Origin of the sequence: Kitasatospora sp. NPDC127060 (assembly GCF_042724935.1) — a bacterium.
In the GTDB taxonomy this organism is placed as follows: domain Bacteria; phylum Actinomycetota; class Actinomycetes; order Streptomycetales; family Streptomycetaceae; genus Kitasatospora.
This window is the reverse complement of record NZ_JBHXEG010000033.1, coordinates 1-83655: the sequence shown is the minus strand read 5'-3', so window position 1 is coordinate 83655 and position 83655 is coordinate 1. Positions and strand designations below refer to the sequence as shown.

Genomic DNA, 83655 nt, shown 5'->3' with positions numbered 1-83655 from the left:
GGGCCGCACCCGGGCCCTGCCGGCGCCGGCCCACCCGGGTGGGTTTCCTCCCGGGTGGGCCGTCCTGCTGTGAGGAGCGCGGGGCTCAGGTGGTGGTCGTACCGGAGCCGTCGGGGCCGCCGGAGGAGCCGCTGCCGGAGCCACCGGTGGAGCCGGAGCCACCGGAGCCGCCGCCGGAGCCCGGCAGGCCGGGCATCCCGGGCAGGCCCGGGATCTTGCCCTTGAAGTCGGCGATGCCCTTCACGATGGTGTCCATCACGGAGACGTCCGGCGCCTTGTCCGCGATGTCGAAGCCGAAGTGCACCGAGACCAGCGCCTTGCCGTCGGCGGTCGGGAAGACCACCGTCTGCACGTAGCCGCTGTTGCCCTTGGCCGCGTCCACCTTCCAACGGACCAGGTAGCCGTCCTGGCCGTTGACCTTCACGGCCTCGGACTTGAGCTCCTGGTGCCCGGTGACATCGCCGTAGGAGTCCTTGACCGCCTTGTCGATGTCGGCCTTCGCCGCCGCCTGGGCGTCCGTGCCGCCGCCGGTGATCCGGCCGGTGTTCACGCCGCCGAGGGTGCAGCTGTCGGTGCCGTCCGGGCACTTGTAGGCGCCGATGGTCAGTGCGGCGTAGCCGTCGTTGGTGGTGCCGGCCTGCCAGCCGGAGGGGGTGGGCAGGGTGAGCCCGTTCACCAGGTCGATCGCCTTGTTGGCGCCCGGCTTGGACTTCCCGCTGCCCTTGCCGCTGCCGCCACCGCTGCCGTTGCCGCCACCGCCGTTGCCACCGTTGCCGTCACCGAGGCCGGGGAAGCCGAACAGCCCCCCGTCCCCGTTCGGGGCCGGCTGGGCGCGGGCGGCGCTGCGCTGCGCCCGGTTGTCGCCGTGGCCGTCCATCGCCAGGTAGGTGATCCCCGAGCCCGCGCCCAGGCCGAGCACGGCGGCGACCACGGTGGCCACGACCAGCTTGGACGGCTTGCGCCGGGGCTTGCCGGGCGGCTCGGCGGGGGCGCCGTAGGCGGTGCCGAAGGGCGGCGGCTCCGGGTAGCGGACCGTCGGCCCGCTCTCCAGCACCTCGCCCTCCAGCACGGTGGGACGGTCCGCCGCTCCCGGCTCCGGAGCCGCGGCGGCCGGGGGCTCCGGCTGCGGGGCGTCCGAGGGTGCGGGCCGGGTGTCGGCCGTCCAGCCCTTGCCGTCCCACCAGCGCTGCGGTCTCGGGTCGCTGGTGGTGTCCTTCGGGTCCGGGTACCACCCGGCGGGAATCTGCTCACTCACAGCAAAGAATCTAAAGGTAGCCGGATAAACGCGAAATCAGCGCAGCCGGGAATTCCGGAGGTTTTCGATGAGATTACGGTGAGAAGCCCCACCGGACCGGCCGGACCGGCGCTCCGGGCCCTACAGCGGGGTGACGTACGCCCCGGAGATGCCGCCGTCCACCAGGAACTCGCTCGCGGTGATGAACGAGGAGTCGTCGCTGGCCAGGAAGGCCACCGCGGCGGCGATCTCCTCGGCCCGGGCGAACCGGCCGAGCGGGATGTGCACCAGCCGGCGGGCCGCCCGCTCCGGGTCCGCGGCGAACAGCTCGCGCAGCAGCGGGGTGTCCACCGGCCCGGGCGACAGCGCGTTCACCCGGATCCCCTCCCGGGCGAACTGCACGCCCAGCTCCCGGGACATCGCCAGCACCCCGCCCTTGGAGGCGGTGTACGAGATCTGCGAGGTGGCGGCGCCCATCCGGGCCACGAAGCTGGCGGTGTTGATGATCGAGCCGCGCCCGTGCCGGCGCATGTACGGCAGCGCGGCCTTGCAGCACAGGTAGACCGAGGTCAGGTTGACCTCCTGGACCTTGCGCCAGGCGTCCAGCCCGGTGGTCAGGATCGAGTCGTCCTCCGGCGGCGAGATGCCGGCGTTGTTGAAGGCGACGTCCACGCTGCCGTAGGTCTCGTACGCCTCGTCGAACAGCGCCTCGACCATGTACGGGTCGGTGACGTCGGTGTGCACGAACAACCCGCCGACCTCCTTGGCGGCCGCCCGCCCGGTCTGCTCGTCCAGGTCCGCGCAGACCACCTCGGCGCCCTCGGAGGCGAGCCGGCGGGCGGCGGCCAGGCCGATCCCGCTGCCCGCGCCGGTGACCACGGCGGTACGGCCGACCAGCCGGCGGCAGACGGTGGCGTCCTGCTCGGTCATGGACTGTCACTCCTCGCTGTGGATGAAGACGTTCTTGGTCTCGGTGAAGTGGCGCAGCGCGTCCGGCCCCAGCTCGCGGCCCACCCCCGAATCGCCGAAGCCGCCGAAGGGCGTCCAGTAGCGCACCGAGGAGTGCGAGTTGACGGACAGGTTGCCCGCCCGCACGCCCCGGGCCAGGCGCAGCGCCCGGCCGACGTCCCTGGTCCAGATCGAGCCGGAGAGGCCGTAGCGGGTGGCGTTGGCCAGGCGCAGCGCGTCGGTCTCGTCGGTGAACGGCAGGACGGCGGCGACCGGGCCGAAGATCTCCTCGGTGACCGCCGGGACCTCCGGGTCGGCGGGCGCCAGCAGCGTCGGCGGGTACCAGTAGCCGGGCCCGTCCGGCACCTCGCCGCGCGCCAGCACGGGCAGGTCGGGGGTCACGTAGGAGGTGACCCGGCGGACCTGGGCGGCCGAGATCAGCGGGCCGAGCTGGGTGGCCGGGTCGGTGGGGTCGCCGGTGCGCAGCGCCTCGACGGCGGGCACCAGCAGCGCCAGGAAGTCGTCGTAGACCTCGCGCTGGACCAGGATCCGGCTGCGGGCGCAGCAGTCCTGGCCGCTGTTGTCGGCGAAGGACATCGGGTCGGCGGCGCGGGCGAGGTCGGCGTCGGCGAAGACGACGCTCGGGCTCTTGCCGCCGAGCTCCAGGGTGACCCGTTTGGCCCGGGCCGCGCAGCGGGCGGCGACCTCCTTGCCGACCACGGTCGACCCGGTGAACACGATCTTGCGCACCGCCGGGTGGTCCACCAGCGCCCGCCCGGTGGTGCCGCCGGCCCCCGGGACGACCTGGAGCAGCCCCTCGGGAAGCCCTGCGGCCAGGGCCAGTTCGGCCAGCCGCAGCGCGGTCAGCGGGGTCGCCTCGGCGGGTTTGAGGAGCACCGCGTTGCCGGCCGCCAGGGCCGGGGCGAAGCCCCAGGCGGCGATCGGCATCGGGAAGTTCCACGGCGCGATCACCCCGACCACGCCGATCGGCTCGTGGACGGTCACGTCCAGGCCGCCGGCCACCGGGATCTGCCGGCCGGTCAGCCGCTCCACGCCCCCGGCCGCGTACTCCAGGAGGTCCCGGACGTTGCCGGCCTCCCAGCGGGCGTTGCCCAGGGTGTGCCCGGCCTCGCTCACCTCCAGCGCGGCCAGCTCCGGGACGTGCACCTCGACCTGGTCGGCGAACCGGCGCAGCAGCCGGGCCCGGTCACCGGGCGCCAGCGCCGCCCAGCCCGACTGGGCCTTCAGGGCCCGCTGGACCGCCGCGTCCAACTGCTCGGCGGTGGTGTCCGGGACGGTGGCGAGCAGCTCGCCGGTGGCGGGGTTGCGGACGGTGCTCGTACTGGGCTCGGTCACGGCTCACATCCGTTCGAAGGATCGGTAGCGCTCCCAGTCGGTGACGGCGCCGTCGTAGGCGGCCTGCTCGACCCGGGCCATGTTCAGGTAGTGCTCGACCACGTCGTCCCCGAACGCCGTCCGGGCCAGTTCGCTCTCCGCCCACAGCCCGGCCGCCTCGCGCAGCGATCCGGGCACCCGGGCGTACTCCTCCACCGCGTAGGCGTTGCCCAGACAGGGCGTCGGCAGGTCCAGCTTGCGCTGGATCCCGTGCAGGCCGGCCGCGATCATCCCGGCCACCGCGAGGTACGGGTTGACGTCCCCGCCGGGCACCCGGTTCTCCATCCGCAGCCCCGGGCCGTGCCCCACCACCCGGTAGGCGCAGGTGCGGTTGTCCCGGCCCCAGGCGACGGCCGTCGGGGCGAAGGAGCCCGGGCGGTAGCGCTTGTAGGAGTTGATGTTCGGCGCGTACAGCACGCTGAACTCGCGCAGCGCGACGAGCTGCCCGGCCAGGAAGTGCCGCATGGTGTCGGTCATCCGGCCGTCCCGGTCGGCGAAGGCGGGCGCGCCGACCGCGTCGCGCAGCGACAGGTGGATGTGGCAGCTGTTGCCCTCGCGCTCGTCGTACTTGGCCATGAAGGTGAGCGCGCAGCCCTGTTGGGCGGCGATCTCCTTGGCGCCGGTCTTGTAGACGCTGTGCTGGTCGCAGGTGGTGAGGGCGTCCGCGTAGCGGAACGCGATCTCGTGCTGGCCCAGGTTGCACTCGCCCTTGGCGGACTCCACGGTCAGCCCGGCGCCCGCCATCTCGTTGCGGATCCGGGAGAGCAGCGGCTCGACCCGGGCGGTGCCCAGCATCGAGTAGTCCACGTTGTAGAGGTTCGCCGGGGTCAGCCCGCGGTAACCGCCAAGCCAGGCCTGCTCGTAGGTGTCGCGGAAAACCAGGAACTCCAGCTCGGTGCCGATGTCCGCGGTCAGCCCGTACTCGGCGAGCCGGGCGATCTGGCGGCGCAGCAACTGGCGCGGGGCCGCGTCCACCGGGTGGCCGCCGTGCCGGGCCAGGTCGGCGGTGACCTGGGCGGTGCCGGGCTGCCAGGGGGTCAGCCGCAGGGTGGCGAGGTCGGGGCGCATCGCGAAGTCGCCGTAGCCGGTGGCCCAGGAGGAGAAGGCGTAGCCGTCCACCGTGTTCAGGTCGACGTCCACGGCCAGCAGGTAGTCGCAGGCCTCGGCGCCGTGCTCCGCCACCTCGTCGAGGAAGAAGCGGGCGGCGAACCGTTTGCCCTGCAGCCTGCCCTGCATGTCGGTGAAGGAGAGCGCGACGGTGTGCACCTCGCCCGCGTCCACCAGGACGCGCAGCTCGTCCAGGGTCAGTGGCGGCCGGGGCCGCGAACCCGCCGGGGCGTTCTCGGGCATGGCGTTCTCGGGCATGGCGTTCTCGGACATGCCGGAACCCTTCTCCTCGATCACTCTTCGATCACTCTTCGAGATCGAGCGGTCACAGCGAACCGTACGGCCTGCGGTTCACGGCGCGGAAGAGGGCGGGCGCGTGTGGCGCGCCGGGACGCGTGGTTGACGAGGTACCGGACGGTACGGGAGGAGAATGCCCGCCATGGATCGCAGGCCTTTCATCGGCGTCAGCACCTACCTGGTGGACGCGAGTTGGAGCGACTGGCGCGGCCGTCGCGTCGCCCTGGTGCCGGAGCGGTACACCGCGTACGTGCAGAACTCCGGCGGCATCGCCGTCCTCCTGCCGCCCGACGCCCCCGACCGCGCACCCGAGGTGCTCGCCCGGCTCGACGCCCTCGTCATCGCCGGCGGCCCGGACATCGACCCGGCCTACTACGGGGAGCCCGCCCACCCGTTGACGGACGTCGACTCCCCGGAACGCGACGCCTGGGAAGTCGCCCTGCTGCGCGGCGCCCTGGCGGCCGGCATGCCGGTGCTGGGGATCTGCCGGGGGATGCAGGTGCTCAACGTGGTGTGCGGCGGGACGCTCATCCAACACCTCCCGGACGTGGTGGAGATGGACGTCCACGCGGGCTCGCCGGGGTGCTACGGCGCCCATGTCGTCCGGCCGGTGCCGGGCACCCTGGTCGGCGGCCTGCTCCCGGAGAGCGAGTTGGAGGTGCCGACCTTCCACCACCAGGCCGTCGACCGCCTCGGCACCGGCCTGCGCGTCAGCGCCCTCGCCCCGGACGGGACGGTGGAGGCGGTCGAGGGCCCCGGCTTCATGGTTGGCGTCCAGTGGCACCCCGAACAGGGCACTGACCTCCGCCTCATGCAGGCCCTCGTCCGCGCGGCCACGGCCGCCTCGCTGGACGCGGTCGCGCTGGGCTGACAGTGCGACAACCGCGTCGACCCCGGCGGTGCTACCACCACCCCGGGGATCGGCACCAGGAGCGATACCTCCCGATGCGCGTCCAACGTACCCACCACGCACGTCAGTTCACCGTGCTACCGCAACAACGGCCCAGCGTCCCCCTCGACTCGTGGCAGGTCCGACGATGTCGCTGGACGTAGCCGGGTCGCATCCCCTCATGATCGGCCACCAGCACGAAAGGGGAGGCGACGGGTGGGGGACTCAGGGGCGGCCGAGGCTGGGAGGGGGAGGCGGGCGGCGGCGATGAGGAGGGCGGGGAGCACGCGGGTGGCGTGGGTGGCGTAGCCGTGCGGGGAGGGGTGGATGCCGTCGGGGCCGAGGAGGTGGGTGGCCCGGTCGCGGAACTCGGGGCCGGAGGTGGGGGCGAGGTGGGCGCCGGTGCGGGTGTGGAGGCGGGCGAGGCGGCGGAAGCGGTGGTGGCCGATCCAGCGGGCCGGGGCGCGGACACCCCGCCCGCCACCCGTCCGGACCACCACCGGACGGCAACGACAACGGTCACCAGTTCAGCCTTTGGATCTTTGTCGATTCTGCGGTTCACTTCGAGTGCGGGCGATCGCACCCCGTCACCCCCACCCGTACGTCCAGAGAGGACTTCGATGGCCGGGCACGAGCATTCCCACGATGATCATGCGCATGACCACCAGAACTCACAGGGCCACGGAGGTCACGGCAGCCACGCGCACGGCCACGGGGGCCACGGCGGGCACTCCCACGGCGTCGCCGCCGACGCCGACCGCCGCTGGTTGGTCAGCGCCCTCACCCTGATCGTCGTCTTCATGGCCGGCGAGGTCGTGGTCGGCTTCGCCGCCCAGTCGCTGGCCCTGATCTCCGACGCGGCGCACATGCTCACCGACGCCGCCTCGATCGTGCTGGCCCTGATCGCCATGCGGCTCTCCGCCCGCCCGGCCCGCGGCGGCTACACCTACGGGCTCAAGCGCGCCGAGATCCTCTCCGCGCAGGCCAACGGCGTCACCCTGCTCGTCCTGTCCGCCTGGCTGGGCTACGAGGCGGTCACCCGGCTGATCACACCGCCCGACGTCACCGGCTCGCTGGTGCTGATCACCGCGCTGATCGGCATCGTGGTCAACCTGGCCGCCGCCTGGTGCATGTCGAAGGCCAACCGCAGCTCGCTGAACGTCGAGGGCGCCTTCCAGCACGTGCTCACCGACCTGTACGCGTTCATCGCCACCGCCGTGGCCGGCCTGATCGTGCTGACCACGGGCTTCGTCCGCGCCGACGCGATCGCCTCGCTGATCGTGGTCGCCCTGATGCTCAAGGCGGGCATCGGCCTGGTCCGGGACTCCGGGCGGATCTTCCTGGAGGCCGCCCCGGCCGGGATCGACCCGGACGCGGTGGCCGACCGGCTGGTCACCGAGCCGCTGGTCGAGGAGATCCACGACCTGCACATCTGGGAGATCACCTCCAACCAGCCCGCCCTGTCGGCGCACATCCTGGTCACCCCCGGCGGCGACTGCCACGCCGTCCGGCGCGAACTCCAGCGCCGGCTCTCGACGGAGTACGGCATCACCCACAGCACCCTCCAGGTCGACCACGTCGGCGAGGACGAGGCGGGCGCCCTGCTGCAGATCGCCGGCCCCGGCGAGTCACCCGCCGAGCACTGCGCCGACGCCCACGGCCCGGTCCACCGTGCCGGCCCGCACGAGCACTGAGCCCGCTGTTGTCGTCACGGTGCGGCATGATCTGAGTCGTGACCGCACCGCGACTGATGCTCCTCGACTCCGCCAGCCTGTACTTCCGGGCCTACTACGGCGTACCGGACACCCTGCGCTCGCCGCAGGGTGAGCCGGTCAACGCCGTCCGCGGCCTGCTGGACTTCATCGCCCGGCTGGTCCACGACCACCGGCCCGACGAACTCGTCGCCTGTATGGACGCCGACTGGCGCCCCCAGTGGCGGGTGGACCTCATCCCCTCCTACAAGACCCACCGGGTCGCCGAGGAGCCGGCCGCGGCCGAGGCCGGCGAGGAGGAGGTGCCGGACACCCTCGCCCCGCAGGTCCCCGTGATCGAGCAGGTGCTGGACGCCCTGGGCATCGCCCGGATCGGCTCCCCCGGCTACGAGGCCGACGACGTCATCGGCACCCTCACCGCCCGCGCCAAGGGCCCGGTGCAGATCGTCACCGGTGACCGCGATCTCTTCCAACTCGTCGACGACGCACGGCAGATCACCGTGCTCTACCCGGTCAAGGGGATGGGCAACCTCCAGGTCACCGACGACGCGCTGCTGCTGGAGAAGTACGGCGTGCGCGGCGCCCAGTACGCCGACATGGCGGCCCTGCGCGGCGACCCGTCCGACGGCCTGCCCGGCGTCAAGGGCGTCGGCGAGAAGACCGCCGCCCAACTCATCCGCGAATACGGCGACCTCGCCGGCATCCGCGCCGCAGCCGCCGACCCACTCTCCAAGCTCACCCCCGCCCGCCGCAAGAACCTCCTGGAGGGCGCGGCCTACCTCGACGTTGCCCCCACCGTTGTCCGCGTCGCCACCGACGTCCCGCTGCCGGAGTTCGACCCCACCCTCCCCCACGAACCCCTCGACCCCATGGCCCTGGAAGAGCTCTCCACCCACTGGGGCCTTGGCACCTCCCTCACCCGCCTCCTCGACACCCTCGCGACCGCCCGCTAAGAACGGAGCCCGCGTCCGTCTCCGCACTGGCTCCCCGGCACGTCCCGAGACTCGGCACCCCGAGGGTGCACTGGTCGCCGCGGGGGGATGAACTCCGCGCCGGGTGCGTCGAAGGAGGGAGTGGGACAGGTGGCCGGTTTGCCGTCGGCGGGCCTGTTCGCATAGAGATCCCACGGGATGTTCGCGGCCATCGGTGCGACATCAGCGCCGCGCCACGCGTTGTTCCGGTAGGTGTCCCGTCAGGGTCGGCGGGCCGGGTGCTGGGCCTGAGTCGCCACCAGGCCCCCGACTGGCGGACGACGGCGACGATGCGCTGTACTCCAGCGGCAGCGCGGGCAGTCTCGAGGAAAACGTGAGGCGCAATGCTGTCCCCGCCGGGCGATCAGGACCGCAGACACCCGCCCACGACCAGCGCCAGAATCCCGGCCGGGCATCACTCCGGTGTACGCACCCCGATCTGACGGTTGATCATCCTGATGGCCCCGAGCGCGCACCGCCTCCGCGCGCACCGGGGCGCCTGGCAGCCCGGTCAGTTGCTCGGATGGGAGGCTGCCCAGCCGCGTTCGAGGAAGAGCTCGAGTGCGGCGTCGGCCAGGGACTGGCCGGTCTTGGCCTTCTTGCGCTCGCGGCGGCCAGTCTGTTCGGTCACCCGCATACCCTATCCCAGGGTGAATCAACTGCAAAAGTTGAGTCGTTGCACTTATTTACCGAGTGTGCTTTCTTGGTGGTGCCGGGTCTCCCGGCGGCTCACCCACCTCCCGAGGGACACTCCCATGAACTCTGCTCGTGATCCCCGCATCGCGATTGTCGGCGCCGGCCTCGGCGGCCTCACCTGTGCCCGAGTCCTGCAGCAGCACGGCCGCTCCGTCACCGTCTTCGAACGCGAGGCATCTGCCGATTCCCGTCCGCAGGGCGGCTCCCTCGACATGCATCCCGATACCGGCCAGGCCGCGCTCGGTGCGGCAGGGCTTCTCGACCGGTTCCATGCCCTCGCCCGCCCCGAAGGGGATGAGTGGCGGGTGCTCGACTTCGCCACCGCCGCCCTCCTGGCGCAGCAGGGGCCGTCCGCCGACGGCGGTCGGCCGGAGATCGACCGGGGCCAGCTGCGTGGTCTGCTCCTGGACTCGCTCACCGAGGGCACGGTGCGGTGGGACCGTGCCGTCAACGGCGTCACCCCGCTGGCGGACGGCACCTGCCGGCTGGACTTCGGTGACGGCACCGCCGAGGACTTCGACCTGGTGGTCGGTGCCGACGGTGCCTGGTCACGCGTGCGCCCGGCTCTGTCGCCCGCCATCCCCGGCTACACCGGTGTCACCTTCGTCGAGACCGGATTCGACGACTGCGACACCCGCCATCCCGACCTCGCGCGGCTGGTCGGCAACGGGTCGATGCTGGCGAAGGGCGTCGGCAGGACCTTGGTCGCCCAGCGCAACAGCAACGGCCACATCCGCGCCTACATCGCGCTTCGCGCGCCCAAGGATTGGTATGAGGCCGCCGGTGTCGACCTCGGCGACCAGCGGGCCGTGCGGACATATCTGTTGAGGTTGTTCGACGGCTGGGACGAGAGCCTGCGCTCCGTCCTGCGCAACATCGACAACGGGTTCATCCACCGGTCCCTGTTCGTCCTGCCCGCCCCGCACACCTGGGAACACGTTCCCGGCGTCACGCTGCTCGGTGACGCCGCGCACCTGATGCCTCCCGTCGGGCTAGGCGCCAACCTCGCCATGCTCGACGGCGCCGACCTCGCCCACGCTGTCGTCACCGAGTCCAGCGTCGACGACGCCGTCCGCGCCTACGAGAGCATCATGCTGCCGCGCTCGATCGAGGCCGCGACGGGGAGTGCGAAGGGACTCGACAACCTCGTTCCCGCGACGGCCTCCTGAAGCGACGTGTATCGCGTTCGTGTCCTGCCGTCGCGGCAAGCTCGGGCTTTGCGGCCCCGTTCAGCTCGGTCGTGTACGCCTACCGTCGGGGACTGGTGATCCGATGCGGGTCCGCACAGCGGTCGACCGTGCGGCACCGAGGTGGTCGTAAGGCGTATGGCGAAGCGGCCGGGCGGCGCCGACTACGACGACGCTCTGCCCGTGGCCAGTGCGGTTCGCGCCAGCCCACGCAGCCAGGCGTGGGCGGTATCGGTGTCGTAGCGCTGATGCCATGACAGGTATACCGGTGCCGACGGCAGTTCGAGCGGGACGGGGAGCGCGACCAGGCCGAGCTCGGCGACCGCCGAGCGCGTGGTGGCTTCGGGGACGCTGACCAGGAGATCGGAGCCGCGCGCGAACTCGAGCGCGGCCGCCTCCGTGGGCACGGTCGCCACCACACGGCGGGCGAGGCCGAGCCGCGCGAGGGCGTCGTCGAGGGCATTGCCGAGGTTTCCACGTCGCGAGACGGTGACGTGCTCAGCGGCGGCGTACCGCTGTGCGGTGAGGGTCCTTACACGGGTGAGGGGGTGCCCCTGCCTCACGACGATGACGAGAGGGCTCTCGCCCACGTTCTCGGCACGGATGTCCGGTGCGCTCGGGCGGTTGGCGTTCGCTTCCAGGTCGACCTCGCCGCGCCGCAACTCGGGGGTGTCGGTGCTCGATTCCGCGACGAAGCGCAGTCGCACGCCCGGCGCCGCTTCCCGTACGGCCGAGAGCAGTGCGGGGCCGCTCATGGCGACGAGGGAGTCGTGCCAGCGGAGTGTGAAGGTGCGCTCCAGTGTTGCCAGATTGAGTTCACGGCTCGGTGCCAGCACCCCTTGGACCTGGTGCAGCAGCTCGTGCACGTGTGCCCGGACGGCGATCGCGTATGGCGTCGGGGTCATCGTGCGGCCGGTGCGCACCAGGATCTGATCCCCGGTCGTGCGCCGGATCCGGCCAAGGCTCCGGCTCATCGCGGGGGCGGTGACGTGCAGGCGTGCGGCGGCCCCGGCCACGCTGCCCTCCTCCAGCAGCGCGTCGAGCGCGGCCAGCAGGTTCAAATCCAATTGCATGTGAGTAATCCTAGCCGTGCTTTACATGCATTTGAAGTTAATCAATGGGCTGTATACCGTCGAGACCAGGGCGCTGAACAGAGCGCACGGTTCGGCCCGAACGGCCCCATCTCCTCCTTCTCACAAGGGAGTTCACCATGTTCGAAATGCTTCAGACCAGTGACGTCGCCGCCGTGGACGCCGACCTGCTCGGCCAGACCGCGATCGCCGTGCGTGCGGCCGGTTCGGCGCTGCGCGAGCGCTTCGGCGAGGTGGTCCGCTACCAGAGCCGCGAGGAGCTGATGCGTGCGCTCGCCGCCAACGACGATGCGGCCCTCGACATCCTGCGCCCCCGCCTTACCTGCCTGCGCCCGGACGCCGGCTGGGTGGCGGACGAGCTCGCCGGCGGGGCCCTGCCTCCCGGCGAATGGTGGGTCGTGGACCCGGCCGAAGGCAACGTCAACCACCTGCACGCCCTGCCCGAGTGGGCGGTGACCGCCACCCTCGTGCGCGACAACCAGCCGGTACTCACCGCGGTCCACCTGCCGTTGACCGGCGAGACCTACACCGCGCTCACCGGCGCGGGCGCCCACCTCGACGGCCGGCCGCTGCAGGTCTCCCGGACTGCGGACCTCGGCCTGAGCATCGTGGCCACCAGCCAGGCCCGGCCGGACGAGGACGAGGAGGTCGTGCGACGCGTCGGCGCCTCGATCACCGCGATGCTCCTCGACGCACTCGTCGTGCGGACGTCCGTGCCCGCAACGCTGCACCTGCTGAACGTGGCCGCCGGCCGGATAGACGCCTTCTGGCAGTTCGCCGGAGCCCGCGCCGACCTGCTCCCCGGCGCGCTGCTCGTCACCGAGGCCGGCGGACGGATCTCCGACGCCCAGGGCCACCCCTGGACCCCGCAGAGCGAGAGCTTCCTGGCCGCCGCGCCCGGCGTCCACGCCCAGGCCGTCGCCACGCTCTCCCACTGACCGCGCAACCCAACCCGCACCCACGAAAAGGACCACATCATCATGACCACGATCGCCGTTCTCGGAAACGGCCGCGTCGGCGGCAACCTGGCCACAGCCCTTACCCGGGAAGGCCATGAAGTGACTGTGGCGGACCGCGCACCGGGGGCCGCCGCCGACGCCGCCCGAACAGCCCGGATCGTCATCAACGCCACCCCGGGCGCCGGCTCGCTGGAGCGGCTCGCCGCCCTGCGCGAGGAACTGCGCGGCAAAATCCTCGTCGACGTCTCCAACGCCACCCTCGACGGACCGGACGGACTGCCAGCCGACCTGCTCTACCCCGGCTCGAGCCTCGCCGAACAGCTCCAGGAAGCGCTCCCGCAAACGCGCGTCGTCAAGACACTCAACACCATGCTTTTCCCGGTGATGACCGCGCCGGCCGCGCTCGCCCAGACACCGACCGCGTTCCTCTCCGGTGACGACCCGCAGGCCAAGCAGACCGTCCGTGAACTGCTCACCGACCTCGGCTGGCACAAGGAGTGGATCACCGACCTCGGCGGGATCCAGACCGCCCGCGCCACCGAGGGCGCGATCCTCTTCGTCCCGCACGTGATCCGATCCAGCGGATTCGCGCCCTTCGCAATCTCGATCGCCCGCTGACCGTACGCAGCGCACCGCCCCCGGCGGGCCCACGTCCAGAACGGATGCGACAGCGCAGCCAGGGCCGGCGACTCAGCGCCGGACGGCATCACGCTGACGCTGCTCCACTCCTGCGACTTGCAGAAATTGGAACAGCTATTCCCATCCGTGTCATCACGCCGGCGCCAGGAAGGTCCTCATTATGTCCCTCGACCCCCAGATCGATGCCCTGCTCGAGAAGTTGGCCGAAGGAGGCGAACCGGCACCGGAGAGTCGAACGGTCGCGGAGAACCGCGACCTCGTGAACAGCTTCTCCACCCTCGCGGGCGACGTCGAGCCCGTCGGCAGCGTGCACGACGCAGTGGCCGCCGCCGAAGGCACCGGCGCGGACGGCGCACTCTGATCCGCACCGACTCCGCCGGCGGCACCCACGACTTCCTCAACTGGCTCACCGCGCGAGGCCGATGGCCTTCCTACTCGGTCGGGATGACCATCACCGACGCCATCCACGAGGCCGTGCCGAAGATCCCGGCCGGCCTGGACATGGGCGCCTTCGTACCCCGGCCGGGACTGCTGTGCCCTGCCGTGCAGCGCTCGGCGGGGCACAGCAGTTCGTCCGAGGGTCGGTGTCACTGCCAGGAGCTGTTGAGGGTCACGGAGCCGGAGGCGCCGGTGGTGTAGCTGCGGTTGGCGCCGCTCTCCCACGTGACGTTGCCGTTCGAGTCCTTGGTGATGAACTTGTACTGGAAGGAGGTGTTCGGCGGGAGGCTGAGGGTGGTGGACCAGGTCGGGTAGTTCGCGGAGGAGAGCTTGATCGCCTGGTTGGTGTCCCACTGGCCGAGTGCGGAGAGTGCGCCGACCAGGTAGACGTTGGTGCCGTAGGCGGTGGTCTCGTTCTCGTTGAAGGTCACGCCGACCGGGGTGGTGGCGGCGGTGTTCCAGGTGTCGTTGATCGTCGCGCTGCCGGAGGCGCCGGTGGTGGCGGTGTGGTTGGCGCCGGACTCCCACTCGATGGTGCCGTCGGGGTCCTTCTTGACGTACTTGTACTGGAAGGTGGTGTTCGGCGGCAGGGTGACGGTGCCGCTCCACGTCGGGTAGTTCGCGGAGGAGAGCGCGACGGCGCTGCCGGTGTTCCAGTTGCCCAGGGCAGGGATGGAGCCGACGAGGTAGACGTTCTGGCCCGTCCAGGTGGTGGCGGACTCGTTGAACGTCTCGCTCACGCTGGTGCTCGAGCCGTTGTAGGTGTCGGTCAGTGCGGCCGTGGTGCCGGAACCGGTGGTGGCGGAATGGTTCGCTGCAGGCTCCCAGGTGATGTTCCCGGAGGAGTCCTTCTGGATGTACTTGTACTGGATCGCGGTGGACTGCGGCAGGCTGACGGTGGTAATCCAGGTGGAGCCTGACTGGGTCATGGGGACGGCGGAGGCCGGGGCCCAGTTGCCGAGCTGGTTGATCGAGCCGACCAGGTAGAGCGGGGCGCTGGTGGGGGCGCCGCTGACGGTGAACGTCTCGGCGACCTGGCCCGCGGTGGCGGTCGACGTCGCGGTGGACGTCGCGGTCGCGGTCGGGGAGGGCGAGGTGGTGGCCGTGGCGGTGGGGGACGGCGACGGGGAGGTCGTGCCGGTCGGGGTCGGGGACGGCGAGGGGCTGGTTCCGACCTTGCCGTACAGGGCGACGGCGTCCTTGGCCGCGATCGAGACTGTGGCGTTGCCGCTGCCGTCGACGGTCACGGTCGGGCCGCTGCACGAGCCGTTGGCGGCGGTGTAGTCGCCGTGGATGACGTCGCAGTAGGTTCCGGCGGGCAGGCCGGTCGCGAAGGTGCGGGTCTGGGTGGCCGTCTCGTTGTTGATGGCGACCCAGGCCTTGGAACCGCGGCTGAAGGCGATCAGGTTGGAGCCGTCGCTGTACCAGTTCGCCACGGGCTGGCCGGCGGCGGCGTTGTGCCAGCCGACCATGTTGGCGATGCCCTGGTTGCGGTCGGTGCAGTACCAGCCGTTGGAGCAGTCGGTGTTGCTGACGAAGCCGTTGGCGTCGGCCGGGGGCGAGTCGTCGGTGCTGTTCCAGGTGAAGCTGGCGTAAACCTGCGGAGTCCCGTAGCCCCAGGCGAGGTGGAAGATGTTGGCCAGGACGTAGGTGGCGCCGTTCTTGTAGTTCAGGGTCGAGCCGTTGCGCTCGGTGTCGTGGTTGGTCACCATCGAGCCCGAGCTCGCGGCCGGCTCGATGCCCCAGCTCTGCCCGAAGCTCTGGAGGTTGGAGATGTTGCCGTTGAACTGGTTCTTCAGGTCCTGGGCGTAGGTGAACTCGATGACCTGGCCCATGCCCTCGTAGGTGCTCGGGGCGAGGCCGCCCGAGCCGCCCGGCATGACCTCCTGGAGGACGTAGGGGCGGCTGCCCGTCCAGGTGGTGTTGTTCACCTTCGAGAGGATCGCCGACAGGTCGTTGGCGTTGATGTGCTTGGCCGCGTCGAAGCGGAAGCCGTCCACGCCCAGGCCGATGAGGCTGTTGAGATAACCCGCCTCGGTCTGCTGGACGTGGCCGCTCTCGGTGTAGAGGTCCTCCAACGAGACCAGATCGCACTCCTGAACCTGCGTCTGGCTGTTCCAGTCGTTGATCGCCAGGTTGGAGTTCGGGCAGTTGCCCGGATAGGCGTGGAAGTCACCGGAGCCGTAGCCGGGCTGCGAGTACGAGAACGACGAGCTGTTGAAGGCGTCGCCGCCGTAGGAGTCGGTGGTCGACTGGTTGGCACCGGCCATGTGGTTGAGCACGGCATCCGCGTAGACCTTCACGCCCGCGTTGTGGCAGGCCGTCACCATCGCGGCGAACTGCGCCGCAGTGCCCATGCGGCTGTTGAGGTCGTAGCCGACCGGTTGGTAGACCTCCCACCAGGGGTGGCCGCTGGCGCCGAGCCGGATCGAGTCCTCCGGGGGTGCGACCTGGACCGCGCCGTAGCCCTTCGGGCCCAGGACGGTGGTGCACTCGTTGGCTACCGAGTTCCAGTTCCACTCGAACAGGTTGGCCACGATGTCACCGCCGTTCGGGGTGGCGGCGTGTGCTGCGCCCTGCACGGTGAGGGGGATGACGACTCCGGTCACGAGCGCGCCGACGGCCAGGAGTCCGGTGCGGACTCTGCGGGTGCGGCGGGAGGCCGGCGGGGCGGCCTGGGATCTGCGGAAGAGATTCACGGAGCTACTCCAGAGGTGGGGCAGCCGGGCCGCGGGTGGCAGGGTGTGGTGTCGGATGACCCTGGTCGGGGCCGCGGCAACGGCGGGTGGGGAGCGGCGGAGCGCGACTGCACTCCGCCCGGGGGCGTCGCCGGTCTGGTTGCGGCCGAGGGTCCCTCTCGGCTGTTCGCACTGCTCTGACGTGCGGCGACACGCGCTGTGGCGCGATCTCGGCCCTTGCGGAAGACGACACTCCCGTAGATGGCCCATGACGGTCAAGGGTCCAGACGGGCCCATTTCTGAAACTATCAGCAAGAACTTGCATCACTACGTGTCCAGCTCCTCGGCCCGTGGAGCTCCGACGTCGCCTTCACCCGCCGCGAGCGTCGCCGCCGGCGGAGGGAACCTCGCCGAGTGCCGAGGACATGCGCCCGCAATGCTCACTCCGTGAGCCGACGGCAAGTCAGGGGCTGAACAGCGTTCAGCCCCTGCGCGAGTTCGTGGCCATCAGCCGGTTGCTGCCACGCCTGAGGCCGGTCAGCGACGAGCTGACCGACCTAGGAGGCGAGGATTGACGTGCCGAATCTGCCCTTGGCGGCCAGCATGCCTTCGACGTTCGCTCGCGCTGGTCCTGCGGCCGGGCCCGCCCCCACAGCTTGGGGTCCGGCCGCAGGAGTCTTGCGGGTGGACCGGGGTGTTCAGCCGGTCCGGATGTCGTCCAACAGGAAGGTGGCAGCGAGGTGAGCGTCCGCGCCACCGTCGAAAGCCAGCCTCCCGGTCCTGTCCTTGTGGGCGCGGAGGTCGACGGTGCGCTGGATGTGGCCGCAGCTGGTGGCGGAGGTGGAGCCGTTGACTCTCACCTTGACGGTGTGGTGCTGGGTGCGCCTGATCTCCTGGGTGGTGACAGTGGCCAGGAGAACGATTAGCCCCGGCAGTTCCTGCGACCGAACGGCGTCCCCGGGCGCCGCCTGGGGACGCCGTTCAGCCGGGTGCGGTTGTCAGGAGACGTTGAGTGCGATGTCGTCGAGTCCGAACGCGGTGGTGCCGTAGTAGGCGTCGGTCTCGGTGCCGGTGAACTTCAGGGTGACGGTCTTGCCGGCGTACTGGCTCAGCGAGAAGGACGCCTGGTCCCACTGGCTGTCGGCGTTGAGGTTGCTGTAGGTGTGCAGGGTGGCCAGGACGGTGCCGGAGGAGTTGAGGACCTGCACCTTGAGGGTGTCGGCGGCGCCGAGGGCCGGTTCGGAGGTAGCGACGTAGCGCCAGAAGGAGAAGGTGGCGTTGGTGCAGCCGGCCGGGATGCTCACGGTCTGCGCGAGGGTCTCGGTGGACGCGTAGCCGTTGTCGCCGAGGATGGAGGCGTAGCTGCCCGAGTGCGCGGCGAGGCCGTACAGGGCGCTCTGGCCGATCGTGGCGGTGCTGCCGGACCACGGCGAAGTGCCGTTCTCGAAACCGCCGTTGCGGATGAGCTGACCGGCGGCGCAGCCGCTGGAGGCGGACGCGATGGTCCAGCTGAAGGTGGTCGAACCGGTGGCACCGGTTCCGTCGGTGGCGGTGACGGTCACGGACGAGGTGGTCGCCGTGGTCGGGGTGCCTGAGATCAGACCGGTCGAGGAGTTGATCGACAGGCCGGCCGGAAGACCCGCGGCCGAGTAGGTCAGGGTCTGGCCGGAGGCGGAGTCGCTGGCCTTGGTCTGCAGCGAGGCGGCTGTGCCGACCGTGCCGGTCTGGTTGTCCGGGGTTGCCACCGTGATCGTGTTGGTGTTCTGCGCGCTGACGGTCCAGCTGAAGCTGGTCGAGCCGGAGGCGGTGCCGGAGGTGGCGGTGACGATAGTGGTGGACGTGCCGGCCGTTGTCGGGGTGCCGGAGATCAGGCCCGACGAGGAGATCGACAGGCCCGCCGGAAGGCCTGAGGCCGAGTACGTAAGTGTCTTGCCCGCCGAGTCGGTGGCGGATATCTGCTTCGCGAGGGTCGTTCCCACAGTTCCGGTCTGGCTTCCCGGGTTAGTGACGGTGACCGTCTCGGTGGTGCTGCTGCTGGCCGCGAAGGCGGTCAGGCCGTTGGGAGTGCCCAGTCCGGTGGGGCCGTCGTAGCCGGTGCCTGCGGTGCACAGGTAGCTCGGGGTGCAGGTGCCGTTGCTGCCGCTGGTGACGTCGTTGAGCGCATTGGTGTGCTGGTACGGGTACTTGGCGGGGTTGTCGCCGGTGCCCGGGGTCCCCGCGTCGGCGTAGACGCCCGCGATGATCGGTGCGGAGGCGCTGGTACCGCCGTACTCGTTCCAGCTCGAGCTGGTCTGGTAGCTGTCGTAGACGGCGACTCCGGTCGCCGGGTCGGCGACGGCGGAGACGTCGGCGATGGTGCGCTCGGAACAGCCGGTGTCGGTCTGCCAGCTGGGCTTGGGGTCGTAGGCGGAGCAGCCGGAGCCGGTGCCCGAGGTGCTGGAGGTGCTCCCCCACACGCTCTCGGTCCAGCCGCGTGAGTTGGAGGACTTGCTCAGGGAGGTACCGCCAACGGCGGTCACGTACGGGGAGGCGGCCGGGTACTCGGCACCGTAGGCCTGGTCTCCGGCGGAGGCGGTGATGACGACGCCGGGGTGGTTGTAGTACGAGGTGTCGTACGAGGTGTCGCTGGAGGATTCGGAGCCGCCGTAGCTGTTGGAGACGAACTTCGCGCCCAGCGCGACCGCCTCATTGACGGCCTTGCCCAGGTCGTCCGTGTTCGCCGAGGTTGCCTCGACCAGGAGGATGTGGGCGTTCGGGGCGATCGCGGAGACCATGTCGAGGTCGAGCGAGATCTCGCCGGCCCAGCCGGAGTCGGCACTCGGGTAGCTGGTGCCGCCCGACTCGTCGACCTTAGTGAAGCAGCCATTGGCCGTGGTGCACGACGGCAGGCCGTACTGCGAGCGGTAGACCGCGAGGTCGGCCTCGGCGTTCGGGTCGTCCTGCGCGTCCACGATCGCGATCGTCTGCCCGGCGCCGCCATTGGCCGGGAGGTTGTACGCGCTGAGGAGATCGCTGGGACCGTAGCCGGACGGCGTGGCGTTCGGAGTCACCGCGTTGGCCGACATGGCGGCGGACTGCTTCACGTCGGTACGCACCAACGCCAGGCAGGACATCATGTGGGCCTGCTTCGGGGCGGCGCACAGGTGCTTGACCTGCACCGAACCGCTGCTCGCGACTGACGCTGCCTCAGCGAACGCCGGAGCCGCGGTCAGCGCCCCCAGGACAGTCGCGGCGGCGAGCGTGGCGAGACCGCTCAAGACCGGGTACCTGGGGTGGCGCGGCGTGGGGGTACTACCCATGATCCAGGGTGCCTCTCTGGTCAGGCTGTCCGGACGCCGGCAGGCGCACGGACGATCCTCTGTACGGATAAGGGCAGCGGCGGACGAGCTCCGGAAAAGCGCACGCCGCATTGAATGACTGGCGCTGCATTCCGGATGGCCTTTGCACAGCAACGGCACTGATGGGGCGTTACCGGTGGGGGTTCGGTCCGCCGCCTCCCAGAGAGAGCAAAGCAGAGGCGCTGAAAGGCCGTCAACATGATCGTTCGGAGAAATTTGACGTTAACAAATGCCCCCCTGGTGCCAGCCTGACAGGCTGTCGGAACCAAGCCAGGAAATCAGGAGAAAGAACAGTCGAAAGAGATCCGGGCGGCGCCCTGAAAAGGGCTTACGAATATAGGGAAACGACGCCTCACGGCCGGTACTCGCCGGACCGCTGGATATCGAGCCGACTCGAAAGGCGTCCCGGACGGGGGCCTTCAGCGGCAGGCGCACCGACGCTCCACGTGCCCGGAAGACGCACGCGAAGTCGTCCCGTTCCCGGGAGTCGGACCTCGTCCAGAGCCCCCGGGTCCGTGCGGACCGGGTGCGGCGACCATGCTAGGGAAGACAGCGCCCCCCGACATCAGGGAAACCCCTTGCTCTGGCGCACAGGGATGCCGTGGGCGCACCATGGCCCGATGCCGGACTTCATGAACGTGGTGAACGCGCAGGTCGGTCTTGCGTTGCCCGTGGTGGCGGGCGACCCTGACCGCGCACGCCGGGTGGTGCTGTTCGGCCCACCCGGGATCGGAAAAACCACCGCGGCCGAGGCTCTGGCCAAGCAACTGGCGATGCCCGTGCTGCGGCTGGCGCCGGGCCCCCAGGACGCGCAGGTCCCATACAGCGGCCTGCTCGAACTCGCCCTGGTTCTCCAACCGCTGCCGGCGGCACGGGAACTCGCGACCGGACTGGACGGGGCCGCCGCAGAGCCGGGCTCCCCGCATCACGCGGCGTCGGCCCTGCGAATGCGCCGGCGCACCGCCGCCCTGCTGAGAGATGCACCTCCGTTCGCTCTGGTGGTGGACAACGCCCAGTGGCTGGACCCAGCCAGCGAAGCCGTCCTGGGCTGGGCCCTGCGGCTCGCCCCCGACCTACCCGTCATCGTGGCCGAGCGCGCGCGGCGCCCGGGGGCGGGGGGCCACTGGTGCGGGGAGAACGCGTACGCGGTGCGCGCACCGGCCCTGACGTTCGGTCAGGTCGAGCTACTTCTGTCGGCGTACCGGTTCGCCCCCCGCGATGTACTGCGGATTCACGCCGACAGCGGCGGAAACCCGGCCCTCGCCCTGGCCCTGGCTGAATCCCCACGCCCACCCGCGGACCAGGCCGGCGAGGACGGGCACTTCCTCGTGACCGACGCCCGTCGACTGGTGGGCGAGTGGCTGGAAGAGGTCTCCGCTCAGGCACGGGAGCTGCTGACGGCCGCCGCGCTGGACGACCGGCCCGACCTCGCGCTGCTGAACCGGCTCGCAGGTCCACCAGTCACGAACCTGCTCGCCGAGGCAGAGGCAGCCGGCCTGGTCCACGTCGAACAGCCCGGCGGGCAGGTGCGGTTCACTGCCCGTGCCATTGGCACCGAACTCACGGCCCGGCTGTCGACCACCGCCCGCCGGCTCCTGCACGCCCGCCTGGCCCAGGCCAGCCACGACGAGATTCGCCGCGACCGCCACCACGCGCTCGCCGCCGACACGGACGACCCCCGTGCGGCCCGGCACGCCGCCGACGCCGCCGGTCACGCCAGGCTGCGGGGGGAGCACGCCCTGGCTGCCGAACTCTCCCTGCTGGCCGCCGAACGCACACCGCGGGAGAACACCGGCCTGCTCACCGAACGGGCGGTGCACGCCGTGCGCGACGCCGCACACGGGGGCGACCTCTCCCGTGGCCGGGCTGCCGCCCGCCTCCTGCTCCTCAATGACAGCAGCCCCGCCCATCGGGTCGACGCCCTCCTGGCCCTGGCCGACGCCGACGGGCAGCACCTGGGCGACGCGGACGAGCTGTTCGCCGGCGCCCTCCACGAGGCAGCCGGCCTGCCCGAACTGACCGCCCAGGTCCTCATCCGCCAGGCCGTCTGGGCCAACGTCAAAGAAGGCGCCCCCCAGAAGGCCGCGACCCTGGCAGCTCAGGCCGCCGCCCTCGCCGAAGCAGCCGGAGACGCTACCAGCACCGCCATGGCGCTGACCATGCAGGCGCGCATCCAGCGGATCCTCGGCAGCCCGCAGGCCGAGGCCACCCTCGGTCGCGCCCTGTCCCAGCCGCGCACCGCGCCCGTCGCCACGAACGCCACCCCCGAACACCTCGCCGCCCGCCACGCCTTCTTCGACGACCGCCTGGCCGAGGCGCGAACCGCGCTGGTGCCCCTGCTGATCCAGGCCCAACGCGCTGGCGACCCGGAAGCCACCGTGGACATCCTGCGCAGCCTCGCCGAGGTGGAGATCCGCGCCGGCCGCTGCGCCCGGGCCCTCGAGTACGCCGACCGCGCCCGAACCCTGACCGAGCGGGCCGACCTGTCACCCGCGCCGGCCTGCTACACCTCCGCCCTCGCCGAAGGCACCGGCGCGCGAACCGACCTCGCCCTGGCCCACGCCCGCCGCGGAGCCGACACCTGCCGCCAGGAGGACAACCGGGTCTACCTCTCCCGCAACCTCTTCGTCCTCGGGCACCTCCTGCTAGCCGCCGGCCGCCCGAAGGAAGCGGCGGAGGCCCTGGAAGAGGTCCGCGACCTCGAGGCGCGGCAGCAGGTCCGGGACCCGTCCGTCCTGCGCTGGCACGCCGACCTCGCCGAAGCCCACATCGCGCTGGGCCGCCTCGACCAGGCCCAGGACCTGCTCACCGCCACCCGCCGCACCGCCACCGACCTCGGCAGACATTCGGTCCTGCCCCCGCTCGAACGCGCCCAGGCCCTCCTCGACGCCGCCCTCGGCCACTACGACACCGCCGCACGCCGCCTCACCGACGCCGCCGACCGCCTGCACCACCTGCCCGTTGAACGCGGCAGGACCCTCCTGGCACTCAGCCACACCGAACGGCGCGCCCGCCGCCGCTCCAGCGCCCGCACCGCCGCACGCGACGCCGCCGACCTCTTCACCGCCCACCAGGCCCACCCCTGGGCCGAGACGGCCACCCACCTCCTCCACCGACTCGACAGCACCCCGGACGGCGAGAGCCACCCCCGCCTCACTCGCGCCGAACAGCGCTGCGCCGAACTCGCCGCAGCGGGTGTGACCAACCGCGACATCGCCGCCGCCCTCACCGTCAGCGAGAAGACCGTCGAAGCGACCCTCACCCGCGTCTACCGCAAACTAGGCCTGCGCTCACGCGTCCAGCTCGCTAACGCCATAGCCCCTGCGAAGGACCGAACTACCGACACGTAATCAGAAACCCCCGGATGCCCCCGCGATAGGAAGACCGCATACGTCACGGGCAACGTCGAGTCGACGCGGCTGGCAAGTGCGCCGAAGGAACGGTAGACGTCGGCTGCGAGCTGGTGATGACCCTCCCTGGGTCCGCACCACCGTGCAGTCTGCTGCCCGTTGATGCCGACGAGGTCGCCGCCGCAGGGGTTGGCCTCACCTCATCCGGCAGGACGCGCAGCAGCATCCGACGGCACCAGCCAACCACGCGGTCACGGTCACCTGGTCGCCAGCAGTGGGACCCCTTCCACCCCGAACGCTCGGCTCACCGAAGACGCGGACCCTGCTGGCCCTGGCGAACCTCTGGAGGAAGTGGCTGAACCATCGACGGGGAGGCCTGGTGCTGGGCAGGGCCCCGGTTCTGGCGCTGATCGGATGGCTCGATCTGGCGGTTCGCCACCGGCCGGGCACTGCGGATTGGCTGTCCACCCCGCTGCTGGAGCTGGTCGCGGTGGGCTTGGCGCTCGGCTTGGCGGCCGGCTCGGCGGCGTTCGGCGAGCACCGTGATGACGTCCTCGGCGGTGCCGGGCTGGGCGAGGGCAGCGTCGTCCACGTACGGGCGGCCGGCGAGCCAGGTGGCCTCCGTTCGGCCGGAGACGGTGTGCAGGATCTCGGCCTGGTCCGTCGCGGGCAGCGTGCGGTAGACGTCGGCGGCGAGTCGGCGGAGGGCCTGCTGGTCGCTGTCCGTAGGGACGGTCGCCGGGGCGTTCGAGGTGGCGATGCGGCGGGCGGCGATGGCGGCTTCGGCGGCTGTCCAGTAGGCGTGGTGGCCGGTGCGGCCTTCCTCGACGTAGGGGCCGGCGGGCTGGAGAATCCTCACAGGTCAGACCCGGTTTCGTGTGTTGGGAAACTTCTGCTTCCCGCGACCGCGATCTCTTCCAACTCGTCGACGACGCACGGCAGATCACCGTGCTCTACCCGGTCAAGGGGATGGGCAACCTCCAGGTCACCGACGACGCGCTGCTGCTGGAGAAGTACGGCGTGCGCGGCGCCCAGTACGCCGACATGGCGGCCCTGCGCGGCGACCCGTCCGACGGCCTGCCCGGCGTCAAGGGCGTCGGCGAGAAGACCGCCGCCCAGCTGATCAACGAGTACGGCGACCTCCCCGCCATCCGCGCCGCCGCCCTCGACCTCGGCTCCGGACTCACCCCGGCCCGCCGCCGCAACATCGTCGAGGGCGCCGCCTACCTGGACGTGGCCCCCAGGGTCGTCCGCGTCGCCGACGACGCCCCCCTCCCCGCGTTCGACCCGGCCCTCCCCCACGAGCCCCTCGACCCGATGACCCTCGAACACCTCGCCACCCGCTGGGGCCTCGGCACCTCCCTGGACCGCGTCCTGGAGGCCCTCGCCACCCGCTGACCCCACTCCCCGCCGGTCGGTCGCCGGCCCCCCGGCGGCCTGTCGGTGGGCGGCCGTATAGTTCGGGGAACTGATGATCAGTTCTGTTCCGAACTCGGGGGTCCCCTTGAACAGCATCTCCATCAAGCGACGCGGCGCGTTCGTGCTCGCGGCCGCCGCCCTGGCCACGGTCGGGGTCGCGGGTACGGCCCAGGCCGTGCCCAACTCCGGCTCGCTGTGGGTCGGCTACGGCAAGAGCAACACCTACGCCAGCGTCAAGTGTGTCCAGCTGATATCCAACAGCCTGCAGTACCAGACCGGTTACCACACGGTCACGGTGGACGGCGCGTTCGGACCGGACACCTACGGGGCGGTCGTCGCCCTCCAGAAGTGGGCGCACCTGGACCCTGACGGCGTCGTCGGCCCGAGGACGGGCGACGTCATGATCGAGGCGACCAAGGACTACTACGGCTGCTACTCCTACCTGCCCACGCTCAAGTAGGGGCCGGCGCACAGCACGACAGGGGCCCGCACGTTCGCTTCGAACGTGCGGGCCCCTTCGGGTACCCGGCTCAGCCCACCGAGGAGTAGGCGATGATGCCGCGGCGCAGGCCGTCGACGGCCTTGCGGGCGGTCTTGCGGAGTTCGGCGTCCCCGCCGGCCGCGTCCTGGATCTGGCCGAGGACGTCGATCAGCTGCTTGGTCCAGCGGACGAAGTCGCCGGCCGGCATGTCGGCGTCGCGCAGGACCTGGTCGAGGCTGTGGCCGAGGGCCCAGCGGTAGGCGGCCCAGGCGAAGCCGAGGTCGGGTTCGCGCTGGCCGACGCCCTCGGCGGTGTTGATCCGGTGCTGCTCCTCCAGGGCGTCCAGATGGCCCCAGATCCGGACCATCTTGCCGAGTGCCTCCTTGGCCGCGCCCTCCGGCACCCGGGGCGCGCCGGCGTCGTCGGACTGGCGCGACTCGTAGACCAACGCCGAAGCGCAAGCGGCGAGTTCGGCGGCGGCGAGGCCGCTCCAGACGCCCTCGCGGATGCACTCGGAGGCGAGCAGGTCGAGTTCGCCGTAGAGCCGGCCGAGCCGCTTGCCGTCGTCGGTGACGGTGTCGCCCTGGAGGTAGCCCAGGTCGGTGAGCAGGCCGCAGACCCGGTCGAAGGTGCGGGCGATGGTGTGGGTGCGGGAGCGCATCCGGCGTTCGAGCAGTTCGGTGTCGCGGTGCAGCCGGTGGTAGCGCTCGGCCCAGCGGGCGTGGTCCTCGCGGTCGGAGCAGCCGTGGCACGGGTGCTGGCGCAGTTCGGTGCGCAGCCGGGTGATCTCCGGGTCGTCGGCGGCGGCCGCGCGGCCGCGCCGGAACCGCTCGGGTTCGAGGTGGCCGGCCTTGGTGCGCAGGGCGGAGGCGAGGTCGCGGCGGGACTGGGGGCTGCGCGGGTTGAAGGACTTGGGGATGCGCACCCGCTCGACGGCGACGACGGGGTACGGGAAGTCGATCATCGCGAGCCGCTTGACCTGCCGTTCGGCGGTGAGCACCACCGGGCGCGGGCCGTCCTGGTAGTCGGGGTGGCGCGGGCCGCCCCGGCCGGAGCGGCTGACCGGCGGCAGGCCCGGGTCGAGGACCAGGGCGAGGCCGGCGAACTTGCCGGTGGGGACGTGGATGACGTCGCCCGGCTTGAGCTGCTCGATGGACTCGACGGCTGCGGCGCGGCGCTGGCTGGTGCCCTCGCGGGCCAGTTCGTTCTCGCGGTCCTTGAGCCGGCGGCGCAGCTCCATGTACTCGTCGAAATCGCCGAGGTGGCAGGTCATCGACTCGCGGTAGCCGTCCAGCCCCTCCTCGTTGCGCTGCACCTGGCGGGCGATGCCGACGACCGAGCGGTCCGCCTGGAACTGGGCGAAGGAGGTCTCCAGCAGTTCGCGGGAGCGGTGCCGGCCGAACTGGGAGACCAGGTTGACGGCCATGTTGTACGAGGGTCGGAACGAGGACTTCAGCGGGTACGTACGGGTGCCGGCCAGGCCGGCCAGCGCCTCCGGGTCGAGGCCGCGCTGCCAGAGCACCACGGCGTGGCCCTCGACGTCGATGCCGCGCCGCCCGGCCCGGCCGGTGAGCTGGGTGTACTCGCCGGGGGTGATGTCGGCGTGGGTCTCGCCGTTCCACTTGACCAGCTTCTCCATGACCACCGAGCGGGCGGGCATGTTGATGCCGAGCGCCAGGGTCTCGGTCGCGAAGACGGCCTTGACCAGGCCCTTCACGAAGAGCTCCTCGACGACCTCCTTGAACCGGGGCAGCATCCCGGCGTGGTGGGCGGCGATGCCGCGCTCCAGCCCGTCCAACCACTCGAAGTAGCCGAGGACGTGCAGGTCCTCGTCGGGGATGTCGGCGCAGCGCTCCTCGACGACGGCCCGGACCAGGGCGCGGTCGGAGTCCTTGTTGAGCCGCAGCCCGGAGCTGAGGCACTGCTGGACGGCGGCCTCGCAGCCGGCCCGGCTGAAGATGAAGGTGATCGCGGGCAGCAGGCCCTCGGCGTCGAGGCGGTCGATGACGTCGACCCGGCCCGGGGTCCAGACCCGGCCGGGGCGGCCGTTGGGCATGGAGCGGCCCCGGCCGCGGCCGAAGCGGTCGCGCGGGTTGCGGTCGAGCTCGGAGCGGGCGAGCCGGACGAGTTCGGGGTTGACCAGCTTGCCGGGGTGGCGCGGACCCGCCTTGGGGCGGCCGTCCCGGTCGGGGTCGGCGAACAGGTCGTACATCCGGTTGCCGGCCATCACGTGCTGCCACAGCGGCACCGGGCGGGTCTCGGAGACGATGACCTTGGTGCCGCCGCGGACGGTGTCCAGCCAGTCGCCGAACTCCTCGGCGTTGGAGACGGTCGCGGAGAGCGAGACGAGGGTGACCGACTCGGGGAGGTGGATGATGACCTCCTCCCAGACGGCGCCGCGGAAGCGGTCGGCGAGGTAGTGCACCTCGTCCATGACGACGTAGCCGAGCCCGTCGAGGGTGCTGGAGCCCGCGTAGAGCATGTTGCGCAGCACCTCGGTGGTCATGACCACCACGGGGGCGTCGCCGTTGACGGTGTTGTCGCCGGTGAGCAGGCCGACCTTGGCGGCACCGTAGCGCTTGACCAGGTCCCCGTACTTCTGGTTGGAGAGCGCCTTGATCGGCGTGGTGTAGAAGCACTTTCGGCCGGCCTGGAGGGCCAGGTGCACGGCGAACTCGCCGACGATGGTCTTCCCGGAGCCGGTGGGGGCGGCGACCAGGACCCCTGAGCCGGCCTCCAGCGTCTCGCAGGCCTCCAGCTGGAAGTCGTCCAGCGGGAAGTCGTAGAGCTGCTGGAAGCCGTACAGGGCGGTGGCCTGCTCCTGGGCCCGGCGACGGCTGGCCGCGTACGCCTCGGCGGGGCTGAGCTCCTGGTCGTCCTGGGGCTCTGGATCGGGGGTGTTCATCGCCGTCCGGGTGTGGTTGGTGTGATCTCGCATCTCAGCGAGAGGTTACCCGGGTGGAGTGACATCGATAGCACCGTTTTCCGCGCGAGGAGATCACTCCTCTCCCACATCCATAGTTGCAAATGTCTTCAAGTGATCAGGAGTGGATCAGATCCGGACGTCTGCGGTCATCCGCGGTGGAGTGCGGGAGTTGCTGCCTACCTTCGGGAGCCACAGCCACCAACTCACGGGAGGACCGCCACGATGGCGAACCTGGAGACGTCCCTCAAGGACGCCATGTCGATCGACGGCGCGATCGGCGTCGCCCTGGTCGACTACGGCAGCGGCATGGCCCTCGGCACCCTCGGCGACGGCGGCGAGTTGGACCTCAACGTCGCCGCGGCCGGGAACACCGACGTGGTCCGCGCCAAGATGCGGGCGATGGAAGCGCTCAACCTGCTCGACAACGAGATCGAGGACATCCTGATCACGCTGACCCACCAGTACCACATGGTCCGGCCGATCACGACGCCCAGCGGGCGCGGGCTGTTCCTCTTCCTGGTGCTCCACCGCAACCGGTCCAACCTGGCGATGGCCCGCCACCGGCTCAAGCAGATCGAGCTCTCGCTGGAGATCTGAGCCCACCACCACGGGGGACGCCACGGGGACCGACACGGGGACGACACAGGAAAGGGGGGCCGCGTGACGGTAGCCGTCTACCAGGCCAAGGCCGAGTTCTTCCGGATGCTCGGCCATCCCGTCCGGATCCGGGTGCTGGAGCTGCTCCAGGCCGGACCGACACCCGTCCGCTGCCTGCTCGCCGAGCTGGAGGTCGAGCCCTCCAGCCTGTCCCAGCAGCTCGCGGTGCTGCGCCGGTCCGGCATCGTCACCGCCACCCGGGACGGCAGCACGGTGGTCTACGCGCTGGCCGGCGGCGACGTCGCCGACCTGCTGCGAGCAGCCCGGCGGATCCTCACCGGGCTGCTCGCCGACCGGGACGGGCTGCTCGCAGAGCTGCGCGCGGCTGGCGACCACGGTCCGCCGGACGGAGCCTAGTCCTTCAGCAGCTCCACCAGCCCCTCCGCCAGCCGCTCGTAGTCCGCCGCCCGGTTGTACAGCTGGCCGCTGACCCGCAGCACCCCGCCGTCGGGCCCCGGCCGGACCGCGACCCGGACGCGGTGCCGCCGCCACAGCTCGGCCACCAGCGCGCGGGACGACGTGTCGGAGTCGGCCCGGCCCTCCGGCAGCCGTACGGTGCGCATCCACACTCCGGGCGTCGCGGGCAGCGGCCGCAGGCCCACCCGCTCCACCAGCACCCGCTGGCCGTACGCGGCGAGCGCGGCATTGTGCGCGGCGACCGCCCGGTGGCCCAGCTCGCGCAGCAGCTCGAAGCCGGCCGGGGCGGCCAGCCACGGGGTGTAGTCGCCGGTGCCGCGCCACTCGACGTTGGCCGGGAAGCCCCGGTGGTGCTCCCAGGACAGCGCGAGCGGGCGTATCCGGGCCGTCCACTCGGGGCGGACGGACAGCACGCCGGTAGCGCGCGGGGCGAAGGCCCACTTGTGCAGGTTGCCGAACCAGAAGTCGGCGTCGGGGTCGACCGGGTCGGCCAGCATGCCGGGCGCGTGGGCGCCGTCCACCAGGGTGGTCACCCCGCGCCCGCGCAGCTCGGCGACCAGCTCCGGGGAGGCCACGGTCCGGGCGGTGAGCGAGGTGATCCGGTCCAGGACGGCGACGGTGGTGCGCCCGTCCACGGCCGCGAGCACCGCCTCCCGGACGGCCCGCTCGTCCGGGGCGTCCAGCGGCACCTCGGCCACCACCAGTTCGGCGCCGGTCTCGGCTGCCCGGCGGGCGACGGCCTCGGTGACGGCGCCGTAGCCGTGGTCGGTGACCAGGACCCGGTCACCGGGGGCGAACGGGATGCTGTCCAGGGCGATCGCCACCGCCTCGGTCACGTTGGCGACCAGCGCCAGCCGGTCCGGGTCGGTGGCCAGCTCGGCGGCGATCCGTTCGCGGGCCCCGGCAATCCGGGCGGGCAGGTCGGCGAAGAAGAGGTCCGGGTCCAGCTCCTGTTCGGTCCGCAGCGCCTCCTGCACCCGCTGCACCGGCAGCGGCACGGCGCCGTACGAGCCGTGGTTGAGGTGCGCGGCCTGCGGCGAGACGCTGAACAGGCCCTCGGCGGCGGGCAGTGGGACCGGGGGTTCGGCGGTGCTCAGGTCATCGACCACGGCGGTACTCCCTCTCGTGATGGTGATGGTGATGGCTGATGGCGCTGGTGATGTGTGACATTTCATAGCCAGGCTACGGTTCGACCCCCGTCCCGTACACGGCTTCGGGCCGATCCGTTGAGTTCCCGGGCCCCCGACTGGGACACTCCGCGTGACCGCCGCCCGGCCCCGGGCGGCACCGCGAACGGGGAGAGCACGGGATGAAGATCGCAAGACCGGGACCGGTCGGCCAACGGCAGTGGACCCCGCTGACCGCGACCAACGCGGGGCTGGCCTTCGGGCTGGAGCTCGCCCTGCTCGCCTCGCTCTGCTACTGGGGGTTCAAGACCGGCTCCAGCCTGGCCACCCGACTGCTGCTGGGCCTCGGCGCCCCGGCCTTGGCGGCCACCTTCTGGGGCCTGTTCCTGGCCGCCGGCGGGCCGAGGTTCCGCCAGCCGCTCGGCGTGGAGATCGCGCTCAAGCTGCTCGCCCTGCTCACCGGGGCGCTCGCGCTGCACGCCGGCGGGCGGACCACCCTGGCGGTGGTCTACGCGGTGCTGGTCGTGATCAGCGTGACGGTGGAGTACACCACGCGCTGACCCCGGGCGGACCGAAGGCCCCGGACCCCTCGACGAAAAGGGGTCCGGGGCCTCGGGCGGGTGGCGCGAACTCTTCTGCACGGGTGGCGGTGTGGGCGGCGGCGCTGTTCGTGGCCGGCGGCGGGATCGGGCCGGTCGGCGCCTGCGGTGGGCAACTGGGCTGACCGGCAACGGTCATGGCGGTTCGACGGCGGAGGATCCGGTCACGTCCGATAAGCTAGAACTTCAACAGAGCTTGAAGTCAAGGAGTGGTGGCCGTGGCCGGAACCGCACCCGTCGACCTGCTCAGCGTCGGCGAGGTGGCCCGGCGCGCCGGGATCGCCACCTCCGCGGTGCGCTTCTACGAGGAGCAGGGCCTGATCTCCTCCGAGCGCTCGGCGGGCAACCAGCGCCGCTACCGGCGGCACGTGCTGCGCCGGATCTCGCTCATCCTGGTCGCCAAACGGCTCGGCATCCCGCTCTCCGAGGTCGCCGAGGTGTTCACCGGCCTGCCCGAGGACCGGATGCCGGGCAAGCACGACTGGGAGCGGATCTCCCGCCGCTGGGCCGAGCAACTACGCGCCCGCCGGATGGAGTTGGAGCACCTGGAGGACGAACTCACCGGATGCATCGGCTGCGGCTGCGTGTCGCTGCGCCGTTGCCGGGTACTCAACCCGGGCGACGAACTCGCCACCGAGGGCCCCGGGCCCCGGCTGCTGCTGCCCGCCGAGGAGCAGTAGCGGAACAGGAGCGGAGCAGCAGCGGTGGTACCCGGTCGGACGCGGCCCTCGTGAGGTTCCCCGCTGCGCCCGACCGGGGGCTCGTGGTGCGACCGGCGGGATCAGCCGGAGGACTCCTGGGCCGGGAAGTGGCAGGCCGCCTGCCGCCCGCCGGTGCCGACCACCTCCAGCAGCGGCCGCTCCGTCCGGCAGCGCGCCTGCGCCTTGGGGCAGCGCGGGTGGAAGCCGCAGCCGGTGGGCGGGTCGGCCGGGCTCGGCGGGTCGCCGAGCAGCACGATCCGCTCCCGGGCCCGCTCGGCCGCCGGGTCCGGGAGCGGGACCGCGGACAGCAGCGCCCGGGTGTACGGGTGCGCCGGGCTGCCGTACACCTCGGCCTTGTCGCCGATCTCCACGATCCGGCCCAGGTACATCACCGCGACCCGGTCGCAGACCCGCTTGACCACCGAGAGGTCGTGCGCGATGAACACGTACGCCAGGCCCAGCTCCCGCTGCAACTGCTCCATCAGGTTGACCACTTGGGCCTGGACGGAGACGTCGAGCGCGGAGACCGGCTCGTCCGCGATCACCAGCTTCGGCGAGGTGGCCAGCGACCGGGCGATCCCGATGCGCTGCGCCTGGCCGCCGGAGAACTCGTGCGGGTAGCGGTCGAGGTGCTCGGGGATCAGCCCGACCAGCTCCATCAGCTCGGCCGCCCGGCCGCGCGCCGCCGCGGCGGACGCGCCCTGCACCAGCAGCGGCTCGGAGATGATCCGGGCCACCGTCTGCCGGGGGTTGAGCGAGGAGTACGGGTCCTGGAAGACCATCTGCAGGTGCCGCCGGTGCGGCCGCAGCCGGGCCTGGGAGAGGCCGCCGATCTCGGTGCCGTCGAAGGTGACGGTGCCCGAGGTGGGGTCGAGCAGCCGGACGATCATCCGTCCGGTGGTGGACTTGCCGCAGCCGGACTCGCCGACCAGGCCCAGGGTCTCGCCCGCGCCGAGGTCGAAGCTCACCCCGTCCACCGCCCGAACCGGCGCCCCGGGCCGGCCGGTACGGCTGCGCCGCCCGGCGAAGGTCTTCACCAAGTCCCTTACGGACAGCAGTGGTTCCGCCATCAGACGGCTCCTTCCGGCACCAGTGGCAGGTGGCAGGCGGCCCGGTGACCGGCCGTGGCCGGACCGAGCGGGCCGAGCGAGGGGCGCTCGGCCAGGCAGCGGGCGTGCTCCTCGGCCGGCGCCGCGCCGGTGCGGGCGCAGCGCGGGGCGAAGGAACAGCCGGGGGCGGGGACGAGCAGCGAGGGCGGGCTGCCGGGGATGGCCCGCAGCGGGGCGTCGTCGGTGTCGTCCAGGCGCGGCAGCGAGTCCAGCAGGCCGCGGGTGTACGGGTGCGCCGGTGCGGCGAACAGCCGTTCCACCGGGGCCTGTTCGGCCGCCCGGCCGCCGTACATGACCAGCACCTCGTGGGCGACCCGGGCGACCACCCCCAGGTCGTGGGTGATCAGCACGACGCCGAGACCGCGCTCCTGCTGGATCCGGGCGATCAGGTCGAGGATCTGCGCCTGGACGGTGACGTCCAGTGCGGTGGTGGGCTCGTCGGCGATCAGCAGGTCGGGTTCGCAGGCGAGCGCCATGGCGATCATGACGCGCTGGCGCATGCCGCCGGAGAACTGGTGCGGGTACTCGTCGACCCGGCGGGCCGGTTCCGGGATGCCGACCTCGGCGAGCATCTCGACGGCCCTGGCCCGGCCGGCCTTGCGGCCCGCCCGGAAGTGCACCCGGTAGTGCTCGGCGATCTGTTCGCCGACGGTGTAGAAGGGGTGCAGGCTGGACAGCGGGTCCTGGAAGACCATCGCGATCCGTCGGCCCCGGACGGTGCCCAACTCCCGCTCCCCCAGGCCGTTCAGCTCCTGCCCGTCGAGCCGGATCGAGCCGGTGACGGCGGCGCCCCGGTGCAGGCCCATGACGGCCAGCGAGGTGACGGACTTGCCGCTGCCGGACTCGCCGACCAGCCCGAGGGTGCGCCCGGCCGCGACGGTGAAGGAGATGCCGTCCACGGCCCGGACGGTGCCGCGCGGGGTGTCGAAGGAGACCCCGAGGTCCTCGACCTCCAGCAGTCCGGTCATCAGTACCTCACTCTCGGGTCGACGTACGCGTAGAGCACGTCGACCAGCAGGTTGGCCGCGACGATGAAGAAGGCCGCGAGCAGGGTGACGCCGAGGATCACGGGCTGGTCGGAGCGGGCCAGTCCGTCGTAGAACAGCCGGCCGACACCGGGCAGGCCGAAGATCGACTCGGTGATGACGGCGCCGGCCAGCAGCCCGCCGAGGTCCATCCCGAAGATGGTCAGGATCGGCGTCGTCGCGGAGCGCAGCCCGTGCTTGACGGTCACCGTGCGGGCCGGCAGCCCCTTGGCGCGGGCGGTGCGGATGTACGGCTCGGCCATCGCCTCGATCATCGAGTTGCGACTCTGCCGGGCGTACATGGCCGCGTACAGCAGGGCCAGCGCGATCCACGGCAGCAGCAGGTTGGACGCCCAGGCCACGGGGTTCTCGGTGAACGCGTGGTACGAGGGGTAGGGCAGCAGCCCGGCCGTCCTGACCACGCCCCAGATCAGCATGATCGAGGTGAAGTAGACCGGCAGCGAGGCCGCCCCGACCGAGAGCACCATCAGGGTCCGGTCGGTGAGGCCGCCCTTGCGCAGCGCCGAGGTGACGCCCGCGCCGAGGCCCAGGATCAGCCAGAGCACGGCCGCGCCGATGGCCAGCGAGATCGACACCGGCAGCCGGTCGGTGAGGAGGTCCCAGACCGGCAGCCCGTACTCGTAGGAGTAGCCGAGGCAGGGGAAGCCGCAGTGCACGGCGCTGGGGCCGGTGCCGTAGTCGCGGCCGGCGAAGATCCCGGTCAGGTAGGCGGTGAACTGCTCCCAGACCGGCTTGTCCAGGCCCATCGCCGCCTTGACGTCGGCGAGCCGCTCGGGGCTGCAGGTCTTGCCGCAGGCGGCCGCGGCCGGGTCGTTGGGCAGCAGGTAGAAGATGGTGAAGGTGATGGCGCAGATGGCGAGCAGGATGCCCGCCACGCCGAGCAGTCGGCGGCCGAGGTAGAGGATCACGACCGGGCTCCCCGGGGGTCGAGGATGTCGCGCAGGGCGTCCCCGAGCAGGGTGAACGCGAGCACGGCGAGGAACAGGAAGGCCGTCGGGATGAGGAAGTACGTCGGGTCGGTCTCGTAGTGGACGATGCTCTCGGCGATCATCTGCCCCCAGGACGGGGTCGGCGGGCGGACGCCCACGCCGAGGTAGCTGAGCGCGGCCTCGGTGGCGATCATGCCGGGGATCAGCAGCGTGGTGTACGCGATGACCGGGCCGGAGACGTTCGGCAGGATCTCCCGGGTGAGGATGCGCCAGGAGCGGGCGCCGCCGACCCGGGCGGCCTCGACGTACTCGCGGTGCTTGAGCGAGAGGGTCTGGCCGCGCACCACCCGGGCGATGCCGGGCCAGGTGAACAGACCGATGACCAGGGTGATCAGCAGGATCCGGTTGACGTCCTTGGCCACCGACATCATCGCGATCATGAAGATCAGCGAGGGGAAGGACATCGTGAGGTCCATCAGCCGGGACAGCACGGCGTCCGTCCGGCCGCCGAAGTAGCCCGCCGCGACGCCGGCCAGGGTGCCGGTGACCACGACGACCGCGGTCGCGCTGAACGCGATCAGCAGCGACACCTGGCCGCCGTGCAGCACCCGGGCGAACAGGTCGCGGCCGGTGATCGGCTCGACGCCCAGCCAGTGCCGGGTGCTGATGCCGCCGAAGTCGCCCCTGGGCATGCCGCCCAGGTAGGCGTCCACGGCGCGCTTGTCGAACTCCTCGGGGGACCAGCCGCCGAGCGAGCTGAGCGGGCCGGCCAGCGCGGCCGCCAGGACCAGCACGCCGACCGTGATCAGGCCGAACCGGGCCGATCCGCGGGCCCACAGCTGCTGCCCCACCCGGCGCCAGGGCCCGCCTCCGGCGGCTTCCGCGGGGCCCGCCGCCACGGCGGCGGGTTCAGTGGTGACGGTCATCCTCAGCCCTTGCCCTTGGCCGGGTCCTTGAGGCCGACCACGGCCAGGTCGATCATCCCGGCGTAGCCCGAACTGCCGAACGCGCCCGCCACGTTGGTGCCGACCATCAGCGGGCGGCGCTGCCACATCAGCGGGACGGCCGGGGCCTTCTTCAGCAGTTCCTCGTCCAGCTGCTGCCAGGCCTTGTTGGCCTCGTTGACGTCCGACATGGCCGCGATCCGGTCCATCTCGTCCATCGTGGCCTGGTCCCGGAACTGGCTGAAGTTGCCCTGGTTGCCCTTCTCCTTGATGGTGCGTCCGTCGAACAGGAACGGCAGGAAGGTCGCGGCGGACGGGTAGTCCGGGCACCAGCCGTTGATGGTCAGCTCGGGAGCGTTCTTGGTGTCGCCGAGGGTGTCGGTGAAGGCGGACGGGTCCACGGTGTTGACGGTGACCTGTACGCCGACCTTGCCCAGCGACTGCTGGATCGCCTCGGCCCGGGTCTTGTCGCCGAGCGAGACGGTCAGCCCGACCTTCAGGTCGGTCTTGCCCGCGTCCTTGAGCAGGGCCTTGGCCTTCTCCGGATCGCCGGCCGCCGGGATCTTCAGCGGGTCCGCCTTGGCCCCGCCGGTCAGCGAGGGCGGGAGGTAGGAGGTCGCCACGTCGGCCATCGCCGGACCGCCGAAGGCCGTCACCTGGGCCTCGCGGTCGACCGCCCACATCATCGCCTCGCGCACCTTCGGGTCGTCGAAGGGCGCCTTGGCGGTGTTCAGGTACAGCATGTCGGTGCAGCCGGTCTGTTCGGCCGCCATCCGGGCCTTGACGTCCGCCTTGGGAAGCACCTTGGCGACCGACTCGTGCTGCATCCAGGGCATGTTGATGGCGTTGGCGTCGGCGTCCTCGCTGGCGATGATCCGGTCGTCCGCCTGGCCGCCCTTGATGCCCTCGGTGACCACGATCCGGTCCGGGTAGGCCTTGCGGACGGTGTCGGTGGCCTGGTCCCAGCTGGTGTTGCGGACCAGCACCAGCTGCTTGCCCCGGTCGTAGCTCTCGATCTTGTACGGGCCGGAGGAGAACGGCCGGGAGTCGTACTGGGTGCCCTTCTCCTGGGACTGCGGCACCGGGGAGAAGGTCGGCAGGGTGACGGTGTCGGAGAACTCGGCGACCGGGCGCTTGAGGTGGAAGACGATCGTCTTCGCGTCCGGGGTCTCGATGCTCGCCAGGTGCTCGCCGGTGAGCGGGCCCTTGTACTTCTCGCCGCCGGCCAGGTACTGGATCGCGTAGTCCGGCCCGCCGGTGAGGTCCGGGGAGAAGGAGCGCTCCACGTTGTACTTGATGTCGGCGGCCAGGATCGGGCTGCCGTCCTCGTACTTGAGGCCGTCCTTGAGCGTGAAGGTCCAGGTCTTGCCGCCGTCCGAGGACTTGCCCAGGTCGGTGGCGAGGTCCGGGACGATCTCGCTGCCGGCCGCGCCCGGCTCGGCCTTGAAGGTGGTCAGGGTGCGGTAGAGCAGCCGGGTGCCGAAGTCCATGTGCGGGACGGTCCAGTTGCGGGCCGGGTCGAGGTGGGCGAAGTCCTGGTTGGTCAGGACGGTGAGCGTGCCGCCCTTGACCGGGGTGCCGCCGATGACCGAGCCGCTCGCGGCGCCCGGCCCCTTGGTGCTGCCGGGGGCCGCGTCGGCGCCGCTGTCGCTCTTGTCGTTCTTGCAGGCCCCGAGGCCGAGGGTGAGGGTCGCCGCGAGGGCGGCGGCGAGAAGGGCATGGGTGCGCCTGGTCATGTGGCAACTCCGCTGTGGGGGGCCTGCTTTGGTCTGCGGGGCCGGCTCTGGCCGCACCGCCGTGTGACCCGTAACATAGTAATGTGAAATTGCACTGCACAAGAGGTGGCGCCCTCCGTTACCCAGCTGTGTCCCACCACCCCCAGCAGCCCAAGCCCGCCTAGGAGTTCACCGGTGACCCACCCCCAGCCCGGCCCCGCCACCGGGAGCCACGACCTCCCGGTCTCCCCCGCCCTGGACGCCTTCATGGCCACCGCCTGGGCCGCCACCCCGCTCCCCGCCGACCGACGCGTCCCCGGCTACGACCGGTTCGCCGGCCGCCGCGCCCGGCTCTCCGCCGCGTTCCCCGGCGAACGGCTGGTCGTCCCCGCCGGGCGGCTCAAGGTCCGCTGCAACGACCTCGACCACCGCTTCCGCCCGCACAGCGCCTACGCCTGGCTCACCGGACTCACCGGCGAGGATCAGGCCGACCACGTCCTCGTCCTCGAACCCACCGGCCCCGAAGGCCACGAACCGGTCCTCCACGTCCGCCCCCGGTCCCCGCGCAGCGGCGGCGAGTTCTACCGCGACCGCCGCTACGGCGAGTTCTGGGTCGGCCGCCGCCCCGACCTCGACGAGACCACCCGGCTCACCGGCGTGCGCACCGAACACCTCGACGACCTCGGCAAGTCGCTCACCGGACCACAGCCGCCCACCCGGGTGCTGGCCGGCACCGACCCGGTCGTCGACCAGGCCACCGGGCGCCGTACGGCATCCGCCGCCGACCTCGAACTCGCCGCCGTGCTCTCCGAGTTGCGCCTGATCAAGGACGACTGGGAGGTCCAGCAGCTGCAACTCGCCGTCGACCACACCGTCAGCGGCTTCGAGGACGTCGTCCGCGCCCTGCCCACCGCCCTGCGCCACCACCGCGGCGAACGCTGGATCGAAGGCGTCTTCGACCTGCGCGCCCGCGCCGAGGGCAACGGCCCCAGCTACACCACCATCGCCGCCTCCGGCGCCCACGCCTGCGTACTCCACTGGATCCGCAACGACGGCGCCCTCGACCCCGACGCCCTGCTGCTGCTCGACGCCGGCGTCGAGACCGACACCCTCTACGCCGCCGACATCACCCGCACCCTCCCGCTCAGCGGCACCTTCACCCCGGTCCAGCGGCAGGCCTACGAACTCGTCCTCGCCGCCCAGAGCGCCGGCATCGCCGCCCTGCGCCCCGGTGCCCGCTTCCGCGACTTCCACCACGCCGCCATGCGGGTCATCGCCGAAGGCCTCGCCGACTGGGGCGTCCTGCGCGTCCCCGCCGACCAGGCCCTCGCCGAGGACAACGGCCTCCACCGCCGCTACACCCTCTGCGGCAGCGGCCACATGCTCGGCCTCGACTACCACGACTGCGCCAAGGCCCGCGCCGACCGCTACGTCGACGGCACCCTGGAAGCCGGCATGGTCCTCACCGTCGAACCCGGCCTCTACCTCCAGCCCGACGACGAAACCCTCCCCCTCGAACTCCGCGGCCTCGGCATCCGCATCGAGGACGACCTCGTCATCACCGAGGACGGCGCCCACCTGATGTCCGGCGCCCTCCCCCGCACCGTCCCCGCCATCGAGTCCTGGATGGCCCAGCTGCTGAGCTGAGTCAGACCCCCCGCGCGCTCCGCCACAGGTCCGTGACGATGGCCTCCGCCGGGCCCGTACGGGCCAGCCGGTGGGCGGTGCCCGCCCAGAGGTGCATGGCGTCGGTGTCGGCCCGGCGGGTGGCGGCGGCGCGCAGCGGGGCGGTGAGGTGGTGGACCTCGGGGTAGGCGGGCGGGGCGTACGGGCCGTAGCGGTCGATGAAGGCGTTGCGCAGTCCGCGGGCGGGGCGGCCGGTGAAGGCGCGGGTGACGACGGTCTCCGGCAGTTCGGTGAGCGCGGCCCGGTGGGCGGCGGAGGCGCCGGACTCGTCGGCGCGCAGCAGCGCCGTCCCCAGCTGCACCGCGGCGGCCCCGGCCCGCAGCGCCGCCGCGATCGCCGGGCCGTCGCCCAGCCCGCCCGCGGCGATCAGCGGCAGCACGGTCACCGCCCTTACGGCGGGCAGCAGTTCGAGCAGCGGCAGCTCTCCGGGCGGGTCCGTCACCCGATGGGTGCCGCGGTGCCCGCCGGCCTCCGGGCCCTGCACGCACAGGGCGTCCATCCCGGTCTCCTGCGCCGCCCGCGCCTCCGCCGGCGTGGTGACGGTGGCGACCTGCCGCGTCCCCACCGCCCGCAAGGCCGCCGCCTCCTCGGCCGTCGGCAGCCCGAAGGTGTACGAGACGACCGGCACCGGGTCGGCGAGCAGCGCGGCGAGCTTGGCCTCCCAGTCGTCCCGGTCCGGCCCGATCTCCTCCGGCAGCTCCACCGCCCACCGCTCGGCCTCCGGCCGCAGCCGGTCCCGGTAGACGGCGACGGCGGCCGGATCCGCGGGCGGGGCCGGCACGAAGAGGTTCACCCCGTACGGCCGGCCGGTCGACTTCCGTACCGCGGCGATCTGTTCGCCCATCGCGGCGGCGCTCCGGTACCCCGCGGCGAGGAACCCCAGCCCGCCGGCCCGGTTCACCGCGGCCACCAGCTCCGGCGTCGAGGCGCCGCCCGCCATCGGGGCACCGATCACCGGAACGGCGAGTTCGGTGAGTTCGGCGAGTTCGGCGAGTTCGGCGAGTTCGTTGAGTTCGGAGAGACGCGCGGCCATCGGGGGCTCCTCACTCCGCCACGGGCACGGAACACTGCTACGGGTACGGAACTCCCTCACCCTACGCTCAGCGGATCAGCCCGCGCCCGCGCGCCTCCCGCACCGCCGCCGTCCGCGAGTCGACCCCCAACTTGGTGTAGATGTGCACCAGATGGGACTTCACCGTGGCCTGGCTCAGGTGCAGCCGCTGACTGACCTGCTGGTTGGTCAGCCCGTCCGCGACCAGCCCCAGCACCTCGGTCTCCCGGGCGCTGAGCGCCGCCGCGGGCGTCCGCATCCGCTCCAGCAGCCGGTCGGCGACGCTCGGCGCCAGCGCGCTGCGCCCCGCCGCGGCGGCCCGGACGGCCTGGGCGAGTTCCTCCGGCGGCGCGTCCTTCAGCAGGTATCCGGTGGCACCGGCTTCCAGGGCCGGGAGGGTGTCCGCGTCGCTGTCGTAGGTGGTGACCACCAGCACCCGCGGCGCGCCCGCCCGGGCGGTGATCGCGGCGGTGGCCTGGGCCCCGTTCATGGCCGAGCCGGGCCCGAACTGGAGGTCCATCAGCACCACGTCCACGCCCGGTTCCGCCGCCAGTTCGACGGCCCGCTCGGCGGTCGCCGCCTCGGCCACGATGGCGAAGTCGGGTTCGCTCTCCAGCACCGCCCGCAGCCCGGCCCGCACCACCGGGTGGTCGTCGGCGATCAACAGCCGGATCACGGGCCGGCCTCCGGGGTGACGGGCAGCTGCACCGCGAGGGCCGTCCCCTCGCCGGGTGCGGACTCCACCGTGAAGCTGCCGCCGAGCGCGCGGGCCCGGGCCCGCATCGACGGCAGTCCGAAGCCGCCGTCCGCGCCGGTGCGGCCGGCCACCGCCGCCGGGTCGAACCCGGTCCCGTCGTCGAACACGTCCAACGCCACCTCGCCCTCCATGTAGCTGAGTGTCACCTCGGCGCGCGAGGCCTTCGCGTGCCGCACGGTGTTGCCGAGCGCCGACTGCGCGATCCGCAGCAGCGCCACCTCCTGGGCGACCGGCAACCGAAGGGGGTCCCCGGAGACGTGCAGGTGGACGGGCAGTCCGCTGTGCGCGGTGGTGGTCGCACAGAGCCGCTCCAGCGCGACCGGCAGCGAATCGCCGTCCAGCGCGGGCGGGGTGAGCGCGCGGACGAACCGCCGGGCCTCGTCCAGGTTGTCCTGGGCGGCCTGGCGCGCCTGCTCCACGTACCCGGCGGCGGCGTCGGTGCGCTCGGGCAGCGCCCGCTGGGCCGCGCGCAGCAGCAGCTGGATGGAGCTGAGGCTCTGGGCGAGGGTGTCGTGGATCTCCCGGGCGAGCCGCTCCCGCTCGGCGAGGACCCCGGCCGCGTGGTGGGCGGCGGCGAGGTCGGCGCGGGCGGCGGTCAGTTCGTCGATCAGCCGGCGCCGTTCCTCGCTCTCCCGGTACAGCGCCTGGTAGCCGAGCACGGTGGCGGTGGCGACGGCCGCGCCGAGCGCGGGCCCGATCGAGGCGGCGAGGTTGAAGGAGTGCTGGTGCCAGGACCACGCGGCGATCGCCCCGAGCGCGGTGAGGGCGACGGCCGTCAGCCCGCCGCGCCGCCCGAGCAGGTGCAGTTCCAGGAAGTACAGCGGGAAGGCCAGCCACACCCCGTCCTGGGTGGCGACCAGCACGCCCGCCCAGGTCACGCCGAGCAGCGCCAGCCAGAGCGCCGCGCCCCGGCGGGAGCGGTGGACGGCGGCCAGCTTCGGCCCGACGGCGTACACGGCGGCCATCGCGGTGGCCGCGGCGGCGACGGCCGCCGGGTCCCCGCCCCGGTCGACGAAGGCGGCCCGGGCCACCGCGAGGGCGAGCAGGCCCGCCACGAGCAGGTGCAGGCAGAGCCGGAGGACGCGGGCGACGGGTGTGGTTCTGGATCGTTCGGTCGCCATCCCTCCAGCTTAAGTTCCGCGTTCTGAGCCCGGCATCAATCAAAAGGTTGAACTCCGCTTCTGCCCTTTGATGCCCAGGATGCAATCCCGGGCCCGATGCCCCGGCCACCCCGTTTCGGGGAGCGTGGCAACGTCACCGGCTCCGCTGCCGGCGGCAACGTCACCGGCCCCGCTGCCGGTGGCAACGTCCCCAGTCCCGCTGCCGCAGGAAGGCCCACCGTGTTCGTCGCCTGGAGGGATCTCAGGTTCGCCAAGGGGCGGTTCGCCCTGATGGGAACCGTCATCGTGCTGATCACCGTCCTGGTCGGCCTGCTGTCCGGACTGACCGCCGGACTCGGCCGGCAGAACATCTCCGCGATCACCGGCCTGCCCGCCGACCACCTGGTGTTCTCCAAGCCCGCCGACGGGCAGGAGCTGAACTTCACCGACTCCCAGCTCACCCCCGACCAGTGGCAGGCCTGGACGCGCGAGCCCGGCGTCACCTCCGCCCAGCCGCTCGGCATCACCACCACCAAGGCCGCCGCCGGCACCCGCACCGCCGCGCTCTCCGCCTTCGGCGTCCCGGACGGCTCCGACCTGGCCCCGCAGGGCGACCGGATCGCCCCCGGCCGGGCCGTGCTGTCCACCACGGCCGCCGAGAAGCTCGGCAACCTCGCCCCCGGCGCCGACTTCACCGTGGCCGGGCACCGGCTCACCGTCGCCGCCGTAGCCGGCGACGCCGCGTACAGCCACACCCCGGTGATCTGGACCAGCCTCGGCGACTGGCAGCAGTTCGCCCCCGGCGGCGCCGGCCACGCCACCGTCATCGCCCTGCACACCGGCAAGGGCGCCGACCTCGCCGCCGCCGACACCCGCCACGGCACCGTGACCCGAACCCGCGACGACGCCCTCGCCGCGATCGGCTCCTACACCTCCGAGAACGGCTCGCTCCAGCTGATGCGCGGCTTCCTGTTCGCCATCTCCGCCCTGGTGATCGGCGCCTTCTTCACCGTCTGGACGATCCAACGCAGCGGCGACATCGCGGTGTTGAAGGCCCTCGGCGCCTCCACCCGCTACCTGCTGCGGGACGCCCTCGGCCAGGCCGTACTGCTGCTGGTGCTCGGTACGGCCGTCGGCACCGCGATCGCCTCCGGCTTCGGCGCGCTGCTCGGCTCCGCCGTCCCCTTCGTCCTGGACGCCCCGACCGTCCTGCTGCCCGCCGTCGTCATGATCGCCCTCGGCGCGATCGGCGCGGCCCTGTCCATCCGCCGGATCACCTCCGTCGACCCGCTGACCGCCCTGGGGAGCGCCCGATGAGTCTCGACCTCGACCGCATCACCTTGACCTACCCGGACGGTGACGGCCGGCTGACCGCCCTGGACGACGTCTCGCTGACCGTCCCCAAGGGCTCCATCACCGCCGTGGTCGGCCCCTCCGGCTCCGGCAAGTCCAGCCTGCTGGCGGTGGCCGCCACGCTGATCAGCCCGGACACCGGCCGGGTCGTCGTCGACGGCACCGACACCGCCGGCCTCGGCCGCGCCGAACTCACCGCCCTGCGCCGCACCAGGATCGGCATCGTCTTCCAGCAGCCCAACCTGCTGCCCTCGCTCACTGCCGCCGAACAGCTCCAGGTGATGGCCCACCTGGACGGCCGCTCCCCCCGCGAGGCCCGCACCCGCGCCCTGGAACTCCTCGCCGCCGTCGGCCTGCGCGACCAGGCCGCCCGCCGCCCCCACCAGCTCTCCGGCGGCCAGCGCCAACGCGTCAACATCGCCCGCGCCCTGATGAACGACCCCACGGTGCTGCTCGTCGACGAGCCCACCAGCGCCCTCGACCACGAACGCGGCGCAGCGGTCCTGGAGTTGATCACCGAGCTGACCCACCGCCGCGCCACGGCCACCGTCCTGGTCACCCACGACCGCACCCATCTGACGGCCGTCGACCAGGTCGCCGAGGTCCATGACGGCCGCCTGACCCTGCCGGCGGCGGTGGCCTGAACTACTTCTTCGCCGCGAGCACGTCGTCCACCGAAAGCGTCACCGACGCCCCGATCGACTCCGGCAGCGTCAACGACTGCCCGGGATGGTGGACGGCGTGCACTCGGTACTCTCCGTCCTTGGGGTCGGTCAGCACCATCACCCGCTGGTTCGTCCGGTCCACGATGACGTAGACCGGCACCCCTGCCTCGGCGTACAGCGGCGGCTTCACCTTCAGATCAGTCGTGAAGTTCGACGACGTCACTTCCAGTACAAGACGGAAGACCGCTGGGTCATAGCAGTTTCGTTCGATCAGGTGTTCTCGGTAGTCGGCGTCGACAACACACAGGTCCGGAATCGCATAGTCGGACGGTCCGCCCGGCAACCACAGGCCCATCCCTTGAACCACTCGGGACGTATCACCATGGAGCCCCGCCGCCCACAACGGGATCATCAGGTCCGTGCGCGTCTCTCCATGCGGCCCGTCCGGAGGCGGCGTCACCGTGATCTGACCTCCAAGAATCTCGACCCGGTGCCCCACGAGTCGATCGGAGATCAGCTCTGCAGCCTCGAGCAACGTCATCTGCCCGAAGGGTTCTTCCACTGCGGCGGCGGACATGGAGTTCCTCCTGACTGCCGATGTCGAGATCATCATCGTAGAACGCGAGCGTCTCCCAGCACCCGATCCCCACCCTTCACCCGAACGGGTGGTTTAGCCCTACCGGGCCCGCAGTCGCAGCCCCGGACGCTCCGCCTCCGCCGCCTCGTCCTGGCCCGCCCACAGCGAGCGGACGTGGCTGAGGTGCCGGGTCATGCAGGCCTCGGCCGCCTCGGCGTCGCCGGAGAGCATCAGGTCCAGCAACTCCACGTGCTCCTCCGCCGAGGAGACCAGCTGCCCCTGCTCGTCCAGCCGGGTCAGCCCGTACAGCCGGGAGCGCTTGCGCAGGTCCCCGACCACATCGACCAGCCGCGCGTTGCCGGCCAGCCCCAGCAGGTCGAGGTGGAACTGCCGGTCCGCCTCCAGGTAGCCGATGAGGTCGTGCTTGCGGGCGGCCGCGACGATCGCCTCGGCCTGCGGGCGCAGCCGTTCCAGCTGGTCCTTGGTCGCCGCGCGGGTGACCCGGCCGACGGTCGGGACCTCGATCAGGGCGCGGATCTCGGTGTAGTCGTCGAGATCGCGCTCGGTGAGTTCGGTGACCCGGAAACCCTTGTTGCGGACGGCCTCGACCAGTCCCTCCCGGGCGAGGTCGAGCATGGCCTCGCGCACCGGGGTCGCGGAGACGCCGAAGTCGGCGGCGAGGGCGGGTGCGGAGTAGACGACGCCGGGGCGCAGTTCGCCGGAGATCAGGGCCGCCCGGAGCGCGTGGGCGACCTGGTCGCGGAGCCGCTCCTGCACGGAGATCAGGGTGCGGGACGTGAGCTCGGCCATGGTGTTCCTCCGGGTGGGTGCAGAACACCAGCGTACAATGTCACGTTACGTTGAGCGTGCAACAGTCCGCGATTCAAACACCCCGACGCTCATGGTGACAGCGGCCGTCGACCGTGACAACGGCCGACGGCACACGAATCCACGGCTGCACCACCACTGCCTAGGGCCGCCGGGCCCGCGAGGCCCGGTACACCTCCGCCGCCACTGCCAGGTCCTCCCAGCCCATCCCGACGCTCTTGAAGAACCGCGGCCGCCCGTCCGGCACCAGCGCGTCGCCGCGCACCAGCTCGGCCAGGTTCCACACCTGCCGCCGCCCGAGCGCGCCCGCCAGCAGCAGGTCGCCGGCCTCCCGGGCCGCCACCGAGCGCGCCTCCACGTACAGTTCGGCCCGCCCGACCAGCACCTCGTCCACTTCCCGCGCGTCCGGCTCGTGCGAGCCGACCGCCGCGACGGCCGCGTGATCGGGCACCAGCACCCCGTCGAACAGCGGGGTGCGCGCGGTGGTGCAGCAGACCACCAGATCGGCCTCGGCCACCGCCTCCGGCGCCCCCACCGCGCCCGCCAGCCCGAGCCCGCGCCCGTACGCCGCCAGCGCGGCGGCCCGCCCGGCGTCTCGCGCCACCACCGTGACCCGCCGGAGCGACTTCAGCCCCGGGACGGCCAGCAGCGCGTCCAGGTGCCCGTAGGCCTGCGGGCCGGAGCCGAACACCACCAGGTGCTCGGCCTCCGGCGCCGCGAGCCGCGCCAGCGCCGCCGCCGTCACGGCGGGCGTGCGCAGAGCGGTGAGGGCCGCGCCGTCCAGCAGCGCCAGTGGCTGGAGCGTCGGCCCGTCCAGCAGCAGGTAGCTGCCGGTGATCCGGGGCAGTCCGCGCGCCGGGTTGGCCGGCGCCACCCCGGCGATCTTGACGCCCGTGAAGGTCCCGGTGGCGGCCGGCATCAGCAGCAGTTCCCCCGCCGGCACCGGTACGACCGACCGGGCGGGTGCCACCTCCGGGTCGAACCCGTCCAGCAGCACCCGCTCGATCGCCCGCACCGCGTCGGCGGGCCCGACTCCGCCGACTCCCGGCACGGCGTACTGGAGCGGCTCAACCGCCGCGCCGGGAAGCTCATCACCGCTCACAGCAGGAACCCCGTCCCCAGCTCGTCGCCCGGTTCCAGGAGGAACCGGTGCTCCCCGGTGCGGTACGCCGTGCCGCTGACCTCGGTGACCACGCCCGCGCCCAGCGGGTCGCCGCCCGCGAGCACCTGCCCGGTGAACCGGGTGCCGATGATCGACTCGTGCCGCAGCGGCTCCCCGGGGGCGAGCCGCCCCTCGGCGGCGAGTACGGCGAGCCGGGCGGAGGTGCCGGAGCCGCAGGGCGAGCGGTCGATCTGCCCGTCCGCGAACACCACCACGTTCCGCTGGCTCAACATGCCGTCCGGAGAAGGGAGTTCGTCGTACAGCACGACCCCGTACACCCCGGACAGCCGCGGGTCGGTGGGGTGCGCGACTGCCTCCGAGTCGGCCAGCAGCGCCCTGATCTCCCGCCCCGCGGCGACGAGTTCGGGCAGCTGCCCGGTCTCGACCGCGAGCCCGAGCGCGGCGGCGGACACCGAGGCGTAGCAGGCCCCGGAGTGCGCCACGGCGACCTCGACCACCCCGCGCGAGGTGTTCAGCGGCAGCTTCAGCGCGCTGACCCGGCTGGGCACATTGCGGAAGGTGACGCCGGTGGTGCGCCCACCGGCCCGGTGCACCAACGCGGTGACCCGCCCGGAGGGCACGTCGATCCGCACCCGCGCCACGCCGTCCGAGGGTGCCGGTACCAGCCCGGAGTCAACCGCCCAGGCGCCGAGCGCGATGGTGCCGTGCCCGCAGGCGGTGGAGTAGCCGTCCTTGTGCCAGAACAGCACGCCCAGGTGCGCCTCGTCGTCGTCCGGCGGCACCAGGAACCCGCCGTACATCCCGGCGTGCCCGCGCGGCTCCCGGGCGAGCAGCCGCCGGATGTCGTCCAGCGCCCCGGGCCGGGGCGCTGTGGCGCTGCCGCCCGCGCCGATCGCGATGGCCCGCCGCTCGGCGACGCTGTCGCCGGGGATCGGGGGCGCCCCGCCGAGCACGATCCGGAACGGCTCGCCGGCCGTGTGGTAGTCGACGGCGTCGACGGTACGGAGGTCCATCAGGCACCCCCGCCCGGCAGTACGCTGATGGTCCGGCTCGCGGTGTAGAACTCCAGCGCGGCGCGGCCCTGTTCGCGCTCGCCGTGGCTCGCGCCCTTGGTCCCGCCGAAGGGCAGGTGGAAGTCGACGCCGCTGGAGGGCGCGTTGACCCGGATCATGCCCGCGTCGAGGCGCTCGGCGGCGGCCAGTGCCGCGTCCAGGCTGCGGGTGTGCACCGAGGTGGCGAGGCTGTGCGGGGTGTCGTTGGCGAGCGCGATGGCCTCGTCCAGGTCGGCCGCCGCGTGCAGCACCGCGATCGGGCCGAAGAACTCCTCACTGGCCAGCGGGTGTTCGGCCGGTACGTCGGTGAGCAGGGTCGGCTCGACGTACCAGCCGGTCCGCTCGGGGGCCTGTCCGCCGGTGAGCACCGTCGCCCCGGCCGCCACCGCCGAGTCGACGGCGAGGGTGAGCCGCTCCCGCGCGGCGGCGTTGATCACCGGCCCACAGACCGAATCGTCCATCCCCGCAAGGGCCTTGACCAGCGCCTCGCGCAGCGGCTGGTACGCCGCACCCACCGCGATCACCCGGCTGGTGGCGGTGCACTTCTGCCCGGCGTATCCGGCGATCGCGGCCGCGAGGTGCCCGGCGGCCAGGTCGATGTCCGCGTCCGGGAGGACCAACGCCGCGTTCAGTCCGCCGAGTTCGGCCTGCACCGGCACCCCGCGCCCGGTGGCGGCCCGCACCACGGCCCGGCCGACCCCGGTAGAGCCGGTGAAGGACACCACGTCGGCCTCGTCGACCAGTGCCTGCCCCTCCTCGGCCCCGCCGGGCAGCACGGTGAGCACGTCGGCGGGCAGGCCCGCCAGCTCGGCCAGCCGCAGCGCACAGGCCGTCGCCTCGGGCGCGGGCTTGAGCACGGCCGTGTTGCCGACCGCCAGTGCCGGCGCCGCCTTCCAACTCGGGATCGCCAGCGGGAAGTTCCACGGCGCGATCAGCCCGGCGACCCCGTACGGGCGGCGCCGGGTGAGCAGCAGCCCCGGTCCGGCGGCGGTCTCGTGCACCGCGCCGGACGGCTCGTACGGCGCCTGCGCGTAGTAGCGCCAGATCGCCGCCGTCCGGGCGACCTCCCCCCGCGCCTCGGCGAGCGGCTTGCCGACCTCCCGCACGATCAGCGCGGCCAGTTCCTCCGCGTGCGCCTCGACCGCCTCGGCGATCCGGCCCAGCGCGGCCGACCGGGCGCCCGCCCCCGCCGCGAGCCAGCCGCCCTGGGCGGCCCGGGCCCGCCCGACGGCGGCCCGCACGGCCTCGGCGCCGGGCTCCTCGACGGCGACCACCAGGTCGGCCGGGTCGGCGGGGTTGTACGAGGTGATGGTCACGACTGGCAGCCCTTCGAAAGCAGGTTGGACACGACGCGTCAGCGCAGGAACGACGCGTCAGAGCAGGACACGACGCATCAGAGCAGGAAGCCCGCCGGGAACGGGTCGTCCGGGTCGAGGAAGTACTGGGCGGTGCCGGTGACCCAGGCCCGCCCGGTGACGGTGGGCACCACCGCGGGCCGCCCGGCGACCTCGGTCTCCTCGACCAGCCGCCCGGTGAAGGTGGTCCCGATGAAGGAGTCGTTGCGGAAGTCCCGCCCGATCGGCAGCTCGCCGCGCGCGTGCAGCTGCGCCATCCGGGCCGACGTGCCGGTGCCGCAGGGCGAGCGGTCGAACCAGCCGGGGTGGATGGCCATCGCGTGCCGGGAGTGCTCGGCGGTGGAGCCGGGGGCGAGCAGCTGGACGTGGTGGCAGCCGTGGATGGACGGGTCCTCCGGGTGCACCGGCCGGTCGGGGCCCGCGTTGACGGCGTCCATCAGGGCCAGGCCGGCATCCAGGATCTCCTGCTTGCGCTCGCGCTCGAACGGCAGCCCGAACTCGGCGAGCGGCAGGATGGCGTAGAAGTTGCCGCCGTACGCGAGGTCGTAGCCGATGGTGCCGTACCCGGGCACCTCGATCTTGCGGTCCAGCGCGACGGAGTACGAGGCCACGTTGCGGATGGTGACGGACTTGGCGGCGCCGCCCTCGACCCGCACCTCGGCGACCACCAGGCCGGCCGGGGTGTCCAGCCGGACCGTCGTCACCGGCTCGACCACCGGCACCATCCCGGTCTCGACCAGGACGGTGGCGACGCCGATGGTCCCGTGCCCGCACATCGGCAGCAGCCCGGAGACCTCGATGTAGAGCACCCCGAAGTCGGCGTCCGGCCGGGTGGGCGGCTGCAGGACGGCGCCGCTCATCGCGGCGTGCCCGCGCGGCTCGTACATCAGCAGGGTGCGGAAGTGGTCCAGGTGCTGCTGGAAGTGCACCCGGCGTTCGGCCATGGTGGCACCGGGGATCACGCCGAAGCCTCCGGTGATCACCCGGGTGGGCATGCCCTCGGTGTGCGAGTCGACGGCGTGGAACACGTGACGGCTCCGCATGGCCTCACAACTCCCTCTGAGAAAAGGTCGATTGAGGCCGGCTGACCCCGCAGCCGGCCGACTGGACACGCCCTGGGCAAGGCCCTGGGCCCTGGACAGGGCCTCGGCGAGGCCCTGGGACCCGGGCGGGGCCTAGGCGAGGCCCTCGGCCAGCGCCTTCTCGGTGGCCGCGCGCACCGCCGCCTCGATCTCGGGCTCCAGCGGCAAGCGCGGCGCGCGGACCGGCCCGCCGGGGCGCCCGGCGATGTCCATGGAGAGCTTGATGGCCTGGACGAACTCGGTCTTGGAGTCCCAGCGCAGCAGCGAGTGCAGCGACTTGTACAGCGGCAGCGCGGTCTCCAGGTCCAGCGAGACGGCCGCGTCGTAGAGCGCCACCGAGGCCTCCGGCAGCGCGTTGGGGTACCCGGCGATCCAGCCGACCGCGCCGGCCAGCGCCAGCTCCAGCAGCACGTCGTCGGCGCCGATCAGCAGGTCCAACCCCGGTGCCAGTTCGGCGAGTTCGTACGCCCGACGGACGTCCCCGCTGAACTCCTTGACCGCCACGATCGAGCCCTCGGCGTGCAGCCGGGCGAGCAGCGCGGGCACCAGGTCGACCTTGGTGTCGATCGGGTTGTTGTACGCGACGATCGGCAGGCCCGCCTTGGCGACCTCGGCGTAGTGCGCCCGCACCGAGTCGCGGTCGGCCCGGTAGGCGTTGGGCGGCAGCAGCAGGACGGAGCCGGCCCCGGCCTCGGCGGCCTGCTCGGCCCAGCGGCGGGACTCGGCACTGCCGTACGCGGCGACCCCGGGCATGACCCGGGAGCCGTCACCGGCCGCCTCGATCGCCACCTCGACGACCCGGGCGCGCTCCTCGGCGGTGAGCGTCTGGTATTCGCCCAGCGAGCCGTTGGGGACGACACCGTCGCAGCCGGACTCGATCAGCCAGCGGACGTGCTCGGCGTAGGCGTCGTAGTCGACGGAGAGGTCCGGGCGCAGCGGGATCGTGGTGGCGACCATGATGCCGCGCCAGGGACGGGTGGTGTCACGGGGGGTGATGGACACGGTGCACTCCTTGGTGAGGTGTGACATTTTATTAGAGGAAGAGGGTCGGCGACAAGAGTCCCCGGCCCCCACGTTCGTCGGCTATCCCTCGGGCGCGGTCTCGGCACCGAGCTCAGCAGACGCGGCAGACGGATCGGACGCACCCGGCTCAGCAGACGCACCGGACGCACCGGGCTCAGCAGACGCGGCAGACGCACCGGACGCAGCGGGGGCGGCGGGGGCGGAGTCAGGGACCCCCGCCGCCAGCTGCGAGAGCGGCACCGGGCAGGCCAACGGCCGCCGGTCCGCCCCCGGCTCCCCCGAGCCGGACAGGCAGGCCACGGCCGGACCGCACATCCGCCCCTGGCACCAGCCCATCCCCGCCCGGGTGAGCAGCTTGACGGTGCGGGGGTCGCCCGCGCCGAGCTCCTCCACCGCCTCCCGGATCCGGGCGACCGGCACCTCCTCGCACCGGCACACGTCGGTGTCCGGCCGCAGCCACCCGGTCCAGCCGGGCCCCGGCCGGTGCGCGGCGGCCATCAGCCCGGCGAAGGCCCGCAGCCGCGCCCGGCGACGCAGCAGCGCGCGCCCGGGCGACACCCCGGCGATCGCGTGCGCGGCCAGCTCGCCCTCGGCGAGCGCGAGGTCGGCCCCGCCGACGCCGTTGGTCTCCCCCGCGGACCACAGGCCGGGGACGGTGGTGTGCAGCCGGGCGTCGACCCGCAGCGCTACCGCGCCGTCCGGCCCGGCAAGGGTCTCCGCGCCGAGCTCGGTGGCCAGGTCGATCTGCGGCAGCAGTCCGTGGCCGACGGCGAGCGCGTCGCAGTCGATCCGCCGTTCGGTGCCGGGCAGCGGCCGCCAGGAGGCGTCCAGCCGGGCCACGGTGACTCCGGTGACCCGCTCGTCCCCGTGCGCCTCCACGACGGCGCTGCGCGGCCGCAGCCGCACGCCGTGCCGCAGCAGCGCGCCGCCGTGCCCGGCGCCCTCGACCAGCTTGGCGGGGACGGCCGCCAGCACGCCGGGGCGCCGGGCGTACCCGAGGTAGCCGCTCGCCTCGACCACCGCCGGGACATGCGCCCCGGCGCCGACCAGCGAGGAGGCGGCCGCGAGCAGCAGCGGCCCGCTGCCGGCCACCACGATCCGCCGCCCGGGCAGCACCAGCCCGGCCTTGAGCATGGCCTGAGCGCCGCCCGCGGTGACCACCCCGGGCAGGGTCCAGCCCGGGAACGGCAGCTGCCGCTCGTACGCCCCGGTGGCGAGCAGCACCGTCCGGGCCCGGACGGTGGCCCGGTCGGCGGCCTGCGGCCCGCGGGTGACGTGCACGGCGAATCCGTCCGCCGTGCGTTCCAGCGCCCACACCTGGTGGCCGCCGCGGAACTCGGCCCGGGGCTGCCCGGCGAGCCGCGCGGCCAGCCCGGTGTACACCGGCCAGTGGTGGTGCAGCCGGTCCGGCCGGGTGGCGCCGAGTCCGGGCGCCGGGTGCCGGTAGTACTGCCCACCGGTCCGCTCCGCGCCGTCCAGCAGGACGCAGCGCAGCCCGAGGTCGGCGGCCGTGACGGCGGCGGCCAATCCGGCGGGTCCGGCCCCCACCACGACGAGGTCGTACGGCCCGGACGGCCCCGAAGGCCCGCCCGACTCAGCTGGCCCGCCCGACTCGGACGGCCCGTACGCCTCAGGCGGCCCGTACGGCTCAGACGGCAAGGTCGGCACGGCCGTGACCCTCCTGGGTGGTGACGACGGTCCCGGGCTCCGCGGGCAGCAGGCACAGCCGCTGGTTGGCCCGGCCGTCCACGGTGGCCAGGCAGTCGAAGCAGGCGCCGATGCCGCAGAACGCGCCGCGCGGGCGCCCGCCGGTCCGAGTGGTGCGCCAGGCGAGCACGCCGTCGGCCCAGAGCGCGGCGGCGATCGACTGTCCGGGCAGGGCCCGGACGGGCCGACCGTCGAACTCGATGTGGTGGCCGGGCCCGGGCTCGGCCCCGACCAGCCCGGCGGGGGTGCGGCGACGCGTCACCGGCTTCTCCAATCCAGAGGTCCAGAACAAGGTCTCACCCCGCCGGGAACCGGTCCGCCCGGAACGGCGCGAGGTCCAGCTCCGGCCGTTTCCCGGCCAGTTGCGCGGCGATCAGCAGCCCGGTGCCGGGCGCCAGCCCGATGCCGGCGCCCTCGTGCCCGCAGGCGTGGTACAGCCCCGGCGCCCGGGGGTCCTCCCCGATGGCCGGAAGGTGGTCCGGCAGGTACGGGCGGAAGCCCCGGTAGGTGCGCAGCACGGTGACGTCCGCGAGCACCGGGAACAGCTCCGCGGCCTGGACGGCGAGCCGGCGCAGCACCTCCTGGGAGAGGGTGCGGTCGAAGCCGACCCGCTCCCGGCTGGCGCCGATCAGCACCGGCCCGCCCGGGGTGCCCTCGACCACGGCGGAGGTCTGCAGCCCGGCCGAGCCGCTGGCCACGTCCGCCACGTAGTCCGCGGCGTAGACCTTGTGCCGGACGACCCTCGGCAGCGGCTCGGTGACCAGGACGAAGCCACGCCGGGGCAGCACCGGCAGGTGCACGCCCGCCAGCGCGGCCAGCTCGCCGCCCCAGGTGCCCGCGGCGTTGACCACGGCGGGCGCGGCCAGCCGGCGCCGGGTGGTCCGGACGCCGCGCACCGCGCCGTCCGGGCCGCGGTCCACCGCCGTCACGTCCTCCCCGGTGTACAGCTCGGCGCCCATCCGGCGGGCCTCGCGCAGCAGGTGGGCGGCGGCGAGCGCGGGCTGCACCTGGGCGTCCTGCGGGTAGTGGTAGCCGCCGGCGAGCCCGGGGGCGAGGTGCGGTTCCAGCTCGCGCAGCCGCTCGGGCGGCACCTCCTCGGCGCTCACCCCGGCCGCGGCCTGTCCGGCGGCGAAGGCCCGCAGCGCCTGCTGCCCGGCCTCGGTCGAGGCGACCACCACGCCGCCCTTGGGCTCGTACTCGACGGCCGGCCCGAGTTCCTCGGCGAGTTCGTTCCAGAGCCGGGTGCTGAGCAGGGCGAGGTCGAGTTCGGGACCGGGTTCCTTGTCGGAGACCAGCAGGTTGCCCTCGCCCGCGCCGGTGGTGCCCCCGGCGACCGGCCCGCGGTCGACCACGGCGACGGCGAGTCCGGCGCGGGCGGCGTAGTACGCGCAGGCGGCGCCGACGACTCCGGCGCCGACCACGACGACGTCCAGTGGAGGTGTCCAGGTCTTCAGCACGTCAGTAATATGTCACATTCCATCAACCCTGCCAAGAGCCCACCAGGGCCGGAGCAGCGCAAAGCCCCGGCCACCGCACACAGCGGGGACCGGGGCCGGCAGGCTCAACGCGTCGGGCTCAGGTGATGTCGTCCATCTGCTCCCGGCGCGCCGTCGGCACCGGCGCGGCGCCGGCCGCCGGGGCCGCCGAGGCGTCGACCGTCTCCGCACCCGCCACCGGCTGCACCGTGAGGTCGACCTGCGAGGCCTCCTCGTCGTCCAGGTCGGCGTCCGGGTTGTTCCGGCGCTTGCGCCGGTCGTTCATGATCGCGATGCCCACCGCGAGGAAGTACAGCGCCCAGATCGGCGCGGCCAGCGCCAGCATGCTCAGCGGGTCGGCGCTCGGCGTGGCGAAGGCCGCGAACACCGTGATGCCCATGACCATGCCGCGCCACCAGCCCAGCAGCCGCTTGCCGGTGACCATCCCGACCTGGTTCAGCATCACCAGCAGCAGCGGGAACTCGAAGGCCAGGCCGAAGACCAGCACCATCCGGGTCGCGATGTCGAAGTAGTCCTCGGGCGGCAGGATCGGCGTGGTGCCGTTCGGCGTGAACGAGATCAGCACCTCGACCGTGGTCGGCAGCGTCAGGATCGCCACGGTCACACCGGCCAGGAACAGCGGCGCCCCGCAGAGCATGAAGATGACGGCGTACTTCTTCTCGTGCTTGTGCAGACCGGGCGCCACGAAGGCCCACACCTGGTAGAGCCAGATCGGCACGGTGCCGACCACGCCGGCGGTCAGCGAGACCTTGAGCATCCAGGTGAAACCGGCGGTCAGGCCGATGTTGGAGACCTGGGCACACCTGCCGTGGAACTGCCCGGAGGTCTCCGGGGTGCACTGCGGCAGCGGCTCCAGCAGGAAGTGTTCGATCCGCTTGTGGTAGATCGCCGCGATGATGGTGATCACCACGATCGCCAGGACCGACTTGACCACGCGGTTGCGCAGTTCCCGCAGGTGATCGGCGAGGGCCATCCGCCCCTCAGGATCCTTGGACGCCTTCTGCGGCGCCTTGGAGAGCTTGCTCAACCCCGGTCCTCAACTCGTGCGTCGAGGCCCGCCGGTCGACGGGCCTCCGTGGTCACGCGCGTCACGCGCACCGTGTACGTCGGGTACGACGCCCGCACCGCACACCACGGATGCGTCGCGTACGTCACGGCTGCCGCGCTCAGTGCGGGCGCTCGCCCCCGGGCGTCCCCTGCCCCGCGCCGGGCTCGGCCACCGGCCGGGCCGTCGCCGAGGCGCCCGGAGCGGACTGGACGGTCCTGGCCGTCGGCTGCGCCGTGACCTGCGGCTGAGCGGGCGGCGCGCTCCCGTCCGGCTCGTCGTCCGAGCGCATCGCCTTGGCCTCGCTCTTCAGGATCCGCAGCGACTGCCCCAACGAGCGCGCCAGCTCGGGCAGCCGCTTGGCCCCGAACAGCACGATGGCAACCACCACGACCACCACGATCGCGGTCATCGAGAAGCGCATGCGCCGACCACCTTCAGCATCTGCGGCCCGCCAGGCCGCCCGCCACGGATGGTAACCGCTGCGGATGGCGCCCCGACGAAGGCCGCCCGAACAGGACAGCGGCCCCCGGTTCGCCGTTCAAGGAGCCACTTGAGAGCGTAACCCGCCGCCACCTCCACGCAGCAGTCCCCGTACCACCCGGTGCCCCGGCCGTGCCGACGCTCCGACCGGAGCACCCCCGCGGAAGAGCGGCCCCGGGACGCGCGGCCCTACCGTCCGGGAACGGCCTCGGCCAGCTCCCCCGCCACCTCGGCCAGCGCCCGGGAGGCCGTGTCCACGCCCTTGGCGAGCGCCCGCACGTCCAGCCAGAGCCGGATCGCGAGGACCCCGAGGACCAGCAGGCCCGCGGTGGCGAGCAGGACGGCGGCGACGAGCATCCAGGACATGCTCCCCACCCTATACGGGGGCCACCGCGCCGTACGGGGCCACCGCGGTCAGCCCTCCGCCGGGATGAGCCGCATGGTGCGCACCCCCGCCGCGGTGAGCGCCTCGACGATCTTCTCCCCGGCCTGCTTGCGCACCGCCGCCCCGCACAGCGGGCAGCCGAAGCTGTAGTGCGCCTGCGCCGGGGTCCGACCGAGGGTCAGCCGGAACTCCTCGGCCGGGAGTTCGACCTTCTCCCGGCACTGCGAGCAGTACACCTTGAATCTCGTCCCGGGCTCCACCGCTCAGACCTGCCCCTCCCCGTAGGCGGCCAGCGCCTCCCGCGCGGCCGAGCGCGCCTGCTCCGCCAGCTCCGGCGGCGAGACGATCCGGCCGTCGCGCCCCAGCCGCAGCGCCAGCGGGCGCAGCTGGGAGGGGTCGGCGCTGCGCAGGGTGATCCGCAGGCCGCCGTCCGGCAGTTCCTCGGCCCGGTCGTGGGTGTAGTACTCGGCGACCCAGCGGCCGCCGGAGGACACCTCCACCACCACCTCCGGGTCGTCCGCCGCCGGGTTGACCAGCCCGCCGCTGAGGTCGCGCGGCTCGCGCCGGGGCGGGTCGGCCGGGACGTCCAGGACGCGGATCTCGGCGACCCGGTCCAGCCGGAACATCCGGTGGTCCTCCGAGGTGCGGCACCAGGCTTCCAGGTACGTGTGCCCCTCGGTGAGCAGCCGGATCGGGTCGACCTCGCGCTCGGTCATCCCGCCGCGCCCGTGCGAGTAGTAGCGCAGCCAGAGCCGGCGGCCCTCGCTGAGCGCGCGGTCGATGTCGGCGAACACGTGGCTCTCGGCCTCGAAGGTGACCCCGACCCGGGCGCTGCCCTCGGCGCTCTCCCCCGCGGCGTTCTCGATCTTGGCGACGGCCCGGGTGAGCGCCTCCCGGTCCCCGGCCCGCAGGCCCGGCAGTCCGGCCACCGCCCGGGCGGCGACCAGCAGCGCGGTGGCCTCGTCGGCGGCGAGGCGCAGCGGCTGGGCCACGTCGTCGACGTTGTGCCACCAGATCCGCTCGCCGTCGGTGTCGATGTCCAGCAGGTCGCCGCCGCGGAAGCTGGTGCCGCACATCGGCAGCACGTTGAGGTCCCCGATCAGCTCGCGCTCACTGATCCCGAACGCCCGGGCCACCTCGGCGACCTCGGCCCCGGGCCGCTCGCGCAGATAGGTGACCAGCGACAGCATCCGCCGGGTCTGGTCGATGGCGTTGCTCATGCGTCCACCTCGTCACACTCGGCGGGCGCTGCGCACAGGACGCGCCTTCCGATGGTTCGCTCACTCACGCGCCCGCTCCTTCAAGCCCCGCGACCGCCCGCAGCCGGTCGACCACATCCGCCCGCAGCTCCTCCGGCCCGAGCACCAGCACGTCCGGCCCGAACTCCGCCAGGTCGGCGCCCAGCCCGTTGCCGTACGGGATCTCCAGCTCGTCCCAGGCCTCGTCGACCCGGGTGCTGCCCAGCGCCTTGGTGCGCAGCGGGAAGCCGGCGCCCCGGCGGACCCGGACGGTCGCGGTGGCGGTGGCCCCCTCACCGGCGAACTTGGCCACGGTGGCCCGGACGTCCACGTGCTCGGGCACCGTGCCGAGGAAGGCCCCGCCCTTGGCCCTCACCTTCCCGGTGATCCGGCTGAGCCGGAACACCCGGGCGTCGCCGCGGTCCCGGTCGTACCCGGCCAGGTACCAGTGCCCGCGCCAGCACTCCAGCGCCCACGGCTCGACGCTGCGCTGCTCGACGGCGGCGGCACCGGCCTTGCGGTACTCGAAGGTGACCGGGCGGCGGTCCCGGGCGGCGGTGAGCAGCGGCTCGAACGCGGCCTCCCGGGCGGGGATGCGCGGCTCCAGGGCGGTCCGGCCCTCGGCCTCGGTGAACGGCACCCCGGCCGCGCGCAGCTTCTGCAGCGCGCCGCTGGCCGCGCCGGACATCTTGGCCTGCTGCCAGACCCTGGCGGCCAGGGTCAGCGCGGCGGCCTCCTCGGCGTCCAGCGCGATCTCCGGCAGCCGGTTGCGGTCGGGGCGGGCGAGGTAGCCGAGCTCGCCGTCCAGCGTGCTCTCGTCGACGTCGATCACCAGGCCGAGCTCGCGCAGGTCGTCCTTGTCCCGCTCGAACATCCGGTTGAAGGCGTCCTCGCTGCTGTTCTGCCAGGCTTCCCGGTACGCCTCGATGGATTCCCGCAGCTCCTTCTTGGAGAGCGGACGTCTGGTGTTCATCAGGCACAGGGCGAGATTCATCAGCCGCTCTGCCTTGGCGATCGCCATCGCTGACCCTTCCGGTGTGCCGCGCCGCGCGCGGGGTGCGCCAACCGGGCGATCCCCACCCGGCGGGACCGACCGTACCGGTAGCGGTACGCACTGCAAAAGCCGCGTCCCGCGCCCGCTCCCCACCGGGTGCCGTCCGGGCCCGGAAACGACCTCGGGCCGGGCCCCCGAAGGGGTCCGGCCCGAGGTCAGCGCAGGCCCGAGGTCAGCGCAGGCCCGAGGTCAGCGCAGGCTCAGACGGCCAGCAGGTCGACCACGAAGATCAGGGTCGAGTGCGGCGGGATCGCCGGGGTCGGCGACTGGGCACCGTACGCCAGGTGCGACGGAATGGTCAGCTCACGACGGCCGCCGACCTTCATGCCGACGACACCCTTGTCCCAGCCCTTGATGACCCGGCCGCCGCCCAGCGGGAAGCGGAACTCGTTGGGGCTCCGGTTCCAGCTCGCGTCGAACTCCTCGCCGGTCTCGAAGGTCACGCCGACGTAGCGGACGCTGACGTTCTGGCCCGGCTTGGCCTCCTCGCCGTCACCGACGACGATGTCACGGATCTGCAGCTCGGTCGGGGCGTCGCCGATCGGGAAGTCGATCTCGGGCTTCTCGTTCAGGTTCACAGCCATGGTCCCTCTTCTCACGTTCGCAATTCCACACACGACCAAGCGGCGGGCGCCCGCACCCGGTCCACCCGGGCGAAGAGCCCGGGAGCACCACCGTACGGGCGCCCGCCGCCCGTCGGGACACGGCCACGCGGCCGGTCCCGAAGGTCACACGCCCACCATTGTCACCCGAAAGTGGATCAGCCCTGACCGGCGTCCAGGATGTCCACCACGAAGACCAGGGTCGAGCCGGGCGGAATGTCGCCCTGGCCCTTGTCCCCGTAGCCCAGCGAGGCCGGGATCACCAGCTCGACCCGGCTGCCGACGGTCTGGCCCGCCAGCCCCTGGTCCCAGCCCTGGATGACCTGGCCGCCGCCGACCGGGAAGGAGAACGCCTGGCCCTTGCTGAGCGAGGAGTCGAAGACCTTGCCGTCCTTGGCGAGCGCGCCGGTGTACTGGACGACGACCTTCTCGCCCTTCTCCACGGCCGGCCCGGTGCCCTTGATCAGCACGTGGGTCTTCAGCTCGGTCGGGTCCTTGGCGCCGGCCACCGGGGTGATGTCGGCCGGCTTCTTGCCGTTGTCCTTGACCTGCGGGAAGTCCGCCGGCGGCGGGGTGACGGTTCCGCTCACCACCGCGTCGGGCGCGTTGGCGTTGCGGATGTCGATCACGAAGATCAGGTTGTCCTTGGGGCCGATCGACATGTCCGGCTTGCCCTGGGAGCCGAAGCCCGCCGCCGGCGGGGCCACCACCAGCAGTCGGCTGCCGGCCTTCTTCCCCATCACGGCCTGGTCCAGGGCCGGGATCAGCGCGTCGGTGCCGGCCTGGAAGATCTGCGGCTTGCCCTTGTCGTCGTACGAGCTCGGGATGTCCTTGCCGGTGTTCCAGTCCTTGGCGGTGTAGTCCACCGAGGTCCAGCTGTTCTTGTCCACCTTGGGGCCGGAGCCCTCGGACAGCACCTTCACCACGAAGGAGCCGTCGGAGGCCTCGCCCGGCACCTGGATCTCGGCCTTCTTGCCGAAGTCACCGGTGACGGTCGGCAGCACCTTGGCGCTGTCCTTGATCGGCGGCACCGGCTCGGCGGTCGGCGTGGGCGGCGCGGACTTCGTCGCGTCCGGCTGGGCCGCCGCGGAGGTGTCCTTGGAGGAGTCCTTGTTCACCATGTACAGCGTCACGCCGCTGCCGACCAGCAGCAGGGCGATCACCGTGCCGAGGATCACGCCGAGCTTGCCCACCCCGGGCGGGTTCTCGTCGTACCCGGCCTCCGAGTTGTCGGTCTTGCGCACATTGCTGGCGAAGATCTGCGGGGCGTCGTCGTCGTCCGTCCTGGTCCCCGTCACGCGCGGCTTCTCGCCGGGCTGCGCCCAGCCGGCCTGCTGCGCGAGGATCGCCGGGGGGACGACGATCGACTCGCGGTCCGACGCGACCGGTCCGCCGGGACGGGAGGCGGTCGGGTCACCCGCAGAGTCGTCGTTCGCCGCGGTGCCGGCCCCGCCCGGGCTCGGCGTCTTCTCAGTCATGACTCCCCATCCATCTCGCCACGAGGTCTTCCAGGTCTGCGCCCGGCGTGGTGAGCGCCGGCCTGTCGCCGTACCCGTCCGCCTCGGACCCCGGCGCCGGGCGGCGCCTGCCACAGTGCGAGGGCAGTATGACAGCTCAGGATGAGGGCGGACGCTTCGTTGTACGAGCGTCCGCCCAAGCGTACGGAATTCTCCCGGCGACTTCCTAGAGCGCCCGCTAGACCGCTTCGAGAATGTCGATCACGAAAACCAGCGTGGAGTTCGGAGGCACCGAGCCCTGCGCCTGGTCCTTGTACCCCAGCGCCGGCGGCACCACCAGCAGCACCCGGCTGCCCACGTTCTGCCCGACCAGCCCCTTGTCCCAGCCCTCGATCACGCTGCCGGTACCGATCTGCACGGCCTGGGCGCCGCCGTGGGTCCAGGAGGCGTCGAACTGCTGGCCGTTGCTCCACAGCACCCCGGTGTACTGCACCACCAGGGTCTGCCCGGTCTTGACCTGCTTGCCCTCGCCCTTGATCAGCACGGCCTGCTGGAGGTCGGTGGGCGGGGCCTGCCCGGCCGGGACGGTGATCCCCACCGGTGCCTTGCCGTTGTCCTTGACCTGCGGCAGGGTCGCGGCCGGCTGGGTCATGGCCCCGGTCAGCGTGGAGTCCTGCGGCAGCGCCTCCACGATGTCCAGCACGAACACCACGGTGTCGCCCTTGTTGACGCCCAGCTGGGTGGAGCCCTGCTCCCCGAAGGCCGCCGCCGGCGGGGCCACCACCAGCAGCCGGGTGCCGACCTTCTTGTCGATCACGGTCTGGTCCAGCGCCGGCACCAGTTGCCCGCTGCCCGCCTGGTAGAGCTGCGGCTTGCCGTTGTCGTCGTACGAGCTGGGCAGGTCCTTGCCGGTGGTCCAGTCCTTCGCCGTGTAGTTGACGGTCACCCAGTCGCCCTTGTTGACCGTCGACCGCTCCCCGTCGGTCACCGTGTTCACCACGAACTGGCCGCTGGGCTGCTGGCCCTCCGGGATGGTGATGGTGGCCTTGCTGCCGAAACCGCCCCCCGAGAGCGTGGGCATCGGGGACGCCTCGCCGACCGGCGCCGGCACGGTCGGAGCGGCACTCGCGGTGGACGGCGTCGCCGGGCCGGCCGCCTTGGGCGAACTGCTGCAGGCGACCGCTAGCAGCAGCGGCAGGGTGAGAAGCAAACCGGCGGTGCGGCGCACGGTGGTCCTAACTGTCGGTCGAGTCGGCTCCCCCGAATCGACGGACAGCGTATGCCCGGCACGCGTCCGGCCCCGGTAGACACCACCGGGGCCGGCTCCAGCGCATCGATCACGGCACGTGGCTCACGGCGCACGCGGCACGGTCACATGCCCGCGATCAACTTCTCCACCCGCTCGTCCACCGAACGGAACGGGTCCTTGCACAGGACGGTGCGCTGCGCCTGGTCGTTCAGCTTCAGGTGCACCCAGTCCACCGTGAAGTCCCGGCGCTGCTCCTGCGCCCGGCGGATGAAGTCCCCGCGCAGCCGGGCCCGGGTGGTCTGCGGCGGGATCGACTTGGCCTCGAAGGTCTTGAGGTCGGTGGTCACCCGCTTCGCCTGGCCCTTGCCCTGGAGCAGGTAGAACAGGCCGCGGCGGCGGTGGATGTCGTGGTAGGCGAGGTCGATCTGGGCCACCCGCGGGTTGGACATGCTCATCTGGTTCTTCTCGCGGTAGCGCTCGATGAGCTTGTACTTCATGATCCAGTCGATCTCGGTGGCCACCCCGTCCAGCCGCTCGGTGCGGACGGCCTCCAGGGTGCGGCCCCACAGGTCGAGCACCTGGGCGATGGTCCCGGTGTTGATGCCCTTGCGGTCGGCGAACTCCAGGGCCTTGGTGTAGTACTCCTCCTGGATGTCCAGCGCGCTGGCCTCCCGGCCGTTGGCCAGCCGCACCTGGTGGGTGCCGGTGAGGTCGTGGCTGACCTCGCGGATCGCCCGGATCGGGTTCTCCAGGGTGAGGTCGCGCATCACCACGCCGGCCTCGATCAGCCGCAGCACCAGGTCGGTGGAGCCCACCTTGAGCAGGGTGGTGGTCTCGGACATGTTGGAGTCGCCGACGATCACGTGCAGCCGGCGGTAGCGCTCGGCGTCCGCGTGCGGCTCGTCCCGGGTGTTGATGATCGGGCGGGAGCGGGTGGTGGCGGAGCTGACGCCCTCCCAGATGTGCTCGGCCCGCTGGCTGACGCAGTACACCGCGCCGCGCGGAGTCTGCAGCACCTTGCCCGCGCCGCAGATCAGCTGGCGGGTCACCAGGAAGGGAATGAGCACGTCGGCCAGCCGGGAGAACTCGCCGTGCCGGGCCACCAGGTAGTTCTCGTGGCAGCCGTAGGAGTTGCCGGCCGAGTCGGTGTTGTTCTTGAAGAGGTAGACGTCCCCCGCGATGCCCTCCTCGTGCAGCCGCCGTTCGGCGTCCACCAGGAGTCCTTCGAGGATCCGCTCGCCCGCCTTGTCGTGCGTGACCAGCTCGGTCACGTCGTCGCACTCGGGGGTGGCGTACTCGGGGTGGGAGCCGACGTCGAGGTAGAGCCGGGCGCCGTTGCGCAGGAAGACGTTGCTGCTGCGGCCCCAGGAGACGACCCGGCGGAACAGGTACCGCGCGACCTCGTCCGGCGACAGCCGCCGCTGCCCGCGGAACGTACAGGTCACGCCGTACTCGTTCTCCAGCCCGAAAATCCGGCGGTCCATGAGCACTCCTTTTCTCGTCGGAGCTGTCCGAAACCGCCTCCACGACGACTGGGCCGTCGCAGGGGCACCGGAGTCCCGTACGCCGGCGGTCCGGCCGCCGTACGGGACTCCGCAGTACTACTCGTCCGACGAACCGCCGCCCGCCGGGTTCTCCTCGTCGTCCGCTTCGGCGGACTGGTCCCCGTCGAGCAGCCGACTGAGCTGGTTGCCCAGGATCCGCTTGAACTTGCGCTGCTGGAACCGCTGGCGGTCGAGGACCGCGACCTCCAGCTGTTCCGGGGTGAGGGCGCGCGGGCTGCCCCCGTTGGGGTCGCGGGCGAGCGAGTCGACCGCGACCTTCACCGCCTCGGTGAGGCTCAGGCCGACGCGGTGGCGCTGGCCCAGGTAGTTGCCGATCGAGTCGGCGTTGCCGCCGACCACGACGTAGTTCTTCTCGTCGACGACCGAGCCGTCCGGGGTGAGCCGGTAGATCTGGTCGTTGTCCGCGGTGCGGCCGACCTCGGCGACGATCAGTTCGACCTCGTACGGCTTCTCGCCGACCGAGGAGAAGATGGTGCCCAGGGTCTGGGCGTACACGTTGGCCAGGCCGCGGGCGGTGACGTCGGCCCGGTCGTAGGAGTAGCCGCGCAGGTCGGCGTAGCGGACGCCGCCGATGCGCAGGTTCTCGAACTCGTTGTAGCGGCCGACCGCCGCGAAGGCGATCTTGTCGTAGATCTCGGAGACCTTGTGGAGCGCCCGGGAGGTGTTCTCGGCGACGAAGACGATGCCGTCGGCGTAGGTGAGCACGACCACGCTGCGGCCGCGCGCGATGCCCTTGCGGGCGTACTCCGCGCGGTCCGCCATGGCCTGCTGGGGCGAGACGTAGAACGGTGTCGACACCGGCGGTCGTCCCTTTCCTGTGAGGTGATGGCTAGATCAGCGGGGCTTGCGGGCCGTTGGGCCGGGCCAGGCGCTCGTCCGTGATGGCGACCACGATCTGCGTGACCTCCGCCTCGGTGAGCCGGCGGAAGCCGTCCTCGGTGATCAGCGAGACGATCGGGAAGATCTTGCGGGCCAGGTCCGGTCCGCCGGTGGCGGAGTCGTCGTCCGCCGCGTCGTAGAGCGCCTGGACGACCAGGGTGGCGGCCTGGTCGGCCGTCAGGTCGTCGCGGTAGAGCTTCTTCATCGAGCCGCGGGCGTAGACCGAGCCCGAGCCGGTGGCGGCGAAGCCGCGCTCCTCGGAGCGCCCGCCGGTGACGTCGTAGTTGAAGATCCGGCCGCGGCCGAGGTCCAGGTCGTAGCCGGCGAAGATCGGCACCACCGCGAGGCCCTGCATGGCCATGCCCAGGTTGCCCCGGATCATCGTGGTGAGCCGGTTGGCCTTGCCCTCCAGGGAGAGCGTGGCGCCCTCGATCTTCTCGTAGTGCTCCAGCTCCAGCTGGAACAGCCGGACCATCTCGATCGCGAGGCCGGCGGTGCCGGCGATGCCGACCGCGCTGTACTCGTCGGCCGGGAACACCTTCTCCATGTCGCGCTGGGCGATCACGTTGCCCATGGTCGCCCGGCGGTCACCCGCGATCACCACACCGCCGTCGAAGACCGCGGCCACGATCGTGGTCCCGTGCGGGGCCTCGACCACGGCCCCCTCGGGCAGCCCACGGCGGCTGGGGATCAGCTCCGGCTGGTGCTCGGCCAGGAAGTCGAGGAACGAGGACGACCCGGGGGTCAGGAAGGCAGCCGGTAGACGCCCGGTGCCACGAGTGTTGGCTTCCACACGATTCCTTCCAGGTAGCTTGAAGCGCGCATTGCCCGCACCCTACCCGCCGACGATCAACGTCCACGCGTGGAGGGGCCGGTGCCGGGACGGCCGGGCGGCCGCTGCCGCCCGACCGTCCCGGACGGTCGCGACCGTGAATTCCCGATTACCGGGGACGGGCTATTGCCCACCCTTCTGCACGAATCCCCGGACGAAATCCTCGGCGTTCGACTCGAGCACTTCGTCGATTTCGTCCAGCACCGCGTCGACGTCGTCGCTCAGCTTTTCCTGGCGCTCCTTGAGGTCGTCGGAATTCTGGCTTTCCGCGGCCTGCTCCTCGACCTCCTCGGAGGAACGGTTTGCCCGCTGCTGGCCGCCGCCGGTGTCCTTGCTCGCCATTTCCCTCACCCCGCTCGAATCGTCTGGCACGGTTTGGTCGGTCGGTCGTTGCCGGTTGGCACCGACCCTATACACAAGGTGCGACTGCCGCTCCCGGTTTGGCGGTGGCGCTTCCTGTCCAACACCCGCTGCCACCCCGGATGATTCCCATTCGGCGGACGTTCACCCGTGGTGATCGAAAAGTTACCCGCCGGACAGGACCCGCAACAGGTCCTCCGCCGTGCGGCAGCGGTCCAGCAGCTCCTTGACGTGGTTGCGGGTGCCGCGCAGCGGCTCCAGCGTGGGCACCCGCTGCAACGAGTCCCGGCCCGGCAGATCGAAGATGACCGAGTCCCAGGAGGCCGCCGCGACGTGCTCCGCGTACTGCTCCAGGCAGCGCCCGCGGAAGTACGCCCGGGTGTCCTCCGGGGGCTTGGTGACGGCCCGCTCGACCTCCTCCTCGGTCAGCAGCCGCTCGAACCTGCCGCGGGCCACCAGGCGGTTGTAGAGGCCCTTCTCGGCCCGTACGTCGCTGTACTGGAGGTCGACCAGGTGCAGCCGCGGGTTGGCCCAGTCCAGGGCGTCCCGGCTGCGGTAGCCCTCCAGGATCTCCCGCTTGGCGATCCAGTCCAGCTGCCTGGAGAGCGACATCGGGTCGCGCTCCAGCCGCCCCAGCACGTCCTCCCAGCGGGCCAGCACGTCCACGGTCTGCTCGTCGGCGTCGGTGCCGAAGCGGTCCTCGACGTACTTGTGGGCCAGTTCGAAGTACTCCAGCTGCAGTTGGACGGCGGTGAGCCTGCGCCCGTTGCGCAGGGTGATCAGGTGCTTGAGGGTCGGGTCGTGGGAGACCCGGTGCAGGGTGCGCACCGGCTGGTCGACGGCGAGGTCGGAGGCGATGAAGGAGTCCTCGATCATCGACAGGACCAGTGCGGTGGTGCCCAGCTTGAGGTAGGTGGAGATCTCGGAGAGGTTGGCGTCCCCGATGATCACGTGCAGCCGGCGGTACTTCTCGGCGTCGGCGTGCGGTTCGTCCCGGGTGTTGATGATCGGGCGCTTGAGGGTGGTCTCCAGGCCGACCTCGACCTCGAAGTAGTCCGCCCGCTGGCTGATCTGGAAGCCGTTCGCCGAGCCGTCCTGGCCGATGCCGACCCGGCCGGCGCCGGTGACCACCTGGCGGGAGACGAAGAACGGGGTGAGGTGGCGGACGATGTCGGCGAACGGCGTCGCCCGCTTCATCAGGTAGTTCTCGTGGGTGCCGTAGGAGGCGCCCTTGTTGTCGGTGTTGTTCTTGTACAGGTGGATGTTCTGCCCGTTGGGCAGCTCCAGCGCCCGTTGCGCGGCGGCGGCCATGATCCGCTCGCCGGCCTTGTCCCAGAGCACGGCGTCGCGCGGGTTGGTCACCTCGGGCGAGCTGTACTCGGGGTGCGCGTGGTCCACGTAGAACCGGGCCCCGTTGGTCAGGATGACGTTGGCGAGACCGATGTCCTCGTCGGTCAGCTGGCTGGCGTCCGCCACCTCGCGCGCGAGGTCGAAGCCCCGCGCGTCGCGCAGCGGGTTCTCCTCCTCGAAGTCCCAGCGGGCCCGCCGTGCCCGGTGCATCGCCGCCGCGTAGGCGTTGACGATCTGGGACGAGGTGAGCATGGCGTTGGCGTTGGGGTGCCCGGGCACGGAGATCCCGTACTCGGTCTCGATTCCCATCACGCGCCGTACGGTCATGCGGCCCTCCTTGCCCGGTGCGCCGCCCCCGACGGGCGGAACACTCTGACGTACCGCTGAACAACACCGGCGCCGGACAGCTGCCCGCGGACGGTGGGTCGAGCCTATTTCCGTGCCGACCGGCGGGCCCCCCGAGACGCGCCGTCCGGCTGCGGGGCCGCGAGGCGCCACAGCCGGACGGTGTGCGTACAGCTCCGGGGACCGCTGGCGGCCCGGACAACCGCGTGCTTACAGGTACTGCCCCGTGTTGGCGACAGTGTCGATCGAGCGGCCGGACTCGGCGCCCTGCTTGCCGGTGACCAGCGTGCGGATGAAGACGATCCGCTCGCCCTTCTTGCCGGAGATGCGGGCCCAGTCGTCCGGGTTGGTGGTGTTCGGCAGGTCCTCGTTCTCCTTGAACTCGTCCACGCAGGCGGCGAGCAGGTGGGAGACGCGCAGACCGCGCTGACCGTGGTCGAGGAAGTCCTTGATGGCCATCTTCTTCGCGCGGTCGACGATGTTCTGGATCATGGCGCCGGAGTTGAAGTCCTTGAAGAACAGGACCTCCTTGTCACCGTTGGCGTAGGTGACCTCCAGGAAGCGGTTCTCCTCGGTCTCCGAGTACATCCGCTCCACGACCGACTGGATCATCGCCGCCACCGTGGCCCCGACGGAGCCGTCGTGCTCCTTGAGGTCGTCCGGGTGGAACGGCAGCGAGTCCTTGAGGTACTTGGAGAAGATGTCCTTCGCGGCCTCGGCGTCCGGGCGCTCGATCTTGATCTTGACGTCCAGCCGGCCGGGCCGCAGGATCGCCGGGTCGATCATGTCCTCGCGGTTCGAGGCGCCGATGACGATGACGTTCTCCAGTCCCTCCACGCCGTCGATCTCGGCGAGCAGCTGCGGGACGATGGTGTTCTCCACGTCCGAGCTGACACCGGAACCGCGGGTGCGGAACAGCGACTCCATCTCGTCGAAGAAGACGATGACGGGCGTGCCCTCGCTCGCCTTCTCCCGGGCCCGCTGGAAGACCAGGCGGATCTGCCGCTCGGTCTCGCCCACGTACTTGTTGAGCAGCTCGGGGCCCTTGATGTTGAGGAAGTAGCTCTTCCCCTGGGGGCGGCCGGTGACCTCGGCGACCTTCTTGGCCAGCGAGTTGGCGACCGCCTTGGCGATCAGCGTCTTGCCGCAGCCGGGCGGGCCGTAGAGCAGCACGCCCTTGGGCGGGCGCAGCTCGTACTCCTTGAAGAGGTCGGCGTGCAGGTACGGCAGTTCGACCGCGTCGCGGATCTGCTCGATCTGGTTGCTCAGACCGCCGATCTGCCGGTAGTCGATGTCCGGGACCTCCTCGAGGACCAGCTCCTCGACCTCGGACTTCGGCACCACCTCGTACACGTAGCCGGAGCGGGGCTCCAGCAGCAGGGCGTCCCCCGCCCGGATGTTGACCTCGCGCAGCGGTTCGGCGAGGCGCACCACGCGCTCCTCGTCGGTGTGGCCGACGACCAGGGCGCGTTCGCCGTCCTCGAGGATCTCCTTGAGGGTGACGATTTCGCCGATGCGCTCGAAGGCCATCGCGTCCACGATGTTGAGGGCCTCGTTGAGCATCACCTCCTGGCCGCGCCGCAGTTCGTCGAGGGCGACGTTCGGGCTGACGTTCACACGGAGCTTGCGACCGCCGGTGAAGATGTCGGCGGTACCGTCCTCGTTCGCCACGAGGAAGGTGCCGAAACCGGCCGGGGGCTGTGCCAGCCGGTCCACTTCCTCCTTGAGGGCCACGATCTGGTCGCGGGCCTCGCGCAGGGTGGAGGCGAGTCGTTCGTTCTGGGCGGTCACGCCGGCCAGGTTGGTCTGGAGCTCGACGATCCGCTCTTCGAGGATTCTCGAATTGCGCGGCGAGTCGGCGAGCTTGCGGCGCAGTATGGCGATTTCCTGCTCAAGGTACGAGACCTGAGCGGCCTCGTCGGAACCACGAGCGGGCCTGCCGGTGCTGCGGTTGTAGTCGTCATCGTGGGCTGCCACGGTCCTCACCTCCTCCGGGGAGCTGGACGCTTCCAGACCCTACCTGGGACCAGGGGTCCGTAAACCCCTAGATCAAGAAAGATGGAACGGGCGTGTCCGATCTTCGCCCCAGCGTGCTTCCCCTCTGCTAAGGGGATACCCACCGCTCACCGCCCAAAGCGGGCCAGATGTATCGTCGAGCGAAGCGATATCCGATCGCGACCGTGAAGCTGGGTCCGATCGTTGTACGAATGGCGGGATTGCTCCAGGAATAGGGGCGACCCGGGACAGAAACGGCAGGGGACATGTCGGTGACGGAGCAGACCGCGGCAGCGACCGAGGAGCTGGAGGTGTGGATCGACCAGGATCTGTGCACCGGCGACGGCATCTGCGTCCAGTACGCGCCAGAGGTCTTCGAGCTGGACATCGACGGACTCGCGTACGTGAAGGGCGACGACGACGAACTGCGCCAGCAGCCCGGGGAGACCGCCCCGGTGCCGCTGACGCTCCTTCAGGACGTGGTGGACTCGGCCAAGGAGTGCCCCGGCGACTGCATCCACGTGCGCCGGGTCGCCGACCGCGTCGAGGTGTACGGGCCGGACGCCGAGTAGCGGTTCAGCTCCGGCCGACCGGGGCGGCGGACTGGGAACGCACCCAGCCGCCGCCCTTGGGCGTCCAGGTGAGGTCCAGTGAGACGTCCGGCCGGAAGCGCGGCACGTCGTCGCTCGAATACCCCTGCGCGTGGCCGGTGATGGCGCCGTCGGAGCGCACCGCGAGCCGGTTCAGGGTGAGGTTCTCGCGGTCGGCGAGCAGGGTGGCGACCACCGCCGGGCGCCCGTCCGGGCCGAAGCCGAGCAGGTAGACGGAGTCCGGCGGGGTGCCGGTGTCGGTGTCGCAGTGCGCGGCGACGACCGTACCGGGGTGGCCCTCGCCCAGTTCGGCGGGCACGGTGAGCACCGTCTTGACCGGGAACGGGCCGCAGTCCATGGGCAGTTGGGCCTTGGCCGGATCGGGGGCGGTGCTCGCGGCGAGCGCCTTGGGGGTGCCGCCGCGGGCCGGCAGCGGGGTGCCGGTCGCCGGGGAGGCGGCGAGTGCGGCGGCCACCACCGCGCCGCAGCCGGCCAGGGCGAGGGCCCAGTGCCAGGGGGCGGTGCGTGCGTGGCCGGGCCGGGTGAGGCCCTGCGGTGTCTGCTGTCCAGCCGTCGCCGTCGTCCCGACCGCGGTCTCCACCAGGCGTCCCCTCCAGAGCTCCAGGAGCTGGTCTGCGTGTGAGCGAGCATCGTCCCACACCCGTGGGAGGCGGCGAACGGCCGGGGAGCCGTACCCGGAGGCGAGCGGGCGTCAAACAGCCGGGGAGCCGAAGGGCGCGCCGACGGCGAACGGCGAAGGGGTGGTGCGAGCTGTTCGCTCGCACCACCCCTTCGGTACGGGTCCGGGCTCAGCCCAGGTCGGGCTGGTCCGCGTCGGTGTCACGGGCGGCCTTGCGGGCCGCGGCGCGCTCCTGCAGCGACGGCTCGGGCGCCCCGCTGTCGTAGTCCTCGCCGTAGGCGCCCTTGGCCGGGCGGCGGCGGCGCAGCGGCGGCTCGACGCCGTCCGCCAGACGGCGGGCGGTGAGCAGGAAGCCGGTGTGGCCGATCATCCGGTGGTCCGGGCGGACGGCCAGGCCCTCCAGGTGCCAGGTGCGGACCATGGTCTCCCAGGCCTGCGGCTCGGTGAAGGTGCCGTGGTCGCGCAGCGCCTCGACGGTCTTGGACATCTGCGTGGTGGTGGCCACGTAGCAGCAGATGAGGCCGCCGGGGACGAGCGCCTCGGAGGCGACGTCCAGGCACTCCCAGGGCGCCAGCATGTCGAGGATGACGCGGTCGACGTCGGTCTCGACCAGGTTGTCCTGGAGGTCGCCGACGGTCAGCTTCCACGCCGGGTGCGAGCCGCCGAAGTAGCGCTCGACATTGCTCCGGGCGATGTCCGCGAAGTCCTGCCGGCGCTCGTAGGAGGCCAGCATGCCCTGCTCTCCGACGGCGCGCAGCAGGTACATGCTGAGCGCGCCCGAGCCCACACCCGCCTCGATCACCCGGGCACCGGCGAAGATGTCGGCCATGGCCAGGATCTGCCCCGCGTCCTTGGGGTAGATCACGGCCGCGCCACGCGGCATGGAGAGGACGTAGTCGGGGAGCAGGGGGCGCAGCGCGAGGTACGGGACGTTCCCCGTGGTGCGCACGACCGTGCCTTCAGGAGCGCCGATCAGCTCGTCGTGCGGGAACGCACCCTTGTGGGTGTGGAACTGGTTCCCGGCCTGGAGCGTGAACGTGTAGTGGCGACCCTTGGGGTCGGTCAGCTGGACCTGGTCCCCGACCTGGAAGGGCCCGCGTCGGCGGGCGGCACCGGTCGGTTCGGACATGCGGCCAATCCTAAGGGAAGCGGGGCGTCCCGCCTCACCAGGCCCTGGTCACCGGCCCGACACCGCGGCGGTGAGGCGCTGTTCGATGTCGGTGAGGGCGGCCACGCCGTACACCCGGCCGTCCGCCTCGACCACCAGGTACTCCCCCGCCGGGGTGGCCTGGATGGCCCGCAGCAGGGCCTCGCCACCGAGGTCGGCGTCCAGCCGCAGCCCCGGTTCGAGGTCGCGGGCGAGCGGGCCGACGGCCACCCAGGGGCGGCGGTGCTCCGGTACGGCCCGTACCGCGGACTCCCGGACGATGCCGATCGGGTCCCCCCGGCCGTCCACCACCACGACCGCGCCGGCCTTGGCCTCGTGGGCCCGGCGCATCGCCTCGCCGAGCGGGGTGTCGGCGGTGACCTCGACGGTGCGGCGGGCGAGGTCGCGCAGCCGCAGCTCGGGCAGCGCCGCCTTGAGCCGGGCGTTGCGCAGGCTCCCGGTGGCGCCGTTCCAGATGATCGCCGCCAGCACGGCGGCCAGCACCGCGTCCACCAGGGTGTCGGTGGTGCTGAGTTCGGCGCCGCGCGAGGCGCTGAGCAGTGGCAGGCCGAACAGCACCACGACCGCCAGTGCCCGGCCGATCCAGGCCGCCGCCACCGTGCCGGTCATCGCCCTGCCGGTGACGGCCCAGACCACGGCGCGCAGCATCCGCCCGCCGTCCAGCGGCAGGCCGGGCAGCAGGTTGAAGGCGGCGACCACCAGGTTGGAGACCATCAGGCCGGTCAGCAGCACCCCGGGCACGCTGGACAGTTCGACGGCGCGCAGCGCGAGGTAGAAGACCCCGCCGAGCACCAGCGACAGCAGCGGGCCGACGAAGGCCAGCCAGAACTCCCGCCAGGGGCTGTCGGCCTCGTTCTCGATCTCGGAGACTCCGCCGAAGAACTGCAGCTGGATCCGCCGCACCCCGAGCTTGTAACGCAGCGCGACCAAGGTGTGGGCGAGTTCGTGCACCAGCACGGAGGCGTAGAAGGCCACCGCGAAGAAGAAGGCCAGCAGGTAGCGCACGCCACTGCCGAGTTCGGGCAGGACGTCGGCGAGCTGCCCGCCGAACACCCAGGTGATCAGGGCGGCGATGACGAACCAGGACGGGGTGACGTAGACGGGCACGCCGAAGGGGCGCCCCATCAGGAGACCGCCGCCGCGCTCCGGCGGCTGCCCGCCCGGGCGGTCGCCGTCCTGCGGTGGCTGGTCGGAGGTCTGCTGCCCCCTGGTGTCACTCACCGTGATCCCTTCGGTCGTCCGCCCGTCGTGCCCCCGGTGCGCCCACGCTACGTGATCGCGGCCACTCGGTGCCGCGCGCCCCTCTGTCAGCGTCATACCCACTGCACCGGCCGCGGACCGGCCCCGGACCTCGGACCCGGACCTCGGACCGGCCCCGGCCGGGGAGAGGCCTGGGCCCCGGGAAGCCCGGGCGGCAGCACCGTGGCAGCGGGATGACAGCAAAGGGCAATAGGGTCGTAGCCATGCAGCAGACCGACACCAGCAGCGCCGCCGCGGCTCCGGCGCGCCCGGCGGCGCCCCCGACCGGGCTGTCCCCGTCCCGCGCGGGGGACTTCCTGACCTGTCCCCTGCTGTACCGGCTGCGGGTGATCGACCGGCTGCCCGAGCCCCCGAGCCAGGCGGCGACCCGGGGCACGCTGGTGCACGCGGTGCTGGAGCGGCTGTTCGACAGCCCGGCGGCCGAGCGGACGCCGGAGCGGGCCCTGGGCCTGCTGCGCCCGCAGTGGGAGCGGCTGCTGGGCGAGCGCCCGGAGCTGGGCTCGCTGTTCCCGGACGACCCGGACGGCGCGGCGCTGACCCGCTGGCTGGCGGACGCCGAGAAGCTGGTCGGCCAGTGGTTCCGGCTGGAGGACCCGACCCGGCTGCACCCGGTCGAGCGCGAGCTGTACGTGGAGACGGCCCTGGAGTCGGGGCTGCTGCTGCGCGGCTACATCGACCGGGTCGACGTCGCCCCCACCGGCGAGGTGCGGCTGGTGGACTACAAGACCGGCCGGGCGCCCTCGCGGGACTTCGAGGGCAAGGCGATGTTCCAGATGAAGTTCTACGCGCTGGTGGTGTGGCGGTGGAAGGGCGTGATCCCCAAGCGCCTCCAGCTGGTCTACCTGGGCGGCGGCGGGGACGTGGTCAGCTACGACCCGGACGAGGCCGACCTGCTCGCGGTGGAGCGCAAGCTGCAGGCGCTGTGGGAGCGGATCGCCCAGGCGGTGGCCACCGGGGACTTCCCGGCGACCCGTAACCGGCTCTGCGACTGGTGCGACCACCAGGCCAGCTGCCCGGAGTTCGGCGGCACCCCGCCGCCGTACCCGCTGCCGCTGCCGCTGCCGCTGCCGCTGCCGCCGAGCCGTACGTCGGATGAGAGAGATCCCACGGGGGATCCGATGAGCGAGGAGTCCTAGTGACGATCCGAGTGCTGCTGGTCGACGACCAGCCGCTGCTGCGCACCGGTTTCCGGATGATCCTGGAGGCCGAGTCCGACCTGGTGGTGGTCGGCGAGGCCGGCGACGGCCAGCAGGCGCTGGACCAGGTGCGGGCGCTGCAGCCCGACGTGGTGCTGATGGACATCCGGATGCCGCGGATGGACGGCGTCGAGGCGACCCGCCGGATCGCCGGTCCGGGCCGCGACGGGCCGGCCAAGGTCCTGGTGCTGACCACCTTCGACCTGGACGAGTACGTGGTGGAGGCGCTGCGCGCGGGCGCCAGCGGCTTCCTGCTGAAGGACGTCCCGGCGGAGGAGCTGGTGCAGGCGATCCGGGTGGTCGCGGACGGCGCGGCGATGCTGGCGCCGAGCATCACCCGCCGGCTGCTGGACATGTACGCCACCAAGCTGCCCTCCGGCGAGGAGGCGCCGCCGCAGGCGCTGAGCGCGCTGACCGAGCGGGAGTTGGAGGTGCTGAAGCTGGTGGCGCGCGGGTTGTCGAACGCGGAGATCGCGGCCGAGCTGTTCGTCAGCGAGACGACCGTGAAGACCCACGTCGGCCATGTGCTGACCAAGCTCCAGCTGCGCGACCGGGTGCAGGCGGCGGTGTACGCCTACGAGAGCGGGCTGGTGCGGCCGGGCACCCTGTAGCCGGCCGGAACGTGACGGCGGCCCGCCCGCTCCCCCGGTGCTTGGGGGGAGCGGGCGGGCCGCCGTGCGTGGCGCGCTACTTGCCGTTGCGGCCGATCTCCCAGAAGCGGAAGAAGCCGGTGGTGTCGACGGTGGACTCGACGCCGGTGATGTCCGCGCGGGCCGCGTAGAAGGACTTGTTCTGGTACAGCGGGAGCAGCGGCACGGATTCCGCGACGATCTGCTGGATCTGCCCGTAGCCGGCCGAGGCGGCGCTGCGGTCGGCCTGCTTGAGGCCGTCCGGGATCAGCTTCTGGCTGATCCTCGGGTCGTCCCAGCCGGTGTGGAAGATACCGCCGTCGACCAGCAGCGGGGCGATGTAGTTGTCCGGGTCCGGGTAGTCGGCGAACCAACCGACGATGTACGCCTGGTACTTGCCCGCGGTCCAGCCCTTCTTGTAGGCGTCCCAGTCCGGCTCCTGCTGGACCGTCACCTGGAACAGGCCGCCGGTCTCCAGCTGCTTCTTGATCGTGTCGGCCTCGCCGTTGCCGGCCCGCGAACGGGACCAGGTGAGGGTGAGCTTGACCGGGGTCTGGACCTTGTTGTCGGCGAGGGCCTTCTTGGCCTTGGCCACGTCCTGGTCGCCCCAGCGGTCGAAGAAGGCGGTGGTGTGGCCGGTGACGCCGGCCGGGACCATCGCGTACAGCGGCTGGACGGTGCGGGCGAAGACGTCGCGGGCGAGCGCCTTGCGGTCGAGCAGCGCGGCGGCGGCCTGGCGGACGCCGACGTTGCTCAGCACCGGGTCCTTGGTGTTGAAGGCCAGCGAGCGGGTGTCGTTGCTGTCGCCCTCGACCACCTGGAGGTCGGTCTTGCCGCCCTGCTGGTCGGACCGGATCTGGGCGGCGGTGTTGGGCTCCAGGCTGTTGTCGGTGACGTCGACGTCGCCCTTGTCCAGCGCGGCCTTGAGGTCGGCGGGCTTGTCGAAGTACCGGACGGTGAACTTGTTGTTCCGCAGCTTGGCGTCGCCGCTGTACTTGTCGTTGGGCACCAGCACGACCTTGCCCAGCTGCTTGCCGTCGGCCATGCCCTCGACCGAGTCGAGGCGGTACGGGCCGGAGCCGACCACCTTGTCGTTGGAGAGCGCCTTGTCGGCCGGGAAGACCTGGTGGTCGACGATGGCGCCGGCCGGAGAGGCCAGCTTGGCCGGCAGGGTGGCGTCGGGGGCCGACAGGTGGAAGACCACCTCGCTGTCGCCCTTGGCCTCCACGCTCTTGATCGAGGAGAGCAGGCCGGCCGGGCCGTTGGGGTCGTCGATCTTCTTGGTCCGCTGGATCGAGAACACCACGTCCTCGGCGGTCAGCGGGTGACCGTTGGAGAACTTCAGCCCCGGCCGCAGGGTGCAGTGGTACTCGGTGGCCTCGCCCCCGGAGAAGTCGCAGGACTGCGCGGCGTCCGGGGAGGGCGTGCTGGCGGCGGCCGGGAAGGTCAGCAGCGACTGGAAGGTGTTGCGCAGCACCAGCCAGGAGCCGGAGTCGTAGACGACCGCCGGGTCCAGGGTGCCGGTCAGCTGGGCGGTGCCCATGGTGATCGACTTGCCGCCGCTGTCCCCCTTGACGGCGTCGGTGACCGATCCGCACCCGGCCACCGTCACGGCGACCAGACCGGCGCAGCCGAGTGCTGCCAGGCGTTCAGCTGAAGTCTTCACGGGAGCGTCCTTCGGGGGTGTCGCGAACCCGAGTAGCGTGCCATATCGAACACGCACGACCGATACCCGTGCAGATGACGTTTGGGACACGGTGGTTGAGGGCATCACGGCGCGCCCGACGAGTTGTCAGCCAATGCCCGTTTTCTCCCCCGGAGTCCTCGGGGTGAGGCGTTTACCGGCGAGTAGACCCCGGCCGCAATGAGATGACAATCACACTCGCGAGACGACCAGCGAGCGCAGCAGGTCGAGATCGACCTGCTCCAGCGACGGCAGCACCAGCCGCCCGGGAGCCGACTCGATCGGAGCCACCGACGGGACCGCGATCACCGGGCAGCCGGCCGCCTCGCCCGCCCGCACCCCGGTCGGGGTGTCCTCGACGACCACGCAGCGGGCCGGCTCCGCCCCCAGCCGACGGGCGGCCTCCAGGTACGGGTCCGGGAACGGCTTGGTGCGCGGCACCTCGTCCCCGCCGATGGTGAAGGCGAAGCGCTCGGCACCCAGCGACCGCAGCACGATGTCGATCACGTGCCGGTGCGAGGCGGACACCAACGCGGCCGGGACGCCGTGCGCGGCAAGGGTGTTGAGCAGCCGTTCGGCGCCCGGCATGAGCGGCACCCCGCCGGCCAGCAGGTCGACGAAGCGCTGGTTGACCAGCACCCCCAGGTCGGCCGGGGCGATGTCCACCCCGGTGCGGGCGACCAGGTAGTCCATCACCCTGGTCATCGGGCCGCCGACCACGTGGGCCCGGTCCTGCTCGTCCAGCTGGTGGCCCAGCTCGGCGAAGAGCGTGACCTCGGCCTGCCACCAGAAGTCCTCGGTGTCCACCAGCGTGCCGTCCATGTCCAGCAGCACCGCCTGCAGGCCGCGGTGGTCCCCGTGGTCGAGTGCCAGGGCGGCGGTGGAGCTGGTGGTCATGGTGGGTCCTTCCGTCCGATCCCAGCGGTTCCTGGGGATGGCACAGGCCGGCCCGCTGGTGAGCGGACCGGCCCGTTCAGGATCATCCAGGATACGCCCGCTTCGTCCGGAAAGAGCGAACGGAGAAGGGCATCGGAATTACCGGGCGTTGAAGTACTTCGCCTCGGGGTGGTGGATCACGATCGCGTCGGTGGACTGCTCCGGGTGCAGCTGGAACTCCTCCGACAGCACCACGCCGATCCGCTCCGGCCGCAGCAGGTCGGCGATCTTGGCGCGGTCCTCCAGCTCGGGGCAGGCCCCGTAGCCGAGCGAGAACCGGGCACCCCGGTACTTGAGCGCGAACATGTCCTTGACGTCCTGCGGGTCCTCGCCGGAGAAGCCCAGCTCGTAGCGGACCCGGGCGTGCCAGAACTCGGCCAGGGCCTCGGCCAGTTGGACCGAGAGCCCGTGCAGCTCCAGGTAGTCCCGGTAGGAGTTCCCGGCGAACAGCTCGTTGGCCGCCTCCGAGATCCGGTTGCCCATGGTGACCACCTGCAGCCCGACCACGTCCCGCTCGCCGGACTCCTCCGGACGGAAGAAGTCGGCCAGGCAGAGCCGGCGGCCGCGCCGCTGGCGGGGGAAGGTGAAGCGGGTCCGCTCGGTGCCGTCCTCGTGGAAGACGATCAGGTCGTCGCCCTTGGAGTTGGCCGGGTAGTAGCCGTAGACCACGGCCGCCTCCAGCCAGCCCTCGGTCTGCAGCCGGTCCAGCCAGGCCCGCAGCCGCGGCCGGCCCTCGGTCTCCACCAGCTCCTCGTAGGACGGGCCGTCGCCGTTGCGGGCCGCCTTGAGGCCCCACTGGCCCTTGAACAGCGCGTCCTCGTCCAGCCAGGAGGCGTAGTCGGCGAAGGGGATGCCCTTGACGATCCGGTCGCCCCAGAACGGCGGGGTGGGCAGCGCGTTGTCCAGCACCACGTCGGAGCGGATCTGGCCGAGGTTGACCTCGGGCTCCGGCTCCGCCACCTCGACCCGGGCGTGCCGGCGCTGCTTGAGCTCCGGCAGGGTCGCGCCGGGCACCCCGCGCTTGACCGCGATCAGCGCGTCCATCAGCCGCAGGCCCTCGAAGGCGTCCCGGGCGTAGCGGACTTCGCCCTCGTAGATCTCGTGCAGGTCCTGCTCGACGTAGGCGCGGGTCAGGGCGGCGCCGCCGAGGATCACCGGGAAACTGGCGGCCAGCTTGCGCTGGTTCAGCTCCTCCAGGTTCTCCTTCATGATCACGGTGGACTTCACCAGCAGGCCGGACATCCCGATGACGTCCGCCTTGTGCTCCTGGGCGGCGTCCAGGATCGCCGAGACCGGCTGCTTGATCCCCAGGTTGACCACGTTGTAGCCGTTGTTGGACAGGATGATGTCGACCAGGTTCTTGCCGATGTCGTGGACGTCGCCCTTGACGGTGGCCAGCACGATGGTGCCCTTGCCCTCGCTGTCGGACTTCTCCATGTGCGGCTCCAGGTGGGCCACCGCGGTCTTCATCACCTCGGCGGACTGGAGCACGAACGGCAGCTGCATCTGGCCGGAGCCGAACAGCTCGCCGACCACCTTCATCCCGGCCAGCAGGGTCTCGTTGATGATCTCCAGCGCCGGACGCGCGGTCAGCGCCTCGTCCAGGTCGGCCTCCAGGCCGTTGCGCTCGCCGTCGATGATCCGGCGCTGCAGCCGCTCCTCCAGCGGGAGCGCGGCCAGCTCCTCGGCCTTGGAGGCCTTGACCGAGGCGGTGGAGACGCCCTCGAACAGCTCCAGCAGGCGCTGCAGCGGGTCGTAGCCGTCCCGGCGGCGGTCGTAGACGAGGTCCAGGGCGGCCTCGCGCTGGTCCTCCGGGATCCGGGAGATCGGCAGGATCTTGGAGGCGTGCACGATCGCCGAGTCCAGGCCGGCCTCCACGCACTCGTGCAGGAAGACCGAGTTGAGCACCACGCGGGCGGCCGGGTTGAGGCCGAAGGAGATGTTCGACAGGCCGAGGGTGGTCTGCACCTTCGGGTGGCGGCGCTTGAGCTCGCGGATCGCCTCGATGGTCTCGATGCCGTCCCGGCGGGACTCCTCCTGGCCGGTGGCCAGGGTGAAGGTCAGGCAGTCGACCAGGATCGAGCCCTCGTCGATGCCGTAGTCGGTGGTGAGTTCGGCGATCAGCCGCTCGGCGATCTCGACCTTCAGCTCGGCGGTACGGGCCTGGCCCTGCTCGTCGATGGTCAGCGCGATCAGGCCGGCGCCGTGCTCGCGGGCCAGCGAGGCGATCTGCCCGAAGCGCGAGTCGGGGGCGTTGCCGTCCTCGTAGTTGACCGAGTTGAGCACCGCACGGCCGCCGAGCGCCTCCAGACCGGCCCGCAGCACCGGCGGCTCGGTGGAGTCCAGCACGATCGGCAGGGTGGAGGCGGTGGCCAGCCGGCCGGCGATCTCCTTCATGTCGGCGACGCCGTCGCGGCCGACGTAGTCGACGCAGAGGTCCAGCAGGTGGGAGCCGTCCCGGATCTGGTCGCGGGCGATCTCCACGCAGGCCTGCCAGTCGCCGGCCAGCATCGACTCGCGGAACTTCTTCGAGCCGTTCGCGTTGGTGCGCTCGCCGATCGCCAGGTACGAGGTGTCCTGGCGGAACGGCACCGCCTGGTAGAGCGAGGAGGCCGAGGGCTCCGGCTGCGGCTCGCGCCGGGCGATCGGGCGGCCCTGGACCCGCTCGACCACCTGGCGCAGGTGCTCGGGAGTGGTGCCGCAGCAGCCGCCGACCAGCGAGAGGCCGTACTCGCGGGTGAACACGTCGTGCGCCTCGGCCAGTTCGGCCGGGGAGAGCGGGTAGTGGGCGCCGTCCTTGCCGAGCACCGGCAGGCCCGCGTTCGGCATGCAGGACAGGCCGATCCGCGCGTTCTTGGCGAGGTAGCGCAGGTGCTCGCTCATCTCGGCCGGGCCGGTGGCGCAGTTGAGGCCGATGTAGTCGACGCCGAGCGGCTCCAGCGCGGTGAGCGCGGCGCCGATCTCGGAGCCGAGCAGCATGGTGCCGGTGGTCTCCACCGTCACCTGCACCAGCACCGGGAGGTCCAGCCCGGCCTCGGCCAGGGCGCGCTTGGAGCCGAGGATCGCGGCCTTGGTCTGCAGCAGGTCCTGGCTGGTCTCCACCAGCAGGGCATCGGCGCCGCCGGCGATCAGGCCGGCCGCGTTCTGCTGGAAGCCGTCGCGCAGCGTCTCGTACGGGGCGTGGCCGAGGGTCGGCAGCTTGGTGCCGGGGCCGATCGAGCCGAGCACCCAGCGGGTGCGGCCGTCGGCGGCGTGGGCGTCGGCCACCTCGCGGGCGATCCGGGCACCGGCCTCGGACAGCTCGAAGATGCGCTCGGGGATGTCGTACTCGCCCAGGGCGGAGAAGTTGGCGCCGAAGGTGTTGGTCTCCACGCAGTCCACGCCCACCGCGAAGTAGGCCTCGTGGACGGAGCGGACGATGTCCGGCCGGGTGCTGTTGAGGACCTCGTTGCAGCCCTCGAGGTTCTGGAAGTCCTCCAGCGTCGGGTCCTGTGCCTGGAGCATGGTGCCCATCGCACCGTCGGCCACCACCACCCGGGTGGCGAGTGCCTCGCGCAGCGCGTTCGCGCGGCTCTGCTGGGTGATGGACGGATCGGCTGCAGTGGCCATGGGGCGTCTCCCTGTGCGACGGCTGTCGGCTTTGCGCGCCCGCTTGCTCGGGCACGCACGTGGCCAGGGTATCCGGCACACGGCCCCGGCTGCCGGTGCATTCCGTATCCTGGGCGCTCGACCACAAGGGGGGGAGCTAACCGGGTGGCCCGATTCGGGACCGTTGCGCGGCGCACCGGTCGGGCCGTGGGAGCCCCGCTGCGCCGGTGGACAGGCCTGCCGTGGTGGGGTCGCGCCCTGGTCGCGCTGGGGCTGGCGGCCGCCGTACCGGTCGCCGCGCTGGGCTCGGTGTTCATCTCGTTCCGGCTGCACTACACGGGTGAACCGGCCGCCGAGGCCCGCACCCGGGGGCGGGACGCCGTCTGGCTCGGGCACGCCTGGGTGGACGGCCGCAAGACCGACGCCGACGTGGCGGCGCTGGCCCGGCAGCTGGCCGGCACCGGCGTGCGCGACCTGTACGTCCACGCCGGGCCGCTGGAGCACGACGGCTCGCTGCCGGCCTCCGTCCACCCGAAGGCCCGCTGGTTCACCGAGGCCGCCCACCGGGCTCTGCCTGGGGTGCGGCTGCAGGGCTGGCTGGGCGACGAGGTCAAACCCGAGCGGGACGCCCTGGACCTGGACGACGCACCCACCCGGGACCGGGTCACCGCCTCCGCGGCCCAGGTGCTGGACCAGGGCTTCGACGGCGTGCACTTCGACATGGAGCCGATCCGCCCCGGCACGGCGGGCTGGCTCGCCCTGCTCGACGAGGTCCGCCCGGTGACGGCCGCCCGCGGCGCGAAGCTGTCGGTGGCCGCCCCACAGATCGACCCGGTGCCCGGCCTGCACACGGCCGGCATCCTGCTCACCGACCACGGCAAGTGGTGGGACCAGGCGTACTTCCGGGAGACCGCCCGCCGGGTCGACCAGGTCGCGGTGATGGCCTACGACACCTCGATGCCGACCGAGCCGCTGTTCGGCGGCTACGTCGCCCTGCAGACCGAGCTGGCACTGGAGGCCACCCCGCCGGAGGTCGACCTGCTGATCGGTCTGCCGTTCTTCCGGGACGACACGTGGGGGCACCGGGGCGACGCGGAGACCGTCCCGGCGGCCGTCCGGGGCGTCCGGCTGGGCCTGGGCCGGCAGGACCCGCGGCGGGCGAACTTCGGCGTCGCGCTGTACGTGGACTTCGCCGCGACGCCGGAGAACTGGGCGGCGTACCGGGACGGCTGGGTGGATCCCGCCTGACCAGCTTCCCGCCCGACCAGGTTCCCGCCTGATCCACGTCCCGCCCGACCCGCTGCCGGTCCGACCCCGCTCAGGCCGCCATCCGGTGCGCCAGGGCGCCCAGGTAGCGGTGGACGGTGGCGTCCTCGCCGACCAGGTAGTGCGCGACGGCCCGGTCCAGCGGCTTGCGGACCTCGCCGCGCTCGGTGACGGTGAGCGAGCAGCCGGGCCCGGCCGGGGAGAGCAGGTACGTCCAGGTGCCGCCGTAGGGCAGGTCCGGGTCGGCGATGCCGGTCACCAGCCGGTGCGGGGGCTCGCTGGCCACCACCTCGTAGGTGGTGTGCCCGTGCCGGTCGTACTCTCGCCAGCGCGGGCGGCCACCGGCCCCGGCGGGCAGCCGCTCGACGTGGGTCAGGCCCGGGCGCCAGGCCGGGTAGAGGTCGATGTCGGTCAGCACGTCCCAGACCGCGCCGGGCGACTGGGCGAGCTCCAGCCCGCCCTCGGTGACGTGCTCGACCGGCAGCCGGCGCCCGGCCCGGTCCGCCGCCAGCAGCGCGGCCCCGGCCAGCGCCGCCGTGCCCGCGCCCGCGCCGATCCACAGCCATCGGTTCATCGGTCGGCCCCTTCCGCCCGGCCCCTGCCTCCCCATCATCGCGCCGCCGCGCCCGGCGGGCGATCCGTACCCCTGCGTCGCCGCCCGGACACCGCGCGTCCCCACCGGGCGACCTGACGCCACGTCAGCCAGGACGGGCCGGATATCCGCTGGATCACGGCGGCCCGCTCCCCCAGACTGTCCCGGTGCCCGACCGCCGTGCGCATCAAAGCCCGTAGGCTGGGCAGGTAGGGACCATGGAGCGAGCCGTTCCATGGGAGACGAGAGGTTCGACTGGCGGGAGCCGGCCCGCCCCGGCAATCCAGCCGAGGCGGTGCGGGTCCGACCGCCGACCGGAGGGAGACGCTGGGTGATCGAGCTGGAAGATGTTCCCGAGTTGATCGACCCGGTGATGGTCTGCGCCTTCGAGGGGTGGAACGACGCGGGCGACGCCGCCTCCGCGGCCCTGGCGCATCTGGACGAGACCTGGGGCGGAAAGGTGATCGCCGCCCTGGACGCGGAGGACTACTACGACTTCCAGGTCAACCGTCCGACGATCTGGCTGGACGGCGGCATCCGCCGGATCACCTGGCCGACCACCAGGCTCTCGGTGGTCCGGGTGACGGAGCCGGTGACCAGGGACGTGGTGCTGGTGCGCGGCATCGAGCCGAGCATGCGCTGGCGCTCGTTCTGCAACGAGCTGCTGGGCTTCGCCCACGAGCTGGGCATCGAGCTGGTGGTGATCCTGGGCGCGCTGCTCGGCGACACCCCGCACAGCCGCCCGGTGCCGGTCAGCGGGGTCACCTCCGACCCGGAGCTGGCCCGCCGGCTGGACCTGGAGGAGAGCCGCTACGAGGGGCCGACCGGGATCGTCGGGGTGCTCCAGGAGGCGTGCACCCACGCCGGGGTGCCGGCCGTGACGCTGTGGGCCGCGGTGCCGCACTACGTCGCCCAGCCGCCCAACCCCAAGGCCACGCTGGCGCTGCTCAACAAGCTGGAGGACCTGCTGGACCTGCGGGTCCCGCCGGGCGAGCTCGGCGAGGACGCCCGGGCCTGGCAGCTGGGCGTGGACCAGCTGGCCGCCGAGGACAGCGAGGTGGCCGAGTACGTCCAGCAGCTGGAGGAGGCGCAGGACACCGCGGAGCTGCCGGAGGCCTCCGGGGACGCGATCGCGCGCGAGTTCGAGCGCTACCTCCGCCGCCGGGAGAACGTCGGCCCGACCGGCGAGAAGCCGGTGTCGGGGCACGCGACGGCCGAGCGGCCGGCCGAGCCCGAGGGGCCGGGCACCACCCGGGAGAGCCAGGACGGGGCCGAGGACGAGTAGGGCCCGTCCGGCCCGTCACCACACGCCGAAGGGGCGCCAGGACCCCCTTCCTGGGCGCCCCACTCGCCGGCGGGTCAGGGTTTGAACGTCGCCGCCAGACAGCGGGCCACCCGCCCGCGGGAACCACA

At 72.1% G+C, this 83655-nt stretch carries 73 protein-coding genes and 2 pseudogenes; 23 read left to right on the top strand and 52 right to left on the bottom strand.

Annotated features, from left to right (window positions below):
• Window positions 1-85: 85 nt before the first annotated feature.
• From ACFWIS_RS19995 to ACFWIS_RS19980, 4 genes are all read right to left on the bottom strand, one after another.
• Complete coding sequence (locus ACFWIS_RS19995) at window positions 86-1255, bottom strand: DUF2510 domain-containing protein (RefSeq protein WP_380456498.1); 1170 nt, start codon at window positions 1253-1255, stop codon at window positions 86-88.
• 120 nt (window positions 1256-1375) lie between these two features.
• Window positions 1376-2164 (bottom strand): 3-oxoacyl-ACP reductase, encoded by a 789-nt coding sequence (locus ACFWIS_RS19990; protein ID WP_380456500.1) that lies wholly within the window; start codon window positions 2162-2164, stop codon window positions 1376-1378.
• A 6-nt stretch (window positions 2165-2170) separates the two neighbouring features.
• Window positions 2171-3538 carry an aldehyde dehydrogenase family protein gene (locus ACFWIS_RS19985; RefSeq protein WP_380456502.1) on the bottom strand — a complete coding sequence of 456 codons (1368 nt, stop codon included), beginning with the start codon at window positions 3536-3538 and terminating at the stop codon, window positions 2171-2173.
• Window positions 3539-3541: 3 nt separating this feature from the next.
• Window positions 3542-4927 (bottom strand): glutamine synthetase family protein, encoded by a 1386-nt coding sequence (locus ACFWIS_RS19980; RefSeq protein WP_380456596.1) that lies wholly within the window; start codon window positions 4925-4927, stop codon window positions 3542-3544.
• 196 nt (window positions 4928-5123) lie between these two features.
• Between ACFWIS_RS19980 and ACFWIS_RS19975 the strand changes: the two genes are divergently transcribed.
• Window positions 5124-5852: a gamma-glutamyl-gamma-aminobutyrate hydrolase family protein gene (locus ACFWIS_RS19975; protein WP_380456504.1), complete on the top strand. Its 729-nt coding sequence runs from the start codon at window positions 5124-5126 to the stop codon at window positions 5850-5852.
• 197 nt (window positions 5853-6049) lie between these two features.
• Here ACFWIS_RS19975 and ACFWIS_RS19970 read toward each other — a convergent pair whose 3' ends face one another.
• Window positions 6050-6367 (bottom strand): hypothetical protein, encoded by a 318-nt coding sequence (locus ACFWIS_RS19970; protein ID WP_380456506.1) that lies wholly within the window; start codon window positions 6365-6367, stop codon window positions 6050-6052.
• A 123-nt stretch (window positions 6368-6490) separates the two neighbouring features.
• On the opposite strand from ACFWIS_RS19970, the gene ACFWIS_RS19965 reads away from it, so the two are divergent.
• The 3 genes from ACFWIS_RS19965 to ACFWIS_RS19955 all read left to right on the top strand — a co-directional run bounded on the left by ACFWIS_RS19965 (window position 6491) and on the right by ACFWIS_RS19955 (window position 10418).
• Window positions 6491-7564, top strand: coding sequence for a cation diffusion facilitator family transporter (locus tag ACFWIS_RS19965; RefSeq protein ID WP_380456508.1), 1074 nt, complete (start codon window positions 6491-6493; stop codon window positions 7562-7564).
• Between the two features lie 56 nt (window positions 7565-7620).
• A complete protein-coding gene (locus tag ACFWIS_RS19960) occupies window positions 7621-8535 on the top strand; it encodes a 5'-3' exonuclease H3TH domain-containing protein (protein WP_380456598.1) in 915 nt (304 codons plus the stop codon).
• Window positions 8536-9308: 773 nt separating this feature from the next.
• The gene (locus tag ACFWIS_RS19955) at window positions 9309-10418 is read left to right on the top strand and encodes an FAD-dependent oxidoreductase (RefSeq protein WP_380456510.1); all 1110 of its coding nucleotides are present in this window, start codon (window positions 9309-9311) and stop codon (window positions 10416-10418) included.
• Between the two features lie 182 nt (window positions 10419-10600).
• On the opposite strand, the gene ACFWIS_RS19950 is transcribed toward ACFWIS_RS19955, so the two are convergent.
• Window positions 10601-11509 (bottom strand): LysR family transcriptional regulator, encoded by a 909-nt coding sequence (locus tag ACFWIS_RS19950; RefSeq protein WP_380456512.1) that lies wholly within the window; start codon window positions 11507-11509, stop codon window positions 10601-10603.
• 137 nt (window positions 11510-11646) lie between these two features.
• On the opposite strand from ACFWIS_RS19950, the gene ACFWIS_RS19945 reads away from it, so the two are divergent.
• From ACFWIS_RS19945 to ACFWIS_RS19930, 4 genes and pseudogenes are all read left to right on the top strand, one after another.
• On the top strand, window positions 11647-12465 hold the full coding sequence (locus ACFWIS_RS19945; protein ID WP_380456514.1) for an inositol monophosphatase family protein: 819 nt from the start codon (window positions 11647-11649) through the stop codon (window positions 12463-12465).
• Window positions 12466-12507: 42 nt separating this feature from the next.
• On the top strand, window positions 12508-13104 hold the full coding sequence (locus tag ACFWIS_RS19940) for an NADPH-dependent F420 reductase (protein WP_380456516.1): 597 nt from the start codon (window positions 12508-12510) through the stop codon (window positions 13102-13104).
• Between the two features lie 181 nt (window positions 13105-13285).
• On the top strand, window positions 13286-13486 hold the full coding sequence (locus tag ACFWIS_RS19935) for a hypothetical protein (RefSeq protein WP_380456608.1): 201 nt from the start codon (window positions 13286-13288) through the stop codon (window positions 13484-13486).
• A pseudogene (locus ACFWIS_RS19930) lies at window positions 13456-13617 on the top strand (IS1380 family transposase); the annotation flags it as partial. The gene ACFWIS_RS19935 and the pseudogene ACFWIS_RS19930, both read left to right, overlap by 31 nt.
• Window positions 13618-13712: 95 nt before the next feature.
• Here ACFWIS_RS19930 and ACFWIS_RS19925 read toward each other — a convergent pair.
• The 3 genes from ACFWIS_RS19925 to ACFWIS_RS19915 all read right to left on the bottom strand — a co-directional run bounded on the left by ACFWIS_RS19925 (window position 13713) and on the right by ACFWIS_RS19915 (window position 19498).
• Window positions 13713-16262 (bottom strand): carbohydrate-binding module family 20 domain-containing protein, encoded by a 2550-nt coding sequence (locus ACFWIS_RS19925; RefSeq protein WP_380456518.1) that lies wholly within the window; start codon window positions 16260-16262, stop codon window positions 13713-13715.
• A gap of 677 nt (window positions 16263-16939) precedes the next feature.
• Window positions 16940-17101, bottom strand: a complete 162-nt coding sequence (locus ACFWIS_RS19920; RefSeq protein ID WP_380456519.1) for a hypothetical protein — start codon at window positions 17099-17101, stop codon at window positions 16940-16942.
• Between the two features lie 138 nt (window positions 17102-17239).
• Complete coding sequence (locus ACFWIS_RS19915; RefSeq protein ID WP_380456521.1) at window positions 17240-19498, bottom strand: putative Ig domain-containing protein; 2259 nt, start codon at window positions 19496-19498, stop codon at window positions 17240-17242.
• Between the two features lie 701 nt (window positions 19499-20199).
• Here ACFWIS_RS19915 and ACFWIS_RS19910 point away from each other — a divergent pair.
• The gene (locus ACFWIS_RS19910; RefSeq protein WP_380523936.1) at window positions 20200-22929 is read left to right on the top strand and encodes an AAA family ATPase; all 2730 of its coding nucleotides are present in this window, start codon (window positions 20200-20202) and stop codon (window positions 22927-22929) included.
• Window positions 22930-23233: 304 nt separating this feature from the next.
• Here the strand turns inward: ACFWIS_RS19910 and ACFWIS_RS19905 are convergent, their stop codons facing one another.
• Complete coding sequence (locus ACFWIS_RS19905; protein ID WP_380456525.1) at window positions 23234-23788, bottom strand: hypothetical protein; 555 nt, start codon at window positions 23786-23788, stop codon at window positions 23234-23236.
• Window positions 23789-23832: 44 nt separating this feature from the next.
• Between ACFWIS_RS19905 and ACFWIS_RS19900 the strand changes: the two are divergent.
• Both ACFWIS_RS19900 and ACFWIS_RS19895 read left to right on the top strand, forming a co-directional pair.
• Window positions 23833-24327, top strand: a pseudogene (locus ACFWIS_RS19900) (5'-3' exonuclease H3TH domain-containing protein); the annotation flags it as partial.
• A gap of 106 nt (window positions 24328-24433) precedes the next feature.
• Entirely contained in the window at window positions 24434-24808 is a 375-nt protein-coding gene (locus tag ACFWIS_RS19895; protein ID WP_380456527.1) for a peptidoglycan-binding protein, read from the top strand.
• A gap of 70 nt (window positions 24809-24878) precedes the next feature.
• On the opposite strand, the gene ACFWIS_RS19890 is transcribed toward ACFWIS_RS19895, so the two are convergent.
• Window positions 24879-27734 (bottom strand): DEAD/DEAH box helicase, encoded by a 2856-nt coding sequence (locus ACFWIS_RS19890; protein ID WP_380456600.1) that lies wholly within the window; start codon window positions 27732-27734, stop codon window positions 24879-24881.
• 243 nt (window positions 27735-27977) lie between these two features.
• Here ACFWIS_RS19890 and ACFWIS_RS19885 point away from each other — a divergent pair, with 243 nt between their 5' ends.
• Both ACFWIS_RS19885 and ACFWIS_RS19880 read left to right on the top strand, forming a co-directional pair.
• Entirely contained in the window at window positions 27978-28352 is a 375-nt protein-coding gene (locus tag ACFWIS_RS19885; protein ID WP_188309638.1) for a hypothetical protein, read from the top strand.
• 63 nt (window positions 28353-28415) lie between these two features.
• Window positions 28416-28769: an ArsR/SmtB family transcription factor gene (locus ACFWIS_RS19880; protein WP_380456529.1), complete on the top strand. Its 354-nt coding sequence runs from the start codon at window positions 28416-28418 to the stop codon at window positions 28767-28769.
• Here ACFWIS_RS19880 and ACFWIS_RS19875 read toward each other — a convergent pair.
• Window positions 28766-29938 carry an aminotransferase class V-fold PLP-dependent enzyme gene (locus tag ACFWIS_RS19875; protein WP_380456531.1) on the bottom strand — a complete coding sequence of 391 codons (1173 nt, stop codon included), beginning with the start codon at window positions 29936-29938 and terminating at the stop codon, window positions 28766-28768. The genes ACFWIS_RS19880 and ACFWIS_RS19875 overlap by 4 nt on opposite strands.
• A gap of 200 nt (window positions 29939-30138) precedes the next feature.
• Here ACFWIS_RS19875 and ACFWIS_RS19870 point away from each other — a divergent pair, with 200 nt between their 5' ends.
• Both ACFWIS_RS19870 and soxR read left to right on the top strand, forming a co-directional pair.
• Entirely contained in the window at window positions 30139-30516 is a 378-nt protein-coding gene (locus ACFWIS_RS19870) for a YrdB family protein (RefSeq protein ID WP_380456533.1), read from the top strand.
• Window positions 30517-30773: 257 nt separating this feature from the next.
• Window positions 30774-31235 carry a redox-sensitive transcriptional activator SoxR gene (soxR, locus tag ACFWIS_RS19865; RefSeq protein WP_380456535.1) on the top strand — a complete coding sequence of 154 codons (462 nt, stop codon included), beginning with the start codon at window positions 30774-30776 and terminating at the stop codon, window positions 31233-31235.
• A 101-nt stretch (window positions 31236-31336) separates the two neighbouring features.
• Here soxR and ACFWIS_RS19860 read toward each other — a convergent pair whose 3' ends face one another.
• The 5 genes from ACFWIS_RS19860 to ACFWIS_RS19840 are packed head-to-tail and all read right to left on the bottom strand — an operon-like array spanning window position 31337 to window position 37020.
• Window positions 31337-32326, bottom strand: a complete 990-nt coding sequence (locus ACFWIS_RS19860) for an ABC transporter ATP-binding protein (RefSeq protein ID WP_380456537.1) — start codon at window positions 32324-32326, stop codon at window positions 31337-31339.
• Complete coding sequence (locus ACFWIS_RS19855; RefSeq protein WP_380456539.1) at window positions 32326-33333, bottom strand: ABC transporter ATP-binding protein; 1008 nt, start codon at window positions 33331-33333, stop codon at window positions 32326-32328. Before ACFWIS_RS19855 ends, ACFWIS_RS19860 begins: the two co-directional genes overlap by 1 nt.
• Entirely contained in the window at window positions 33333-34319 is a 987-nt protein-coding gene (locus ACFWIS_RS19850) for an ABC transporter permease (protein ID WP_380456541.1), read from the bottom strand. Before ACFWIS_RS19850 ends, ACFWIS_RS19855 begins: the two co-directional genes overlap by 1 nt.
• Window positions 34316-35266 (bottom strand): ABC transporter permease, encoded by a 951-nt coding sequence (locus ACFWIS_RS19845; protein ID WP_380456543.1) that lies wholly within the window; start codon window positions 35264-35266, stop codon window positions 34316-34318. The genes ACFWIS_RS19850 and ACFWIS_RS19845 overlap by 4 nt, the downstream gene beginning before the upstream one ends.
• Window positions 35267-35268: 2 nt before the next feature.
• A complete protein-coding gene (locus ACFWIS_RS19840) occupies window positions 35269-37020 on the bottom strand; it encodes an ABC transporter substrate-binding protein (RefSeq protein WP_380456545.1) in 1752 nt (583 codons plus the stop codon).
• 174 nt (window positions 37021-37194) lie between these two features.
• On the opposite strand from ACFWIS_RS19840, the gene ACFWIS_RS19835 reads away from it, so the two are divergent.
• A complete protein-coding gene (locus ACFWIS_RS19835; RefSeq protein WP_380456547.1) occupies window positions 37195-38646 on the top strand; it encodes an aminopeptidase P family protein in 1452 nt (483 codons plus the stop codon).
• A gap of 1 nt (window position 38647) precedes the next feature.
• Here the strand turns inward: ACFWIS_RS19835 and ACFWIS_RS19830 are convergent, their stop codons facing one another.
• From ACFWIS_RS19830 to ACFWIS_RS19820, 3 genes are all read right to left on the bottom strand, one after another.
• Window positions 38648-39718 carry an NAD(P)H-dependent flavin oxidoreductase gene (locus ACFWIS_RS19830; RefSeq protein WP_380523934.1) on the bottom strand — a complete coding sequence of 357 codons (1071 nt, stop codon included), beginning with the start codon at window positions 39716-39718 and terminating at the stop codon, window positions 38648-38650.
• Between the two features lie 67 nt (window positions 39719-39785).
• On the bottom strand, window positions 39786-40412 hold the full coding sequence (locus ACFWIS_RS19825; protein WP_350507111.1) for a response regulator transcription factor: 627 nt from the start codon (window positions 40410-40412) through the stop codon (window positions 39786-39788).
• Entirely contained in the window at window positions 40409-41614 is a 1206-nt protein-coding gene (locus ACFWIS_RS19820) for a sensor histidine kinase (protein WP_380456551.1), read from the bottom strand. Before ACFWIS_RS19820 ends, ACFWIS_RS19825 begins: the two co-directional genes overlap by 4 nt.
• A gap of 219 nt (window positions 41615-41833) precedes the next feature.
• Between ACFWIS_RS19820 and ACFWIS_RS19815 the strand changes: the two genes are divergently transcribed.
• Complete coding sequence (locus ACFWIS_RS19815) at window positions 41834-42910, top strand: ABC transporter permease (RefSeq protein WP_380456553.1); 1077 nt, start codon at window positions 41834-41836, stop codon at window positions 42908-42910.
• Entirely contained in the window at window positions 42907-43590 is a 684-nt protein-coding gene (locus ACFWIS_RS19810) for an ABC transporter ATP-binding protein (RefSeq protein WP_380456555.1), read from the top strand. Before ACFWIS_RS19815 ends, ACFWIS_RS19810 begins: the two co-directional genes overlap by 4 nt.
• A gap of 1 nt (window position 43591) precedes the next feature.
• On the opposite strand, the gene ACFWIS_RS19805 is transcribed toward ACFWIS_RS19810, so the two are convergent.
• The 25 genes from ACFWIS_RS19805 to arc all read right to left on the bottom strand — a co-directional run bounded on the left by ACFWIS_RS19805 (window position 43592) and on the right by arc (window position 68675).
• Window positions 43592-44188, bottom strand: a complete 597-nt coding sequence (locus ACFWIS_RS19805; protein ID WP_380456557.1) for a Uma2 family endonuclease — start codon at window positions 44186-44188, stop codon at window positions 43592-43594.
• 99 nt (window positions 44189-44287) lie between these two features.
• Window positions 44288-44998, bottom strand: coding sequence for a GntR family transcriptional regulator (locus tag ACFWIS_RS19800; protein WP_380456559.1), 711 nt, complete (start codon window positions 44996-44998; stop codon window positions 44288-44290).
• A 160-nt stretch (window positions 44999-45158) separates the two neighbouring features.
• Window positions 45159-46118 carry an ornithine cyclodeaminase family protein gene (locus ACFWIS_RS19795; protein ID WP_380456561.1) on the bottom strand — a complete coding sequence of 320 codons (960 nt, stop codon included), beginning with the start codon at window positions 46116-46118 and terminating at the stop codon, window positions 45159-45161.
• Complete coding sequence (locus ACFWIS_RS19790) at window positions 46115-47152, bottom strand: proline racemase family protein (protein WP_380456562.1); 1038 nt, start codon at window positions 47150-47152, stop codon at window positions 46115-46117. Before ACFWIS_RS19790 ends, ACFWIS_RS19795 begins: the two co-directional genes overlap by 4 nt.
• Window positions 47152-48516: an aldehyde dehydrogenase family protein gene (locus ACFWIS_RS19785; RefSeq protein WP_380456602.1), complete on the bottom strand. Its 1365-nt coding sequence runs from the start codon at window positions 48514-48516 to the stop codon at window positions 47152-47154. The genes ACFWIS_RS19790 and ACFWIS_RS19785 overlap by 1 nt, the downstream gene beginning before the upstream one ends.
• 68 nt (window positions 48517-48584) lie before the next feature.
• On the bottom strand, window positions 48585-49589 hold the full coding sequence (locus tag ACFWIS_RS19780; RefSeq protein ID WP_380456564.1) for a proline racemase family protein: 1005 nt from the start codon (window positions 49587-49589) through the stop codon (window positions 48585-48587).
• A gap of 132 nt (window positions 49590-49721) precedes the next feature.
• Entirely contained in the window at window positions 49722-50657 is a 936-nt protein-coding gene (locus ACFWIS_RS19775; protein WP_380456566.1) for a dihydrodipicolinate synthase family protein, read from the bottom strand.
• A 54-nt stretch (window positions 50658-50711) separates the two neighbouring features.
• Window positions 50712-52202 (bottom strand): NAD(P)/FAD-dependent oxidoreductase, encoded by a 1491-nt coding sequence (locus ACFWIS_RS19770; protein WP_380456568.1) that lies wholly within the window; start codon window positions 52200-52202, stop codon window positions 50712-50714.
• Between the two features lie 97 nt (window positions 52203-52299).
• Window positions 52300-52620, bottom strand: coding sequence for a (2Fe-2S)-binding protein (locus tag ACFWIS_RS19765; protein ID WP_317621370.1), 321 nt, complete (start codon window positions 52618-52620; stop codon window positions 52300-52302).
• A 34-nt stretch (window positions 52621-52654) separates the two neighbouring features.
• Window positions 52655-53812, bottom strand: coding sequence for an NAD(P)/FAD-dependent oxidoreductase (locus ACFWIS_RS19760; protein WP_380456604.1), 1158 nt, complete (start codon window positions 53810-53812; stop codon window positions 52655-52657).
• 121 nt (window positions 53813-53933) lie between these two features.
• Window positions 53934-54827, bottom strand: a complete 894-nt coding sequence (tatC, locus tag ACFWIS_RS19755; RefSeq protein WP_380456606.1) for a twin-arginine translocase subunit TatC — start codon at window positions 54825-54827, stop codon at window positions 53934-53936.
• A gap of 193 nt (window positions 54828-55020) precedes the next feature.
• Entirely contained in the window at window positions 55021-55323 is a 303-nt protein-coding gene (tatA, locus tag ACFWIS_RS19750) for a Sec-independent protein translocase subunit TatA (RefSeq protein WP_380456570.1), read from the bottom strand.
• Between the two features lie 248 nt (window positions 55324-55571).
• On the bottom strand, window positions 55572-55748 hold the full coding sequence (locus ACFWIS_RS19745) for a hypothetical protein (RefSeq protein ID WP_380456572.1): 177 nt from the start codon (window positions 55746-55748) through the stop codon (window positions 55572-55574).
• 48 nt (window positions 55749-55796) lie between these two features.
• Window positions 55797-56027, bottom strand: a complete 231-nt coding sequence (locus ACFWIS_RS19740) for a hypothetical protein (protein WP_380523932.1) — start codon at window positions 56025-56027, stop codon at window positions 55797-55799.
• Between the two features lie 3 nt (window positions 56028-56030).
• The gene (locus ACFWIS_RS19735) at window positions 56031-56987 is read right to left on the bottom strand and encodes a WYL domain-containing protein (RefSeq protein ID WP_316520336.1); all 957 of its coding nucleotides are present in this window, start codon (window positions 56985-56987) and stop codon (window positions 56031-56033) included.
• 64 nt (window positions 56988-57051) lie between these two features.
• A complete protein-coding gene (locus tag ACFWIS_RS19730) occupies window positions 57052-58026 on the bottom strand; it encodes a helix-turn-helix transcriptional regulator (RefSeq protein ID WP_380456576.1) in 975 nt (324 codons plus the stop codon).
• 233 nt (window positions 58027-58259) lie between these two features.
• Entirely contained in the window at window positions 58260-58643 is a 384-nt protein-coding gene (locus ACFWIS_RS19725; RefSeq protein ID WP_380456578.1) for an FKBP-type peptidyl-prolyl cis-trans isomerase, read from the bottom strand.
• Window positions 58644-58819: 176 nt separating this feature from the next.
• Entirely contained in the window at window positions 58820-60139 is a 1320-nt protein-coding gene (locus ACFWIS_RS19720; protein WP_380456580.1) for an FKBP-type peptidyl-prolyl cis-trans isomerase, read from the bottom strand.
• Window positions 60140-60356: 217 nt separating this feature from the next.
• Window positions 60357-61346, bottom strand: a complete 990-nt coding sequence (locus ACFWIS_RS19715; RefSeq protein WP_380456581.1) for an FKBP-type peptidyl-prolyl cis-trans isomerase — start codon at window positions 61344-61346, stop codon at window positions 60357-60359.
• Between the two features lie 143 nt (window positions 61347-61489).
• Window positions 61490-62851, bottom strand: a complete 1362-nt coding sequence (gene pafA / locus ACFWIS_RS19710) for a Pup--protein ligase (RefSeq protein ID WP_380456583.1) — start codon at window positions 62849-62851, stop codon at window positions 61490-61492.
• Window positions 62852-62968: 117 nt separating this feature from the next.
• Window positions 62969-63730: a proteasome subunit alpha gene (gene prcA / locus ACFWIS_RS19705; RefSeq protein ID WP_380456585.1), complete on the bottom strand. Its 762-nt coding sequence runs from the start codon at window positions 63728-63730 to the stop codon at window positions 62969-62971.
• A gap of 31 nt (window positions 63731-63761) precedes the next feature.
• Window positions 63762-64604: a proteasome subunit beta gene (gene prcB, locus ACFWIS_RS19700; RefSeq protein WP_380456587.1), complete on the bottom strand. Its 843-nt coding sequence runs from the start codon at window positions 64602-64604 to the stop codon at window positions 63762-63764.
• Window positions 64605-64766: 162 nt separating this feature from the next.
• On the bottom strand, window positions 64767-64985 hold the full coding sequence (locus tag ACFWIS_RS19695) for a ubiquitin-like protein Pup (protein ID WP_188299085.1): 219 nt from the start codon (window positions 64983-64985) through the stop codon (window positions 64767-64769).
• 183 nt (window positions 64986-65168) lie between these two features.
• A complete protein-coding gene (dop, locus tag ACFWIS_RS19690) occupies window positions 65169-66680 on the bottom strand; it encodes a depupylase/deamidase Dop (protein ID WP_380456589.1) in 1512 nt (503 codons plus the stop codon).
• 228 nt (window positions 66681-66908) lie between these two features.
• The gene (gene arc / locus ACFWIS_RS19685; protein ID WP_380523929.1) at window positions 66909-68675 is read right to left on the bottom strand and encodes a proteasome ATPase; all 1767 of its coding nucleotides are present in this window, start codon (window positions 68673-68675) and stop codon (window positions 66909-66911) included.
• Window positions 68676-68959: 284 nt separating this feature from the next.
• Here arc and ACFWIS_RS19680 point away from each other — a divergent pair, with 284 nt between their 5' ends.
• Complete coding sequence (locus tag ACFWIS_RS19680; RefSeq protein WP_380456593.1) at window positions 68960-69265, top strand: ferredoxin; 306 nt, start codon at window positions 68960-68962, stop codon at window positions 69263-69265.
• 4 nt (window positions 69266-69269) lie between these two features.
• Here the strand turns inward: ACFWIS_RS19680 and ACFWIS_RS19675 are convergent, their stop codons facing one another.
• The 3 genes from ACFWIS_RS19675 to ACFWIS_RS19665 form a co-directional block, all read right to left on the bottom strand.
• A complete protein-coding gene (locus ACFWIS_RS19675; RefSeq protein ID WP_380456594.1) occupies window positions 69270-69884 on the bottom strand; it encodes a hypothetical protein in 615 nt (204 codons plus the stop codon).
• 208 nt (window positions 69885-70092) lie between these two features.
• Window positions 70093-71052 (bottom strand): tRNA (adenine-N1)-methyltransferase, encoded by a 960-nt coding sequence (locus tag ACFWIS_RS19670; RefSeq protein ID WP_380463996.1) that lies wholly within the window; start codon window positions 71050-71052, stop codon window positions 70093-70095.
• A gap of 48 nt (window positions 71053-71100) precedes the next feature.
• Window positions 71101-72312: a site-2 protease family protein gene (locus ACFWIS_RS19665; protein ID WP_380463998.1), complete on the bottom strand. Its 1212-nt coding sequence runs from the start codon at window positions 72310-72312 to the stop codon at window positions 71101-71103.
• Window positions 72313-72554: 242 nt separating this feature from the next.
• Here ACFWIS_RS19665 and ACFWIS_RS19660 point away from each other — a divergent pair, with 242 nt between their 5' ends.
• Both ACFWIS_RS19660 and ACFWIS_RS19655 read left to right on the top strand, forming a co-directional pair.
• Window positions 72555-73487: a RecB family exonuclease gene (locus ACFWIS_RS19660; protein WP_380464000.1), complete on the top strand. Its 933-nt coding sequence runs from the start codon at window positions 72555-72557 to the stop codon at window positions 73485-73487.
• A complete protein-coding gene (locus ACFWIS_RS19655; RefSeq protein ID WP_030286109.1) occupies window positions 73487-74158 on the top strand; it encodes a response regulator transcription factor in 672 nt (223 codons plus the stop codon). The genes ACFWIS_RS19660 and ACFWIS_RS19655 overlap by 1 nt, the downstream gene beginning before the upstream one ends.
• 76 nt (window positions 74159-74234) lie before the next feature.
• Here the strand turns inward: ACFWIS_RS19655 and ACFWIS_RS19650 are convergent, their stop codons facing one another.
• The 3 genes from ACFWIS_RS19650 to metH form a co-directional block, all read right to left on the bottom strand.
• On the bottom strand, window positions 74235-75842 hold the full coding sequence (locus ACFWIS_RS19650) for an ABC transporter substrate-binding protein (protein WP_380463647.1): 1608 nt from the start codon (window positions 75840-75842) through the stop codon (window positions 74235-74237).
• A gap of 210 nt (window positions 75843-76052) precedes the next feature.
• On the bottom strand, window positions 76053-76757 hold the full coding sequence (locus ACFWIS_RS19645; protein WP_380463649.1) for an HAD family hydrolase: 705 nt from the start codon (window positions 76755-76757) through the stop codon (window positions 76053-76055).
• Between the two features lie 138 nt (window positions 76758-76895).
• Window positions 76896-80405 (bottom strand): methionine synthase, encoded by a 3510-nt coding sequence (gene metH / locus ACFWIS_RS19640; RefSeq protein WP_380463651.1) that lies wholly within the window; start codon window positions 80403-80405, stop codon window positions 76896-76898.
• A 186-nt stretch (window positions 80406-80591) separates the two neighbouring features.
• Here metH and ACFWIS_RS19635 point away from each other — a divergent pair, with 186 nt between their 5' ends.
• Window positions 80592-81632: a hypothetical protein gene (locus tag ACFWIS_RS19635; RefSeq protein ID WP_380463653.1), complete on the top strand. Its 1041-nt coding sequence runs from the start codon at window positions 80592-80594 to the stop codon at window positions 81630-81632.
• 70 nt (window positions 81633-81702) lie between these two features.
• Here ACFWIS_RS19635 and ACFWIS_RS19630 read toward each other — a convergent pair whose 3' ends face one another.
• Entirely contained in the window at window positions 81703-82224 is a 522-nt protein-coding gene (locus ACFWIS_RS19630) for an SRPBCC family protein (RefSeq protein ID WP_380463655.1), read from the bottom strand.
• A gap of 349 nt (window positions 82225-82573) precedes the next feature.
• Between ACFWIS_RS19630 and ACFWIS_RS19625 the strand changes: the two genes are divergently transcribed.
• Complete coding sequence (locus ACFWIS_RS19625; protein WP_380463657.1) at window positions 82574-83527, top strand: PAC2 family protein; 954 nt, start codon at window positions 82574-82576, stop codon at window positions 83525-83527.
• The last annotated feature ends 128 nt before the right edge of the window (window positions 83528-83655 follow it).

Excerpts from the sequence above, each read along its gene's own strand:
- ACFWIS_RS19990 (WP_380456500.1), bottom strand. The coding sequence starts at position 2,164 with ATGACCGAGCAGGACGCCACCGTCTGCCGCCGGCTGGTCGGCCGTACC.
- ACFWIS_RS19980 (WP_380456596.1), bottom strand. The coding sequence starts at position 4,927 with ATGCCCGAGAACGCCCCGGCGGGTTCGCGGCCCCGGCCGCCACTGACC.
- ACFWIS_RS19975 (WP_380456504.1), top strand. The coding sequence starts at position 5,124 with ATGGATCGCAGGCCTTTCATCGGCGTCAGCACCTACCTGGTGGACGCG.
- ACFWIS_RS19965 (WP_380456508.1), top strand. The coding sequence starts at position 6,491 with ATGGCCGGGCACGAGCATTCCCACGATGATCATGCGCATGACCACCAG.
- ACFWIS_RS19960 (WP_380456598.1), top strand. The coding sequence starts at position 7,621 with ATGCTCCTCGACTCCGCCAGCCTGTACTTCCGGGCCTACTACGGCGTA.
- ACFWIS_RS19955 (WP_380456510.1), top strand. The coding sequence starts at position 9,309 with ATGAACTCTGCTCGTGATCCCCGCATCGCGATTGTCGGCGCCGGCCTC.
- ACFWIS_RS19950 (WP_380456512.1), bottom strand. The coding sequence starts at position 11,509 with ATGCAATTGGATTTGAACCTGCTGGCCGCGCTCGACGCGCTGCTGGAG.
- ACFWIS_RS19945 (WP_380456514.1), top strand. The coding sequence starts at position 11,647 with ATGTTCGAAATGCTTCAGACCAGTGACGTCGCCGCCGTGGACGCCGAC.
- ACFWIS_RS19940 (WP_380456516.1), top strand. The coding sequence starts at position 12,508 with ATGACCACGATCGCCGTTCTCGGAAACGGCCGCGTCGGCGGCAACCTG.
- ACFWIS_RS19935 (WP_380456608.1), top strand. The coding sequence starts at position 13,286 with ATGTCCCTCGACCCCCAGATCGATGCCCTGCTCGAGAAGTTGGCCGAA.
- ACFWIS_RS19910 (WP_380523936.1), top strand. The coding sequence starts at position 20,200 with ATGCCGGACTTCATGAACGTGGTGAACGCGCAGGTCGGTCTTGCGTTG.
- ACFWIS_RS19890 (WP_380456600.1), bottom strand. The coding sequence starts at position 27,734 with ATGAACACCCCCGATCCAGAGCCCCAGGACGACCAGGAGCTCAGCCCC.
- ACFWIS_RS19885 (WP_188309638.1), top strand. The coding sequence starts at position 27,978 with ATGGCGAACCTGGAGACGTCCCTCAAGGACGCCATGTCGATCGACGGC.
- ACFWIS_RS19870 (WP_380456533.1), top strand. The coding sequence starts at position 30,139 with ATGAAGATCGCAAGACCGGGACCGGTCGGCCAACGGCAGTGGACCCCG.
- ACFWIS_RS19860 (WP_380456537.1), bottom strand. The coding sequence starts at position 32,326 with ATGGCGGAACCACTGCTGTCCGTAAGGGACTTGGTGAAGACCTTCGCC.
- ACFWIS_RS19855 (WP_380456539.1), bottom strand. The coding sequence starts at position 33,333 with ATGACCGGACTGCTGGAGGTCGAGGACCTCGGGGTCTCCTTCGACACC.
- ACFWIS_RS19845 (WP_380456543.1), bottom strand. The coding sequence starts at position 35,266 with ATGACCGTCACCACTGAACCCGCCGCCGTGGCGGCGGGCCCCGCGGAA.
- ACFWIS_RS19840 (WP_380456545.1), bottom strand. The coding sequence starts at position 37,020 with ATGACCAGGCGCACCCATGCCCTTCTCGCCGCCGCCCTCGCGGCGACC.
- ACFWIS_RS19830 (WP_380523934.1), bottom strand. The coding sequence starts at position 39,718 with ATGGCCGCGCGTCTCTCCGAACTCAACGAACTCGCCGAACTCGCCGAA.
- ACFWIS_RS19820 (WP_380456551.1), bottom strand. The coding sequence starts at position 41,614 with ATGGCGACCGAACGATCCAGAACCACACCCGTCGCCCGCGTCCTCCGG.
- ACFWIS_RS19810 (WP_380456555.1), top strand. The coding sequence starts at position 42,907 with ATGAGTCTCGACCTCGACCGCATCACCTTGACCTACCCGGACGGTGAC.
- ACFWIS_RS19805 (WP_380456557.1), bottom strand. The coding sequence starts at position 44,188 with ATGTCCGCCGCCGCAGTGGAAGAACCCTTCGGGCAGATGACGTTGCTC.
- ACFWIS_RS19800 (WP_380456559.1), bottom strand. The coding sequence starts at position 44,998 with ATGGCCGAGCTCACGTCCCGCACCCTGATCTCCGTGCAGGAGCGGCTC.
- ACFWIS_RS19790 (WP_380456562.1), bottom strand. The coding sequence starts at position 47,152 with ATGGACCTCCGTACCGTCGACGCCGTCGACTACCACACGGCCGGCGAG.
- ACFWIS_RS19780 (WP_380456564.1), bottom strand. The coding sequence starts at position 49,589 with ATGCGGAGCCGTCACGTGTTCCACGCCGTCGACTCGCACACCGAGGGC.
- ACFWIS_RS19775 (WP_380456566.1), bottom strand. The coding sequence starts at position 50,657 with ATGTCACACCTCACCAAGGAGTGCACCGTGTCCATCACCCCCCGTGAC.
- tatC (WP_380456606.1), bottom strand. The coding sequence starts at position 54,827 with ATGGCCCTCGCCGATCACCTGCGGGAACTGCGCAACCGCGTGGTCAAG.
- tatA (WP_380456570.1), bottom strand. The coding sequence starts at position 55,323 with ATGCGCTTCTCGATGACCGCGATCGTGGTGGTCGTGGTGGTTGCCATC.
- ACFWIS_RS19745 (WP_380456572.1), bottom strand. The coding sequence starts at position 55,748 with ATGTCCTGGATGCTCGTCGCCGCCGTCCTGCTCGCCACCGCGGGCCTG.
- ACFWIS_RS19735 (WP_316520336.1), bottom strand. The coding sequence starts at position 56,987 with ATGAGCAACGCCATCGACCAGACCCGGCGGATGCTGTCGCTGGTCACC.
- ACFWIS_RS19730 (WP_380456576.1), bottom strand. The coding sequence starts at position 58,026 with ATGGCGATCGCCAAGGCAGAGCGGCTGATGAATCTCGCCCTGTGCCTG.
- ACFWIS_RS19725 (WP_380456578.1), bottom strand. The coding sequence starts at position 58,643 with ATGGCTGTGAACCTGAACGAGAAGCCCGAGATCGACTTCCCGATCGGC.
- ACFWIS_RS19720 (WP_380456580.1), bottom strand. The coding sequence starts at position 60,139 with ATGACTGAGAAGACGCCGAGCCCGGGCGGGGCCGGCACCGCGGCGAAC.
- pafA (WP_380456583.1), bottom strand. The coding sequence starts at position 62,851 with ATGGACCGCCGGATTTTCGGGCTGGAGAACGAGTACGGCGTGACCTGT.
- ACFWIS_RS19695 (WP_188299085.1), bottom strand. The coding sequence starts at position 64,985 with ATGGCGAGCAAGGACACCGGCGGCGGCCAGCAGCGGGCAAACCGTTCC.
- dop (WP_380456589.1), bottom strand. The coding sequence starts at position 66,680 with ATGACCGTACGGCGCGTGATGGGAATCGAGACCGAGTACGGGATCTCC.
- ACFWIS_RS19680 (WP_380456593.1), top strand. The coding sequence starts at position 68,960 with ATGTCGGTGACGGAGCAGACCGCGGCAGCGACCGAGGAGCTGGAGGTG.
- ACFWIS_RS19670 (WP_380463996.1), bottom strand. The coding sequence starts at position 71,052 with ATGTCCGAACCGACCGGTGCCGCCCGCCGACGCGGGCCCTTCCAGGTC.
- ACFWIS_RS19660 (WP_380464000.1), top strand. The coding sequence starts at position 72,555 with ATGCAGCAGACCGACACCAGCAGCGCCGCCGCGGCTCCGGCGCGCCCG.
- ACFWIS_RS19645 (WP_380463649.1), bottom strand. The coding sequence starts at position 76,757 with ATGACCACCAGCTCCACCGCCGCCCTGGCACTCGACCACGGGGACCAC.
- metH (WP_380463651.1), bottom strand. The coding sequence starts at position 80,405 with ATGGCCACTGCAGCCGATCCGTCCATCACCCAGCAGAGCCGCGCGAAC.
- ACFWIS_RS19630 (WP_380463655.1), bottom strand. The coding sequence starts at position 82,224 with ATGAACCGATGGCTGTGGATCGGCGCGGGCGCGGGCACGGCGGCGCTG.